Raw genomic sequence first — 113,518 nt, forward strand, 5'->3', positions numbered from 1 at the left:
CGGTGCTGTCCGAAAGCGCCGATTGTCTTCCGACCTGATCCTGGACCGCCCACAAATTCCAGACGGCGACCACCGCCATCACGAGACCAACCGCCACCAAGGCCATGAAACCCGCGTACAGGCGTCCCCTGATCCGCAAACGAAAACTCGGCATTCCCACTGTCCACCCAGATGCATGTCAATTCGAGCGGCCGGCCTAATCCGGCGATCGTCACCGGCCACCCTAGCAGCCGCGCGTCGCGTCTTTCGCGACCCACGCTGCACCGCGGCACAATGGCGGACACTCGTTAATTGAACCTTCAAATTTTTCGCGCGCGCATGCGTCGGATGACACAACATCTGCTGATTTTATCGGCAGGTCGGCAAGGTTTTGGCGCAAAGGCTGCAGCGGCGTGCATGCCGCTGCAGCCGATCCGGCCTGCGCCACCGAGACGACCATTGCCGAGTGCGGCCGACCACACCGGCCGGACGCGACCCGCTCCATCCGCTCAGCTCGCGGCCCTCACGGCTGTTTGCGGAAACGGGCCGAGTGCCTTCTCGGTCAGCACCGAGTCGCAATATTCCCGGATCTCCTTGATCTTGCCCTCCTCGATACGAAACACGAGACAGTAATCGTTGTCGTAGCGCACCCCCTCGGGCGTGACGTTGTCGCCTTTCGCTTCGACGACGACGATATCGCCATCGGCGATGAAGCGGTGGGCGACCGTCCGCGTCCGGTTAACAAGGCGGGTCCGCACATAGGCATGCAGATCGTTGAGGATCGCCTGCTTGCCCGAAAAGGTGCGCGACCAGGAGTACTGGCCGGTCACGACCCATTTGGCGTCGTCGGCAAGACTTTCGGTGAACAAGGCGCGGTCACGCGCGGCCGGATCGGGACTGGCGGCGGCGGCAAAGATATCCTGCATCAGTTTCTTGTTGGCGCTCGCGTTCATGGCGGCATCTCCTTTGGTGAGAACAATGAGATCATCACCGCCGGCTCGTAATTCTTCAAATCGATAGCGGATATGATATCTATTCGCCTCATGAATTTGAATTCGCTTGACCTCAATCTCCTGACCGCGCTCGACGCGCTGCTGCGCGAGGCCAGCGTCAGCCGCGCCGCCTTGCGGATCGGGCTGTCGCAGCCGGCGGCGAGCCATGCGCTCCAGCGCCTGCGCGACATCTTTGGCGATCCGCTCCTGGTGCGCACAGGCGCGCGGATGGAGCTGACGCCGCGGGCACAAGCCTTGCGGGGGCCGCTGGCGCAGGCGCTCGACCAGGTGCGCGGGCTGTTCGCGCCCGACGATTTCGACGCCGCCCGCAGCGAACGGCAATTCCGCCTGATGATGCCGGATCTCGCGGTCGAGCTCCTGATGCCGCCCTTGATGGAGAAGGTGACGCGCCTTGCGCCCAATGTCCGCATTGAAATCGTGCCGTGGCGGGGACCTGCGATCTTCAACACCGAGTTCGCCCGCACCATCGATCTCGTGATCTCGATCGGCAACGTGTTCAAGGGTTTTCATCGGCAGTTGCTCTACACCGACAGCGACGCGCTGGCGGTGCGGCGCGGCCATCCGATGGCCGCGAAGCTGAAACGGCGCGAAACGTTCCTGGCCGCACGCCATGTCGGCGTCATCATCCGCGGTAGCGCGGAGGACCTGATCGACACCTGGCTGCGCGCCAAGGGCATCGACCGGCACATTTCACTGGTTGTCCCCGGTTACCTCGAAGCGCTGCACGTCGCCGCCCGCACCGACCTTGTCGCCTTCGTGCCGCGCCGGCTGATCGCGGCGCTGTCGAAGCAACTCGGCCTCGTCACGATGACGCCGCCGCTCGACCCCGGCATCGACGAGCAGTTCATGTTCTACCCGACCCGCGCACAGATGGATCCCGGCTCGATCTGGTTGCGGCGGCTGATGCTGGAGACGGGGCGGGAATTGGAGAAGAAATCTTCCTAGGGGGATTAGCCGAAGGCGTAATCCACCCTACAAGACCTCTCACGCCTTCTGCGCGTCCATTACCTTGCGCACGGCGGGGCGGTCGGACATGCGCTTGAAATGATCGGCGATCTTCGGCGTCGCGTTGATGTCGACGCTGTCGCCTTCGAGCCAGGTCGACAGGGTGTAAAGATAGGGATCGCAGATCGTGAACTGCTCGCCCATCACCCAGGGTCCCCTAAACATCTTCTGCTCGATGAGGGAGAAGCAGGCGCCCATGGTCTTCGGGACCATCTGCTTCATGTCGGCGAACGAGCTCTCCTCGCTCGCCCAGCGCGCGCCGCGCATCTTGTGGGCATGATTGATGTGCACGGTCGAGCAGAGATAGGAGTTGAACGACTGCACCTGGGCGAAGTCAAAGGGATCGTCGAGCGGCGCGAGCTTCGCCTTGGGAAAGGTCTGCGCGAGATAGGCCAGCATCGCCGGGGTCTCGGTCAGGACGCCGCGATCGGTCACCAGCGCCGGCACGCGGCCCTTCGGGTTGATTGCAAGGTACTCCGCGCTGTTCTGCTGGTTGGTCTTGAAGCTCAGCCGCTCGGCCGTGTAGTCGGCGCCGGCTTCTTCCAGCGTGATGTAGGTGGCGAGCGCGCAGGTACCGGTGGCGTAGTAGAGCTTGAGCATGTCGGACCTCATGGGAAAGACGGAAGTTAGCGGCTGCGGGCCCCGAGGTCCAGCATGACCTTCTCAGTGCTCTCGCTCTTCGCAGTTGCCCACCCGCGCCCGCCTGTGCCAAGACGCCAATTGGAGGGGCTTTCTCATGACCGTACTCATCGCCGGTGGCGGCATCGGCGGGCTGACGCTTGCGCTAAGCCTGCACGAAATCGGCATTCCCGCGAAAGTGTTCGAGAGCGTCGCCGAACTGCGGCCGCTCGGTGTCGGCATCAACGTGCTGCCGCATGCGGTGCGCGAGCTGATCGAGCTCGGCCTGATGGACAAGCTCGATGCCAGCGGCGTGCGCACCCGCGAGCTCGCCTATTTCTCCAAGCACGGCAAGCCGATCTGGAGCGAGCCGCGCGGGCTGGAGGCCGGCTATAAATGGCCGCAATTTTCGATCCATCGCGGCACGCTCCAGCAGCTGCTGCTCGACACTGCGATCGAGCGCCTCGGCCGCGACAACATCCTGACCAGCCATCACCTCACCGGCTGGAGCGAAACCACTGACGGCGTGCGCGCCGATTTCATCGACAAGGCGACAGGCAAGGCCGCGGGGACTTACGACGGCACGATCCTGATCGCCGCCGACGGCATCCATTCGGCCGCGCGAGAAAAACTTTATCCCGACGAAGGCCCGCCGATCTGGAACGGCCGCATCCTCTGGCGCGGCGTCACGCCCGCAAAAGCCTTCCTCAGTGGCCGCACCATGATCATGGCGGGGCACGAGATCCTGAAATTCGTCTGCTATCCGATCTCGAAGGCGCCGGACGCCGCAGGCAACCATCTGATCAACTGGGTCGCCGAGCGCCACATGCCGCCGACCTATCAATGGCGGCGCGAGGACTATAACCGCACCGCGCGGCTGGAGGAGTTTTTGCCCTGGTTCGAGAGCTGGCGGTTCGACTGGCTCGACGTGCCCGGCCTGATCAAGAACTGCCCGCACGCCTACGAATATCCGCTGGTCGACCGCGATCCGGTGTCGCAATGGACCTTTGGCCGCGTCACGCTGATGGGCGATGCCGCGCATCCGATGTACCCGATCGGCTCCAATGGCGCCTCGCAGGCGATCCTCGATGCCCGCACCATCACCCGCGAGATCCTGGCGCACGGCCCGACGCAAGCGGCCCTGCTGGCCTATGAGGCCGAGCGGCGGCCTGCAACCACGAGTCTCGTCCTGCTCAACCGCAAGAACGGCCCGGAGCAGGTGATGCAGCTCGTCGAGGAGCGCGCGCCCGACGGCTACGACGTCGTCACCGACGTACTGTCGCAGCAGGAGCTGGAGGATGTTGCCGCCAACTACAAGCGCGTCGCCGGCTTCCAGGTGGAAGCGCTGAATGCGAAACCGCCGATCGTGAGCGCAGGTGCGACGCGCGTGGGTGGTTAAGCCCTCACAAGGGCGAGATGCGCCTTGATGTGCCCTCGCCCCTTGTGGGAGAGGGCAGCGAGGCTGGTAGACGCAGACTCACTTGGGTGAGGGGTCTGCTTCCGCGGGCGCATCTCTGACAGTTTGAACTCGCCGAAAGATACCCCTCATCCGGCGCTTCGCGCCACCTTCTCCCGCAAGGGGAGAAGGTGCACCGCACGCGCGGCTGGATTGTTTACCGCACCACCCTCGCCGCCTCCAGCAGCCGCTCGCTCGCGGTCGCCGTCGCCAGCAGCGTGCCGTCTTCCGCCGTTAACCTGGCCTCGACGAATGCAATCGTTTTGCCGAGCTGAGTCACCTTGGCCTCGCCGATGATCGGTCCCGGCTTTGCGGGGGCCAGAAAGTTCACGGTCATGCTGATCGTGGTGGTATAGAGCCGGCCCTCGCTCATCACCAGCACGGCGGGACCCATCGTGTCGTCGAGCATGGCCGAGAGCATGCCGCCCTGGATGAAACCGGCGGGATTGCAGAACTCCGGCTTGCCGTCGAAGGCGAGCTTGATCCAGCCTTCCCCGGGACGGGCATCGAGCAGGCGCCATCCGAGCAGCTCGGCGCATGGGGGCTTTTTGAAATTGTCGAGCGCGGTCTTGACCATGCGAACCTCCGTTGCCAGCCACAGCTAACGCAGGCCTGCTGCCAGCATGTTGTCAGCAGGATGGGCTGCTAGAGGCCCAATCCATGCGCAATCACCTTGCGCATGACGTTGGGCAAGGCTTCGTCGGCGAGAGTGGCGATCGGCACCCAGCGCATGCCCGCGGGTGCGCGGGTGCGCGCTTCCACCCTCGCCGTGTAGACCACGAGCTCCAGCGGAAAATGGGTGAAGACGTGGGTGACCACGCCCACCTTGCGTTGCCAGCGAGACGCCCCGTTCAGCTCCGGCGCCTGCTGCTTTGCCTTGGCATCGTCCTGCCCGGCCAGCCAGTCTGAGCCCGGCACCTCCGTCATGCCGCCGAGCAGGCCTTTTTCGGGCCTTGAGCGGACGAGCAGCTCGTCGCCGCGCGTCACGACGAAGGCAGCACCGCGCCGCAATATTCCGCTCTTCTTCGGTGCCTTGCGCGGAAAGGTTTCCTGCGTTCCCAGCGCGCGCGCCGTGCAATCATCGTTCAGCGGGCATAGCGAGCAGGCCGGCTTCTTCGGCGTGCAGATCGAAGAGCCGAGGTCCATCAGCGCCTGTGCACTGTCGCCCGCGCGAGAGTCGGCAAGCAGCGTCGCCGCCAGCTGCTGGATCAGCGGTTTTGCCTTTGGGAGCTCTTCTACAACTGCAAAGAGCCGCGACACAACGCGCTCGATATTGCCGTCGACCGGCATGGTGTGGCGGTCGAACGCGATCGCAGCGATCGCAGCCGCGGTGTAAGGCCCGATCCCCGGCAGCGCGCGCAGGCCCTCTTCGGTGTCGGGAAAGGTGCCGCCGTGCTCGCGCGTCACTGCGACCGCGCAGGCATGGAGATTGCGCGCGCGTGAGTAATAGCCGAGCCCGGCCCACATCCGCAGCACGTCGTCTTGCGAGGCCCGCCCCAACGCCGTGACATCAGGCCAGCGCGCGACGAATTTTTCGAAATAGGGCCCGACCGCCTTCACCGTGGTCTGCTGGAGCATGATCTCGGACAGCCAGACGCAGTAAGGGTCGGATGCCTCGCCGGCAGCGGCGCGCCAGGGCAATCGGCGGCGGTGGCGGTCGTACCAATCGAGCAGCGCGAGTGGGCGTGACGAGGTCTCCGGCTGAACTGGTTCCGATTTCGGCTTGAGGGCGGATTTGGGGCTCATGTTCTCACTGTAGCGGCAATGTATCGCCCCCTCCACGTCATGCCCGCGCTTGTCGCGGGCATCCACGTCTTTCTTCGCGGCCAAGAGCCTGTGGCCGACGCCTCGGAGTGCTATAAGGACCCATGTCCAAGCTTCGCCCCATCAAACCCGGTCCCATCAGCGCCAAGCCGCTGTCGGTTCTGCTCAACGACGTCTTTGCCGAGGCCTATGCCAGGCAGGGATTTGCCGCGCGCGAGCTGGTGACGCGGTGGGCGCAGATTGCCGGGCCGGAGATCGCGGCCCATGCCGAGCCGCTGAAGATGCAGTGGCCGCGGCCGGTCGAGGGCCAGCCGCAGGAGCCAGCGACGCTGGTGCTGCGGGTCGAGGGGCCGAGGGCACTGGAGATCCAGCACTCCGCCGATGTGATCCTGCAGCGGGTCAACCGCTTCTTCGGCTGGAGCGCGGTCGGCAAGCTCGCCTTCCGCCAGGCGCCACTGTCGCGCGCCCGGCGGCCGGTCCGGCCCGGCCCGCCGGATGCCAAATCGGTGGCCGAGGTGGCTGAGAGCCTGGGCGACATCGAAGATGAACAATTGAAGACGGCACTGGCGCGCCTCGGGGCCGCCATCAAGCGAAATTGAGCCTTATTCTGCGGCCAAACTGGACCTGTCCCTGCCGCCCGCCATTGCCTCAAACAAGGTTTCAAGCTAGCGACAGGGCCGCCCGAACGGGAATTTCGGGCGAGACCACGCCAATCCGGGAGCCGACCTTGATCATCACCCGCCGCGCCTTCACCACGATGCTGTCGCTGACCGGGCTTGGCGCGGTCGCCGGGCTCTCGCCGCTGCGGTTCATCAGCGATGCCATGTTCCCTGAAGCCATGGCGCAGGCCGCGGCTGGCGACGTGGCCAAGCCGGTGTCGCTGCCCGACATGGCGCTGGGCCCGAAGGACGCCGCCGTCACCATCACCGAATACGCCTCGATGACCTGCCCGCATTGCGCGGCCTTCAACGAGCAGGTGTTCCCCAAGATCAAGTCGGAATATATCGACACCGGCAAGGTGCGTTACATCTTCCGCGAGTTCCCGCTCGACATCAAAGCCGCTGCCGGCTCGATGCTGTCGCGCTGCATCGCCAATGGCGACGCGCCGAAATACTTTGCCGTCACCGACATGCTGTTCCGCCAGCAGAACGACTGGGTGACGAAGAACACCACGGAGACCCTGACGCGGATCGGCAAGCAGGCTGGCCTCACCCAGCAGCAGGTCGAGGCCTGCCTGAAGGACCAGGCGCTGCTCGACAAGATCGCCGCCGACCAGAAATATGCCAGCGACGTTCTGAAGGTCGATTCGACGCCGACGTTCTTCGTCAACGGCGAGAAGATCAAGGGCGAGACCTCGTTCGAGGAATTCGCCAAGAAGATCAATCCGCTGCTGAAGAGCTGATTCGCACGCCACATTCCTGATTCGCGCATCTAAAGCCGTATCTTTCCCGGCATAAATCCCTTGGGAAAAGCGGCTTTCGCCGGTTGCCCTCGCGGCGCACCGCGGCCATTGTCCGACCGCATGAGGCGCTTCGCGCGACTCGCCCGGATAGCGACATTGCCTTCCATGGTATTGTCCCGGCAGGGGGATTCGCGCCTGCCAACAGAGATGCGTGCTTATGAAAATCACCCGCCTGCGCCTTCACGGCTTCAAGTCCTTCGTTGAGGCCACGGACTTCGTCATCGAGCCCGGCCTGACCGGCGTGGTCGGCCCCAACGGCTGCGGCAAGTCGAATCTGGTCGAGGCGCTGCGCTGGGCGATGGGTGAGACCTCCTACAAGTCCCTGCGCGCTGCCGACATGGACGCGGTGATCTTCGCCGGCTCCGGCAATCGCCCCGCGCGCAACCACGCCGAAGTGACGATGACGATCGACAATTCCGATCGCACCGCGCCGGCGGCGATGAACGACAGCCAGCTTCTGGAAATTTCCCGCCGCATCGAGCGCGAGGCCGGTTCGGTCTACCGCATCAACGGCCGCGACGTGCGCGCCCGCGACGTGCAGATTCTGTTCGCCGACGCCGCCACCGGCGCGCGCTCGCCGGCCCTCGTCCACCAGGGCAAGATCGGCGAGATCATTCAGGCCAAGCCCGAGCAGCGCCGCCGCGTGCTGGAAGACGCCGCCGGCGTCGCCGGCTTGCATGCCCGCCGCCACGAAGCCGAGCTGCGGCTGAAGGCGGCCGAAACCAACCTCACCCGTGTCGAGGATGTGATCGGCCAGCTCGCGGGGCAAATGGAAGGCCTGAAGAAGCAGGCCCGCCAGGCCGTACGTTACCGCGAAGTTGCGGCCAAGGTCCGCAAGGCCGAAGCAACCCTGTTCCATCTGCGCTGGATCGGCGCCCACGCGGATGTCAACGAATCCGGCCACACCCACGATCTCGCGGTCCGCGAGATGGCCGAGCGTACCCAGCACCAGGCCGAGGCCGCCCGCATCCAGGCGATCCGCGCCGCCGAAATGCCGGCCCTGCGCGATGCCGAAGCGCGCGCGGCAGCCGGGCTGCAGCGCCTGACCAACGCCCGCGAGCTGCTCGACCGCGAGGAAGAGCGCGCCAAGGAGCGCGTCGCCGAGCTCGAGCGGCGCCTCGCGCAGTTCGAAGGCGACATCTCGCGTGCCCAGCAGCAGACCATGGACGCCGATGTCGCGCTGCAGCGCCTCGACGCCGAAGATGCCGAGCTGAAGGAAGAGATCAAGTCGCGCGTCGAGAAGCGCTCCGGCGTCGATGAGCGTGTCGCCGAAGCCGAGGCGGTGCTGACCGAAACCGAGCAGCAGTTCGCCGAGCTCACCACCGCGCTCGCCGACCTCACCGCCAAGCGCAATCAACTCGAAGCCAACGTTCGAACCCACCGCGACAAGCTCGCCCGGCTCGACCAGGAGATTTCGAACGTCGCGGCGGAAGAGCAGAAGCTCACCGAGGCGACCGGCGGATTCGGCGATCTCGACGAGCTGACCGCGACGGTCGAGAATGCCGAGCAGACGCTGGCGGCCTCGGAAGCCGCCGCTCAAGCCAGCGAAGCCGCGCACGTCGCCGCGCGGCAAACGCTGGAATCCTCGCGCTCGCCGCTGGTCGAAGCCGACAAGCGCGTGCAGCGGCTCGAAACCGAGGCGCGCACGATCTCCAAGATCGTCAACGGCGAGACCAAGAATCTGTGGCCGCCGATCATCGACGGCATCACCGTCGACAAGGGGTTCGAAAAGGCGATCGGCGCAGCCCTCGGCGACGATCTCGACGCTCCGGTCGATCCGTCCGCGCCGATGCGCTGGACCAATGCGGGCGTCACCGACGGTGATCCGGAACTGCCCGAAGGCGCCGTGTCGCTCGCGAGCCATGTTCAGGCGCCGGCCGAGCTGGCCCGCCGCCTGGCGCAGATCGGCGTCGTCCCGCGCGAGCGTGGCGCCGAGTTGGTCTCGCAGCTCAAGACCGGCCAGCGGCTGGTCTCGCCCGAAGGCGACGTCTGGCGCTGGGACGGTTTTGTCGCAGCCGCCCACGCGCCGACCGGCGCCGCGCGGCGGCTTGCCGAGCGCGCCCGCCTCGTCGACATCGAGAACGAGCTGGAGCAGGCCCGCATCGACGCGCAGATCAAGCGTCAGGCGCTGGAAGATGCCGAGGCCGAGCTGCAGATGGCGGCCAGCACCGAAGGCGCAAGCCGCGAAGCCTGGCGTGCCGCGCAGCGCGAGCTCAACGTCGCGCGCGAGCGCCATGCCAGTGCCGAGCGCGAGATCAGCCGCCATGCCGCGCGCAAGGCGACGCTGTCGGAAGCGCACAGCCGTCTCGCCGCCGACCGTGCCGAGGCCGAAGCCGCCTACGAATACGCCGAAGCCGGCATCTCCGAGCTGCCGTCGAGCGAGGACACCGAAACCCGTCTGGCCGCCGTCCGCAGCGACATCGAAGGCCATCGCCGCATGGCGGCCCAGGTCCGCGCCGAGGCACAGGCGCTGGCGCGCGAAGCCGAGCTTGCCGACCGCCGCGTGCAGGCGATCCTCGCCGAGCGGACCGAGTGGCAAAACCGCAAGGAGAGCGCTGCCTCCCACATCGACACCATCCAGGCCCGCATCGCCGAGGTCTCGATCGAGCGCAGCGATCTCGAGAACGCACCGGCCGTGTTCGCGGAGAAGCGCAGCGCGCTGATCACCGAGATCGAATACGCCGAAAACGACCGCCGCATGGCCGCCGACGCGCTCGCCAGCGCGGAAAGCGCGATGGCCGAAACCGATCGCGTCGCGAAGCTGACCCTCGAGGCGCTGTCCAGCTCCCGCGAGGCCACCGCCCGCGCCGAGGAGCGCATGGAAGGCGCGCGGCGCCGGCTCGAGGACATCGAGCGCGAGATCCGCGACATGCTGGAAGTCGAACCGCAGGCCGTTGCCGGCCTTGCTGAGATCGAGCCCGGTGCTGAGCTGCCGCCGCTGCACGACATCGAGGAAGACCTCGAAAAAATGCGCCGCGATCGCGAGCGCCTGGGCGCGGTCAACCTGCGCGCCGAGGAAGAGCTGCGCGAGGTCGAGACCCAGCACAACGGTCTGGTCACCGAGCGCGACGACCTCGTCGAGGCCATCAAGCGGCTGCGCCAGGGCATCCAGAGCCTCAACAAGGAAGCGCGCGAGCGGCTCCTGACCTCGTTCGAGGTCGTCAACAACCACTTCAAGCGCCTGTTCGTCGAGCTGTTCGGTGGCGGCGAAGCCGCACTGCATCTGATCGAGAGCGACGACCCGCTGGAAGCCGGCCTCGAAATCATCGCCAAGCCGCCGGGCAAGAAGCCGCAGACGCTGTCGCTGCTCTCCGGCGGTGAGCAGGCTCTGACCGCGATGGCACTGATCTTCGCGGTGTTCCTCACCAACCCCTCGCCCATCTGCGTGCTGGACGAAGTCGACGCGCCGCTCGACGACCACAACGTCGAGCGCTATTGCAACCTGCTGCACGAGATGACCGCCTCGACCGACACGCGCTTCATCATCATCACCCACAACCCGATCACGATGGCGCGGATGAACCGCCTGTTCGGTGTCACCATGGCTGAACGCGGCGTCTCGCAGCTGGTGTCGGTGAACCTGCAAGAGGCGGTGGACATTCTCGACCAGAACGTGGCGTGAGGTTACGGACGAGCCGCAACCATTGACGTCATCATCCGCCTTGTGCGCAATTGCGCACTCGGGCAGATGATGACCACGAATGATGATCTCACCCACTCTCCCCGCCGAACTGAAAGCGGCCCTTGACGGCAAGCTCCAGGGCTTCTCCCGCACCGATGCGGCACGGCGATCGTCGCAGATCTCGACCACTTATCGCGCAGGCGGCGGCTCCGGCACGATCAAGTCGGAGGCCGATGCGCTCGCCTATGCGCTCGCGCGCATGCCGGCGACCTACGCGGCGGTCGCGGCAAGTCTGAATGCACTGACCGAAATCGTGCCGGAATTTGTTCCCGAAACATTGCTCGACGTCGGCGCAGGTCCGGGCACCGCGAGCTGGGCCGCGGCGGAGGCGTTCTCCTCGCTGCAAGATTTCACCCTGCTCGACGCCAACGCCACGCTCAGCCGCCTCGCGCTCGAACTGGCGCGCGACAGCACGCGTCTGGCAGATTGCCGTTATCTGCCGGGCGATGCCGGTGCAAACCTCGCCGAGGTCTCGCAAGCCGATCTCGTCGTCGCGAGCTATGTCATCGGCGAACTCAGTGAGGGCGATCAACGCAAGCTCGCGGAAACGATGTGGGCAAAAGCGCGCCACGCACTGGTCGTGATCGAGCCCGGCACGCCCGCCGGCTACGCGCGGATCCTCGCTTTGCGCCAGCAGCTGATCGCGGCGGGCGCCTATGTCGCCGCGCCCTGCCCGCACGAAAAGCCGTGTCCGCTCACGGCGCCGGACTGGTGCCATTTCTCACAGCGCCTGCCGCGCTCGCAGGCGCACCGCCAGATCAAGGGCGCCGAGGTGCCGTTCGAGGACGAGCGATTCATCTACGTGGCGCTGACCCGTACGCCGCCTGCAACGCGCGCCGGGCGCGTGCTGGCGCCGCCGGATGTCGGCAAGGCCGAGATCACGGCCAAGCTCTGCACCGAGCAGAGTGTTGAACTTGCCAAGATCCCCCGCCGCGACAAGGCCGCCTATGCAAGCGCCCGTCGCTGGCGCTGGGGTGACGCCGTTATGTCCGAAAGTTAACCTCCTTCGGCGCTTTTGCCTTGAACTCGGATGGCTCCCGATCCGACCAAGTCTTACCTTCTCTCCGCGCCGGGCTCTCGCCGGGCGCCAATTTGGGCTAGGCTGCGCCCGCCTTCTTCTCCCATCAGGAGTTCTCCATGTCGACCGGCTGGATCGTTCTCGGCGTCATCGTCGTCCTCGTGTTCTTTGCGTTCGCCGCCTACAACCGGCTGGTGGCGCTGAGCCAGCGCGTCGGCCAGGCCTTTGCCGACATCGACGTGCAGCTCAAGCAGCGCCACGACCTGATCCCGAACCTGGTCGAGACGGTGAAGGGCTATGCCTCGCATGAGCGCGGCACGCTCGACGACGTCATCAAGGCGCGCAATTCGGCGATGTCGGCGCAGGGTCCGGCGCAGGTGTCCGCCGCCGAGAACCAGCTCTCCGGCGCGCTCGGCCGGCTGATCGCGCTGTCGGAAGCCTATCCCGACCTCAAGGCCAACGCCAATTTCCAGCAGCTCGCCAGCGAGCTGTCCGACCTCGAGAACAAGATCGCGGCCAGCCGCCGCTTCTTCAACAGCGCGGTCCAGGAGTACAACACCGGCATCCAGCAGATGCCCGCCGCACTGTTCGCCGGCATGTTCGGCTTCACCAAAAAGGATTTCTTCGATCTGGGCGCCAGCCGCACCGAGGTCGAGGCCACGCCACAGGTGAAGTTCTGATTGAGCCGATAGTCCGGCAGGGCAGCGCGTCATGGCCGCGTATGGTCTCTACACGCACATCGCCTCGAACAAGTTCCGTTCGATGCTGCTGCTCGCCGGCCTGTTCCTGCTGATCTATGTGCTGGTCTATGCCGGCGCGCTGATCGCCGAAGTCGTCATCAACGGCGATGAGACCGTCGTCTATTATCTGAGCCGCGCCTTCTATGATCTGAAAGTCGCCGCACCGGTTGCGACCGTCGTGGCAGCGGCCTGGATCGTGATCGCCTATTTCTTCCACCAGTCGATGATCGATGCCGTGACCGGCGGCCACGACGTCACCCGGCAGGAACAGCCGCGGCTCTACAATCTGCTCGAAAACCTCTGCATCTCGCGCGGCATCACGATGCCGAAGCTGAAGATCATGGAGAGCCCGGCGCTGAACGCGTTCGCGACCGGCCTCAACCCGCGGCAATATTCGATCACCGTCACCACCGGTCTCCTCAATGCGCTTGATGACAAGGAGATCGAGGCGGTGCTGGGGCACGAGCTGACCCACATCAAGAACGGCGACGTGCAGCTCATGGTGGTCGCCGTCATCATCGCCGGTGTGGTGGGATTCTTCGGCGAACTGTTCTTCCGCCTGTTCACGAATTTCAGCTGGAGCTCCGGGTCCGGCTCCTCATCATCGTCGCGATCGTCCTCGTCATCGAGCGACAGCAAGAGCTCGGGCGGCGGCGCGGTGATCGTCATCATCATCGCGGTCGTGCTGATCGTGGTGGCCTGGCTGTTGTCGCAGGTGGTGAAGCTCGCGCTGTCGCGCTCGCGCGAATATCTCGCCGACGCGGGCTCGGTCGAGCTGACGAAAGATCCGGACGCCATGATCTCGGCACTGCGCAAGATCGAGAACCGCGGCGAGCTGCCGGGCGCAACCTCGGCGGTGATGGAGCTCTGCGTCGACAATCCGCGCGAGGGCTTCGCTGATTTGTTCGCGACCCACCCCTCGGTGCAGTCCCGGGTCGACGCGCTGGTCAAGTTCGCCGGCGGCCATGATCCTGGCCCATTGCCGCCTCCCGGCTACGAGATCGAGGAGCCGGACACGCAATCCGACCGGCGGCACACTCAACCGCCGCTGCACCAAGGTCCTTGGAACGATGCAGCCGGCTCGGCCAGTCCACCGCCGGTGCCCGCACCCAGCCCCGCCGGAACCGCAGGTAGCAATCCCAAGAGCGATCCTATGGGCGATCCCATGGGTCCTTGGGGCCGCCATTGAAACGCGTGATTTGAGCCCGCACGCGGCAGGTTTCGTCGCGATTGGGAAAAACCTCGGGAATTGCCGTAACTGCACGCGAGGAATTGAATTCTCCCTTGTTTCTGCCATGTTCGCGCCCAACAGCAGACTTGGGACATTCTCGGGACATCCTTGGGACATCGATTTGGGGCCCGGCCGATTGCGACCTCGCGATCGGGGGCGCGTTAGGGGACAGCAATGGCAAAGCCGGCAGTGGTTGTGGTGGGCGCGGACAAGGGCGGGGTCGGCAAGACCACCGTGTCGCGCACCCTGCTCGATTATTTTTCCGCCAACAACGTGCCGACGCGCGCCTTCGATACCGAATCGCCGCGCGGAACCCTGAAGCGCTTCCATCCTGACATCACCGAGATCGTCGACATGACGACGACGTCGGATCAGATGAAGATCTTCGATACGCTCAACGCGTCGAGCCCGTCGGTCACCGTGATCGACGTTCGCGCCGGCCTGCTCTCGCCGGCCCTCGCCTCCTTGCGCGACATCGGCTTCCTCGACGCCGCCAAGGCCGGCCAGATCACTTTTGCCGTGTTCCACATCCTCGGACCCTCGATCGCCTCGTTGGATGAAATCGCCGAGACCGCCGGCTTCATGACCGGCGCAAAGTACTTCCTGGTGAAGAACTTCATCAATGACACCCAGTTCTTTCAGTGGGATCAGGCCACCTATAATTCCTACTTCCACCGCATCAAGGATGCGACCGAGCTGACCATCCCCAAGCTCAACGAAATGGCCTATGAGCAGGTCGAGGTGTCCTCCGTCCCGTTCCTGAAATTCGTCGCCAACAAGGGCATCAACGACGAGGCCGCGAACTATTCGTTCGTGCTGCGCGGCTATGTCCGGCACTGGCTGGCGAACGTCTGGAGCGAATTCGACCGGATCCGCCTGACCGACATCGTCGGCTCCAAGCCCGCCACCCGCAACAGCGAAAAATAGTTGCGCAAGCCGGGCGGATACGGCTGGATTGGTCGCCGACTTCGACTGATATAGCTAGCGATGCCCGCGACGCCCCTCTACATCATCTGCTCGCCCCGCCCGCAGGTCGGCAAGACGCTGCTGGCGCGGCTTTTGAGCGAATTTTTGCTGCTCAAGAACGGCAACGTCGCGGCCTTCGACGTCAACCTGAAGGAGCCGTCGCTGCTCGACTATTTGCCAAAGATCACCGAGACGGCCGACGTGATCGACACCTATGGCAAGATGCAGCTGATGGATCGCGTCATCGTCGATGACGGGCTTGCCAAGGTGATCGACCTCGGCTTCCACGCCTTCGACGAGTTCTTCAAGATGGCCGACGAGATCGGGCTGTTGAAAGAGGCTGCGCGCCGCCACGTCGCGCCAATGATCCTGTTCGTCGCGGACACCGACCGCGCCTCGGCCCGCGCCCACGAAATGCTGCGCGAACAGATCCCGCGGATCAACCTGATCACGGTGGACAACGAGCACATCGTGCGCGGCGAGCTGCCGGCCGCGATGGCGGCCGGGCGGGTGTTCCGCCTGCCGGCGCTGCCGGGCTTCCTCAAGACCTATATCGGCCGGCTGAACTTCTCCTTCACCGGCTATCTGCGCCAGGAGAAGGATGCCTCGACCGAGCTGCACCAGTGGACCCGGCGCAATTACCTCGCCTTCCGCGAGCTCGAGCTCAGCCTGATCCTGCAACGGTCTTAGGCGGGAATTTACCCGGGCGATATTTCGCCGCCCTGGCTCAGTGCCCCTCGAACGTCATCAGCGTGCGCACGGGCACATCCATCGCGCGCAGCTTGGCGGCGCCGCCGAGCTCGGGCAGGTCGATAATGAAGCAGGCGGCGACCACGTTGGCACCGATCTGCCGCAGCAGCTTCACCGCGCCCTCGGCGGTGCCGCCGGTGGCGATGAGGTCGTCGACCAGGATCACGCGCTCGCCGGGCTGGATGGCGTCGACATGCATCTCCATCTCGTCGATGCCGTATTCAAGGGAGTAAGCGATGCGTACCGTGGTGTGCGGCAGCTTGCCTTTCTTGCGGATCGGCACGAAGCCGGCGGAGACCTGATGCGCCACCGCGCCGCCGATGATGAAGCCACGCGCTTCCATGCCGGCGACCTTGTCAATCTTGTTGCCGGCCCAGGGATTGACGAGCTCGTCGACCGCGCGGCGGAACGCGCGCGCATCCGCAAGCAGCGTGGTGATGTCGCGGAACAGGATCCCGGGTTTCGGGTAGTCCGGGATGGTGCGGACGCTCGCCTTCAGATCGTGGTCGAAAATCATCGGTGCCTCTCAATCAACGCGCGCTTCCAGCCGGAACGCATTCTCGACAATTCGTAAGCCTACCTCGCCGCTGAGCGACATCAGCGATTCCGGATGGAATTGCACGCCGGCGACCGGCAGGGTCTTGTGCTCCAGCGCCATGGCCACACCGTCCTCGGTGCTGGCGGTGACATCCAGAACTTCGGGCATGCTGTCGCGCTCGACATAGAGCGAGTGATAGCGGCCGATCACGATCTCGTTCGGCAGATTGCGCATCAGGCGCCCGCCGCGGACCTGCACCCGCGAGGGCCGTCCGTGGGCGGGATGCGTGAGCTGCCCGAGTTCGCCGCCAAAATATTCGCCGATCGCCTGGACGCCGAGGCAGACGCCGAACACCGGCAGCTTGTTCTCCAACGCCGCGTCGATGGTCTTCTTGATTCCGAAATCCTCGGGCCTGCCCGGCCCGGGCGACAGCACGAGCAAATCCCACCGCTTCTGCTTGAGCATGCCGAGCGCATGCACATGGCGAACCACGGTGACGTCGGCGCCGACCTGGCGAAAATAGTCGGCCAGCATATGCACGAAGCTGTCGTCATGGTCGATCAGCAGCACCCGCTTGCCGCTTCCGGTCGCATCGGGCGCAAAGGCCGACAGCGGCTTCGGCGGATCGCCGCGCAACGCCTGGAACAGGGCGGCAGCCTTGACCTGGCATTCGCGGTCCTCGGCGGCGGGATCGGAGTCGAACAAACAGGTGGCGCCGACACGCACCTCCGCGAGGCCTTCCTTCATCCGGATGGTGCGGATGGTGAGGCCGGTATTGATGCTGCCGTCGAAATTCACCGCCCCGATCGCGCCGGCATACCAGCGCCGCGGCGAGCGCTCGTGATCCTCGACAAACTGCATCGCCCAGAGCTTTGGCGCGCCGGTGACGGTGACGGCCCAGGCATGGGTGAGGAACGCATCGAGCGCGTCGAAGCCCGGACGCAGCATGCCCTCGACATGGTCAACGGTGTGGAAGAGTTTTGAATAGGTCTCGATCTGCCGGCGCGCCAGCACCTTGATCGTGCCGGGGACGCAGACGCGCGCCTTGTCGTTGCGGTCGACGTCGGTGCACATGTTGAGCTCGAACTCGTCCTTCTCGGAGTTCAGGAGCTGGCGGATCTGCTCGGCATCGCCGATCGCATCGGTACCGCGCGCGATCGTACCGGAGATCGGGCAGGTTTCGACGCGGCGTCCGTCCGAGCGCACGAACATTTCCGGAGAGGCCGAGACGAGAAACTCGCCCTCGCCAAGATTCATCAGCGCGCCGTAGGGCGAGGGATTGATGACGCAGAGCCGCTGGAACACTTCCGCCGGCGAGCGGTCGCAGGGCTCGGCGAAGAGCTGCCCCGGCACCGCCTCGAACAGATCGCCGCGCGCAAAGGCCGCGCGCGCGGTCTCGACCGTAGCCTGATATTCGCCGGGCGCGTGATCCGCAAAACCCTGGCGCGGTGTCTTGAGGTAAGGGCTCTCGGCGGTCTCGTACGGCAGGCCCGCGGTGGACTTGCCCTTCCACGCGAAATCGTAAGTGAGCACGACGCCGCGACCGGTGGCGCGGTCATAGGCCAGCAGGCGGTCGGGGACGTAGAGCACGATGTCGCGCTGGTCGCTCTCTCGCGCGCGCTTCTGCACGAGATCCTCGATCTGGAAGACGAGATCATAGGCGAAGGCGCCGAACAGGCCGAGCAGCCCGTCGTCATTGGCGGAGAAGGCGGCGACGAGATCGCGGACCAGCGACATCACGCTGGCACGCCGCGTGCGCTGGTCTTCGTCGATCGGGGCATCGCCGCGAATGATATGGCCGGCAAGGTGCGTGGGCGTCTTCTCGGACATCACGACGCAGGGCTCGTGCAAGACGTCGGCCAGGAAGGCGATCAGCACTTGGCCGCGCGCGTTCAGCGCTTCCAGATTGAAATTGAAACCGATTGTCTCGAGCTTGAGCGGCGGATCGGAGAAGCCGAGGTCAAAACTCTCGTAGCGGCCGGGCACGGTCGTCCCCGAGGACAACACCACGCCGCGGCGACGGTCGAGCAGGTTGACGAGATCGTCGAGCCTATTGGCGCCGCCGGAAAACTGCTCCGCCACGCGCGTGATCGCAAGCCCCGCGCGGGTCACATAGTCGCTTCGAGCCGGGAGGGCAAAGACGGTCCTGTTCATGTGGTCCTCTTACGAAACTTGCCGAGGGAACGCCACACAGGACAAACGATCAGGCCGCCGCACTGGGTGGGCGACCTCAGACGATTTGGGAGAATAAATCGCACCGGCCACCTCTTAGGAGGTGCGCCACCAAAGACGGGCTGGGCGGACGGCGGTGCTCATGGGCGGATACTCATCATGGCGCGGGGACGGCGTCAAGGGTGGCCCGCCGCGCCATGGAGGTGGCCTACCCCAGATGCTTCCTGAAAAACTCCGTCGCCCTGCGCCAGGCGAGCTCGGCGGCTTCGCGGTCGTGGACGGCCTGGCGCTGCTCGTTGACGAAGGCGTGCTCGGCGTCATAGCGGAACAGCTCCAGCGACTTGCCGGCGGCCTTCATGCCGTTTTCGAAGGCATCGACGAGTTGCGGCGTGCACCAATCGTCCTTGTTGGCGAAATGGGCCTGGAGCGGGATCTTGACGTCGGCGGGCTTGGCGGCCTGCTCCGGCGGAATGCCGTAGAACACAACGCCGGCCGCGAGCTCCGGGATCTTGGTCGCACCGATGATGGTGACGGCGCCGCCGAGGCAGAAGCCTGTTAGCCCGACCTTGGCGCCGTTGCGGGACAGATATTGCGTGGCGCCGCGCACGGTCTGCGTGGTGGCGTCCATGAAATCGAGCGAGTTCATCTCTTTGCCGGCGGCGTCGGTGTCGTGATATGGCACCACCTTGCCTTTGTAGAGATCGGGCGCCAGCGCATCGAAGCCGGCCAGCGCGAAGCGGTCGCATAATCCCTTGATCTGGTCCGACAGGCCCCACCATTCCTGGATGACGACCACGCCCGGCGCGTTGCCGCGCGCGGCATTGGCGAGATAGCCCGATGCGTCCTTGCCGTCCGGGCGCTTGAAGGTGATGGCGGTTCCCATGGTGTCCTCCGACGAGTTTCTGGGGGAGCGGTTGGCGGCATTTTGGCGTTTGAGCGCGCGATAGGCAATCACGCCTGACAACACACTCTCGTGCCCAACAAAAAAGCCCCCTTGCGGGGGCCTCTTCATTCTCGCTTCAGGCCGCTCAGTGCGAGGCGGCCCAGACCTTCTTCTTGGTGAAGTACATCAGGCCGGCGAAGATGATCAGGAAGATGAACACCTGGAAACCGAGGCGCTTGCGCGCTTCCATATGCGGCTCAGCGGTCCACATCAGGAACGTGGTGACGTCCTTGGAATATTGCGCGACCGTGGTCGGCGAGCCGTCGTCATAGGTGACCTGGCCGTCGCTGAGCGGCTTCGGCATCTTGATGGCGTGGCCCGGGAAATACTTGTTGTAGTAGGAGCCCTCCGGGATCGTCACACCCTCCGGCGCCTTGTCCTCAAAGCCCTGCAGCAACGCCGAGACGTAGTCCGGGCCCTGCTCCTGATACTGGGTGAAGAAGTCGACGATGAACATCGGGAAGCCGCGCCCGTAGGAGCGCGCCTTGGTGATAAGCGACAGATCCGGCGGCGCCGCGCCACCGTTCGCCGCACGCGCCGCCTGCTCATTCGGGAATGGCGACGGGAAATAGTCCGCCGGCCGGCCAGCGCGCTCAAACATGTCGCCCGCATCGTTCGGGCCATCCTTGACCTTGTAGTCGGAGGCGAAGGCTGCAGCCTGTGCGACCGAATAGCCGGGGCCGCCGGCTTCCGCGAGGTTGCGGAAGGCGATGTAGGACAGGCCGTGACAGTTGGCGCAGACTTCCTTGTAGACCTTCAGGCCGCGCTGCAATGCGCCGCGGTCGTACTTGCCGAACGGGCCGGCGAACGACCATTTGTTGCCCGGCGGCTTGTCGCTGCCTTCGGAGGCGCGCGCGCTATCGGCTGAGCCCGCAAACAACGCGCCCGCCAGCGCAAGCACGATCGCGCTCGACACCATCGGCGTCGACCTGCTCCCGGTTTTGGCCAGGACGGCATCCGAGATCGAGTTCGGCACCGGCCGCGGCTTCTCGATGCGCGAGAGCAGCGGCAGCACAATCAGGAAGTAGGCGAAGTAGCAGAACGTCAGGACCCGGCCGGCGATCACATAGATGCCTTCCGGCGGCTGCGCGCCGAGATAGCCGAGCAGGATGCACACCGCGACGAAGATCCAGAAGAACTGCTTGGCGAGCGGACGGTACTTCGACGACTTCGTCTTGGCGGCATCGAGCCAGGGCAGGAAGCACAGGATGATGATGGCCGAGAACATCCCGATCACGCCCGCGAGCTTGTTCGGGATCGAGCGCAGGATCGCGTAGAACGGCAGGTAATACCATTCCGGCACAATGTGTGGCGGCGTCACGCCCGGGTTCGCCGGAATGTAATTGTCGGCATCGCCGAGATAGTTCGGCATGTAGAAGATGAACCAAGCGTAGAGCAGCATGAAGCAGGCGACGCCGAACATGTCCTTGATGGTCGCATGCGGCGTGAACGGAACCGTGTCCTTTTCCGTCTTGGGCTCGACGCCATCAGGATTGTTCTGGCCGGAGACGTGCAGCGCCCAGACATGGAGCACGACGACGCCCGCGATCAGGAACGGCAGCAGATAATGCAGCGAGAAGAAGCGATTCAGAGTCGGATTGCCGACCGAATAGCCGCCCCACAACAGCGTCACGATGCTCTCGCCGACATAGGGAATGGCGGAGAACAGATTGGTGATGACGGTGGCGCCCCAGAAGCTCATCTGGCCCCACGGCAGCACGTAGCCCATGAAGCCCGTCGCCATCATCAGGAGGTAGATGATGACGCCGAGGATCCAGAGCACCTCGCGCGGCTCCTTGTAGGAGCCGTAATAGAGGCCGCGCAGCATGTGGACGTAAACAGCGACGAAGAACATCGAGGCGCCGACGGCATGCATGTTGCGGAGCAACCAGCCATAGTTGACGTCGCGCACGATCAGTTCGACCGACTTGAAGGCGAGATCGGCATGCGGCGTGTAGTGCATCGCCAGGATCACGCCAGTCAGGATCTGGATTCCCAGCATGAAGGAGAGGATGGCGCCGAAGGTCCACCAGTAGTTCAGGTTACGCGGGGTCGGATAAACGACGAAGGAGGAGTGCATGAGGCCGAGGATCGGCAGACGCCGCTCGATCCATTGCAGGGCCGGATTGCTCGGCTGGTAGTCGGATGGTCCGCTCATGATGCGATCCTGAGGAAATATAACGACGAGACGGCGTGAAGCTTCGGACGAGGGCCCGAAGCTCAGCCGATCTGGATTTTGGTGTCGGAAACGAACTGGTACGGCGGCACCGGCAGGTTCGCGGGCGCGGGCCCCTGGCGGATGCGGCCGGACGAATCGTACTGCGAACCATGGCAGGGGCAGAAGAACCCGTCGTAATTGCCTTCATGGGCGATCGGGATGCAGCCGAGATGGGTGCAGATGCCGATCACGACCAGCCACTGGTCATGGCCGGACTTGACCCGGGCTTCGTCGGACTGCGGATCGGGCAGGCTCGCCACGTTGACGGCGCGCGCCTCGTCGATCTGCTTCTTGGTGCGGTGGCTGATGTAGATCGGCTTGCCGCGCCAGAACACCTTGATGTCCTGCCCCTCGGCGACCGGGCTGAGATCGACCTCGATCGGCGCACCGGCGGCGATGGTCGACGCATCAGGATTCATTTGGGAGATAAAGGGCCAGAGCGCGGCTGCGCCCCCTACTGCTGCAGCTGCCCCCGTTGCAACGAATAAGAAATCACGGCGTGTCGGATGGTCCGCCGAAGACGCTGTCGTCACGATTCCAACCCTTTCTTCTTATGCAGCCGGCGGAACCGCTCCAGAGGCCCCCAAGGTCCCCGGAACAGCCTGCCGGCGCCCGCGGCCCCCCGCGGCGGCAGAACTTCACGTGCCCCCACCAAAACAAGGCGAAAACAGCAGTCCAGAATCGTTCTATTGGCACCCTTGCCGGGCGAGCGCAAGCCCGCTATCGGCGCGGGAGCGTGCAATGCACGAATTCCGCGGCCAGCGATGTTTTATTGAGACATTTCCGGCTCGCACCGAACCCAATACAGGTCTTGCACAGCCCATGCAGATAGCACTTTTCCAACCCGACATCCCCCAGAACACCGGCACGATTCTCAGGCTCTGCGCCTGTCTGGGCGTGGCCGCCCATATCATCGAACCGGCGGGCTTCCCCGTCTCCGACCGGCATTTCCGCCGGGCGGGAATGGACTACCTTGATCAGGTCAGCATCGTCAGGCACGACTCCTGGTCGAAATTCGAGCAATGGCGCGCGGCGCAGGGCGCTCGCCTGCTGCTGTTCACCACCAAAGGGGCGACCGACTACCGCGATTTCCGTTACCAGACGGCGGACATCCTGCTATTCGGGCGCGAGAGCGCCGGCGTCACCGAGGCGGTGGTCGAGGCGGCGGACGCGCGGCTGGTGATCCCGATCACCCCGGGGCTGCGGTCGCTCAATGTCGCCATGACCGCGGCGATGGCCGCAGGCGAAGCACTGCGGCAGATCCGGAACCCGCAAGTTTGACATGTTGAGGAGAGACGGTTGAGTTACGCGGTCAAGGAAATCTTCCTGACCCTGCAAGGGGAAGGCGCCCATGCCGGGCGCGCGTCCGTATTTTGCCGTTTTGCCGGCTGCAACCTCTGGAGCGGACGCGAGGCGGACCGCAGCGAGGCCACCTGCAAATTCTGCGACACCGATTTCGTCGGCACCGACGGCACGCTCGGCGGGCGTTATGCCTCGGCAACGGAACTCGCCGGCACCATTGCCGCGCAATGGACAGCCTCCACCGGCAACCGTTACGTGGTGCTCACCGGCGGCGAGCCGCTACTCCAGGTCGATGCGGCGCTGATCGAGGCGCTCCACGCGCGCGGCTTCGAGATCGCAGTCGAGACCAACGGCACCATCGCCCCGCCCGAGGGGCTGGACTGGATCTGCGTCAGCCCGAAGGGTGGCAGCATCCTGGTGATCCGGCGCGGCCACGAGCTGAAGCTGGTCTATCCGCAGCCGCTCGCCTTGCCGGAGGCCTTCGCGGGCCTCGCCTTCCAGCGCTTCTCGCTGCAGCCGATGGACGGGCCCGAGGTCGCGGAAAACACCGCGCGCGCAATCGACTATTGCCTCAATCATCCGCAATGGCGGCTCAGCGTGCAAACGCATAAGTCGCTCGGCATCAGGTAGGATTGGTTTTCGAACAGATGTGGGAATTGACGAAATCGTTTCGCTTCGAGGCCGCGCACTCATTGTCGGGAACGACGTTCGGCGCGGCCAGCGAAGAGATCCACGGCCACTCCTTCCGCGCCGAGGTGACGGTGTGCGGCACGCCGGACCCTGCGACAGGCATGGTGGTCGATCTCGGCCTGGTCCAGCGCGCCATCGAGGACGTGCGCGTGACGCTGGACCACAAGTACCTCAACAAGATCGAGGCGCTGGGCACCCCGACGCTGGAAAACCTCTCGCGCTTCGTCTGGGAGCGGCTGGCCCATATCGGCAAGCTCACCCGCGTCAGCATTCACCGCGACAGTTGCAACGAGAGTTGCACCTATTACGGCCCGCAGGGCTGACGACAGGCTGAGAGAATGACATCCACATTGGACCCGAGCTTGATCGAAGACCGCAAGACCCGCGCTCGCGCCTGGTTCGAAGCCCTGCGTGACGACATCTGCGCGAGCTTCGAGCGGCTGGAGGATGACGCGTCGCAGAGCCTCTATCCCGGCGAGCCCGGCCGCTTCAAGCGCACGCCCTGGCAGCGCACCGATCATACCGGCGCGGCCGGCGGCGGCGGCGTGATGTCGATGATGTCAGGCCGGCTGTTCGAGAAGGTCGGCGTGCACTGCTCCACCGTGCATGGCGAATTCGCGCCCGAGTTTCGCGCGCAGATTCCGGGTGCGGCGGACGACCCGAAATTCTGGGCCTCCGGCATCTCGCTGATCGCGCATTTGCGCAATCCGCACGTGCCCGCGGTGCACATGAACACGCGCTTCGTCGTCACCACCAAAGCCTGGTTCGGCGGCGGCGCCGATCTGACGCCGGTGCTCGACCGCCGGCGCACGCAGGACGATGCCGACAGCATCGCCTTCCACGCCGCGATGAAGCAGGCCTGCACGCAGCCGAACGGCATTGCCGATTACGACAAGTACAAGACATGGTGCGACGAGTATTTCTACCTGCCGCACCGCAAGGAGGCGCGCGGCATCGGCGGCATCTTCTACGATTGGCACGACAGCGGCGACTGGGATGCCGACCTCGCCTTCACCCGGGATGTCGGCCGCGCCTTCCTGAAGATCTATCCCGAGATCGTGCGCCGCAATTTCGCGACCAAATGGACCGCAGAAGACCGCGAGGAACAACTGATCCGGCGCGGCCGCTATGTCGAATTCAACCTGCTCTACGACCGCGGCACCATCTTCGGTCTCAAGACCGGCGGCAATGTGGATTCGATCCTGTCGTCGCTGCCGCCGGAGGTGAAATGGCCATGACGATGATAAAGCCCGCTATGAGGCCGCTTCCGCGCGCCATGCTGATCGACATGGACGACACCATCCTGTCGGCCTATGCGCGGCCCGAGATCGCCTGGAGCACGATTACAGCTGAGTTCGCCGAGGAGCTTGCGCCGCTGCCGCCGCAACTGGTCGCAACGACGGTGCTCGCTTTCGCGAAAAACTTCTGGGCCAATGCGGACGCCGCGTGGCGGATGAAGCTCGCCGAGGCCCGTCACCTCACCGTCAAGCGCGGTTTTGCCGCGCTCGCGGCCGCAGGTCACCGCGCACTATCAGACGATCTCGCCATTCGCCTCGCCGATCGCTTCACCAGTTATCGCGAGGAGGAGATGTTCGTGTTCCCCGGCGCGCATGACGCCATCGACCAATTGAAGGCGCTCGGCATCAAGCTCGCGCTGGTGACCAACGGCGCCGCCGACACCCAGCGCGCCAAGGTCGAGCGCTTCGAGCTGGCGCACCGCTTCCACCACATCCAGATCGAAGGCGAGCACGGCTTCGGCAAGCCCGAGGAGCGCGCTTATCTGCACGCGATGGACGCGCTCGGCGTCACCGCTAAGGACACCTGGATGATCGGCGACAATCTGGAATGGGAAGTCGTGACGCCGCAGCGCCTCGGCATCTATGCGATCTGGATCGACGTGCATGGCGAAGGTCTGCCCGAAGGCTCGATCGTCAAGCCCGACCGCATCATCCGCTCGCTCCGTGAGCTGGTGCCGGAGCAGGTCTGACCAGGGCACGAACAAACAAACGTCGAAAACGACCCCATGCACAGTAGCCGGCGGCTGCAAAATCAACGGCTTGTAGATGAGCGAAATCGTTTGCTCCGTCGGGCAAAACAGGCGCATGGTGGTATGGTCGCGGCGCACGGACGGAAGAGCCCTTGCGCCATCCATCGAACAGGCTATTGCCTCTCGTCATGGGACCCGCCCCGGCTTGAAGCTCACTGATTGGCGTTTCAGCAGTCCGGCCGGCGGATGCGCGCTACCGCAACACATCCACTGACAGAGTAGCTCGTGATCGGCGTGTCATGCCGGTTTGCTAGCTTCTCCCGTCAATCAACCCGAAAGGACCATCCATGGAACTAAAAGCCGGCGATATCGTCATGCTGAAATCCGGCGGGCAGCCGCTCACCGTCGCGGACGTCAAGGGCGACGACGTGCTCTGTCTCTGGATGGGCGCTGAAGGCGATCTGTTTCGCGAAACGCTGCCGCGCGCCGTGCTCGAGCAGCTTGAAGAGCTCGACGACGAAGACGAGGATGAAGACGACGAAGACGAGGAGTAGGCGCGCCCAAGGCCGCGTCTCATGAGGAGCACTCGGCTCCGGCACGCGATGTCCGCTTCTCCGCCCATAACGGCGCGGTAGCGGACATCGCTGGAGGGCGCAGAAGGGACGGATCCCGAAGCGTCAACGAGCCGAACCGCCTCGTATGACCTGAGCGCTAGTGGTCTGGCTTTTCGCGCTCGATGACTCCGGTCTTGGGGTTGGCATGGAATTCCATCTTCTGCCCATTCTTGATGCCTTCGCCCTCCCACCGGCCGTCGTCGGCTTCAAGCTTGGTGACCTGCGAATAACCCGACTCCATGACCTTAGCCTTCACTTGCTCCATCGGCATCCAATCAGGTCCGGGTTGATCCGCTCTCGCAGTTGAGCCCATCGCGAGGGAACCGAGAACGAGAATGGTGACAAGCTTCATCATGAGCTCCTTTTCGATGAGAGGCTTCAACGTGCGGGCGGAATTGATGTTCCTCTCCCACGCCTGCGGAGCATGACTGTTGCGTCAGCGCGAGTGATTGAACGCCTGTTTTGGGTTGAGCCAAACGCAGATCGGCGTTTTAGGGCGGCCACTGACATCACGAGCTTGGGCGCTTCGGCTCGATTTCGGAACTCGGCGCTTTAGTTCCGTCAGGGTTAGCTTTACCCGCGCGAACGGGCATCCCGCAGGCCAAGGCCATTTCTGAAAAGTGATCGACGGACGTTGCCGCCAAATGAAAAAACCGCCCGAGAGCGGCTAGTCTCGCTCTGGTGACCAGGTGAACGTCGTCACGCGACGCGCCAATGTCCCTTGTGAATATCGAACTTCACGGCGCCGTCGTCACGCATCTTCAACAGGAGCGATTGGCAGTCGTCCTGATTCTTGATGTTCACGCGCTTCATGATGTCGAATGTCTTCAGAGGCTTTTCGCGAAGGGCAATTAGAATCTTTTCTCGATCAGTCATTGGGGTTCCTTGCATCGGCAGCGGCGACGGTACGCGCTGCACAGGTCATCTGCAACGGGTCCGTTCGCTTGACGAGGTCGGTTCCGGTTCAAACCTCAGAACTCAGCTTGCGCAGATCTAGTCCGCTCCGTCCCGTCAAGCGGACCTCAACGGAGGTGTCGCCACTTCGCGGATGGGCCAAAGGCGGACGTCGTCACTCTACCAGCTGTATCGCGCCACGCCCTTGCCGGCGTAGCTGCGCGTGACGTTGGAGAACTCGCCCTCGAAGGTCGCAGCAAGCGAAACGCCGTTGATGAACTTCATCTCCGCCGAGGCCGTCGTCAGGGCCGCGTCACGCGCCTGGGCGGCACCGTTGACGACAAAGGACACGCCCGGCAGAGTTTGGAAGCCGGCGGCGATGTTGCGATCCGGATTGAAATCGTGCGCCCAGGCGAGGCGGCTGCGCAGGACGAGGGTCGCATCGCCAACGGCGTATGATTTGTCGGTGCGCCATCCCAATTCGCTGCGCGTCGCAGTGACCGCCTTCGGGGTGTAGTCGAGCGCAAACATGCTGCTGCCCGAGAGAACGCCTTCCGCATAGGCCGGCAGATCGAAAGCTGTGACCTGTGCGGCCGCATAAGGCGTGACACCGATCCATGAAGTCACAAACCGATAGCCGCCTTCGATGCGCGCCGAGAATGCGTTGGCATTGAAGCGTGCGCGCAGTTGATCCACGCCTGTGACGGTCACGGTGCGATCCGTGGTGACATCCTGCCAGCCATAGGCGAGCGCAGCCGAAAGATACGCAGCACCGGCCGTGTGTCGAATGAAGGCCCCGGCCTGGAAGAGGTCCGACGAGCCGTGTCCGAGACCGTTGGCGATACTGAAATTTGTGCCGCCGCCGGCCAGCGCAAAGCCAGCCGAAGTCTCCGGCGAGAACCGATAGTCCGCACCGATAGCCGTGCCATAGACCCGGCCCGTCGCGGTGCTGGACCCCAAAGCCGCATTGCCGCTGGTAGTCTGGGATCCACCGAAGGCAGCGGCCCACGTGTTCCAGCGGCTTGCGAACGGATCGGCGATGCGGGGCGGAGTTTTGGTGTAGACCGCAGCATAGGCGTCGCGTTCGGCGCGGGAACGCAACTTGCCGCCGGAGGCGTACGCGGCCGCTGCATCCGTGTCGCTGGCATCGGCAAACTGCGACGCGGTGCCCCGCGCACCATTGCCGTCGCGACCGTCGAGCCACGGGTCCAGCAGTACGCCCATGAACAGATTCATCGCCTGAAACGTCGTCTGCTGCGTACCGGTCGCCGCTTCGCCGGTGACTTGCGTCAGTCCCGCCGATGTCAGCGCGCCAAACGCCATCGGAATTCCGCCGTTGGTGTTGAAGTAACCGGTCAGTACGTTGGCGATGGTCTGTTGGTTGCCGGTCAGTCCCGTGTTGGATCCGGGACCGGACGGCGTGAAAGCCAATGTTAAATCCACATAGGCGTGCGTAGGGTCGTAACTCAATGACGTCGTAAAGTTGGATGGCAGGTTGGAACTGGCAAGCGCGCCGAATGTGCCGCTGATGCCGCCCGCTGCGCTCAAAATGGTATAGCGCTTGGCGAAATTGCCAGTGTTCGCGTAGATCGCGGATACCGTGCCGTTGAGGGTCGCGCTGCCCGAGACGTTGGCGAAGGAGGCGGCGGTCGGACTGATCTGCACCAGATAGGCTGCGCCGGACTGGAAGGCGAGATTGCCGTTTACCGTCATCGACGAGCCCGATGTGCCGCTGCCCGGCAGGAATGTGGCGCCGTTTGCGATCGTTGTATTGCCGATAACGCCGGTGCCCATCAGCGCGGCGCCAGCGTTCACCATGGTCAGACTGGACGCCGCGATGGACCCAGCTACATCAAGCGTGCCGCCGGACACCATGGTCGGGCCGGTGTAGGTATTTACCGACGTGAGCACCAGGCGGCCGGCGCCAATCTTCTCCAGCGGCCGCGGCCCATTCAACTCGGAAATAATGCCGGCCTGCGTTGCGGTGGCGGCGAGCACCTGCAGCTGCGTGTGGTTGGAATTCACCTGGATCGGATTCGCCAGCGTGATGCCCTCGGCATAATCCAGCACCGAGCCGGTGGTCATGACAGCACCGGTGCCGAGGGCCGCGTTGTTCTCCACCCGCAGCGTTCCACCCGCAATCGTCGTGCCGCCCGAAAAGGTATTGGCGTTGGTGAGAACAGTGGTGCCGGTGCCGATCTGTTCGAATGTGCCGGAGCCGGAAATGGTGCCCGCGAAAGTGAAAATATCCGATCGGTTGATCACGAACCTGGCGTTATCGAGCACGTTGCCGACGATCGAGCCAGTGGTCCCGCCATTGCCGAGCTGAAGCGTACCCGCCGCGATCGTTGTGCCGCCGGTATAGACGTTGGCCGCCGTGAGCGTCGTGGTGCCCATACCGCTCTGCTGCAATGCGCCGCTGCCTGCGACAACGCCGTCGAACTGGTAGGCGTTGAAACGATCGAATGCCAAGGTGCCGTGGTTCGTGACGCCGCCGATGATCGAGCCCGTCGTGCCGCCGTTGCCGAGCCACAACGTTCCAGCAACGATCGTGGTACCGCCGACATAGGTGTTGGCGGCGGTCAGGACCAAATCTCCGGCACCTGACTTGGTCAGCGCACCTCCTGATCCGATCGGCTGGCTCGCGGTAAATGCGTTGCCGGCATGGGCAATATCGAAGCCGCCGCCATTGATGCCCCAATTGATAGTGCGCGCCGTCGCAGTGAATGACGTGCCGGTGACCTGCAGAGTGCCGCCGTCGAAGCTCAGCCCGCCTGCGGCGTTGCCGAGGTTAGTATCAGCCCCGACCGACAGAGTGCCGGCAGTTAAGACGGTTCCGCCGCTATAGGTGTTCGTTGCCGTCAGCGTCGTGGTGCCGGGGCCATTCTGCTGCACCACGCCGCTTCCGGAAATCACCCCGCCGAAGCCATAACTGTCGGAGCGGTTGAAGGCCAGCGTGGCGTTGTTCGTGACATTGCCGGTGATCGATCCGGTCGTCCCGCCATTCCCGAGTTGCAGCTTGCCGCCTGTGATGGTCGTGCCGCCGCTATAGGTGTTGGTGCCAGTGAAGATGGTCGTGCCGGCCTCGGTGCGGGTTGCGCCGGCACCCGACACGTTCGACGCGAAAACATAGCCGGTGTCCGTATGATTGAAGACGATCCGGCCGGTGCCGGCCCCGAACACAACAGACGGGGTGACGAGGGCGCCGGCGGCGGCCGCTGCCTGACCGGATGCGGCACCGATATTCAGCGTTCCGCTCGAGCCGCCATTCACCGCGATCGTCAGGGTGTTGCCGATCGAAACCGAACCGCCATCAGCGATCGTCAGCGCTCCCTGGCCGTTGCCGCCAAGGCTGAGATTCGTGTCGGTATTCCAGGCCGAACCGGCCCCGGTCACGGTCGCCGCGCCGGTACCAAAAACGCCGACAAAACTATTTAGCGCCCTGGCTACGCCGCCGGCCTCGACCAGCAGCAATCCATTTCCCTGGACGCCGACTGCGATGCTGGAATTCCCGTAAAACCGCGAGTTCGCACCGGTGATGGTGACGCTGCCGGTCGTGCCGGCGCCTGAGCCGATTGAGGCCGACGTATTGCCGATAACTGTGCCGCCATTCGCGACAGTCAGCGAACCGTTGCCGCTATTGCCCACCGCCAGGAACGCGGTGCTGGTCCAGATCGATCCTGCGCCGGAAACAGTGGCGGCGCCGGTGGCACCGGCGGCGCTCCCGATCAGGCCGTTGCTCCCCGTGACCGTACCGCCACCGCTGACCCTGAAGGTGCCGGTGGTGCCGGCGAGCGTGCCGACCGCCACAGCGGCGCCCGAGTCGATGGCTCCACTGGGACCCGAGACCTCAAGCGTGCCGCCCTTGATGAACGTGCCGTTCGAATAGGTGTTCTGGCCAGTGAAAATGGTGGTACCGGATTCGACCTGCACCGAGCCTGCGCCCGAGATCACCGGCGCGAAGGTGTAATTGTTCGACGTGTGATTGAATACGATTGTGCCGGTACCACTCCCGAACTGCACCTGGGGTACACTCACAACTCCAGGCGCCGTCGCAGCTTGACCCGACGCCGCACCAACATTGAGTGTGCCGGTGCCGGTGAAGCCGGAGTACCCCCCAATATACAGGCTCACGCTCGCAACTGTGCCGCTATTTGAAACGGTGAGCGTGCCGGTTCCGAGTTGTCCGAGGATAAGCGAGGATTCCAGGCGCGAGTTCGCGCCATCCACGACGACATTACCGACGGAGCCAGATAGCTGGCCCAGAGTGGTGCCGGCGGCACTGACGACCGTACCGCCTGCGGCAATGACGAGTGTGCCAATGCTGCCAGCATGAACTCCTATTTTGAAGGGGCCACTTCCGCCACTCCAGATCGAGCCTGCGCCGGTCACTGTTACCGTGCCGCTCCCACCCAGGTACCCGATCCCGCTATTGTTTTGGACGCTGAGACTGCCCCCGTTTTGGATGATCAGCGAACCGTTCGCGTTCTGTCCGACCACCAGGTTAAACGCAGCGGCTCCGGAAGTTCCAATGACCGCCGGGCTGGGGACGCTGTTGTTTGAGATCCCTACACTGTCATTTGTTGTTGGGACGCCGTTCGACCAGTTACCGGCCATAAACCAATTTGACGAGACCGCGCCGGTCCACTCACTGTCCGCGCGAACGGGAGCGGCCAGAACCGCGGTCATCAATCCGGCAAGCGCGGTGGTGCCGAGAAGGCGCGCGCGCCAGCCTAATCCCAAACGCCGCCCGTAGGATGATCGCTCCGGCTTCGACAACCTCGTCATCTCAAAAAGCCGCACTCTCGATCATAGAAGCCGATGGATGCGCATTTCTGCGGGCAAAGCGCCGAGCGATTCCAATGCGGCTTGAGTTCTCGTACTGGATAATTGACGGCCACTGACAACGCAACGAATTTAACGGCCAATTCCACCCCCACGATATTTTTGACTTCAGTGGTCAAATCATCTGAACTGCGCAGGCAAGTTGGTGGCAACGAGCCGTGGTCGCCGCTGCACCGGATTTGGTTTACCCGGTCGGAGCCAAATGAAGGAGGTCGATTCCAATGGCGGCGGCGATACCCGTTCTGCACTTCGACACCTCTGATTTTCCGGAAAGCCAGCGTTTTGAAGTTTGGCGTGCCGGAATCACCACCCATCAGGTCACGCGCAGCGACCCTCCCGGCGCACCATTCGACGCGGTGGTGGACGCCTGGACGCTCGGCGAGATGGTGATGTCCCATTCCCGCATCGGCGCCGCCAGGATGGTGCGAACGGCGGAGATGGCGCGGCAGGACGGCCGCGACTGGATCATCGTCCTGCTCCTGAAATCCGGAACGCTCGACTTCGCAGTCGATGCCGGGGCAAGGCAGCAGACCCTCCGACAAGGCGAAGTGGCGATTTTTGATACGCTCTGCGACTTTGCTTCCGACGGCTCTGAGATGGACAGCATCACATGCGCCATTTCGCGACGCGCTTTCGCGCAGATCGCGTCCGAACCGCCGTTTCATCACGGTGTTATTGTTGACGGGCCCTGGGGGCGTCTTTTGGCCGACTACTTGCTGTCGCTTGTGCAACAGCTACCCCAGATGGAAGCCACTGACGCGTCCAGTCTCACCGAGACATTCGTCGCCATGCTGAAGGCCGCCCTCCAGACCGCGCAACCCGGCCGTAATGCAGCAGTGAGCAAATCGGTCTCTACGATCCGCCTGCGGGCGGAATCCTACATCGACCAGAATCTGACCTCGGACCAGCTTACGTCGAAACTTGTTTGCAGAACGCTCGCCATTTCCGACTCGAGCCTGTACCGCGCGTTCGCGAGCAGCGGAGGGGTCACAGCTTATATTCGCCGGCGGCGGCTCGAAGCCATTCATGCGTTATTGAACGCCCGCAGCGACCAGCAGTCGATCGGCGAGATTTCGCGCCAATATGGTTTTGTCAGCGGCGCGCACTTCAGCCGGGCGTTTAGCAAGCAATTTGGCTTCAGCCCACGCGCCGCGCGCCTGGGAACAATCCTCATCCGACCAGCCGCCGAGGATGCCGACGAGGTTGCGACCTTCCGTCATTGGGAAGAACAGCTGCGGTGAAGCCTGCAATTCGGGGCTCAAATCCGCCTCGAATTGCGACACCCGCTTGGTCTCACCACTCGCCCAATATCCCACTGTCGGGAGGCCCCACAGTCGGCTTCGGGTCAAATGCGAAGAACTCAACCTGAACAAATCTAGTCCGCCGGGCCTCACTGAGCGGACCTCAAAAAAATGCGCCGCCACTGCGCTGATGGGCACAATGCGACCACCAACTATCCCTTCATCGAGAAGACGCCGCCCATTCACCGTGGCAGAAGCGCTGCAGTGGCATCATCGACGCGTACGGCCTTAGGCTCCAACTTATGGGATCGCGCGAGAACGAAACGAGATGTCATGGGTATTTCCGCCTCGGCTCGGCCGTTCTGGCCGATCAGGATCAATCCGGCCCCGCCATTTGCCACATTGAGAACAATCGGCTCGCCACTCCAGGTGTTGATGGGCTCCATTCCGATAATGAGAAATTCCCCCATGGGCTGGTCAAGATATTGGATGCGCAATTGCGGGCCGATTTCGGCCGCAGCAAGTTCAAAGCCGAACTGTCGAGCGCGCGCGTAAACGTCAGCCAAGGCTACGGCATCAAACGTGAACCCAAGCTGGGCCGGTGACACGACCACAAGCTCCACATCTGTTTCTTGGGAGCTAACGGTGAATGCCGGTCGCGCCAGGATTTCGGCGGCCTGCCCGCCGACATTGCAGCCCATATCGGCGAGCACATTGCGCAGCCTGATCGGGCCAGCAAAGGTGCCGATTTTGATCGTCTTCCATGTCGCGATATCGTCGGCGGACCTGATGGGCCGTTGGGGTGCCGGGACGGAGCGTGTCTTGAGCTTCAGCTGGTTCTCTGGGACATCGCGGGCTGCGCATTGAGCCGATGCGGTGGTGGCGAACAGGAAAACGCAACCTGCACAGACCATAGAAGCCATAAAGTAACGGCTTGCTCCCAGCCCTGCACTCGGTCGCCTTGCACTCGAATGATGGCTACATGCCGTGCAATCGGCTCTGCTTGTCAAAATTGACATGGCAAATCGCTTTTTCGATTACGCCTGACAGAAAAAAGCCCGCCTCCGAGTCAGGGGAAGAACGGTAGGAAATGACTTCGATGAACATTCCCCGGCCGACTTTGAAATGCGTCCGGAGGAGGGGCGATGGCTTAAGTATTTCAATTTCCAAATGACGGGTGGCAGTCCGTAAGCCTGGTCACCCGCCCAATCTCATCAGACCTAACAGGAATGATGCAGCCGAAGACTAGCACCAAAGTTCCGTCGGCAACACCGAAAGTTCAGCTGCGGGTCGTAATGCGCCGATGAGGCGCGAATGCCAATTGGGTCAGGGAATCCACCCGATGAGCTGCTTCGCCGCGGCCGAGATCATCACCAGCCCGCCGGTGATCACGGCGACGTCGAGGATCACGGTGTGGATGTGCACCGGCATCCGCTCGACGAATGCTTTCGCGAGGAACGCTCCGGGAATGGCGATCGCGCCGATCAGCAGCGCGAAGGCGAGCACCTGCGCATTCACTGCGCCGGCGAGGCCGAACACGGAGATCTTGATGAGACCGGTGCCGAGCGAGATCATCGCATCGGTCGCGATCACGGCGGCGCCTTCGAGGCCTGCTGCCATCAGCAGCGAGAGCAGGATCACGCCGGAGCCGGAGGTGCCGCCGACCAGCACGCCGTAACCGACGGAGCCGGCTGCAAGGCCGGTGTCGCCGATCCTGACCTCGCGGCGGCGGAGCACGCGGCGCAGCGGCACGCTCATGATCAGCATGGTGCCGATCACCAGCGCCGCCCCGGCGTTGGTGAGACGGGTATAGCCGTAGGCGCCCAGCGCCGTCGTCAGCGCGGCGCAGGCGAGCACGATCAGCGCGCGACGGCGATCAGCGTAACGGAGATAGGCGATCGCGCGGCTCGAATTGGTGAAGATCGCGGAGATCGCGATGATGGGCACCACAGGCTCGGCGCCGACCAGCGGCACCAGCACCAGCGGCATCAATGCGCCGGTGCCGTAGCCGGCCAGACCACCGATGATCGAAGCAAACAACGCCATCAACGCGACCAGCAGCAGCTGAAAAATCGAGATGTCGGCGAAGCCCGAGACGATGGTCACGTTCTCTCATCGCGGCTGATTCGTGCCGCAGCTTGATCGGCGATGGAAGCGAGTGCAGCTTGCTCTAGGGGAAAATCAGCCGCAAGCCAAGCGTCCTCGGCGAGCGTCAACACATGTCCGAGCGCGGGTCCTTCCGCCATGCCGCGCGCGATGAAGTCGGCGGCGCGAAGCGGAAATTTCGGCGCAGTCCAGCGCTGCGGCAGCTCGGCCAGCGCACGCCACCGCGACGAGCCGACGTCACCGCCGGCTCTCGCCCAGCCCAACAACACGCGATCGTGATAGCGCTCCGCACCGAGCCGGTAGAGCAGCCGCCGCGCATCGGCTTCGTTCTTGGTGGCCAGACGCCACCATCGGTGCCCCATCGAATCCAGCGCCTTGGTTTCCGCATTGGAGAGCCTCAGGCGCGTGGCGACACGCTTGGCGTCTTCGGTCACGGCGACTGTCAGCGCGGCGAGCCGCCGCGTGCTGCTCGCGGCGAGGCCAAGCTCGCGCTCGATCGCGATCATCGCCGAGAGCGGCCCGGTATAGCCGACGCCGCCAGTCAGCGCCTGCAGCAATCCGGCTTCCGCCATGGCGAGCGCGGCGGCAGAGGCACCGCGAGCGACCAGCAGCTTCAGCATCTCCATGCGCAGCCGCTCGGCCGACAGGCTCGCAAGGCCGGCGCGGCCGCGGATGCAGGCGAGATAGCCGTCGCAGTCGGGGTCGCCGGCGCCAAAGGCGGCGTGGATGCGGAAGAAGCGCAGGATGCGCAGGAAATCCTCGGCGATGCGCCGGTCGGGATCGCCGATGAAGCGCACGCGCCGCGCGACCGCATCCGCGATGCCTCCGACGTAGTCGTGGACGACGCCGTCAGCGTCGACCGAGAGCCCGTTCATCGTGAAGTCGCGGCGCTCGGCATCCTTCACCCAGTCGCGGCCGAACGCGACCTTGGCCTTGCGGCCAAAGGTTTCGGTATCCTCGCGCAGCGTCGTGACTTCGTAAGGCTGCCCGTCGATGACGAGCGTGACGGTACCGTGGTCGATGCCAGTCGGCACGCCCTTGATGCCGGCACTTTTGGCGCGCCGCATCACCTCGTGCGGGAGCGCCGTGGTCGCGATGTCGATGTCACCGGGCACGAGGCCGAGCAGCGCGTTGCGCACGGCGCCGCCGACAACCCGCGCCTCCTCGCCATCCGCGTTGAGCAATTGCAGGACGCGTGCGGTCCCGCCCGAGGTCAGCCAGGGCGCATCGGCGAGTAACGGCTCTGCGCTCATCGTGCGGCCCTTATTTTTCCACGCCCGGCACGAGCCTGCCGTTCTCGATATGGGCGGGAACGTAGGTCGAATCCGGCGCCGCGCCGGAGAAATGCGCAAACCCGATCAGCCCCGCGATCACCAGCACGAGCGCAGCCAGCATGAGACGCGCGACGATGGTGATCGGCCACGACGATTGCACGAAGAGGCCGGAACGCGTGGCGGCCAGGAACAGCGCATAGACGGCAAAAGGAACGAGGAAGATTCCGATCTCGGTCAGGATCGGCCGAATCATGATGAATAGATCCGCTCATAGAGCACACGCAGCATGCCGGCCGTCGCGCCCCAGATGTAGCGTTCCGCAAACGGCATCGCGTAATAGGACCGCTCCATGCCGCGGAATTCCTTGCTGTGCACCTGGTGGTTGGCCGGGTTCATCAGGAACGATAGCGGCACTTCGAACGCATCATCAACCTCGGAATGGTTGATCGTCAGCTCGAAACCCGGTCGCACCCTGGCGACCGTCGGCAGGATGCGGAAGCCGAAGCCGGTGCCGTAGAGATCGAGATAGCCGATCGGCTCGACGAAGTCGCGCGACAGCCCGACCTCCTCCTCGGCCTCGCGCAACGCCGCATCGAGCGGCGAGGCGTCGGTCGCGTCGATCTTGCCGCCGGGAAAGGCGATCTGGCCGGCATGGTCGTTCAGATGCGCCGAGCGCTGCGTCAGCAGGATGGTCGGCTCGGGATGATCGACCACCGCGATCAGAACCGCCGCCGGTCGCACGGGCTGCTCGCGTGCGATGATCTCGAGCATCTTGTCGGTGCCGGGATCGCCCGAGGCCGGAATGATGTTGGGATCGTACAGGCCGGGCGGAACGTCGAAGCCGAGCCGCGCCGCGGAGCGGGCGAAAAAATCGGCCGCACCGATCACGGCGGGATCGTTCCTCGGGATAGGCTTGTTCAAAGCGCGGCCCTCACCTGCTCCGCATCGGCCATGGCGAAGAATTCGCCGGCCGATTCGACACCGAACATCGGCTGGCCATCGACCATCCGCTCCTCACCCATGTCAACCAGATCGTAATAGAGCGCGCGGGTGACCTTGGCCCAGAGCTCGGCGCGGACATGCAGATAGGGCGTCAGCCCGCCGTCCCTGGCCTGCTCGAAGCGGAGCCGGTGCGCCGCATCGCAGGTGACCCAATCTTCGACATTGGTGCGGAAGCGGAGCACGCGATGGTCGTCCTCGCCGTCCTTCTGCATTTCGACCGCCATGAACGGCGCGTCGTCGACGCGAATGCCGACCTTCTCAACGGGTGTGACGAGGAAATGCTTGTCGCCTTCGCGCTTGAGGATGGTCGAGAACAGGCGAACCAAGGCAGGACGGCCGATTGGCGTCCCCAAATAGAACCAAGTACCATCGGACGCGATTCGAATGTCGAGATCGCCGCAAAACGGCGGATTCCACAAATGCACCGGAGGCAGGCCCTTTTTGGCGCCTTCGGTATCGGCGGCACTTTTGGCGGCGGCAGTCAGCCCTTCAAGTCCGCGATCGGCGCTCTGCCCTTGGTTCGCCATGGTTTGCCCTTGACTCTGTCATTTGGCACGTTTGGTGCAAGTCTGAATTGTAAGTCTACGTCGTGTGTCGGTGCACGGTTCCACCCCGGATTAGTCCGGTGTGGAGGTCGCCACTTCGTGATGCCCTACATATCCCTAAGCCGATAAGGTGGGGATAGGTTAATTCAACGAATACATGGCCTTCCTGCAAGTCTAGCATAGGGCCCGCGTCCTGAGTTGAGGACGTGATGACATGACGACGCAAGCGAGCCGCATGGCAGGCTGAAGGAGCTAACGGATGGCGGAGAGTGTCGAGAAGCTCGAAGACGGAATCGTCCGCTCGGCCGAGCAGGTGTCGAGCCAGATTCGCGCGGCAAAGGATGCGATCGCGTCCGTCATCTTCGGCCAGGACCGCGTCATCGAGAACACGCTGGTCACCATCCTCTCCGGCGGCCATGCGCTCTTGATCGGCGTCCCCGGTCTCGCCAAGACCAAGCTGGTCGAGACGCTCGGCATCACGCTCGGCCTCGATGCCAAGCGCATCCAGTTCACGCCCGATTTGATGCCGTCGGACATTCTTGGCGCCGAAGTGCTCGACGAGAGCACCTCCGGCAAGCGCGCCTTCCGCTTCATCTCGGGCCCGGTGTTCGCGCAACTGCTGATGGCCGACGAGATCAACCGCGCCAGCCCGCGCACGCAGTCGGCGCTGCTCCAGGCGATGCAGGAGCAGCACATCACGGTTGCCGGCGCGCGCCACGACCTGCCGAAGCCGTTCCACGTGCTCGCCACGCAAAACCCGCTGGAGCAGGAAGGCACCTATCCGCTGCCCGAAGCGCAGCTCGACCGTTTCCTGATGGAGATCGACGTCGACTATCCCGATCGCGACGCCGAGCGCCGCATCCTGTTCGAGACCACCGGCGCCGAGGAGACGCTGGCGAAGGGCTCCATGAGCCCTGAGGCCCTCATCACCGCGCAGCGGCTGATCCGGCGGCTGCCGGTCGGCGATTCCGTCGTCGAGGCGATCCTGTCGCTGGTGCGCGCGGCCCGTCCGGGTCCGGACGGCGGCGACACCAGCAAGTTCATCGCCTGGGGTCCTGGCCCGCGCGCCAGCCAATCGCTGATGCTCGCGGTGCGCGCACGCGCGCTGATCGACGGACGCCTCGCGCCCTCGATCGACGATGTGCTCGACCTCGCCGAGCCCGTGCTGAAGCACCGCATGGCGCTGACATTCCAGGCGCGCGCCGAAGGCCGCACGATTCCGGACGTGATCCGGCAATTGAAAACACGGATCGGTTGATGGCCGCGGAGAACGGGCACGCAGGCAAGGAGATCATCGCGATCCGACGTGCCGATGGCGAAAGCCGCACGCTCGCCGCTTCGCTGCCGCGCCTGGTGCTCGAAGCCCGCCGTATCGCCGCCAACGTCATCCATGGTCTGCACGGCCGGCGCCGCGCCGGCTCCGGCGAAAATTTTTGGCAGTACCGCCGCTTCGTCTCCGGCGAGCCGTCGCAGAACGTCGACTGGCGGCGCTCGGCGCGCGACGATCATCTCTATGTCCGCGAACTCGAATGGGAAGCCTCGCACACGGTCTGGATCTGGCCCGACCGCTCGCCCTCGATGGCGTTCGCTTCAAAGCAGGCGCGCGACTCCAAACTGGAGCGGACGCTGATCGTCGCCTTCGCGCTGGCCGAGCTGCTGGTCTCCGGCGGCGAACGCGTCGGCATTCCCGGGCTGATGGCACCGACCGCGAGCCGCAGCGTCATCGACAAGATGGCGCAGGCGATGCTGCATGACGATGCCGACCGCTTGAGCCTGCCGCCGTCCTTCGTGCCTGCGGCGTTGGCCGAGACGATCGTGCTGTCGGACTTCTGGTCGCCGATCTCCGAGATCAGCACCACGCTCGCCGGGCTCTCCGGCTCCGGTGCGCACGGCACGCTGGTGCAGGTGGTCGATCCCGCCGAGGAATCATTCCCGTATTCCGGCCGCATCGAGTTCGTCGAGCCCGAAGGGTTCGGCGTGATCACCGCCGGCCGCGCCGAGAGCTGGGCGCAGGATTACACCACGCGGCTCGCGCTGCACCGCGACCAGATCCGCGCCGAGACCAACAAGCTCGACTGGCTGTTCACGACGCACGCCACCGACCGCTCGGCGGCCGAGCTGCTGCTGTTCCTGCACGCCGGCATGCAGGTGAGCAAGTCGGGCGCCCGCACCACCACGATCAAGGCGGGGCCGGCAGCATGATGGGACTGCCGCTCGCCTTCACCGAACCGCTGCTCCTGATCGGCCTCGTCAGCCTGCCGGTGCTGTGGTGGCTGCTGCGCGTGATGCCGCCGCGGCCGCGCCGCATCGAGTTTCCACCGACGCGCCTGTTGTTCGACATCGCACCGCGCGAAGAGACGCCGTCGCGGACGCCGTGGTGGCTGACAGCATTGCGGCTGCTCGCTGCTGCGCTGGTCATTTTCGCCGCCGCCGGCCCGATCTGGAATCCGCAAACAGGCGCGGCCGCCAGCAAGGCGCCGCTGATGATCATGTTCGACGACGGCTGGAGCGCGGCATCAAACTGGGACATCCGGATCAGGGCCGCCGACGAGTTGATCGCCAATGCCGAGAACGACCGCCGTGCGATTGCGCTGGTGCCGCTGTCCGAGCCGAACCGCGACATCACCCTGATGCCGGCGGGCGCCGCGCGCGTCGCGCTGCGGCAGCTCACGCCAAAGCCCTATTCGATCGACCGCGTCGAGACCCTGACCGCGATCGATCGCTTCCTGAAAGCGACCGGCGACTGCGAGATCGCTTGGCTCTCTGACAGCGTCGACACCGGTCGGGGCGAGGAATTCGTGGCTGGCCTCGGCAAGACCATCGGCGATCGCAGCCTCACCGTGTTCGAAGGCGGCACCGCATCGCCGCTGGCCCTGGTCGCGGCCGAGAACGCCGCCGCCAGGATGACGGTGAAGGTGCTGCGCACCGACAGCGGTATCGCCATCGGCACTGTGCGCGCGCTGGACCAAAAGGCCTCGCCGATCGGCGAAGCGCGTTATTCGTTCGGCCCGCAGGACAAGGAAACCGAAGCGTCGTTCGATCTGCCGGTCGAGCTGCGCAACGACATCACGCGGCTTGAAATTGCCGGTGAGCGCTCCGCGGGCGCGGTGCAGCTGCTCGACAAGCGCTGGCGCCGCCGCGCCATCGGCATCGTCTCGGGCGCGACCAGCGAGACCGCGCAGCCGCTGCTGGCGCCGACCTTCTATCTCACCCGCGCGCTGGCGCCGTTCGCCGACGTGCGGCTCGCAGACAAGGGCTCGCCGCAGCAAGGCATCACGCAGTTCCTCGACCAGAAGCTGCCGATGATCATCCTTGCCGATGTCGGCACCATCGCCCCTGAAATTCGCGAGCGTCTCAACGCCTGGATCGACCAGGGCGGCGTGCTGGTGCGGTTCGCAGGTCCCCGGCTGGCGCAGGCCGAGGACGATCTCGTCCCGGTCAAGCTGCGCAAGGGCGGCCGCACGCTCGGCGGCAGCCTGACTTGGGAAAAGCCGCAACATCTGGCTTCGTTCGCGGCCGACGGTCCGTTTGCCGGTGTCGCGGTCCCCAAGGACGTCACCATAAGCCGCCAGGTGCTGGCCGAGCCCGACGCCGTGCTCGCCACCAAGAGCTGGGCGTCGCTGGAAGACGGCACGCCGCTGGTGACCGGCGAGCACCGCGGCAAGGGCGTGGTCAGCCTGTTCCACGTCAGCGCCGACATGCGCTGGTCGGATCTGCCCATGTCGGGCACCTTCGTCGAGATGCTGCGGCGTGTCGTCGACATGTCCGGCTATACCGCCAAGCCGGGCCCGGGCGTTGCCGGCGAGGCGAGCGCCGAGACGGTGGCGCCGCTGCATATCCTCGACGGCTTCGGCGCCTTCGGCCCGCCGCCGGCCGCCGCAAAGCCGCTGGCGGCCGATTATCGCGACCGCGCCACACCCGATCATCCGCCGGGCTTTTATGGTCCGGCAGAAGGACCGCTCGCCGTGAACACGCTTGCTAGCGCCGACCGCATCGCAGCCCTCAACACCGCGAGCCTGCGCGCCCGGCGCGCCACCTACACCAACGCCGAGCCGCAGGACTTGCGCGGCTGGCTGCTGTCGACGGCGCTGGCGCTGTTCCTGATCGACGCCATCATCGTCGCGGTGCTCGGCGGTGGCCTCGCCGCGCTGCTGCGCCGCCGCGCCGCGCCCGCAATGATCGTCTTCGGACTGGCGCTCGCGGGCTTCGCCTCGCTCGTGCCGACGCCGTCGCACGCGGACAGCGCGTCCGACGAGTTCGCGATGAAGGCGGTGTCACAGACCCGCCTCGCCTATGTCGTGACCGGAAACGCCGACGTGGATTCCATCGTCAAGGCCGGGCTGTCAGGACTGACACTGTTCCTGGCGCAGCGCACCGCGCTCGAGGCCGGCGATCCCGTCGGCATTGATCCGGCGCGCGACGAGCTCGCCTTCTTCCCGCTGATCTACTGGCCGATCGTGCCCGGCGCGCCGAAGCCGCCGCGGGACGCCATCAACAAGATCGACGCCTACATGAAGCAGGGCGGCACCGTGCTGTTCGACACCCGCGACGCGGTCGAAGCACCGCCCGGCGCGAATGGCGCCGCGCAGACGCCCGCCATGCAGACGCTCCGTGAGATCCTGTCGTCGCTCGACGTGCCCGAGCTGGAGCCGGTGCCGCGCGAGCACGTGCTGACCAAGACCTTCTATCTCCTGCGCGACTTCCCCGGCCGCTTCAACACCGGCCAGACCTGGGTCGAGACCTTGCCGCGCGAAGACGATGACGACAGCGCACAGCGGCCGGCACGCGGCGGCGACGGCGTCTCGCCGATCATCATCACTTCGAACGATCTTGCCGGCGCCTGGGCCGTGCGGCCCGATGGCCAGGCCATGCTGCCGGTGACCGGCGGCGACCCCCGCCAGCGTGAATTCGCCTACCGCGCCGGCGCCAACATCGTGATGTACACGCTGACCGGCAACTACAAGGCCGACCAGGTGCACGCACCGGCCCTGATCGAACGGCTGGGGCAATGATGCGGGTTTTGAAGTTCAATGCAGTTGAATCCGTCATGGCCGGGCTTGTCCCGGCCATCCACGCCTTGCCGCACGGCATGAAGAACGTGGATGCCCGGGACAAGCCCGTGCATGACGACGCCGAGAGAGTGACGCCATGAATTACGGCATCGCGTTCACGCCGCTTGTTCCCGCGATCGTCCTGTGGCTCGCGCTCGGCGCGATCGTCGTCATCGCGCTGGTGCTGCTGCTTGCGCGGGCGCGCGGCGCTGCCGTGCGCGTGACCGCGCTGGCGCTGTTCCTGCTGGCGCTCGCCAATCCCTCCTTCACCCGCGAAGACCGTGAGCCCCTCACTTCGGTCGCCGCAATCGTCGTCGACAAGAGCCCGAGCCAGAACTTCGGCAACCGGAATCGCGAGGCCGCAACGGCGCAGGAAGCGCTGGTCGACAGCCTGAAGAAGATCAAGGGGCTCGAGGTCCGCGTCGTCGATGCCGGACAGGCCGACGGCGAGACCGACGGCACCAGGCTGTTCGGGGCGCTGGCCTCGGCATTGTCCGACGTGCCGGTCGACCGCGTCGCCGGTGCGTTCCTGATCACCGACGGCCGCGTCCACGACATTCCGGCCAACGCCGCCGGGCTCGGCTTCCAGGCGCCGGTGCACGCGTTGATCACCGGGCAGAAGGACGAGCGCGATCGCCGCATCGCGATCATGGCGGCGCCGCGCTTCGGCATCGTCGGGCAGCCCCAGACCATCACCTACCGGCTCGACGACCAGGGCGTCAGCGGCGAGCGCGCCAAGGTCACGGTCCGCAGGGACGGCGAGGTCATCAACGAGCGCACGCTCTCGAGCGGCCAGTCCGCCAGTGTCGACGTCGACATCAAGCATTCCGGCCCGAACATCGTCGAGATCGAGGCCTCGCCGCTCGAGCGCGAACTGACGCCGGTGAACAACCGCGCCGTCGTCGCCATCGACGGCGTGCGCGACAAGCTGCGCGTGCTGCTGGTCTCGGGCGAGCCGCATTCCGGCGAGCGCACCTGGCGTAATCTGCTCAAATCCGATGCCAGCGTCGACCTCGTCCACTTCACCATTCTGCGGCCGCCGGAGAAGCAGGACGGCACGCCGATCAACGAATTGTCGCTGATCGCGTTTCCGACCCGCGAGCTGTTCCAGCAGAAGATCAACGAATTCCAGCTGATCATCTTCGACCGCTATGCCCGCCAGGGCGTGCTGCCGATCGCCTATTTCGACAACATCGCACGCTACGTGCGTTCCGGCGGCGCGGTGCTGGTCTCGGCCGGCCCCGACTACGCTTCCAACACCAGCATCTGGCGCACGCCGCTGGATTCGGTGCTGCCGGCCGAACCGGTCGGCGTAACGGAGAAGCCGTTCTACGCGCATCTGTCCGACGTCGGCAAACGCCACCCGGTGACGCGCGGCCTCGAGGGCTCCGCGAGCGAGCCACCGCGCTGGAGCCGGTTCTTCCGCACCGTCGACACCCGCAATGCTGTCAACCCGCCGGTCATGACGGGCGTCGACGGCAAGCCGCTGCTGTTCCTGTCACGCTTCGGTGAGGGCCGCGTCGCGCTGCTGCTGTCCGACCACATCTGGCTGTGGGCGCGCGGCTATGAAGGCGGCGGCCCGCATCTCGATCTCTTGCGGCGGATGTCGCACTGGCTGATGAAACAGCCTGATCTGGACGAGGAAGCATTGCGCCTGCAGGTGCAGGGCAAGAATCTCGTGGTGGTGCGCCAGACTATGGCGGACAGCGTTCAGCCGGTGAGCGTGACCTCGCCCTCGGGCGTGTCGCGCGACCTGACGCTTGCGGCCGGCGATCCCGGCGAATGGCGCGCCAGCCTGCCAGCGAGCGAGCTCGGCCTGTGGCAGGCGACCGACGGCACGCTGAAGGCGCTGATCAATGTCGGCCCGACCAATCCAAGGGAGTTTTCGGAAGTCACCTCCACCGTCGACACCCTGAAGCCGCTGACGCAGGCGACCGGCGGCAACGCCGTGCGCGTGGTCGACGGCGCCAGTGTCGAGCTGCCGCGCATCCTGCCGATCCGCTCGGCGAGCGTCTTCCATGGTGACGGCTGGATGGGTGTACGGATGCGCGACGCCAGCGTCGTGAAGGGCGTCGGCGTGCTGCCGATCTTCGCCGGCCTGATCGGCCTCCTGCTGCTGCTCGGCGCGTTTGCCGCGACCTGGGTCCGCGAAGGGCGCTGAACGCTCCGTTGCGCGAACGACACATCCTGCAATCGCCCGCGCGGATCGGTTCGGCTGCGGTTGACATCCGCTGACCGATCGGGCGATGTTACATTATAACGTCGCAGGATCAGGGGATGATGCCTGGCGATGTGGGGTGGCGTTTTCAGATGAAGTGGTTCCGGTCGAATATCAGGCACGGCGCCCGGCTCGCGATGTTCGCGATGCTGGTGCAGTTCGCGCTGACATTCGGCCACAGCCATTGGTTCGCCCAGGCCGCTCCGCTCGCCCAGGCGTCGCTCCAGCAGACCGGCAGTACCAGCGGCCTTGTGTCGATCGACCGCGCCGCGGTCCAGAAGCAATCGCCGTCGGCTCCCGACCGGGAGCAGCCGGGCGAGGATAATTGCGCAATCTGCGCATTGGTCGCGATGGCGGGCACCGTCATGTTCGCGGCACCGCCTGTGCTGCTGCTGCCCCAGGCGATCGACCTGCTCCACCGCACCACCGATGCCGAATTCAGCCATCTGAAATCGGCCGGCACGGCGTTCCAGCCCCGCGCCCCTCCCGCGTCCTGACTTCCAACCACGATTGATCACGCCTGGGCCCGCCGCACGTCGGCGTACGTCTGGGAGACGTTGAAGTCGAATTCCGTCGCGCAGCGACGGCAGGCCGCCTCCGATCAGCACACATCATGCGGACGGCGCCTGACTGGAATCAGGACCATGTCATTCAAATTGCGACGCGCGCAGCGTCTTGGTGGAGCAAGCCTGCTCCTGCTCGGCGCCGCCACCTCGGCACTGGCCGAGGATAAGTCATCGACCGAGATCCCCGCCGTCACCGTCACGGCTCCGAGCCCCATCGTGCGCAGGGCGGTGGTGCCGACCCGCAACCCCGGCCGACCCACGCGAACCGCGCGGGCACGCAGCCACGAACGCACGGCGGACGCCACGCCGGCAGCCTCCACGCCGGCCGCACCTCAACAGGGCCTGCTGCCTGTTGTGACCAACCAGTTCGCGACGGTTACGGTGGTGACCAACGACGAGATCCGCCGTGAGGGCGGCGGTCAGCTCGGCGATCTCCTGTTCTCGAAGCCGGGCATCACCGGCTCGAGCTTCGCGCCGGGCGCCTCTAGCCGGCCGATTATCAGGGGACTCGACGTCAACCGCGTCGGCATTGTCGAGAACGGCACCAATTCCGGCGGCGCCTCCGACCTCGGCGAGGATCACTTCGTCCCGATCGACCCGCTGGCGACCAGCCAGGTCGAGGTGGTGCGCGGGCCGGCTGCGCTGCGTTACGGCTCGACCTCGATCGGCGGCGTCGTCAGCGCCACCAACAACCGGATTCCGGACGCGCTGCCGAACTGCGCTCCGTCGTTCTTGACCTACGGGATGCCGACCAAAGCGCCGCTCGCGAGCGCCGCGACGTCGCCTTGCGTCACGGCCGAAACGCGCAGCGCGTTCAGCTCGGTCGATCGCAGCGTCGAGAGCGGCGTGCTGCTCGACACCGGCGGCGGCAATTTTGCCTTCCATGCCGACGTCTACGGGCGCAACACCACGGACTACAGTATCCCTAGCTACCCGTATCTCGCCGACCAGACGCGGCTCGTCGCCAACGGGCGCCAGCCCAACTCGGCGACGCGTTCGGACGGCGCCTCGATCGGCGGCTCCTACTTTTTCCAGGGCGGCTATATCGGTGCGGCGATCACGCAGAACGACGCGCTCTACCATATCCCCGGCATCGACGGCGCCGACCACAACACGCGGATCGACGGTCACCAGACCAAGATCAACGTCAAGGGCGAGTACCACCCCGACGCTGCGGCGATCGACGTCGTTCGCTTCTGGGCCGGTGCGACCGACTACCGCCACAACGAGATCGGGCTTGCCGATCCCGCCGACCCCAACACCGACGGCGTGCGGCAGACTTTCACCAACAAGGAGCAGGAGATCCGCACCGAGGTGCAGCTGATGCCGTTCAACGCGCGCTTCGCCGAGGTGACGACGGCGCTGGGCTTCCAGGTCGGCCATCAGGAATTGAGCGCGCCGAGCCCGGACAATCCGGGCACGCTGTTCAACGGCCTGTGGGACCCGAACAACAGCACGCGCGTTGCTGCTTACGCCTTCAACGAGTTCAAGTTCACGGACGCGACGCGGGCGCAGATCGCCGGCCGCATCGAGCATGTCGAGCTGCACGGCACGACGCCGGATTTTCCCGCGGACTTCCTGCCCGACGGCACGCCGCAGGCGGCGATCTCGCGCAATCCGTCCTTCACGCCGAAGAGCGGCAGCATCGGCCTGTTGCAGGACCTGCCGGGCGGCATGGTTGGCAGCATCACCGCGCAATATGTCGAGCGCGCGCCCAAGGCGGCGGAGCTGTTCTCGCGCGGCGCGCACGATGCGACCGCGACCTTCGACATCGGCAACCCCAACCTCACTATCGAGACCGCAAAATCCGTCGAGGTCGGCCTGCGCAAGGCGACGGGGCCGTTCCGGTTCGAGGCGACCATCTACTACACGCACTTCAACAACTTCATCTATCGCCGTCTCACCGGCGTGATGTGCGACGACGATTTTGCCTCGTGCGGTGCACTAGGCGCGGAAGTGAACCAGGCGGTCTATTCGCAGCGGGATGCGAATTTCCGCGGCGGCGAATTCCAGTCGCAGCTCGAAATCGGCGCGCTCCAGGGCGGCATCTGGGGCATCGAGAACCAATTCGACGTGGTCCGCGCCACCTTCACCGACGGCACCAACGTGCCGCGCATTCCGCCGCTAAGACTGGGCGGCGGCGTGTTCTGGCGCGACGACAATTGGCTGATGCGAGTCAATTTGTTGCACGCCTTCGCGCAGAACAACATCGCCGTGATCGCGGAGACGCCGACGGCCGGTTACAACCTCTTGAAGGCCGAGGTCAGCTACAAGACCAGGCTCGACCGCAACTGGTTCGGTGCGCGCGAGATGATCGCCGGCCTCGTCGGCAACAATCTCCTCAACGAAAACATCCGCAACTCGGTCTCCTACACCAAGGACGAGGTGTTGATGCCCGGCATCGGCGTGCGGGCGTTTGCGAACTTCAAGTTCTAAACGGCTGCCTCCGCACCGTCGCCTCCGCACCGTCATTGCGAGGAGCGCTTGCGACGAAGCAATCCAGACTGCCTGTGCGGCAAGATTCTGGATTGCTTCGCTTCGCTCGCAATGACGGAGTATGAGGCGCGGTCACAGCTCTTTAACAGCGCCCTAGCCGACGGAGCGGAAGCGATGTCCGGAACACTGCATCCGCGACGTCGAAGCGCGGGACTGGCCTGAATTCATCGCGCTTTCGCTAGAGCGGCTGCTTCCGGGGCATGCTCTGCCGCCTCCCGAAACAGCACGGCAAACAACAGGGTCCACAATGTCAGGAGAGAAATGGGGATCGTGTAATATGGCGTCGCGATCGGATAGGTGAAGAAGAAGGCGAGGTTGAGCACCAGATTGCCCATCGTGAGCTGCGCGACGCGGCGAGTGCCATTCGCCTGCCGCAACAGCCAGATCGAGCCTGCAATTCCGATGACGATCAGCAAGGTCTGGAGCGGGTCGGCGAGATAGTCGCGGACCACTGCGAACGAAAAATCCAGCGGCCTGACATCGGGGTTGTTGCCGTAGGTCGACGCGAACGGACTGCCGGCGTTGACAACGGAAAAGACGATGGTCGGACTCACGCCGGCCAGCAAGGCGACGCCGAACAAGGCCCCCTGCAAGAACCGGGACATCGTCCGTTCCGCAAGGAACGCGACGAGGAGAAACATGCCATAGCCGGACGCCAGGAAGAGGTTGGCCAACCGGAAATCGACCGTCAATCCGAGCAGGAAGCCGATTGGCGCCAGTAGCCAGATCCCCTGTTGAGATTGCGGGCTCGCTAGCCATCGTGCCGTCAGACATCCTGCGAGCGCGCACACGACGACGGTCGGAGCCATCGAATAGCTCGCCTTGACCGGATTGACCATCAGGTAGATCGCAAGACAGCCGAACGTCCCGGCCATCAGCACCGACCTCATGCTGCGCGCGAGAGAAAGGGCAAATAGCGCAAAGCCGAGGACAACAATGGTCGCCAGCATGTACATGGGCACGACCTGGTGACCTGGCGGAAACAACGCCAACACGAGGCCGACACCTGGCGGGTATTGAATGACGACCTTGCCTGTGGCCGGCATCAGATTGTGACAGGGCGCGGCGGTCGTATCGGCCCAGTCCGGATAGCCGATCGCCTTCAGCTTTGCTTTTTGATAGCCATCGTCGTCGCGGGTGAGGTTGGTGTCGAAGCCCTCCACCAGCCCGAACCTCTGGAACAGATGCGCCTGTCGCAGGTAGCAGATGTCGTCATAAACGCCGCGATCCTCATTCCATCGCAGCATCGTCCAGAAATGGCCGACCAGCACCGCGAAAAACAGGACGGCGAAGACGGCTTTGCTGGTGTGGATCTTCTTCATGGGGATCATGATGCGGCAGGAGACGCCGGCGCTGCTTTAGCGGAATGCGAGATAGAGATTGGACGATAGCGGGCCGAGCGACAACCCGGTGTAGCCCACGGCCGCGGACTTGGGGTTGGAGGATTTGGCAACCAGCGCGGCGAGCCCCAGCAGCCGTTTTCGCGTCATCAGGATCAGGTTCTGCTCATCGGTCCATTCCGACTTGCCGGCGATCCTGCAGGCGATCCTGAAGGTGCCGTCCAGATAGTGCGCCAGCGGGATGGCGGTGTGGTGCTCGACCGGAAAGAACCTGTTGGGGACGGTGATGAACACCCGCCTCGCAACGCGGCAAAGCTCCTTGACCAGGAGCACCTGTTTTCCGTGGCTTCCGGCATGTTCAAGGACGGCATTGGAGGTCGCGACATCGAACGCATGGTCGTCGAACGGCAGCCGTGTATTCGGCTCGATCTGCACGTAGCGGCAAAGCGGAAATGCCGCCTTGAACCCTATTCCTTCGCCGAGCCCACAAGCCGTGATCTTGTGCTGATGTGGGTAGCTTCTTTCCAGCACGTTGGCGCCGTCGTTGATCACGTCGGACACGCCGACGTCCAGAATCTCGTCCGACGCAGACGGCTGCATCTGGGCGATGAAATCCCGGAATATGCGGTCGCGCGCCGCGATCAGCAGCTTTTCCGCCGTGCTCCCGGACGCCACTTCCCGGTAATATTGCTGATCGACCGGCACTGCCCTACCTTCATGTGAGCTTCGAAGCGATGGCGCGTCAGGTTCGCGTCTTGCTCCAGTCGGGACCGACCGGCCCGGATACGCCTTCGAACGCGCCCTCGACCAACTCGATGACGAGGAGCCGGCTGTAATCGACCGGGCCCGGCATCGTGACGCGTCCCTTCGGCACCGGCTTGAAGCCGACGCGGCCGTAATAGGGCTCGTCACCGACCAGCAGCACCAGGCGATGGCCCTGCGCCTTCGCGTCCTTCAGCGCGCGCTCGAGCAACAGCCGGCCGACACCGCGGCCGCGGAACGGAGGCTCGACCGTCAGAGGCCCAAGCAGCAGTGCCGGCGTGTCGCCCACGCAAACCGGCAATTGCCGCACGGATCCGACCAGCAACGTACCGACGCGGGCGGTGAAGGATAGATCGAGCAAATGATCCACATGCTCGCGGATGCGGTAGGCGCTGAGCACAAAGCGGCCGGGCCCGAAGGTACGCTCGTGCAGCCGCTCGATCGCCTGGGCATCGCCGGCGGCTTCCGACCGGATGGTGAGTGAGATATCGTTCATCGCGTCACAGCATCTTCAGGCGGGAGTCATCTTCAGGCGGGAGTCATCGGTTTGCGTCGAGAAAACGCGTCAGGCGGCGTCGGCGGGATATCATTTCGGAAGGCAACGGTCCATGGGATTGCGCCCGGTCCCAGAGGCAATTTCAGGTCCCGAGCGGTGGTTGGGACAGGTAGGCGAGCATCTTCATTTCCCGGCGGCCGCGCGTGACGGTGTCGAGCACGAGCCCCGACGAAGCCGAAAGCAGCGCCATGATCATCAGGCCCATGGAGAGCACGGCCGTCGGCAGCCGCGGTACGAGGCCGGTCTCGAGGAAGGTGATCACGACGGGCAGCCCGAAAGCGATCGACAGCAGCGCGAGGACGATGCCGATCGCCGAAAAGAAGCGCAGCGGCCGCTCCGACCGGTTGAGCTTCAGCATCGTGTTGAAGATGCGCAACCCATCCTGCCAGGTGTTGAGCTTGGAGAAGGAGCCTTCCGGGCGCGCGTAATAGGGCGTTTCGACCTCCGCGACCGGCAGCGACAATTCCAGCGCATAGACCGCAAACTCGGTCTCGATCTCGAAACCGCCGGACAGGACGGGGAAGGATTTGACGAAGCGGCGCGAGAACACGCGGTAACCGGACAGGATGTCCCTGAACGCATGGCCGAAGGTCGATGCCAGGAAACCGGTGAACAGCCGGTTGCCGAAGCGATGACCGCGCCGGTAGGCCTCTTGCGATTGATCGACACGCAGAGCCACAACCATATCCAGATGCTCATCGAGGAGTTGGTCGATCATGCGCGACGCGCTCGGCGCGTCGTAGGTCGCATCGCCATCGACGAGCACGTAGATGTCGGCCTCGATGTCCGCGAACATGCGGCGCACGACATGGCCTTTGCCCTGGCGACGTTCGCTGCGCACGATCGCTCCGGCCTCGCGCGCGATCGCCGCGGTACGGTCGGTCGAGTTGTTGTCGTACACGTAGATCTCGGCCGCGGGCAGTGCCTTGCGGAAATCGGCGACGACCGTCGCGACGGCGGCTTCCTCATTGTAGCAGGGAACCAGCACGGCGACCCGGAATGGCCATGACCTCGTCGATTCAGACAATCTTCAGCCCTCGTCCATGCGCCGCCTGCGGACGCGGCGATTTACTAGCACGAGCAGCCATTATCGCCACGTCGCAATCTGCGGCTTGCCGTCCAGCACTTCCGCGATCCGCAGCCGCGTGCCGGGCGTGGTCCCCTCGGGCAGCGCGGTGACCGCGAAGAATCCGCATTCGGCGATCTCGTGGTTGGGCGCGGGCAGGCGATCCTGCCTGAACTGCCTGACGACGTAGATCGCAACATGGTCGCGGCGGGAGACGTGGCTGTTGAGGAAGATGCCGTGCAGCACGGCCTCGCCGGAGAGATCGATATCACCCTCCTCCTTGAGCTCGCGCCGCATCGCCTGCTCCATGGTCTCGCCGAGATCGACGCCGCCGCCGGGTAGATACCAGCCGGCGACGTAGCTGTGCCGGACCAGGAACACCCTGTCCTCGGCATCCAGCACCACGGCGCGGACGCCGAGCGTCATGCCACGGACGAGCAGGAAATAAGCGTGGAAGATTCGCCGCAGCAGCGGCTCGAATGTCCGTCGGACGCTATTCAGACGATCCCCCATCAGGCTCCCTTGACGCTTTGCCTGAGGCTTGGCTTGCGCGTTGCCCGCGACCTTGCCATTACAGCGGACGAATAGCGAGGCAATCGCGCCCCATGGCTCCCTTCACGCTCGCCCATCTGTCCGACCCGCATCTGCCGCCGCTGCCGAAGCCGCGGCTGATCGAGCTCGCCGGCAAGCGCGCGTTCGGCTATGTCAACTGGACGCGCAACCGTCATAAGTACCAGCGCCGCGAGGTGCTCGACGCACTCGTCGCGGACGTGAAGGCGCAAGGTCCCGACCACATCGCGGTCACAGGCGATCTCGTCAACCTCGCTCTGGAAGCAGAGTTCGCGCCGGCGCGCGCCTGGCTCGACGGCGTCGGTCCACCCGACCGCGTCACCACGATTCCCGGCAATCACGACGCCTATGTCCGCGCCACCTTTCATCGCTTCGGCGAAACCTTCGCGCCCTATCTTGCGGGCGACGACGGCCGCATCGGCTTCCCGAGCGTGCGCCGGCGCGGGCCACTCGCGCTGATCAGCCTGTCCACGGCCGTGCCGACCGTGCCGTTGATGGCGACAGGCACCCTCGGACCCGATCAGCTGGCGTCCCTCGAAGAGGTGCTCGAACGGCTCGCGGCCGAGAACGTCTTCCGCGTGCTGCTGGTGCATCATCCGCTGAAGTCCGGCGCGCGCCACAAGCGGATGACCGACTCCGCCGCGCTGCTGGTGCTTCTGCAACGCCACGGCGTCGAGCTGATCCTGCACGGGCACGACCACATTCATTCGACGATGTGGTTCGAAGGCTCCAACGGCAACATTCCCGCGATCGGCGTGCCGTCGGCCTCCGCGCTCGCGCACGGGCACACTCCGGCCGCGGCCTACAATCTGCTCACCATCGAGAAGGACAATGCCGGCTGGCGTTGCGAGCAGACGGTGCGAAGCGTTAATCCCGGCTTGCAGGTTCGCCAGATCAAGCACGTGCGACTGATTTGAGCCCGCGCCGTCATTGCGAGCGAAGCGAAGCAATCCAGAGTCTCTCTGCGGGAAGATTCCTGGATTGCTTCGCTTCGCTCGCAAGGACGAGATAGTCTTCACCAGCTCCGCAGGGCGGCGAGCACGGCGACCCCGAACAGCGCCGCGGCGCCGAGCACAAATCCGAACACGAATGGCAAGACGCGCGAGCGGCGCGGCGGCGGCGCGACCTCGGGCTTCGGCTCGGGCGGGACCACCATCGCATGCTCGCGCTCGATCATGCGGCGGGCGACGTAATCAGTCACGGCCTCGACGATGACAGCGGTGTCGTGGGATTCGGCGAGCACGATGCGGCCGAAGCGGGTGTCCTGCACGAAGCGGTACATCCGCTTGTCGCGGCCCATCACGATGTGCGCGACGACGTCGATCCAGAGTCTCGGCGTATCGCCCTGGCTAATGCCGCGATCGAACAGGTCGATCTGATCGGGCACCTGCGCGAACAGGGGATCGAGCGAATCGTTGAGTATCTCCAGCCGCGCCACCTCGGCATCGCGCAAATCGACGACGACGCCGGTCCGGTCGGCGGCCTCGATCCGCGCCCGCAACAGTGCATCGCGCAACCGCACCGGGCGCGGCTGGCCGGGATGGATCCCGCTGCTTTCGGGCTCTGACATTGTCGGCCTCGTCCTCACTTGGCCGGATTAACCTATCAGCAACCAAAGTGTCCGCAAAGGCCCTACAATTCCAGTTACTTACGGTGCCCACAACTCCTTCACCTGTGCCAAAAACAGACGGTCCCACCCGGCTTGCGCCGGATGGGACCATCCGTCCTTGGACGTCTTCTTAGTTCAGATTGTCAGGCCGAGACCCGCGACGGCTCTTCCACGATCGAGAAGCGGACGCCGGCCTTGTGGCGGTTCTCTTCCGAGACCGAGCGCCAGGCGTCCTCGGCCTCCTTGCGGGTCTTGAACGGACCCTGCACCTGGGCCGAACCTTCCACGAGCTTGTGGAAGTTCATCGAACCGAACTCGCCGCCGATCACCCAGAAATTGCTGTTGGTCATTGTCAGTCTCCTGTCGATTAGCGTGATGCGTTAGCCGAACTGGTTCATCGTGTTGTGGGCGCCGCCCGCCTTCAGGGCAGCCTCGCCGGCGAAGTATTCCTTGTGGTCGTCGCCGATGTCGGAGCCGGCCATGTTCTGATGCTTGGCGCAGGCGATACCCTGACGGATCTCGGCGCGCTGGACGTTCTTGACATAGCCGAGCATGCCCTGGTCGCCGAAATACTCCTTCGCCAGATTGTCGGTCGAGAGCGCCGCCGTGTGGTAGGTCGGCAACGTGATCAGGTGGTGGAAGATGCCGGCACGCTTGGCTGAATCCGCCTGGAAGGTGCGGATGCGCTCGTCGGCTTCCTTCGCCAGCGGCGTATCGTCGTATTCCGGCTTCATCAGCTCGGCACGATTGTACTTGCTGACGTCCTTGCCGGCTTCCTTCATCGCGTCGTAGACCTGCCAACGGAAGTTGAGCGTCCAGTTGAACGAGGGCGAGTTGTTGTAGGCCAGCTTGGCGTTCGGAACCACCTTGCGGATCCGATCGACCATCTTGGCGATCTGCTCGATATGCGGCTTCTCGGTTTCGATCCAGAGCAGGTCGGCGCCGTTCTGCAGGGAGGTAATGCAGTCCAGCACGCAGCGGTCTTCGCCGGTGCCCGGGCGGAACTGATAGAGATTGGAGGGCAGCCGCTTCGGACGCAGCATCTTGCCGTTGCGGTTGATGATCACGTCGCCGTTGCGAGCGTTCTCCGCCGTCACTTCCTCGCAATCCAGGAAGCTGTTGTACTGATCACCGAGGTCGCCCGGCTTGTGGCTGACCGCGATCTGCTGCGTCAGGCCGGCGCCGAGAGAGTCGGTGCGGGTCACGACGATGCCGTCTTCGACGCCGAGCTCGAGGAAGGCGTGGCGGCAGGCCCGGATCTTGGCCAGGAACACCTCGTGCGGCACGGTGACCTTGCCGTCCTGATGACCGCACTGCTTCTCGTCCGAAACCTGGTTCTCGATCTGGAGCGCGCAGGCACCCGCCTCGATCATCTTCTTGGCGAGCAGATAGGTCGCCTCCGCATTGCCGAAGCCCGCGTCGATATCGGCGATGACGGGCACGACATGGGTCTGGAAGTTGTCGATCTTCTCGATCAACTCCTTCTCCCTGACCTTGTCGCCCTCCTTGCGTGCCTTATCGAGGCTGCGGAAGATATCGTTCAGCTCGCGCGAGTCGGCCTGACGCAGGAAGGTGTAGAGCTCTTCGATCAGTGCCGGCACCGAGGTCTTCTCGTGCATCGACTGGTCGGGCAGCGGGCCGAACTCGGAGCGCAGCGCCGCGATCATCCAGCCGGACAGGTACAGATAGGTGCGATCGGTCTTGCCGAAGTGCTTCTTGACCGAGATCAGCTTCTGCTGGGCGATGAAGCCGTGCCAGCAGCCCAGCGACTGGGTGTACTTGGTGGGGTCGCCCTCATAAGCGGCCATGTCGGCCCGCATCAGCGCCGCAGTGTAGCGGGCGACGTCGAGGCCGGTCTTGAAGCGGTTCTGCAGGCGCATGCGTGCGACGGCCTCGGCCGACACCCCGTTCCAGGTCGGCTGGGTCTTGAGGAGCGACTGGGCCGCCTCGAGCTCGCTCTGATACGAGGCCGGGCCCTGGAGGGTGCTGATGCCGCGGGGCTGGTAGTTCATGTGCCTATCCTTTCGCTGACGATGACAACCGGCCATCGACATTCTTGACAATGCATTGCGAGATGCGTGTCAGAAGCTAAACGCGAGAAAGCAAAGCTCGTACAGAGGGCTTGTACTTGAATGGTGATGTCATGTAACATAGGTACATGTAATCGATGTAACTTTGTAAATATTGTAAATAACACGTCAGCGAACCTGCCGTTGATCCTCTGGAGACCTGAGAATGCCCGCCGGTTCCAGCAAAAAGCTCTTCGTCGGTCCGCGCTTCCGGCGGATCCGGCAGCAGTTGGGGCTGTCGCAAACCCAGATCGCCGAGGGGCTCGGGATCTCGCCGAGCTATGTCAACCTGATCGAGCGCAACCAGCGCCCGGTGACCGCGCAGATCCTGCTGCGGCTGGCCGAGACCTACGATCTCGACCTGCGCGACCTCGCGACTGCCGACGAGGACCGCTTCTTCGCCGAGCTCAACGAGATTTTCTCCGACCCGCTGTTCCGCCAGATCGACGTTCCCAAGCAGGAGCTGCGCGATCTCGCCGAGCTTTGCCCCGGCGTCACCCATGCGCTGCAACGGCTCTATGCCGCCTATACCGAGGCCCGCGAGGGCGAGACGCTGGCCGCGGCACAAATGGCCGACCGCGACGTCGGCACCCGCTATGAGGCCAATCCGGTCGAGCGCGTCCGCGAGCTGATCGAGGCCAACCGCAACTATTTTCCGGAACTCGAGCAGGCCGCGGAGACTCTGCGCGACGAACTGAACGTGCCGGCCGAAGAGCTTTATGCGGCGCTCGCGGCACGACTGCGCGAAAAGCATTCGATCCAGACCCGCATCATGCCGGTGGACGTGATGCGCGAGACGCTGCGGCGCTTCGACCGCCACCGCCGCCAGCTCCTGATCTCCGAGCTGGTCGACCCGCCCGGCCGCGCGTTCCAGCTTGCCTTCCAGCTCGGCCTGGTTGAAGGCGCACAGCATCTGGAGACCATCATCGGTCGCGCCGGCCCGCTCGACGACACACCGCGCCGCCTGTTCCGTATCACGCTCGGCAACTACTTTGCGGCGGCCGTGATGATGCCTTACCCGGCTTTCCTGGCCGCGGCGGAAGCGCTGAATTACGACATCCATCTGCTGGCGCAGCGATTCAATTCCGGCTTCGAGCAGGTCTGCCATCGGCTCACCACCTTGCAGCGGCCGAACGCGCGCGGCATCCCGTTCTTCCTGCTTCGCGTCGACAACGCCGGCAACGTGTCCAAGCGGTTTTCATCGGGCACGTTCCCGTTCTCGAAATTCGGCGGCACCTGTCCCTTGTGGAACGTGCACTCCACCTTCGACACGCCGGATCGCCTGCTGAAGCAGGTGATCGAGCTGCCCGACGGCACGCGCTATTTCTCGATCGCGCAGATGGTGCGCCGCCCCGTTGCGCCGCACCCGCTGCCGCAGCCGCGCTTCGCCATCGGCCTCGGCTGCGAGATCCGTCACGCCGCGCGCCTCGTCTACGCGGCCGGCATGGATCTGGAGAAGGCGGAGGGCACGCCGATCGGCGTCAACTGCCGCCTCTGCGAGCGCGAAAACTGCGCCCAGCGTGCCGAGCCGCCAATCACGCGCACGCTGATCCTGGACGAGACGACGCGGCGCGTGAGCTCATTTGCTTTTTCGAATGCGCGGGAGCTGTGAGGCGACACATCTACCTCCTCGTCATTGCGAGCGAAGCGAAGCAATCCAGACTGTCTCCGCAGTGACAGCCTGGATTGCTTCGTCGCTCCGCTCCTCGCAATGACGAAGGCTTCACGCCAGCGTATGCACGATCACCGGCCCTGCGGCGGCGCGGGCGTCGCCTGCAAGCAGCGAGCCGAGATCCTTCTCGATCCAGGCGATCGCACGCCGGTTCGCCTCCTCCGCCTGCTCAAACTTGTCAAAGATCGAAATCGCCGTGACCGTGTCGTCGCCGGCATAGACGACGTAATAGGCGCGGAAGCCGTCGACGTCGCTGATGATCGGAACGGCGCCGTCCTTGATGCGGCGCGCCAGCTCTTCGGCGCTCCCGCTTTTCGCTTTGGCCTGACGGATGGCGGCATACATGGCTTCCTCCTACCGGCTGTCTTGATCTACGGGCCTGGTGCCCGCACCGCATGCTACGCCGAACCGTGCGGGCGATCCACGCTTGGTTAACCCGGCACTAATCCACCTCCGCGATCTGCAACCAACGGTTAAGCACGCCTCAACATCGGTGCCTTAGTCTCGCCCCACTCACTTTTCGCAAACAACGATGGCCTAGTCTGCCGCGTCAAGTGACATCAGGGGGTTCATCATGCGCATTGCGCTGCTGCTGACCGCGACCATTGTCGGCGCGTTCATGGCCAATCCATCCAATGCCGGACCGCTCGATGCCGCCACCGGGGCAGCACAGGCGTTGCCGCCGGGCTTCCAGAGCTACCGCGGCTACATGTTCGACATCTCGGAGAATTCCGACCGCAAGGATGTCGACAAGCTTACCGAGAATCTGAAGAGCCAGATCGACGTGGTCGAGGCTGCCGGCCTCTCGCCGCGCGTCCTGCGCTTCTTCCGCACCGTCCCGATCATCGCCAGCGAACTCGCCTGCCTCGACGAAGGCGCCGCGACTGCCTGCTACGGGCGGGTCACCCCGAACGTCGAGCGCCCCGTGCCGCGGACCCTCACCGTCTGGGACCACGCCACGCAGCGCTGGACCAATCCCAATGCCGTCGACCTCGCAGTCGATTCGGGCCTCGGCGTGATCATGCTGCGGCCGGACATGATGCGTTACGAAAAGGAAGCCGTGCTGCTGCACGAACTCCTGCACGCCTATCACGCGCGGCTGCTGCCGGACGGCTACGCCAACAAGGGCGTGATCGGCTATTACGCCTATGCCAAATCCAAGGACCTCCTGCCCAAGGAGGCCTATGCGATGAAGAATCACATGGAGTTCTTTGCGGTGACCGCCAGCATCTTCCTGGCCGGGAAGAGCGAATTCCACGACCCGAAGTCGCGCGAGACGCTCAAGGAGAAATTGCCGGATTATTACAAATATCTGGTCGGCGTGTTCGGCTTCGACCCCGATCCGGCAGCGTCGAGCGGCCCGGTCGCCTCGCTGAAGTAAGGCAGACATGGCGCGCGTGCGCTGAACACAATAACGGCCGCGTCAACAACGCGGCCCTGTTTTTTCGAGCTGGAGAATGGGCGATCGCAGTGTCCGCAATCCTTGCTCAGGCCGCGTGACAGACAGCACAGTCGTGCGAGGACGTATCGGGCATCGTCGGGGTCATGAGCTGCATCGGGCAGCCTCAAGTGGAAAAATGCCATCATGACAAAGCTCACCTTCTCCGCCATCGCCGCCCTCATCGCCGTCACGACGCTCGTCGGCTCCGCCCAGATCTCCCCCGCTGCTGCCGGTAGCCTGGACTGGCTCGGTAACGACAATTACGTGCGCTGCCTGAAATATGTCAGCTCGCTCGCCCATGGCGATGCCGCTGCCTACGACCGCGGCCGCAGGACCTGCAATCGGCAATACTACCCCGGCCATCCCGGCTACGATTACTGAACGGCCGGGACGGACTGGGCAAAGAGCCGCGCGAGCAGCGCGGCTTTTTTGTTTTGGCAGCCGGAAGCTGCGGATGACGCGCGGCCGGGAATTGCCAAGGCGGGGCCCGATCTGCATAGTCCCGCCGCATCGATACTGTTTTCGAAGAGGATAGAACAACATGGCGGACGCCGACCTGGATGTCGTGATCCGGCAACTGGCCAGACAGCTGCATACGGGCCTGATAACCCGCGCCAAGGAGCGGCGGGATCGCTTCAACGGCCTCGCGGCCAAGGCCAAGGGCAAGGAGACCGGCGACCGCTTCAAGATGATGGCCAAGGCCACCATGGAGCAGGCCATTGCCGCCGCCAAGCGCCTGCAGATGTCCGCCGACAACGTCGCCGACAGCTACGCCCGGTCGATGCGGATCGCCGCCAGCACGCCTGTCGCGGACAAGGTGGAGAAGAAGGCCGCGAAGGAAAAGCCGGTGAAGAAGGCGAAGAAGGCCAAAGCCAAGAAGTAGGCGCGCACTTTCTTCCTTCTCCCCTTGTGGGAGAAGGTGGCGCGAAGCGCCGGATGAGGGGTTGTTTCCGCGAATTCAACTGCAGCAGGCTCACGCGCGGAGAGATACCCCTCACCCGTCTCGCCGCTTCGCGGCGAGCCACCCTCTCCCACAAGGGGAGAGGGTTGCAGCGGCGCACGCAGCTCTAGATATCTCTACCGCCCTGGCGCGGCGAGCCGGGTCGGCTCGGCCCTTGCCAGTTCGGCGAGTTTTGCGCGCGCCGCATCGCGGGTGCGGGCATCCTTGCCGGCGGGCAGCGCCAACGCGGCCTCGAAATCGGCGCGCGCCTCATTCGCCTGGCCGCGGGCGAGGAATGCGAGGCCACGGTCGAGCCGAGCCTGCGCATCCGAGGGGGCGAGGCGGATTGCGGTGTTGTAGCTCAGGATGGCGCGATCGAGATCGCTGGTGGCGGCGAGCGCGAGACCGCGCTGGTGATAGGGCGCGGCCTGTTTGGGATCATGCGCGATCGCCTCGTCGTAATCCTCGATGGCGAGTTCGAGGTCGCCATTCTGCCGGCGCGCCAGCGCCCGATCGCGATAGAGCGAGGCGCGGTTGGGATTGAGGTGGATGGCCTCGTCGAAATCGGCGATGGCCCGCCGCCAGTCGCCATGGCGCAGCGCGATCCGCCCGCGTCCCTCATAGGCAAACGCGATCAGCGAGCCGCGCAGCGGGGAGAAGCCGATCACCGCCGAGCAGATGTCGGGATCGTCCTCGTCCCCGCAATTCACGACCATGTGCGTGGACAGGCCAATCAGCACGCCCAGGACGATCAGCAATGGTACCGCAGCTCTGGTCATCTTCCGCCGTGGCAGGCGGAGGGCCGGCCACGCATCCCCTTTCGAAGGAACAGTCTCGCCCGGGTGTTACCAGCAGACGCGAGAGCCCTGTGTGCGCCAGATCACAAAGCCTGGCGCAATTTCAAGCCAGTCCCATCAGCCCCAAGGGCCGCGCGAGGACGAGCGGCCCCACGGGCTCCGCGGCGGATAGTTCTCGTTGGCGCCGACCGACGGCGACGCATGCGCGCCGAGCTCGGCTGCGAGCTGCTGAAGCGCCGCGATGCGATTCTGCGTCGAGGGATGGGTGGCGAACAGATTGTCCACGCCGTGGCCCGACAGCGGATTGATGATGAACATGTGCGCGGTGGCGGGATTTCGTTCCGCCCCATAATTGGGGACCTGATGCGCGGCGCCCTCGATCTTGACCAGCGCCGATGCCAGCCACATCGGCTGACCGGCGATGCGTGCGCCGAGATTGTCAGCGGCGTATTCGCGCGTACGACTGATCGCCATCTGCACCAGCATGGCCCCGATCGGGGCAAGGATCATCATCAGGATCGAGCTGACGATGCCCGGGCCGTTGTTGTCGCGATTGCCGCCGAAGAACATGCCGAACTGCGCCAGCATCGAGATCGCACCGGCGATCGTCGCGGTAACAGTCATCAGCAGCGTGTCGTGGTGCTTGATATGGGCGAGCTCGTGCGCGATCACGCCGGCGAGCTCCTCCCGGCTGAGCTGGCGCATCAACCCGGTGGTGACCGCAACCGCGGCATTCTCGGGATTGCGCCCGGTCGCAAACGCGTTGGGCTGCGGCTCGTCCATCAGGAACACGCGCGGCATCGGCAAGCCGGCGCGGCCCGCAAGCTCGGCGACGAGCCCGACCAGCTCCGGTGCGCTGCTGCGGTCGACCTCATGGGCGCCGTACATGCTGAGCACCATGCGGTCGGAGTTCCAGTAGGTGAAGAGATTGGTCGCGGCGGCAATGACGAGCGCGATCATGGCGCCGCCAGCACCGCCGATCAGATAGCCGACACCCATGAACAGGGCGGTCAGGCCTGCAAGCAGCATTGCGGTACGAAGATAGTTCATGGTCCTCTCCCGAGGCCGGCCGTTGCCGCTGGGGGCGTTGCAGGCCGGCGAGCATGAGGTAGGGATGACCCCGGTCCCGGCGCAAGGTTTCCAGGTGCGTCGCGGGGCCGCGCCTATTGACCGAGCCAGGGCCCCGAGGGCACGATCGAAACCATGCACTTCGAGATTCTCGGCGAGATTACCGAGATCGAAACCTTCGCCAGCGGCTCCGGCATCCGCGAGGTCGCCCGGCTGCGGCGAATCTATGGGCGAGGACGTTGGCGAAAGCGCAAGGGCATTGCCCGAGTGCGATTATCCGATGGCTCTACCCAGCTCGCTGAGATACATTGGTACGAGGCTGCCGGCATCGGCCGCAAGGAATTCAAGCTCAAGAGCCTGCTCTGAAAATCATGACGAAGTCGCGAAGCAAGCAACTGGTGATCTGTGTGGACAACGAGGGCTACGCGGCCTCTCTCGAGAAGCGCAAGATCTACGAGTCGCTGCGCGACCCCGCGGCCGACAAGCATGGCATGCTGCGCATCATCGACGAGTCAGGCGAAGATTATTTGTATCCGAAGACATTGTTCCGCTCCATCGCGTTGCCACTCGCCGTCAAGCGTGCCGTATTAGCGGCCTAGCGCTTATCCGCCCAGTACCAGAGATATCGATGCCGATGAACTGCCTTGGTTCTCGCCTTGCGGTCGCAACGATCGCGGCCGCCGCTCTGCTCACGCTCGCCCTTCCCGCCTCCGCCCAGTTCGCGCCGCCGTCCGCAAAACCCGCGGCCCCCAAGGCCACTGCGCCCTCGCCGCGCGCGGCGTCGTGCCACAATGGCGCGAACTTCGATCGATTTCTGGCCGACGTGAAGCAACAGGCGGTTGCCGCCGGCGTGTCGCAGCGGACCATCGCGGAGGCTTCACCCTACCTCGTGTACGACCAGGGTATCGTCAACCGCGACCGCGGCCAGCGCGTGTTCGGCCAGCTCTTCACCGAATTTGCTGGCCGCATGGCCGCGCCCTATCGCATGCAGAACGGCCAGCAGCACATCAAGCAACATGCGGCCGCGTTTGCGCGTGCGGAAAAGGAATACGGCGTGCCGCCGGCGGTGATCGCCGCGTTCTGGGGACTGGAGAGCGATTTCGGCGTCAACATGGGCAATCTGCCGACACTGAAATCGCTGGTGTCGCTGGCCTATGATTGCCGCCGCTCGGAGATGTTCGTGAACGAGACCATCGCGGCGCTGAAGATCATCGACCGCGGTGACTTGCATCCCGACGAAATGGTCGGCTCCTGGGCCGGAGAGCTCGGCCAGACCCAGTTCCTGCCCGTGCATTACGTCAACTACGCGGTCGACTATGACGGCGACGGGCGACGCGATCTCCTCCGCAGCGAGGACGACGTGATCGGCTCGACCGCGAACTACATCGCCAACGGATTGAAGTGGCGGCGCGGTGAGCCGTGGCTGGAAGAAATCAAGGTGCCGCAAAACCTGCCGTGGGATCAGACCGATCTCACGGTGCAGCAGCCACGCTCGAAATGGGCACAGCTCGGCGTGACCTATCCCGACGGCAGGCCGCTGCCGAACGACAATCTCGCGGCCTCCGTGCTGCTGCCGATGGGACGCTTTGGTCCGGCCTTCATGGCGTACCCGAATTTCGCGGCCTACACCGAGTGGAATAACTCGCTGATCTATTCGACCACCGCGGGCTATCTCGCCACCCGCATCGCAGGCGCGGCTCCGATGCGAAAGCCGTCCACACCCGTCGCGCAACTGCCGTTCAACGAACTCAAGCAATTGCAGCAGCTTCTGGTCCAGGCGGGCTTCAATGTCGGCAAGGTCGACGGTGTGCTGGGCCAGCAGAGCCGCGCCGCGGTGAAGGCGATGCAGATCAAATACGGTCTGCCGGCCGATTCCTGGCCGACCGCCGAGCTGCTCGCCCGGATGCGCGGCGGCACGGCGCAGGCCCAGCCGGCGGGGACGATCCGGTAGAATTTTTGCACTGCACAAGCCGCTTCCGCGATTGTATTTTTCCATGACGTTCCCATGTGAGTGGCTCAGGCTTCTCCTGAGATTCCCCACCACAGAGCGAGCATCACATGTCCTTCCACGACGCCGTCGTCCCCGCCTATTTGCAAATACTGAACAGCCTGACCGGCCTGCTCACGAAAGCCGAGGCGCATTGTGCGGCCAAGAAGGTCGATCCCGCCGTCCTGCTGGGCTCGCGCCTGTTTCCGGACATGCTGCCGCTCTCGAAGCAGATCCAGCTCGTCAGCGACTTCGCAGCCAAGGGCTGCGCCCGGCTGACCCATAGCGAAGTGCCCTCCACATCAGACACCGAAACCAGCTTTGCCGAATTGAAGCAGCGGCTCGCCAAGACCATCGACTATGTGAAATCCTTCAAGCCCGAGCAGTTCGAGGGCGCCGACACCAGGGACGTCACCTTCCCGGCCGGCCCCGACAAGTCCATCACCATGAAGGGCCAGCAATTCCTGAGCGCGTTCTCGCTGCCGAACTTCTATTTCCACGCCGCGACCGCCCATGGTCTTCTGCGCCACGCCGGCGTCGAGATCGGCAAGCGCGATTTCCTCGGCGCGAACTAAAGTCCGATCATTCCAGCGGCCGCGGCAGGAGATTGAATCTGCTGCCGTGGCTGAAATTGCGCACGCTTTATGCTGCGCGGCTTCGCTGCGCATCTCGCCTGCAGTTTCCGTATGGCTCCTCCCTTGCGCTGATTGCCCCGATGCACAAGTGTTCCGGACCTCTCATTGTCTGGAAGCATTCCCATGAGCCGTTCGACCAAATTGTTTGAGACCTACAAGCTCGGCCCGATCACGCTGGCGAACCGTTTCGTGATGGCGCCACTGACGCGTAACCGCGCCGTTCCCGGCACGTTCGTACCGGGTTCGCTTGCGGCAGACTATTATGGCCAGCGTGCTTCCGCAGGCCTCCTGATCACCGAAGCAAGCCAGGTCTCGCAGCAGGGTCAAGGCTATCAGGACACCCCCGGCATCTACTCCAAGGACCAGGTCGCCGGGTGGCGCAAGGTCACCGATCAAGTGCACCAGCGCGGCGGCAAGGTCTTCATCCAGCTCTGGCATGTCGGCCGCATCTCGCACGTCGACCTTCAGGCCAATGGCGCGGCCCCGGTGGCGCCGAGCGCGATCCGCGCCAAGGGCAAGACCTTCGTCAACGGCACTTTCGCCGACGTCTCCGAGCCCCGCGCGCTCGAGCTCTCCGAAATCCCAGGGATTATCGACGACTTCAAGCGCGCCACGAAGAACGCACTCGAGGCCGGCTTCGACGGCGTCGAGATCCACGGCGCCAACGGCTATCTGCTCGAGCAGTTCGCCAAGGACGGCACCAACAAGCGCACCGATGCCTATGGCGGCTCGATCGAGAACCGCGCGCGGCTGATGCTGGAAGTCTCCAAGGCCGTCGTCGCCGAAGCGGGCGCCGACCGCACGGGCATCCGCATCTCGCCGGTGACGCCGGCCAACGACATCTCGGATTCGAACCCGCAGGCCTTGTACGACCATATCGTCGACGGTCTCGGCGCGCTGAAGCTCGTCTATCTCCATGTGGTCGAAGGCGCCACCGGCGGTCCGCGCGACATCGCGCCATTCGACTATGCGGGTCTGCGCAAGCGCTTCCCCGGCGCCTACATCGCCAACAACGGCTATGATTTCGATCTCGCCGCCAAGGTGCTGGACGCGAACGCGGCCGATCTCATCGCCTTCGGCAAGCCGTTCATCTCCAACCCTGATCTGGTCGAGCGGCTGAAGCAGGGCGCGGCGCTGAACGATTGGGACAAGACCACGTTCTACGGCGGTGGCGCGAAGGGATACACCGACTACCCGACGCTGGAGACGGCCGAGGCGGCGGAGTAGGTCTTCTCCCTCGCCCCGTTCTTACGGGGAGAGGGTTGGGGTGAGGGGCCGCCTCCGCGAAAGTAGTGACAATGGAATTCGCGGAGAGCTCCCCTCACCCGATCGCTTCGCGATCGACCTCTCCCCAAGCGGGCGAGGTAAGAAAGAAAAAGGCCGGGATTGCTCCCGGCCTTTCGTCGTTATGTTGATGTGCCTTACTGCAGCGAAGCCCGCTTCGGGGGCTGTGCCGGCCACGACTTGATCAGGGTGTCGTAGTCGACCGTCTCGCCCTTCGGCTTCTCGTTGGCGAGCTTGCGCTGGGGAGCAATCGTGCCGTCCTTCTGGGCCTTGGCGAACCAGTACTCGGCCGTCTCCTTCTTGTGCAGCTTCGGACCGCAGGCGCCCTGCACGCCCGACTTCTCCAGACGCTCCATCACGGAGTCCTGGGCGGCGGCAAGCGAGTCCATCGCGGCTTGCGGCGTTTTCGCACCGGACGACGCATCGCCGATGTTCTGCCACCACAGCTGCGCCAGCTTCGGATAGTCGGGCACGTTGTTGCCGGTCGGGGTCCACTGCACGCGCGCGGGCGAACGGTAGAACTCGACAAGGCCGCCGAGCTTCGGCGCACGCTCGGTGAACGACTTGTCCCAGATGTCGGACTCACGGATGAATGTGAGACCGACATGGCTCTTCTTCAGCGACACCGTCTTGGAGACGATGAACTGGAGATAGAGCCAGGCTGCCTTGCGGCGATCGGCCGGGGTCGACTTCAGAAGCGTCGCGGAGCCGGCGTCCTGGTAGCCGAGCTTCATGCCTTCCTTCCAGTACGAACCGTGCGGCGACGGAGCCATACGCCATTTCGGCGTACCGTCCGCGTTCATCACGGCGATGCCCGGCTTCACCATGTCGGCGGTGAAGGCGGTGTACCAGAACATCTGCTGGGCGATGTTGCCCTGCGCCGGCACCGGACCCGACTCGGAGAAGGTCATGCCCTGCGCCTGCGGCGGAGCATACTTCTTCATCCACTCGAGGTACTTCGTGATCGAGTAGACCGCGGCCGGACCGTTGGTGTCGCCACCACGCTCGACCGAGGAGCCCACCGGACGGCAGCCTTCCATGCGGATGCCCCATTCGTCGACCGGCAGACCGTTCGGGATGCCCTTGTCGCCGTTACCGGCCATCGACAGCCAGGCGTCGGTGAAACGCCAGCCGAGCGACGGGTCCTTCTTGCCATAGTCCATATGGCCATAGACCTTGACGCCGTTGATCTCCTTGATGTCGTTGGTGAAGAACTCGGCGATGTCTTCATAGGCCGACCAGTTCACGGGAACGCCGAGCTCGTAGCCATACTTGGCCTTGAACTTGGCCTTGTAGTCGGCGTTGGTGAACCAGTCATAGCGGAACCAGTAGAGGTTCGCGAACTGCTGGTCGGGCAGCTGATAGAGCTTGCCGTCCGGCGCGGTGCCAAACGACTTGCCGATGAAGTCGTTGACGTCGAGCATGGGGTCGGTGACGTCCTTGCCCTCGCCGGTCATGTAGTCCGACAGCGCGATGGTCTGGCCGTAGCGGAAGTGGGTGCCGATCAGGTCGGAATCGTTGATCCAGCCGTCGTACACGTTCTTGCCGGACTGCATCTGGGTCTGCAGCTTCTCGACGACGTCACCTTCCTGGATGATGTCGTGCTTGAGCTTGATGCCGGTGAGTTCGGAGAACGCCTTCGCCAGCGTCTGCGATTCGTATTCGTGGGTCGTGATGGTCTCGGAGACGACGTTGATCTCCATGCCCTTGAAGGGCTCGGCGGCCTTGGCGAACCACTCCAGCTCCTTCTTCTGGTCTTCCTTCGACAGCGTCGAGGGCTGGAATTCCGCGATCCACTTCTGGATCGCGGCGTCGTCGGCGGCGCGAACCGGCGCCGAGACGGCCAACGACACCGCGATGATGGCGGCGACGCTGGACATCGTCAGAAAACTATTCTTGGTCAATGGACGTTCCCTTCTCCTAAACTGCCGCATGTTGTTCCTCCGTTGCAGCGACAAACTTCTACAGGCCCGGGTTGGTCCCGGATCTGGCCGTTCCTTCGCGGGCTAGACCGTGCGGAAAATGAGTACGGCCGTGGCCAGCGAAATTCCTGATGCGATCCAAAGGCGCGAAATTTCAAGTCCGTCCTCGCCGATCGGCAGCGTGGCGAGGGCATCGGTGCCGGCGAAGGCGATCCAGAGCAAGTGGATGACCGCCGCCGTGATCAGGGAGATGAACAGACGGTCGCCGCGCGTCGTCGGGATGCGCAGCACGCCGACGCGCTCGGCTTCGGGATAGGCCACCCCGAGCCAGGTCATTACGGCAAGCGTGCAGGCGAGCGCGACAAAGAAGATCGCCGTCGGCGGCGTCCAGGCCATCCATGCAATAGCTTCCATTGATGCCCCCTACACCCGACCGAGCGCAAAGCCGCTCGCGATATAATTGCGGACGAACCAGATCACGAGCGCGCCCGGGATGATCGTAAGCACGCCGGCCGCAGCTAGCAGGCCCCAGTCCATGCCCGCCGCCGACACCGTGCGCGTCATGATCGCGGCGATCGGCTTGGCCTGCACCGACGTCAGCGTGCGCGCGAGCAGCAGTTCGACCCAGGAGAACATGAAGCAGAAGAAGGCGGCGACGCCGATGCCGCTCGCGATCAGCGGCACCAGGATTTTGATGAAGAAGCGCGGGAAGGAGTAGCCGTCGAGGAAGGCGGTCTCGTCGATCTCGCGCGGCACGCCGGAAACGAAGCCTTCCAGGATCCACACCGCCAGCGGGACGTTGAAGATGCAGTGCGCGAGCGCGACCGCCCAGGGCGTATCGAACAGCCCGATCGCCGAATAGAGGTTAAAGAACGGAAGTGCATAGACCGCGGCCGGCGCCATGCGGTTCGACAGCAGCCAGAAGAACAGATGCTTGTCGCCGAGGAAGCGGTAGCGCGAGAACGCATAAGCCGCCGGCAGCGCCACCGAGATCGAGATGATGGTGTTGAGGACGACGTATTCCAGCGAGTTGATATAGCCGGAATACCAGCTCTCGTCGGTGAAGATGCGCTTGTAGTGCTGCAGTGTCGGCGCGTGCGGCCACAGCGTCATCGTCGAGACGATCTCGGCGTTGGTCTTGAAGCTCATGTTGACGAGCCAGTAGATCGGCAACAGCAGGAAGATCAAGAACAGCGCCATGATGAGACGGCGGCCGGGAATCGAATGCATCACGCGGCTCCTTCCTGCGGCTTCCGCTCGGCGCCGGCATTGGTCATGACGGTGTAGAAGATCCAGCAGACGATCAGGATGATAAGATTGTAGACCAGCGACAGTGCGGCGGCCTTGCCGAGGTCGAACTGGCCAAGCGCGATCTTGACCAGCTCGATCGACACGAAGGTCGTCGAGTTGCCGGGGCCGCCACCTGTCACCACGAACGGTTCGGTGTAGATCATGAACGAGTCCATGAAGCGCAGCAGCACCGCGATCAGCAGCACCCGGTTCATCTTCGGCAACTGGATCGCCTTGAACACCGCCCAGCGCGAGGCGCCGTCGATCTGGGCGGCCTGGTAATAGGCCTCCGGGATCGACTTCAGGCCGGCATAGCACAACAGCGCGACCAGGCTGGTCCAGTGCCAGACGTCCATCACGATGACGGTGACCCAGGCGTCGATGTCGTTGGAGACGTAATTGTAGTCGAGGCCGATATGATTGAGGACATAGCCGAGCAGGCCAATGTCCGGCCGGCCAAAGATCTGCCAGATCGTGCCGACCACGTTCCACGGGATCAGCAGCGGCAGCGCGAGGATGACAAGACTGGCCGCAACCGTCCAGCCCTGGCGCGGCATCGATAGCGCGACCAGGATGCCGAGCGGCACCTCGATCGCGAGGATGACAAGCGAGAAGAACAGATTGCGGCCGAGCGAGGCCAGGAAGCGGCCGCCGAGGTCGGTCGAGGGATCGAGCAGCTCCTTGAACCAGCCGACGCCGTTCCAGAAGAACTGGTTGTTGCCGAAGGTGTCCTGCATCGAGTAGTTCACCACCGTCATCAGCGGCAGCACTGCCGAGAAGGCGACGACCAGGAACACCGGCAGCACCAGGAACCAGGCTTTTTGGTTGATGGTCTTGTCCATCAGGCAGCTCCCTCCACCAGAAGGCTGTCGGCATAGACGTGGACGTGCGACGGATCGAATTTCAAGCCGGCCGTGCCGTCCGGGCTGGTGAAACCGGCCGGCGCGCGCGCCGCGAGTTTTGCGTCCCCGAGCCGCGCACGCGCGAAGCGGATGCGGCCGAGATCGTCGATCCGTTCGATCTTGGCGCTGAGCAGGCCGGGCGCAGGCGCAACGGCGTCGACGAATTCGGGGCGCACCCCGATTTCAATCTTGGCGCCGATTGGCAGCTTGTCGTAGCTCCGGTTGAGGGCAATGACGTAGCCACCGATGCGCGCCTCGCGGCCCCTCACCTCGGCCGGAATGATGTTCATGCCGGGCGAGCCGATGAAATAGCCCACAAAAGTGTGCGCCGGCTTGTCGAACAGCTCGGCCGGCGTGCCGCTCTGCACCACGCGGCCGTCATGCATGACCACGACGGTATCCGCAAAGGTCAGCGCCTCGGTCTGGTCGTGGGTGACGTAGATCATCGTGAGGTCGAGCTCGCGATGCAGCGCCTTCAGCTTGGAGCGGAGCTGCCATTTCAGCTCGGGGTCGATCACGGTCAGGGGTTCGTCGAACAGCACGGCGGCAACGTCCGAGCGCACCAGGCCGCGGCCGAGCGAGATCTTCTGCTTGGCATCGGCCGTGAGCCGCGTCGCCTTGCGGTTCAGATAGGGCTCGAGGTCGAGCAGGCGGCCGATCTCGGCGACGCGCTTGTCGATCTCGGCTTTCGGGACGCCGCGGTTCTTCAGAGGAAACGCCAGATTCTGCCCCACCGTCATGGTGTCGTAGATCACCGGAAATTGGAACACCTGGGCGATGTTGCGCTTCTGGGTTGACAGCGGTGTGATGTCCTCGCCGTCGAACAGGATTTTCCCCCGCGACGGCGTGATGATGCCGGAGATGACATTAAGCAGCGTGGTCTTGCCGCAGCCGGACGGCCCGAGCAGCGCGTAAGCGCCGCCCTGCCGCCAAGTCATGGTGACCGGCTTCAGTGCAAAGCTGTCCTGCGGCGCATCATTGCCGCCGTAGGAGTGCGCGAGATCGACGAGGTCAATGCGGGCCATGTCGCATCTCCTCAGGTGTTGCCGGGAGCGGCGACCAGACGGTCTGCCGCATCGAAGACGAAGACATCATTGGGATCGAGCACGGCATCGAGCGTCTGGCCGGGCTCGAACTCATGCACGCCGTGCAGCACCGCCACCCAGTTCGATCCGTCGCGGGTCAGATGCACAAAGCTCTCCGAACCGGTGATCTCGGTCACCGTCACCGTGGCATTGAAGGCATGGCGGTCAGTCTCGCCATTGGCAAGCGCGAGCTGATGGGCACGAAATCCGACGCGATAAGCGCCGTCCGAGAGAGAGGAATAGAGACCGGACGCCGGCGCGGCGATGCCGCCCGCATATTGCACGGAGCCGTTCTTCTTCTCGATGCCGACAAGATTCAGCGGCGGATCGGAGAACACCTGCGCGACCCGCAAGCTCTGCGGATGACGGTAAACGTTCGGCGTCTCGCCGATCTGGAGCGCCTTCCCCTCCCACATGCACACCGTGTTGCCGCCGAGCAGCAGCGCCTCGGTCGGCTCGGTGGTGGCATAGACAAAGATCGCGCCGGACGCCTCGAAGATGCGCGGCAGCTCGGTGCGCAGCTCCTCGCGGAGCTTGTAGTCGAGATTGGCGAGCGGCTCGTCGAGCAGCACGAGATCGGCGCCCTTCACCAGCGCGCGCGCCATCGCTGTTCGCTGCTGCTGGCCACCGGAAAGCTGCAGCGGTGTGCGCTTCAGGAACGGCTCGAGCCTGAGCAGCCGGGCGGCTTCCGCGACGCGCGCCTCGATCTCGGCCCGCGGCTTGCCCTGCACCCGCAGGGGCGAGGCGATGTTCTCGTAGACCGACAGCGAAGGGTAATTGATGAACTGCTGATAGACCATCGCGACCGAGCGCTGGCGCACGTCGACACCGGTGACGTCCTTGCCGTTGACCAGCAGCTTGCCCGATGTCGGCTTGTCCAATCCGGCGAGCAGCCGCATGATCGAGGTCTTGCCCGACAGTGTCGGCCCGAGCAGCACGTTGAGCGTGCCGCTCTCGAGCGTCAGCGAGACGTCGCGAATGTGCGGGATCCCGTCGACAGTCCGGGTCACGTGATCGAGTGTCACCGTCATGAGCGTCCTCCGGCTTCCAGCAGGGGACTTTGCTGCACAGCGTGGGTCCTGATCCAGTCGTCAAGCGCCGCGATCTCGTCGGCACTTAGTCGCAGGCCGAGCTTGGAACGGCGCCAGACGATGTCCTCGGCGGTAACGGCCCATTCGTTGGCCATGAGGTAGCGGACCTCGCGTTCGGTCAGAGTCGCGCCAAACACCAGGCCGAGATCGGCCGCCGATTTCGCATCCCCAAGCAACTTGATCGCCCTCGTGCCGTAGGCGCGTGCGAGGCGCCGCGCATGCTCGTGGCTGAGGAAGGGATAGCCCCGCTGGAGCTCGGCGATCAGCCCGTCGACATCGGACACGCCCATGTCGCCGCCGGGCAGCGGCCACTTGCCGGTCCAGCCCTCGCGCGCTTTCGCACTGCGAAGATAGGGCGCGAGCCGCTCCAGCGCCTCCTCGGCGAGACGGCGGTAAGTCGTGATCTTGCCGCCATAGATCGACAGCAGCGGCACGCCGCCGGGCGTGTCGAGCTCGAACACATAGTCGCGCGTGGCGGCCTTGGCTTCGCTGGCGCCGTCATCATAAAGCGGACGCACGCCGGAATAGGTCCAGACCACGTCATCAGGCGTGACCGGCTTGGCCAAATATTCGCTTGCCGCCGTGCAGAGATACTGGATCTCCTCAGCCGTCGCCTTCACCTTGGCGGGATCGCCGTCATAGTCGCGGTCGGTGGTGCCGATCAAGGTGAAATCGTCCTGGTAGGGAATGACGAAGATGATGCGGCCGTCGGCGTTCTGGAACATGTAGGCGCGGTCGTGGTCATAGAGTTTTTTGACGACGATGTGCGAGCCCTGCACTAAGCGCACCTTGGCTTTGGCGTTGACGCCGGCACCGCGGCCGAGCACGTCCTCGACCCACGGGCCGCCGGCATTGATGAGCGCGCGAGCCTGGACCGACGAGCGCGCGCCGGTCAGCGTGTCGATCATGCTGACGGTCCAGATGCCGTCGGACTGACGGATCTCGGTGGCGCGGGTGCGGGTCCGGATCTCGGCGCCCTTGTCGGCGGCATCGCGCGCGTTGAGCACGACGAGACGGGCGTCGTCGACGAAGCAGTCGGAATATTCGAACGCGCGGCTGTAGCGGTTCGGGATCAGCGGCCGGCCGACCTCGTCACGCCCAAGATCGACCGAGCGCGTCGCCGGCAGCAAATGGCGGCCGCCGATGTGGTCATAAAGGAAGAGTCCGAGGCGCAGCAGCCATGCCGGCCGCAGGCCGGCATGATGCGGCAAAACGAAACGCAAGGGCCGGATGATGTGGGGCGCGATGCCCCAGAGGATCTCGCGCTCGATCAGCGCCTCGCGGACCAGCCGAAACTCGTAATATTCGAGATAACGCAGGCCGCCATGCACCAACTTGGTCGACCAGGACGACGTCCCGCTCGCCAGATCGTTCATTTCGCACAGGAAAACCGTGTTGCCGCGGCCCACCGCGTCGCGCGCGATGCCGCAGCCGTTAACACCGCCTCCGATAATGGCGAGGTCGAAAATACGCTCCAACAGACGCATCCCCCGGCGACCGCCCGTTCAATCGAGCGGTTACTTTCGTTTTTGATTAGATCACACCGAAAAGCGAAAGCAAGATGAAAGAGAGGGGAAAGGAAGTGAAAGCGGAACTGTTTTTGTGGACGACACGACCGAAACAGCACCGCGGCAGGCAGCCGGGCGAGGCACGGACGGATCAATGCTGTAAAGTGCTTGAATGTAGCTACGTGCCTACATATGGTTATGTCGTTGAGGGAAATGCGGTCCGACTAGGAAGGCGCTTACAATGGTGACCACTCTCACCAGCCGAGAGTTCAATCACGATACCAGCGGCGCTAAAAAAGCAGCTTCGCGGGGGCCGGTCTTTATTACTGACCGCGGTCGGCCGGCCCATGTCCTGCTGACGATCGAAGACTATTTGCGTCTGACTGGCGGGCACATGAGCCTTGCTGAAGCATTGGGGCAGGCAGAAGCGGATTTCGATTTCGATCCGCCCCGCGTTGCCGGCCCGATTTTCAAGCCCGCTGATCTCGACTGATGTTTCTGCTGGACACCAATGTTATTTCCGAACTGAGGCGGCCAGATAAAGCTCATCGCAACGTGGCAGCCTGGGCCAATGCAATTCCGGCGGCGAGCTTCTTCATATCCGCCATCTCGATACTCGAAATCGAGCTTGGCGCTCGCCTGATCGAGCGCAAGGACACCGCGCAAGGTGCAGTCCTGCGAGCTTGGATCGACAACCACATTCTGACTCGCTTTGAAGATCGAATCCTGGCCATTGATACGGCCGTGGCGCTGCGCTGCGCGCAACTTCACGTTCCCAACCCGCGGGCCGAACGCGACGCCCTCATTGCAGCAACCGCGCTTGTTCACGGCTTGACGATCGTCACGCGCAACGTGGGGGATTTCGAACCTACCGACGTGCCGCTGATAAACCCGTGGGAACAGCCAGCTGGCTGAGACCTCCCGGCTCACGACGCCTACGGATGAGCGAGCCGGCGCCGGCTGCTATCGAAGGCGCACGACAGGTGCCGTTTCCTGCGGCGGCTCCGCTGCTGCATCATCAACGTCCGCCCCCTTCGGCATCGCCGCCACCACCTCGATGCCCTTGCCGTGACAGATGGTGGCAAGGCGCTCGGGCAGCTCCTGGTCGGTGACGAAGGTCTGGATTTGGCTGATATGGGCGATGCGGACCGGTGCGCTGCGGCGGAGCTTGGTCGAGTCCGCGACCAGCATGACGCTGCGGGCGTTGGCGATGATGGCCTGCGCCACCTGCACCTCGCGATAGTCGAAATCGAGCAGCGCGCCCTCCTCGTCGATCGCGGACGCCCCGATGATGGCGTAGTCGACCTTGAACTGGCCGATCAGCTGCGTCGCGGTCGAGCCGACCACGGCGCCGTCGGCGCGCCGCACCGTGCCGCCGGCCACCACCACCTCGATGCGAGGATGACGATAGAGCAGCATGGCGACGTTGAGATTGTTGGTGATGACGAGCAGGTCCTCGTGCGAGGTCAGCGCGCTTGCGACCTCCTCGGTCGTGGTGCCGATGTTGATGAAGAGCGAGCAGCCGTTCGGGATCAGCGATGCGGCCGCAGCTCCAATCGCCTTCTTCTCGTCGGCAGCAACGAAGCGCCGTGCCTCATAGGCGAGGTTTTCCACGCCGGAAGCGATGATGGCGCCGCCATGGATGCGGGTCAGCGAGCGCCGTTCGCAGAGATCGTTGAGATCCTTGCGGATGGTCTGCGCAGAGACATCGAACCGGCGCGCCAGCTCCTCGACCATGACGCGGCCCGAGGCCCGCGCGATGTTGAGGATTTCGGCTTGGCGATGGGTCAGTCCGGTCACGGCGATGGCCTCAAGTCCAGGAAGCTGCATGGTGCGGCGGTTCGCGCGTCCGGTCAATGCGCGCGCCGATCACGGTTAACGGACGAAGGTCCTCACCACGCCATCGCGGCGGCCAGGCGCGCCAGCAGGGTCGGATCGTCGTAAGCACTGGCGGAAGCGATCGCGCCGGCGGCAACAAGGTCGGCGTGGCCGAGGGTCGTGCGCATCCCGATGGTCGGAATGCCGGCGGCCGCGGCCGATTGCACGCCGGAGCGGGAGTCCTCGAACGCGATCGAGGCGGCCGCGCTGGCGCCGGCAAAACGCAGCCCTTCCTGATAAGGCAGCGGATGCGGCTTGCCGTGCGGCAGCTCGTCGCCGATCACGATCGCCTTGAACCGCTCGGTGATGCCGAGGCCGGACAGCAGCAGCTCGGCATTGAGGCGGGGCGCGTTGGTCACGGCGACCATGGGAATGCCGGCGCCATCTGCACGGTCGAGCAGCGCCATCAGGCCGGGCAGCGGCACGATCTGTCCGGCCACCAGGTCACGAAAAATCGCCTCCTTTTCGCTGAGGATCGCGACGCGCCGTTCCGGCGATTCGTCCGGCAGAAATCGCTCCCCGATCGAGACATTTGAGAAGCCCTGGAGCTCGCGCTTGAAGCGCTCCTCGTCCACGACATGGCCGCGCGGGCCGAACACGCGATGGAACGCCTCGCGATGAAGAGAATCCGTGTCGGCGAGCGTGCCGTCGATATCGAACAGCAACGCCCGGCCCATCGCTCCTCCATTGGCGTCGATCATGTCCGTACTTCCCCAAATGCGCAGCGCATTGATGCGAAAGACGTATCAATACAACGTCAAACACGCAATGCGCATGCACATGACGGCAACGCGGCACTCGACAAAGTCGAGCGCGGCTGCAACACTCCATGCAAGATCAAAAAGGAGGAAACGATGACGATCAACCGACGCGATCTGGCTCTCTCGACTCTTGCCGCCTCGGCGCTTGCTGTCTCAGCTCTCACGACACCGGCGCTGGCGGCCTCGGCGGACGAGGAAGCCGTGGCGAAGAAGGTCGAGGCGTTCCGCCTGGCCCAGATTGCGGCCGATCCCAAAGCGCTTGGCGCGCTCTGCGCCGACGAGGTGAGCTACAGCCATTCCAGCGGCAAGGTCGAGGACAAGGCGACCTTCATCACCAATGCCACCGACGGCAAGTCCAAATTCCTGTCGATCGAGTACAAGGACCCGACCATCAAGGTCGTCGGCCCCGCCGCGATCGTGCGTTTCCACTGGGTGGCGGAACAGGAGATGGCGGCCGATGGGAAAAAAGTGCCGACCAACCTTCACATCCTGATGAACTGGCAGAAGCAGGGCGACGACTGGAAGCTGCTCTCAAGGGCCGCGACGAAGTTGTGAACAACGGCTCTTCCCCTCTTCTCTTGTGGGAGAGGGTGGCTTCGCGAAGCGAAGTCGCGTGAGGGGTCTCTCTGCGAGAACGAATCTCTCGCTTCTGAATCTGCTGAAACGACCCCTCATCCGGCGCTTCGCGCCACCTTCTCCCACATGGGGAGAAGGGAAGGCAGAGTTCGCGGCAAAAAATTCCTACCTCTCGCGCTAGGCGCGGCCTGGAATGACCAGCGGGACGACTACGCCGCTTCCTTCACATCACCATTAACCAGCTTGCGCGCAGCGCGCTCGGCTTCGCGGGCGTTGCGGAAGAGCTGGCCTTCGAGACGGTTGAATCGGTGGGATGAGGCGAAGAAGCAGTAGCCTCCTTCAGAACGAACGACGATACCTGCGGTCTGCGAATTGACTTCGATGATGTAGCTGTCCGGCATAGCCCGTGAATTCCTCAGTGCGGGCAAATAACGGCACCCCTGCCCAAAGGTTCCTGGACATTTGAGGCCGTTTCCACCCCGAATCGACAAGCATTGAGTACGCCGGGACCTCATCCGTTTTATGACTGGTTATTGGCGAAGCCGAGACGCGGTGTCTCAGTCGCGCCGCGTTTTGCGGTGCCGCACATCAAATGAGGCGCAACGCCGCGCGCGATTACGTCGCGATCGCTGCGTCGGTCGGGCGAACCGGCTGCGGGCGGCCGTGCTCATCGATCGAGACGTAGGTGAAGTTGCCGTCGGTGACGAGAAACGGATGCTGCTCCCCGCGGCGCAGCGCCCATGCCTCCAGATGCACGGTGATGGACGTGCGCCCGACGCGGACGAGATGGGCGTGAACCGAAACGAGATCGCCGACATAGACGGCTTTGCGAAAATTCATCGCTTCGATCGCGACGGTCACGGTGCGCGACTTCGCGACCTTTGACGCAAACACGCCGCCGCCGACATCCATCTGACTGAGCAGCCAGCCGCCAAAGATGTCGCCGTTCGCATTGGTGTCGGCGGGCATCGCCAGTGTGCGGATGCAGAGATCGCCGCCCGGCCCGGCATTGGCTTGTTCGTTCATGCCGCTCTCACTTGAAAATTGCTCACGTGAAACTGCTCACCTGAAATTATCCCAGCCCGGATCCGGCGCAAAGCGTTCGCCGAATCTCACGGCCAGCGCCCGCAAGGTAGATACGACATTATCCACGCCACGCGTCCGCGCATAGTTCAACGGACCGCCACGGAACGGTGCATAACCGGTGCCGAAGATCATGGCGCCGTCGACCATGTCGGCATCATCGACGATACCCTCACGCAGAGCGGCGACGCAGACGTTGGACATCGGCAGCACCAGGCGGTCGATCATCTGGTCGGTGACGCGCGGACCGGTCTCGGGCAATGGCGCCTTCTCGGCCTTGCCGTCGCGCCAGACGTAAAAGCCCTTGCCGCTCTTGCGGCCGAGTTCGCCCTTGGCGACCTTCTCGCGCAGCCACGCCGGCGTCGGCGGCAACAGATCGCCGAACTTGGTGCGAAGCATGTCGCCGACATCAAGACATATGTCGAGCCCGACCTGATCGGCCAGCTCGATCGGCCCCATCGGCATGCCGAACTGCTCCGCGGCCGCGTCGATCAGGCGCTGGTCGATCTTCTCGTCCAGCATCACCATCGCTTCCAGCATGTAGGGCGTCAGCGCGCGGTTGACGAGGAAGCCCGGCGAGCTCTTCACCGACAATGGCAGCCGATCGATCGCGCCGACGAAGGCGCGTGCCTCCTTCAGCACCTGCGTGTCGTTACCGTCATGGCTGACGACTTCGACCAGCTGCAACCGCGACACCGGGTTGAAGAAGTGGAGGCCGACCAGCCGCTCCGGACGCGCCAGCGTCGTGCGCAAATCCTGGAGCGGAATGCTCGACGTGTTGGTCGCGAGAATCGCGCCCGGCTTCATCCGCGGCTCGAGGCCGGCATAGACCTTCTGCTTCAGCTCGAGCTTCTCCGGGACCGCCTCGATGACGAGATCGGCGTTGCGGACGCCCTCCCCGTCCATGTCGGGGATCAGGCGATCGAGCGCGTCGCGGACATCGGTGGGTTTCCGGATGATCTTGCCATAGAGCTCGGCGGCGCGCTTGACCGCGCCCGCGATCGGCTCCGCCTTCATGTCGGCGAGCGAAACGCGCAGCCCCTGCCCCGCGCACCAGGCCGCAATGTCGCCACCCATGGCGCCGGCGCCGATGACGTGAACATGCTTGATCGTGTTGCCGCTGCCTGCGGCCTTCTTCATCTGCTCGCGCAGAAAGAACGCACGGATCAAATTCTGCGCGGTCGGCGTCACCATCAACTTGGCGAACGAGGCCTGCTCTGCCCTGAGCATCGCGGCCTTGCTGCCGCCATGGGTCTCCCAGAGATCGATCAATGCATAGGGCGCCGGATAGTGCTCGCGGGACGCAGCCTTCGCCGCCTCCGAGCGCATCCGCCTCGCCAGCAGCCCGCGCACCGGACCGAAGTTCGCCGCACGCGTCAGAAAGCCGGGCCGCGCCCGCTTGAGGCGGCCGAACAGCGCATCCTTGACGGCATTGCGAACGTGGCGCTCCTGCGTCACGGTGTCGACGAGGCCGAGCGATCTGGCGCGGCGGGCATCGATGGTGCGGCCGGTCAGCATCAAGGCCATCGACTGGGTCGGATTGACCAGCGCGGTGAAACGCGCGGTGCCGCCGAGACCGGGATGCAGGCCCAGCATCACCTCCGGGAAGCCAAAGCGCGCGCCCTCGATGGCGATGCGCGACTGGCAGGCGAGCGCAACCTCGAGCCCGCCGCCGAGGCAGAAGCCGTGGATCACCGCGACCGTCGGCAGCTTCAGCGCCTCCAGATGGTCGACCACCGCATGCGCGGCGCGGATGCGGTTCTCCACCATCGCGGCATCACTGGCGCCGCGGAATTCGTTGACGTCGGCCCCGGCGATGAAGCCGGACGGTTTTGCGGAGCGGATCACGAGGCCGGCAGGATGCTCGGTTTCGATCGCCGCGAGCACGGCGTCGAACTCCTCCATCACGTCCGAGGACAGGGTGTTGGCACTGGCATCAGCGCGGTCGAACAGCAGCCAGGCAACGCCGTCGGCGTCGCGCGTCAGCTTGAAATGCTTGTAGGGACTGTCCGACGTCGGCTGCGGCCCGAGCGTGAGGACGCGATCGCCGAGCGCGGTCATGATCTTCGATTGCATGGTCACACCGCCTCGATCAGCATGGCGCCGCCGAGCCCGCCGCCGATGCATTCGGTAGCAACGCCGCGCCGCGTGCCGAGCCGCTTCATCGTGTTGACGAGATGCAGTACGATGCGGTTGCCGGAGGTGCCGACGGGATGCCCGAGCGAGATAGCGCCGCCATCGACATTGAGTTTTTCGCGGTCGATCTCGCCGGCCGCGCCCTCGAGCCCCAAAATCTCGCGGCAGAACTTGTCGTCGTTCCAGGCCGCGAGGCAGCCGAGCACTTGGGTGGCGAACGCTTCGTTGAGCTCCCAGGTCTGGACGTCCTGGATCGTGAGATCGTTGCGCTTCAGTAGCGGCGTCGCCGACATCACCGGACCGAGACCCATGATAGCAGGATCAAGTGCGGCCCAGTTGCTGTCGACGATGACAGCTTTCGGCGTCAGCTTGTGCTTGGCGACCGCTTCGTCGGAAGCCAGGATCACCCAGGAGGCGCCGTCGGTGATCTGCGAGGAATTGCCGGCAGTGACCTGGCCCCAGGGACGCTCGAACACCGGCCTCAGTTTTGCAAGCGCCTCGGCCGTCGAGTCCGGACGCACGCCGTCATCATGCTCGAAGAATTTTCCGTCACGGGAGAATGCGGTCTCGACTTCACCCTTCAGATAGCCTTCTGCCTGCGCATGGGCGAGCCGGCGATGGCTCTCGGCGGCATAGGCATCGGACTGCGCGCGGGTGATGCCGAAGAGATGGCCGACGACTTCGGCAGTCTGGCCCATGTTCAAATCGGTGATGGGATCGGTCAGCCCGCGCTCGAGGCCGATGATCGGCTTGAGATAGCGCGGCCGCAGCTTGAAGGCTGCGGCAAGCCTCGCGGCGGCGCTCTTGGCAGTGGCAAGGCCTGCGAACCAGCGCACGCCGGAATTGGGCCAGACCAGCGGCGCGTGGCTGAGCGCCTCGGTGCCGCCGGCGAGGATCATATTGGCATGACCTTCGCGGATATAGCGGTAGGCGGAGTCAATCGACTGCATGCCGGAGCCGCAATTGATCTGCACGGTGAAGGCGACCATGTCCTCGCCCATGCCGAGCCGGAGCGCGGCGACGCGGGCCGGGTTCATCTCGTCCGCGATCACGTTGACGCAGCCGAGGATGACCTGGTCGAAGGTATCAGGCGAAAACGGCTGGCGCGCCAGCAGCGGTCGGCCACATTGCACGGCGAGATCGACCGGCGTGAACGGCCCGGGCCCAGAGCGTGCTTTGAGAAACGGCGTCCGGCTGCCGTCGACGATGAAAACCGGTCGTGCCATCAGCTCGCCGCCCTCTGTTCACCGAGTTCCTGGAAGAATTGATGGACGTCGCCGGTTTTCTTGTAAATCGGCGACAGCGCCTCCGGCGCAAAATCATCGACCTCGATCACTTCGGTGACGGCTTCGCGGGCTGCAGCCAGCTGCTCGCCCTCGGCCTGCGTGATCACGCCCTTGGTCACCGCATCCTTCCAGTCGCTGATATGCGCCGCGCGCATGCGCTTGGCGATGGCGTCCGTGCCTGCGACCAGATTGAACGCACGCTCCAGCCGGGCAAAGCCGCCGTCGTCGTCGACATAAGCCAGATCGGGCGTGAGGCGGTCGCGCGCGGCCGAGGGCTCCAGCACGAGGCTTGCGCATTGGTGCACGACGCGGTCGCTTGGGCCGAGCACACGGGCGCCGAACGGCTGGACCACGAACTTAAGGAAACCCGCGACGAAACGGTTGGGCAGGTTGGCGAGGATCTCCGCAAGCCGGCTCTCGATGGTCCGAAAGCCGGTCGCCATGCACCATTCGAGCGCGGCAAAATCCTCCTTTTGCCGACCCTCGTCCTGCCAACGTTTGAGCGCGGCCGAGAGCAGATACAGCTCGGAGAGAATGTCGCCGAAGCGCGCCGACAGCATCTCCTTGCGCTTGAACGCGCCGCCGAGCGTCAGCAGCGCCATATCGGCGCAGAGGGCAAACGCCGCAGAGTAGCGCGAGAGCTGGCGATAGAACGGCGTGGCGTCGCCTGCATCGGGGGCAAGCGCGAAGACACCAAAGCTCCAGCTCCGGCCGAACGCGCGCAATAGTGTCTCGAAGCTGTGGCTGACATGCTTCCAGAACGCTTTGTCGAAGGCGGTGAGCCCACGTTCACGGTCGGTGTCGGCCAGCGCATTCATCTCGTCGAGCAGATAGGGATGCGCGCGGATCGCGCCCTGCCCGAACACGATGAGATTGCGCGTGAGGATATTGGCGCCCTCGACGGTGATGCCGACCGGGACGGCGCGGTGGAGATTGCCGAGATAGTTTTGCGGACCGTCGATCACGGCCTTGCCGCCATGGATGTCCATGGCGTCGTCGACCGCGGTGCGCATCCGCTCGGTCGCGTGCAGCTTCATGATGCCCGAGATGACGGCCGGATGGATGCCGGCATTCAGCGCCGCGCAGGTCAGCCGCCGCGCCGCGTCGAGCTGGTAGGCGGTGGCGACGATGCGCGCGAGCGGCTCCTCGACGCCCTCGAATTTGGAGATGGAGATGCCGAATTGCTCGCGGATGCGGGCATAGGCCCCGGTGGTGCGCGCGGCATAGGCGGCACCTGCCGCGGACAGCGACGGCAGCGAAATGCCGCGGCCGGCCGCGAGCGCCGTCATCAGCATCTTCCAGCCCTGACCCAGCCGCTCTTGGCCGCCGATGACATAGTCGAGCGGAATGAAGACGTCGCGCCCCCGATTCGGGCCGTTCTGGAACACCTGCATCGACGGCAGATGGCGCTGGCCGATCTCGACGCCGGGCAGATTGGTCGGGATCAAGGCCACGCTGATGCCGAGCTCTTCCTGGCTGCCCACGAGATGATCGGGGTCATAGGCCTTGAAGGCGAGGCCCAGCAGCGTTGCGACGGGACCGAGCGTGATGTAGCGCTTGTGCCAGTTGAGCTTGAGGCCCAGCACCTCCTGGCCCTCGAAGGTGCCCTTGCAGATGATGCCGGTGTCGACCATCGAGGCGGCATCGGAGCCGGCCTCGGGACTGGTGAGACCGAAGCAGGGAATGTCGCGGCCGCCGGCAAGACGCGGCAGCCAGCGCTGCTGCTGCTCCTGCGTGCCGAAGTGCATCAGGAGCTCACCGGGCCCCAGCGAGTTCGGCACCATCACCGTCACCGCGGCGGCGATCGAGCGGGTCGAGATCTTGCGCACCACCTCCGAATGCGCATAGGGCGAGAAGCCGAGGCCGCCGAACTCCTTCGGAATGATCATGCCGAAGAATTTTTCGCGCTTGATGAAGTGCCAGACGTCGGGTGGCAGGTCGCGCCATTCCCAAAAGATCTTCCACTCGTCCAGCATGGCGCAGAGCTCGTCGACGGGGCCGTTGAGGAAGGCATGCTCCTCTTCGGTCAGCTTTGCCTGCGGGACCTTCAGCAGCTTCGACCAATCGGGGTTGCCGGTGAAGAGATCGGCGTCCCACCAGACGTCGCCGGCCTCCAGCGCCTCGCGCTCGGTGTCCGACATCGCGGGCAGCACGCCGCGCGCCCAGGAAAAGATCGGTTTGGTCAGGGTATCGCGGCGGAAGCTCATGGCGGACCTCATGCATCGGCGCGGTTGTCGGGCATTTTAGCGGAAAGCGGCCAGCGCAGGTGAACACTTCGCCGACGAAAAGACGCGAATTGACGCGGCCGGGCGACCGCCCAGGGGCCATAACGGCCGGGGCGCGGTGGCAGTTCCGGGAGGGGGATGGCTTCGAGGCCGGCAGGTCTAATCCGGCCGCACCATCTCGAACATGTTTTCCGGCTTGATCTCGAAATAATCACCGCTGCGGCCGGCCCGGACGATCGGGCGGGCGGCGGCGGTCTGATAGACGCCGTCCTTGATCATGGCCTTGTCGATGTGGACGGCAACGACCTCGCCGAGCGTCAGCCAGGCATTGGCTTCCTTGCCGTCGGCGCCCTTGAGGCGGACGATGTCGGACACCTTGCATTCGAAGGCGACGGGACTCTCGCCGACACGCGGCACGTTGACGAGCCTGCCGGGCACGGCGGTGAGGCCGGCGACCTTGAACTCGTCAACCTCGGGGCCAACGTGCGCCGCAGTCGCGTTCATGTGCCTGGCCAGGTCCATGGTGGCGAGATTCCAGACGAACTCGCCGGTCTGCTGGATGTTCTCGACCGTGTCCTTCCAGTTGGTGGAGGAGAAGCCGATGATCGGCGGCACGTAAGCGAAGGCGTTGAAGAAACTGTAGGGCGCGAGATTGACGTGGCCCTTGGTGTCGCGCGACGAAATCCAGCCGATCGGCCGCGGCGCGACAATGGCGTTGAAGGGATCGTGCTTGAGGCCGTGGCCCTTGGCGGGCTCGTAGAAGTGCAGGTCTTTGTCAGTCACGCGCTGTTCCTTCTCGTCATTGCGAAGCGGCCCGCAGGGCGGCCCGGAACGACAGCAGATCGGCTTTATAGGAGGAAATACGCCGCCGCGTCAGTGCCGCGGGGACAATCCCGCGATGACGAAATCGATCATCTGGTCGATGGTCGGGCCCGGCTTGCTAGCGCACTGGGCGATCATCTGGGGGTGGAAAAAGCGCATCATCGCGGTGCAGGCGCAGAGCGAGGCCAGTTGCAGGTCCGGCGCCTCGAACTCGCCGGAGGCCACGCCTTGCGCGATCATCTGGCCGATGACCCCGGCAATGCACTCCATGTGGTTGACGCAGACGTCCCAGTCCTCCTGCATCGCGATCTCGACCATCTCGTGCAACTTGGAATCGCCGACATAGCGCTCGGTGTTCATGCGATGGATGGTGGTGAGCAGTTCGCGGAAGCGCGGGAGTACCGGACCGGGCCTCGCCACGATCCGCTGCGCTTCCAGTTCGACCTCGCCCATCAGCGAGCGGGCCACCGCCTGATGAATCGCCTTCTTCGATTCGAAGAAGCGATAGACGTTGGCGGGGCTCATCTTGAGCTCCTTGGCGATGTCCCCGACCGTGGTCTTGAGATAGCCGATCTGGCGGAACAGCCGCTCGGCCACCTCGAGAATACGATCCCGGGTGTCGCCTTCGATATGTTCCGAAACCAGTGTCATCTGTCAGGACTCGTGAGTCAGCACTTCATCTTCACTTATTCAGCCGCCTCAGCAAGCTGAATAGCATGCTGGTCATCGCTGCCATGCTGCGGTGCGGCAGGCTGCTCGGGGGTGCCCGCCTCATCCAGACTCTTGCGGAACCAGAGAGCGTAGAGGCCCGGCAGGTACAGCAGCGTGAGGAAGGTCGCGACGAACAATCCGCCCATGATGGTGATCGCCATCGGGCCCCAGAACGCCGAGCGCGACAGCGGGATCATGGCAAGGATGGCGGCGAGCGCCGTCAGTACCACCGGCCGGGCGCGGCGGACGGTCGCCTCCACGATCGCCTCTCGGCGAGTCAAGCCATGAGAAACGTCGGTCTCGATCTGATCCACCAGGATGACCGCGTTGCGCATGATCATGCCCGCGAGCGCGATCAGGCCGAGCAGCGCCACGAAGCCGAACGGGGCGTTGGCGATGTTGAGCCCGAACGAGGCGCCGACGATGCCGAGCGGCGCGGTCAGGAACACCAGGATCAGGCGCGAGAAGCTCTGCAGCTGGAACATCAGCAGCGTCAGCATCACCATGACCATCAGCGGGAAGAGGATGAAGATCGAGGCGTTGCCCTTCGCGGATTCCTCGAACGCGCCGCCCGGCTCGATGCGGTAGGCCGGCTCGAGATTGTCCTTGATCGCCTTCAGCTTCGGCGTGATCTGGCCGGTGACGTCGGGCGCCTGCACGCCATCGACGACGTCGGAGCGCACGGTGATCGCCATGTCACGGTTACGCCGCCACATGATTGGCTCCTCGTGGGCATATTCGATCTTGGCGATCTGCTGCAGCGGCACGGCCACGCCGTTGCGCGAGGTGATGGTGAGATCGCCGACTGCACCGAGGTCGAGCCGTTCGGACGGGACGGCGCGCGCGACCACGCCGACCTTCTCGATGCCGTCGCGCACGGTCGTCACCTGTGAGCCCGAGATCAGCATCGACAGCGCCTGCGACACGTCCTGCGGGGTCAGGCCCATGGCGCGGGCGCGATCCTGGTCGACGACGAGCTTGAGGTAAGGCGACTGCTCGTTCCAGTCGAGCTGGACGTCCTTGACGCTCTTGTTCTGCCGCATGACGTCGCGGACCTGGTAGGCGATCTCGCGCACCTTGTTGGCGTCGGGGCCGATCACGCGAAACTGCACGGGAAAACCAACGGGAGGACCGAAATTGAAGCGGTCGACGCGCACGCGGGCCTCGTTGAGCGCGCCGTCGGCAACGGCGTTTTCGAGCCTGGCCTTGATGCGCTCGCGCGCCTCGACGCCCTTTGCGACGATGACGACCTCCGCAAAAGCCTCGTTCGGAAGCTGCGGATTGAGGCCGAGCCAGAAGCGCGGCGAACCCTGCCCGACATAAGCCGTATAGGTCTCGATGTCCTTGTCGTCCTTGAGCATAGCCTCGGCCTTCTTCACCGCCTTTTCCGTGACGTTGAAGGCGGTGCCCTCGGGCAGGCGCAGCTGGAGGAACAGCTCCGGCCGCTCAGACAGCGGAAAGAACTGTTGCTGGACGTGGCCGAAGCCGACAATCGAGGCGATGAAGACGCCGACGGTCGCGACCACGACGGTGATGCGGTGGTTGACGCACCATTGCACGACGGCGCGCAGGCCGCGGTACATGCGGGTCTCGTAGACCGCGTGCGGATCGTGATTGTGGTGCACCTTGATGTTGGGCAGCAGCATGACGCCGATATAGGGCGTGAAGATCACCGCCACGAACCAGGACGCAACCAGCGCGATCGCCACGATCCAGAAAATGCTGCCGGCATATTCGCCGACCGCCGAATTGGCAAAGCCGATGGGGAGGAAGCCAGCGGCCGTGACCAGCGTTCCCGTGAGCATCGGAAACGCAGTTGATTCCCAGGCAAAGGACGCCGCGCGCATGCGGTCCCAGCCCTGCTCCATCTTCACCACCATCATCTCGACCGCGATGATGGCATCATCCACCAGCAGGCCGAGCGCGATGATCAGCGCACCGAGCGTGATGCGGTGCAGGTCGAGCGACATGGTGTTCATGACGACGAAGACGATGCCGAGCACCAGGGGCACCGACAGCGCGACCACGATGCCGGTGCGCCAACCGAGCGCCAGGAACGACACGAACAGCACGATGACGAGGGCTTCCATGAAGGAGTGCACGAACTCGCCGACGGCGTGCTCGACCACCTTGGGCTGGTCGGCGATCAGCTTGACGTCGACGCCCTGCGGCACCGCCTTCATGAATTCAGACGTCGCCTTCTCGACCTCCTTGCCGAGATCGAGGATGTTGGCGCCCTTGGCGGTGACGACGCCGATACCGATCGCGGCCTTGCCTTCCTGCCGCACGATAAAGCTCGGTGGGTCGACATAGCCGTGGGTGACGGTGGCGATGTCGCCGAGGCGGAACACGCGGCCATTGCTCTCGACCGGGGTTTCGGCGACGGCCTTGGCGCCGTCGAGCGCACCGGTGACGCGCAGCGGCACGCGCTGCGACGAGGTCTCGACGGTGCCGGCCGGCGTCACGTTGTTTTGCTTGGCCAGGGAATCGAACAGCGCCTGCGGCGTGATGCCGAGGGTGGCGAGCTTGGCATGGGAGAATTCGACGAAGATGCGCTCATCCTGGTTGCCATAGACGTCGACCTTGGTCACGCCCGGCACCTTCAGAAGGCGCTGACGGAAACCCTCCGAGACCTTCTTGAGCTGGGCGTAGTCGGCGCCGTCGCCGGTCATCATGTAGAGGATGGAATCGACGTCGGAGAACTCGTCGTTGACGACGGGCCCGAGAATGCCTGCGGGCAACTGGCCCTGCACATCAGCCAGCTTCTTGCGCAGCAGATAAAAGAGATACGGCACATCCTTCGGCGGCGTGGAATCGCGGAAGGTCACCTGGAGCGCGGTGAAACCGGGCTTTGAGTAGGTTTGAACCTTCTCGAAGTAAGGCAGCTCCTGGATCTTCTTCTCGATGGGATCGGCGACCTGCGCCTGCATCTCCTGCGCGGTCGCGCCCGGCCAGAGCACGGAGACGTTGACCACCTTCACCGTGAAGAACGGATCCTCGGCGCGGCCGAGCTTCTGATAGGAGAAGAACCCGGCGACGCCGAGCACAAGCATGAGGAACAGGATCAGCGTCGGATGGCTGACGGCCCAGGCCGAAAGGTTGAAGCGCTTCATCGCACTCTCCAAAGATGATCCAGTTGCAAAAAACACTCTGTTCAAACCGTCGTCGCGAGGCAGCGAAGCAATCCAGGGGGCTGGGCAGGTTCTGGATCGCTTCGCCGCTTCAGCCCCAGCATTTGCGCTTGGGCCGAAACTCTCCTCGCGACGACGAACTCGTAAACTCTAGAAAGACAGTGACGAGACAATCCGCACTCTCTGGCTTGGATCGAGCTTCTGCACGCCGAGGGCGACGATCTTGGCGCCCTCGTCCACACCGCTGGTGATGACGACGTCGCTGCTCTCGTAGGACTTCACCACGACCGGCTTCAGCGTGACCGCGCCGTTGTCGTCGACTACGTAGAAAGACGGCTTGCCGCCTTCGTTGAACAGCGCCGACAGCGGCAGCCGCGCGACGCGCTCGGTTGCCGCATCCGACAGCGTCAGCGTCGCCGTCATGCCGAGCGAGACCTTGTCGTCGGCCTCGGGCAGCGAGAATTTCGCGAGATAGGTCCGCGTGGCGGGATCCGCGGTGGGCGCAATCTCGCGCAGCTTGGCTGTATATTTCTTGCCCGGCTCCGACCAAAGAGTGACGCTGGCGGCGCCCGATTTGGCACGTCCGACCAGCGTCTCAGGGATCGCGACGACCGCTTCCTTTTCGGCAAAGCGGGCGACACGGATCGAGGTCTGGCCTGCGGCAACCACCTGGCCGGGCTCGATCAGCGTTGCGGTGACGACGCCACGGGCGTCGGCGTTGAGCGTCGCGTAGGAAAGGGAATTCTTGGTCAATTCGACGGAGCGCTCGGCCCGGTTCAGCCGCGCACGTGCCTCGTCGGCCGAAGCGCGGCTCTGGTCGAGCTGGGCGTCAGTGGTCCAGCCCTTGGCCTTCAGATCCTTGGCGCGCTGCTCGGCGGCGGCGGCCTGGGCCAGCACGCCCGTCGCAGCCGTCAGCTCGGCGACGGATTGCTCGGCCTGGAGCTTCAGATCGACCTCATCAAGCGTCGCGAGCGGCTGGCCGATTTCGACAGTCTGGCCGACCTCGACCAGACGCTTGGCGACCTTGCCTGCGACGCGGAAACCCAGATCGCTTTCGATCCGCGGCCTGATGGTGCCGACGAAGCTGCGCTCGGGCTTTTCGGCCTCATAATGGGCGGTTGCGACCAGAACCGGCCGGGGCGGCTCGGCCTTTTCAGCAACGGTGTCATTGCACCCAGCCAGGGCGGCAGCCATCAGGGCCAGCGACACGCCTGCCAAGAGCTTGGAATAGCTGGATAAAACTGACCGGACGAACATCGGAGGACACTCCCGCATCTCAATGGGACGAATGTCGACTAATCACTGATAAAAGTCAATAATCGTCATTCATCAGGAATCCGTGATCGTTAAGGGGTGGTAACCCCTCGTCGCCCTGGCGAAGGCCAGGGCCCATTACCCCTGAAGTCGGTTGCTAAAGAGAACGTCTTCCGGGTGCCCGAAGAGAAGCCGCGGGGTATGGGCCCTGGCCTTCGCCAGGGCGACGTAGGTTCACCGCCCCTGTTCGGCGAACTCGTGCTTGCTGTCGTGGCCGCCGACGAACACCAGGATGCCGGCGATCAGCGGCAGCAGCGCGAGCACGAGCAGGCCGGTCGAGGTCTGGCCGGTGGCTTCCTTGACCCAGCCGATCAGGTAAGGACCGCCGAATCCGGCGAGGTTGCCGATCGAGTTGATCAGGGCGATGCCGCCGGCCGCCGCCGTGCCGGACAGCCAGGCGGTCGGCAGGGTCCAGAACACGCCAAAGCAGCAGAACACGCCGATCGCCGCGACAGTGAGCACCACCATCGTCATGGCGGGATCGGTGAGATAGGAAGAGACGCCAAGCGCAATTGCAGTGAGCAACAGCGGCGCGCCGACATGCATCACGCGCTCGCGCGTCGAATCGGAATGCCGCGCCCACAGGAGCATCGCGATGGTACCGAACAGATACGGGATCGCGGTGACGAAGCCGGTCTGCGCGTTGGTGAGGCCGAATGCCTTGACGATCTGCGGCAGCCAGAACTGCATGCCGTAGAGCGCGCCGACGAAGCCGAAATAGACCAGGCTCAGCATGATCACCTTCGGCGAGGAAAGCGCCTCGCCGAGCGACAAATGCTTCACCGCCTGCTTGGCCGCGATCTCGGCATCAAGCTTGGTCTTGAGCCACGCCTTCTGCTCGGCCGAGAGCCAGTCTGCCTTCTCCGGCCTGTCGGTGAGGTAAAACCAGGTGACGATGCCGAGCAGCACCGAGGGAATGCCCTCGATGATGAACAGCCACTGCCAGCCCTTCAGGCCCATCGCGCCGTCGAGCCCGAGCAGCAGGCCCGAGACCGGCGCGCCGATCACGGTCGAGACCGGGACTGCGATGGCGAAGGCCGCGAGGAAGCGGGCGCGGTATTCGGCCGGATACCAATAGGTGAGATAGAGGATGATGCCGGGGAAGAAGCCGGCTTCGGCGACGCCGAGCAGGAAGCGCAGCACGTAGAAGCTCGTGACACCACTCGTGAGCGCCATCAGCGCCGAGATGATGCCCCAGGTCACCATGATGCGGGCGATCCAGCGGCTGGCGCCGAACTTTTCCAGCGCCAGATTGCTCGGCACCTCGAAGATGAAATAGCCGATGAAGAAGATGCCGGCGCCCCAGGAGAAGATCAGCGGCGTGAATTTCAGCTCTGCGTTCATGGTCAGCGCGGCGAAGCCGAGATTGACACGATCGAGATAGGAGAAGAAGTAGGCCAGCATCAGGAACGGGATCAGGCGCCAGGAGATGGCGCGGATCGTCGAGGTCTCGACTTCCGACTTGGCGGCGCCGGTCGAACCGGCATAGGTCGTGGTCTGGCTCATGGCTTCCCCCCAGGGTTGTTGCTTTTGTGGGCTGAGAGCCGGTTTTGAGTATCGCGGGCGAAGAGTCAATGGAGCAAGCAATGCATGGGGCGCAGCCGCATCAACCCGTTGCGCCGTTACGGACATCGCTGATCCGCGCCGGGCTGGCGCTGGCGGTGATCGTCTGTGGGCTGTCGCTGCGCTGGTACGGCTTTCCGCTCGGCCCGCCTTCATCGTGAAGTACGGCGGCTCCCTGCTGTGGGCCACGATGGTGTTTCTGCTGGTCGGCATTTTGCTGCCGCGGCTGCCACGGGCGCAGGTCGCGGCCGTCGCCGCAGCCATTGCGATCGCTGTGGAGTTTTCCCGGCTGGTGCATACGCCATGGCTCGACGCATTTCGACTCTCCACCGCGGGCGCGCTGCTGTTGGGGCGCATTTTTTCGCTGTGGAATTTGGTCGCTTATGCGATCGGAATTGTGTTTGGCGTCTGGATCGACCGTCTCGCCACCCTGCGAGACTGGCGTCGAACATCTCACTCCGCCAACTGAAACCGCTCGAACCGATCAAGCTCCTCCTCGATCTTCTGCTTGAGCTCCTTGCGCGCCGCGGTCTTCTTCCCCTCTCCGACCCAGGTCCATTTCTGCATCAAGAGCTTCTTCGCCTGCCGGTCTGTCTTCAGATCGAGCGCGGCGACGATCTCGTCGCCGACCAGCACGGGGAGCGCGAAATAGCCGAGCTTGCGTTTGGCCTTCGGCACATAGGCCTCGAACAAATGGTTGTAGCCGAAAATCAAATTTGTGCGCTTGCGCTGGATGATCAGCGGATCGAACGGCGAGAGGATGCGAACGAGATCAGACGGCGCGCGCTCGCCCGGCTCGAGCGCGGCCGGTAGTGCCCAATGCTCCTGCTTGCCGGCACCGTCGATGACGACAGGCACGAGCTCGCCGCGACGGACGCGCGAGGCGATCAGGCCAGCCACGGCCTTCTTGCGCGGCGCGTCGAGATGGCAGACCGAATCGAGGCTCACGACACCTTGCGATCGTAGCGCGCGGTCGAGCAGATAGGCCGTAATGTCCCTGGTCGACGCCGGCTTCGGCAGCTTTTCCCAGCCGAAATGGCGCGTCATCAGCTCATAGGTCTTGAGCATGCCCTGGCGCTCGCTGACGGTCACGGCACCGGTATAGAAGGCGAGCTGCAACGCCCGCTTCGAGGGTTTTCGGCTTTGCCAGAGATGCTCCTTCTCGGTGAGCACGTCGTCCTCGATATCGCGGATCGTCAGCGGGCCGGCGCGCACCAGCCGCATCACCTTGCGCATGTCGGCAGGCTTCACCGAGGCGAACCATTTGTGCCCCTCGCGGCGGTGTTCGCGCATCGCCGGCAGGAAGAAGCGGAAGTCACCGGCCGGCACGTAAGAGAGCGCGTGCGTCCAATACTCAAAGACGCTTTTATCTACGCTCTGAGCGTGGCGCAGATCGGCGCGGCGGTAGGACGGGATGCGGCTGAACAGGATGTGGTGATGGCAGCGCTCGATCACGTTGATGGTGTCGATCTGCACATAGCCGAGATGGGCGACTGCGTCCGAGACGGCTTGCGCGCCGTCACCGAATGGCGCGCGCTCATCCAGCCGCTGGGCGTGCAGCCAGATCTGCCGGGCCTGTGTTGTGGTGATCGGAAGCGGTTTGGGCGCGCGGGACATTGCGAACAGCAATGTAGCGGGATTCGCGCCGGGAAAAAGGAGATGACAAGAAGCGGCCGAAGAAAAAGCCGCGCTGCCATCTGCTGACAGCGCGGCCGGACGACGCGAGCTCGCGTCTACTTCATCGACATGGCCTTCTGCGACTTCATGTAATGCATGCAGGCACTCTTCATCTTGCCATTGCTCATGTCGGTGTTGGCCATGGCCATTTCCTTGTTGGCCGCGACCTTGGCCGGCGTATCGGCGGCGCTCATCATCATGGCTGTCGATTTCATCATGTTATCGCCGGTGCACGCCATCATGGCGGCGGATGCCGGTGAGAGGGAAACGGTGAGCGCGACAAAGGCTACGGCTGTGAGCAAGATCTTCATCGAAAAGTCTCCTCCGTAAAGCGAAACCCGGCGTCATGCCGGCCTTCGCATTACGTATTCTCTGGCGAAGACGTTTCGGGGAGAAGGGAATTTTCTTGCTGCAGCGCGAAGGCAGAGAGCTCAGCGGCCCCCCTTGGGCACCTTGGACTGATCACCGAGGCTACCCGTGGCGACGTCCGGCTCGCAGGAGGCCCTGCCGCGCTCCTCTGCCCGGCAGCGATAGACGCTGCCGGTGAGCCGATCCACCAGCCACATGTTCTCGTCGGTCGGCCCTTCGAGCCCGACATAGCGGGAGGTCAGCCCCGTGATCAGCGTCGACAGCAGGATCGCCACCGCGATCATGGCTGCACCGATATAGATCGGCATTGAATTCAGGGACACTGTCCGATCCGGCGGGCCACTGCGATAGGATTGGTAATCACTCGGCCTCGGCACTGGATGGAACTCGGCTCCCCTGATTTGCAGATACAGCGCCCTGCTAGGCGTCCATCTGGCCAAAAAATTGTTCGCAGACAGGCCATCGCGCGACGGCTTTGCGACAATCGGTGAGCACGGGTTTCCATAAGTGAACCGGGCCTCGTACCCCGAGCGCACGGGCACACAACCGGTCTGTGATGCGGATCACCCCAGGACAGCAACGGACCCGAACCCCGCGCCTGGGCGCGTGCGACCTCTTCTTCACCCGTTAGCGTCCGTCCTTGGGACGCACGGTGGGTCGGCCCTCAATGAGCCCGGAACCCCAGGAAATGCGCTGCTGTGGTCCCGAACGACCCCGTTTCCACCGTGACCAAGATCACACCAGGGCTTTTGAACCTGCCCTATGCTTGCAGCATCAAATAGCCATCAGGCGTCACAGCGAGGATACGACAATGACCCGTTTCAATAAGTCTTTTGCACTGAAGGCGATCACCCTCTCGGCAGTTCTGTCGATGACGGCCGGCCTGGCTATGGCCGGCGATACTAATGTCTCTACCAGCCAGATCCTGGATGCACTAAAGCCGAAGCTGGCGACGCGCGGCCTCACCGCCGGTCCGCAGGCCGATCCGGCGGTGCAGGCCAAGGAATCGACATTCCTGAACACCGTGCGCAACCGATCCACCCGTTCGCTCTCGACGGGCGAACGCGAGCAGATCGCCGAGCTCGCGGCGACCAAGCCGAAGATCGATCTGGAAATCCAGTTCGACTACAACTCGGCTGACATCGCCAAGACGTCGGTGCCCTCGGTGCAGGCGCTCGGAAAGGCGCTGTCCGATCCCTCGCTGAAGGGCTCGACCTTCGTGGTCGCCGGCCACACCGATGCGGTCGGCACCGAGCAATACAATCAGGGGCTCTCCGAGCGGCGGGCCGACACAATCAAGAAATACCTGGTGCAGAACTACGGCCTCACCGGCACCGATCTCGTCACCGTCGGCTATGGCAAGACCAAGCTGAAGGACACCGCCAACGGCGCCGACCCGATCAACCGCCGCGTCCAGGTCGTCAACATGGACACCAAGACCGCGTCGAAGTGATTCCCAGGCCATCACCAATCAAGACGCCGCCTGCCGTTCCCCCGGCAGGCGGCGATGTCATATCCAGCTCTGGAAGAGCATCAGCCGGTTGAAGGTCTGCATCGACGTGCCGACGAAGGCCGCCGAGATCGGCAGCATGGCGGCAAAGCCTGCTGCCGCGACCGCGACATAGGCCCACAGCAGCCAGCGTGGGAGACCGTCCCGGCGCAGCACGTAGACCAGCGCGAGCGACGCCACGGTCGCGGCCGGCAGATAGTAATAGATGAAACCGAGGGTGCGCGGCAGCAGCGCCCAGGCGAGCCATGACCCGAAATAGAACCCGGCGATCAGGAACGCATCCCAGCGGCGCGCCACGATGAAGTCGCGCAGCACGACGGCGAGCGCGAGCAGCGCCGGCCACAGCACCAGGGGATTACCGAGGAAGACGATCGCGGAGACGTTGTCCTCCGCGCCCTTGTCGAACAGGAACCATACCGGACGCGCGAGCAGCGGCCATGACGGCCACGCGCTCATATAGGTGTGGCCGGCGATCGCGGTCGTGGTGTTGTCGGCGAAGATCCGGCGCTGCGCCTCGATCAAATCCGGCAGCGACGCTCCGTACAGGGGGACGAAGGCTGCAAGATATGTCATCGCGGGCAGGAGAGTGAAGCAGAGCACGACGTGATGTAATCTGAAGTCGGGCCAGAGATCGGGCCGGTACCAATCCCCCGGCTTCGCGTCGGCAAACAGCGTGTGCCAGCCCTGCATCAGGCGGATCATCGCGACGATGACGATGCAGATTCCGAGCGGAAACAGGCCACTCCACTTGCAGGCCGCAGCACAGCCGAACAAGGTGCCGGCAAGCGCGAACAACGCATGGGGAGGATTCTTTCGAAAACCGTGCATGAAAGCGGCAATCGCCAGCAGGCCGAAGCCAAGCGCAAAAATGTCGAGCATTGCGATGCGCGCCTGCACGTAGAGCATCTGGTTGCAGCCGGCGATCAGCGCGGCGGCGATCGCAGGCCCCTGCGCGGCGAACAGCGCGAGGCCGCACAGGTAGACCGCGACGATCGCGAGCGCGCCGAACAATGTCGCGGGATAGCGCCAGCCCAGCGCATTGTCGCCGAAGGCCGCGATCGAGACCGCGATCAGCTCTTTCCCCAATGGCGGATGCATTGGATTGAGCATCGGTTGCGACATCGCTGGCGCCAGCATCTGCCGCGTCGCCGGCACGTAATGCACCTCATCGAAGACGAACTTCTCCGGCGTCGTCAGTCCGATCAGCAGCACGAGATGGGTGACCAGGAAAATCGCGACAGCGATTACTGCGCTCCGCGACACCTTCGGAACCGCGGGCAAGTCGAGCGGCATTTGTGGGGAAGTTTTGCGTGGCAAATTTGCGTCACCGCGGACAATAATAGAGATCGCGGTTTTCATTGAACGCATTCTGCCGCAACTGTCACTAAGCATAACGCAGGTCCCGCCCCGCTTGTGATAATTCCGCCACATCGCAAGCGTGCGCGATCCGGTACGATCAGGGACACATCGATCGGTTGCGAAATGAATTTGCGTTTCTGGCTTTTCTCTACTCTCTTGTCGGCCGCCTTGTGCGCGGCGCCTTGCGCCCAGGCGCAGACGCGCGTCGGCGAAGCTGTCGTAATCCAGAACGAAGTGGTGCGCGTGGCTGCGAGCACGACGCCGATCAGCGTCGGCGACAGCATGCTGCGCGACGAGACCGTGCGCACCGGCGCCGACAGCGCGGCGCGCTTCGTGATGGCCGACAGCACCAATTTGTCGCTCGGCCCGAGCGCCACGCTCAAGCTCGACCGCACCGTCTTCAACGACGAGCACAGCTATCGCGACGTCGCGATCCGCATGACGACCGGCGCATTCCGTTTCGTCACGGGGCACTCCGAGAAGACCGCCTACAAGATCACGACGCCGCTCGCAACCATCGGCGTGCGCGGCACCACGCTCGATATCCTGTCCCAGCGTGGCCGCTCGGTCGTCGTGCTGCAGGACGGCGCCGCCAGCGTCTGCACGGCGAGCTCGCAGTGCGTGCAGCTCACCCAGCCCGGCGACACCGCAATCATCACCTCGACCGGCGGCAAGGTCTCTATCGGCAAGACCAATACGCCGCCCTGGACGTTTGCCGCCAACTGCGCCGCCAGTGCGGGACTTTGCGCGGTCAACCAATATGCGGACGCCTCGCCGACCATCACGCCCGCCGTCCAGGACGACGGCATGCTGTGCGGACGCTGACGATGACGATATCCACCAACGTCAGGCGCCTCATCCTCGCGAGCGTGCTGACCGCCGTGGCCGCATTTGCGCTTGTCGCATTCGATGCCCGTCAGGCGACAGCCCAAGGGGTGACGTGCGGGTCCGAGTGCGGAGAGCCGACGCCCACCCCTTCGCCGACATATTCGCCGACGCCAACCTACAGCCCCTCGCCCTCGCCCAGCCCCTACCCGTCATCGTCGCCGAGCCCTTATCCGTCCTCCTCGCCGAGCCCGACACCGACACCGACCGGCGCGGATTCCAGCGGCAACTCGATCGGCGGCCTCGCCAACCAGCGCTTCAACCAGATGATCACCAACCGGGTGCTCGGCACGGTGCTGCTCGGCGTCAACGAGCAGGTCAATTGCAGCGACTGCATCAGCGCGTTCGGGTCCGCCGGCTCGTTCTCGGCCGGCATCCACGGCCGCAAGCAGCTGACCAGCAATCTGTCGCTGCTCGCCGGCATCGCCTACACGCAGTACAGCGAGGGCGGCTATAACATCACCAGCGCGCCGATCGGCGCGTTCGCGCTGCGCTATGACTTCACCGACTGGGGCTCGTCGCGCCCGTTCTTCGACATCGGCACGATCCTGACGCCCTGGGAGAAGGCGCGCTACACCCGCAGCTACAACACCAGCCTCGGCCCGGTGAGCGTCACCAGTTCGACCAACGCCTCGAACTACGCCGTCTACGGCCGCGCCGGCTGGATGAGCCGTGTGTCGCCCCGCGACGAGGTCGCCGCCTCGATCGAGGTCTGGCAACTCTGGCAGCGGGTCTCGGGCTATACCGACAGCGCGGTGGCGTTCAATCCGTTCGATGCCAGCATCGCGACCGGCACCGACCGCACCAACCTGGTCAAGATCGGCGGCCAGTGGACGCGTCTCTACGGCAGCAACATCGAGGCCAACATCAACGGCGGCTGGGTGCAGTCATTCGCCAGCCACAGCGGCATCGTCGCCACCGTGACCGGCGACGGCATGGTGGTGCCGACCATGGGCAACCAGGGCTGGTTCGAATATGGCGGCCGGCTTGGCTTCCGCGTGCAGAAGGGCTGGATCGTGGACCTGTTCGCCAACGGCACACTGGGTCCGCAGCCGGTGGGTAACACCATCCATGGCGGCGTGGGACTGCGGATCAATTACTAGAGGAAGGAGGAGCCACCAACTCCGCTGTATGCCCGCGCAGGCGGGCATCCAGTACGCCGCAGCTTCTCCGTATCACGGAGCTGTCTCTGGGAAACTGGATCGCCCGGACGAAGCCGGGCGATGACAGCGAGTGTGTGGTGCGAGCTCACCGCCTCACGCCGCCGACTTGCCCTCGAACGCCCGGCGCAAGGTTTCCACGTCCAGCTTGACCATCTTCATCATGGCCTGCATCGCGCGTGCGGCAGCCGCCTTGTCGGAGCTCGAGAGGAATTCGAACATCACCTTCGGCACGACCTGCCATGACACGCCGTAACGGTCGTGCAGCCAGCCGCATTGCTCTTCCTTGCCGCCATGGGCCAGGAAGGCATTCCAGACGCTGTCGACCTGGGCCTGATCATCGCAATGGATCATCAGCGAGAGCGCATGGGTGTATTCCATCTTCATGCCGCCGTTGAGCGCGACCAGGGGCTGTCCCGCCACCGTGAACTCGACGACGAGCACGGAGCCTTCCTTGCCGGACGGGTTGTCCGAAACGTTGCGCTGAACGTGCGTGATCTCCGAATTCGGAACGAGCGATACGTAGAATTTCGCGGCTTCCTCGGCATCGCCGTTGAACCACATGCAGGGAACGACCTTTGACATCTTGAATGCTCCTCGTCAGATTTCTGCTGTTGTCGGCTTAGATCAGGCGTTCGCCATCTCGGACTGCGCGGCAAAGGCTGCCATGTCCATCCAGTTCACACCCCACATATGGCCGTCCGGATCCTCGAAGCTGCGGCCATACATAAAACTGTATTCGTCCTTCGGGCTGGGATCGGCCACCCCGCCCGCTGCCGCGGCCCTGCCGACGATATCGTCGACTTCGGTCCGGCTGTCCGCGGACAGGCAGAACAGCGCCTGGTTTGAGTTCTTTGCATCCGAGATCGGTTTCGGCGTGAACTGCCGGAATTTGTCGTGGGTCAGGAGCATGGCGAAAATGGTCTCGGAGAAAACCATGCAGCTCGCCGTTTCGTCGCAGAATTGCGGATTCCTGACCGCGCCAACCGCCTCGTAAAAGGCGGTGGCGCGCTTGAGGTCGGTCACCGGCAGATTGACGAAGATCATCTTGGGCATCGAAAGCTCCTTGGGCGGGGTTCTGCCCAAGGACGGATGGCCCGGCGGCCACCCGACATCGCTTCCGGATATTTTTCGCTCCCTAACCTGCGGGGTTCTATCGCATCGCTCCCCGCCCGGTCTTGGGCAGCCTCACGTCTTCTCGTTCGGATCGCGGTGAATGGGATCGACCCACAGCACGGTCTCGGGCTTCTCGACCGGCTCGATGTCGAGGTTGATCGCGACTGCCTCACCGTCGCTGCGCACCAGCACGCATTCCAGCACCTCGTCCGGGCTGGCATTGATCTCCTGATGCGGCACGTAGGGCGGGACGAAAATGAAGTCGCCGGGGCCGGCCTCCGCGGTGAATTGCAGGCTCTCGCCCCAGCGCATCCGCGCCTTGCCCTTCACCACGTAGATGACACTTTCGAGGTGGCCGTGGTGATGCGCCCCGGTCTTGGCGTCGGGCTTGATGCTGACCGTACCCGCCCACAATTTCTGCGCCCCGACGCGCGCGAAATTGATCGCAGCCGCGCGGTCCATGCCCGCCGTCGACGGAACGTTGGTATCGAGCTGGTTGCCGGGAATGACGCGCACGCCGTCATGTTTCCAGCGATCATCGTGATCGTGGTCATGATGGAAATGCGAATGGTCATGGCCGGTCATGGGACTTGCTTTCTGTTGGTTCCATGCGCGGCAAACTAACCCAAAGCCGCGTCTGCAAGCCATACCAAAATCGGAACCCTCATAGCCGTCGAACGTTGTCTCAGTGAGCAAACCTCAAGGAGAGTTCGATGGGTAGCACGACCGACAAAATCAAGGGCGCCGCCAACGAGGGAATGGGCAAGGCCAAGCAGGGCATCGGCGAAGCCACCGGGTCCGACCGCATGAAAGGCGAAGGCGCAGTCCAGGAAGTGAAGGGCAAGGGCCAGCAGGCCATGGGCGATGCCAAGGAGGCCGCAAAGGACGCGGTCGATCGCGCCGCGGCTGCGGCGAAGCGGGGGACGGAGTAGCACGTCCAGCATCGAGACAAACAAGACTGAAAGCGAAAAGACCGGCCGAAAGGCCGGTCTTTTTGTTTGCGGGCTTACTTCACCCCGAGCAATTCCACGTCGAACATCAGCGTCGCGTTCGGCGGGATCACGCCGCCTGCCCCTCTGGCGCCATAGCCGAGCTGCGGTGGAATGATCAGTGTACGCTTGCCGCCGACCTTCATGGAGGCAACACCCTCGTCCCAGCCGGCGATGACGCGGCCCTTGCCGATCGGGAATTCGAACGGCTCGTTGCGGTCGACCGACGAGTCGAATTTCTTGCCCTTCTGGCCGTTCTCGTAGAGCCAGCCGGTGTAGTGCATCACGCAGATCTGGCCGGGTTTTGGCGAAGCGCCGGTGCCGGCGACGCTATCCGTGATCTGCAAACCTGAAGCTGTGGTCATGGTCTTTCCTGCGGTCTGGGCCGAGGCCGTGGTGGAAACGAAATCGGACACGCCGGCGATCACGGTGATCGCGAGTGCCGACATGATGGCGAGGAGCACGCGCTGAAAACGCTGCATAAGACACCTTACGTTCGAGGCGGAAGGGGTCTAGCGCAACGGCGACGCCGTTTCCACCCCTCAGGCCTCGATATTTTCCAGCCGCACCGGCAGCTTGCGGATGCGCTGGCCCGTAGCGTGATAGATCGCATTGCAGATCGCCGCATTGGTGCCGACATTGGCGAGTTCGCCGAGGCCCTTCACGCCTGCCGGGTTGATGTGATCGTCCTGCTCGGAAAGCAGGATTACCTCGACACCGGGCACGTCGGCATTCACGGGCACGAGATAGTCGGCAAGATTGTCGTTGACGTAACGCGCATTGCGCTGGTCGATCTCGGTGGCCTCCAGCAGCGCCGAGGACATGCCCCAGATCAGGCCGCCCATGAGCTGGCTGCGCGCCGTGCGTGGATTCATGATGCGGCCCGCCGCGAACGCTCCCACCAGCCGCGGCGCACGGATTTCATGGGTAAAGCGGTTGACGCGGACCTCGACGAACTCGGCACCGAAGGCGTAGGCGATCTTGTCCTTCATCTGATGGCCGCCGACGAGCCGCGCGTGCCCGCTGTGCATGGCCATGAAGGAATCCAGCGGCGCGCCTTCGGGCTTCCACTCGCCATATTCCTCGACGATGCCGACACCGAGCGCGTCGAAGGCCTTCTCGATATCGAGCGGACGATCGCTCTTCGCCGCCTGTGTGCTCGGCGCCTGACTGATGCCGACAGTCTCCTTGGCCTTATCGGCGAGGCTGTCGCTCGGCATCACGGCCTTGAACAGCCTTTGTCGAATCTGATCGCACACCATCATCACCGCCGAGCAGGTGCTTGCGGTCGAGTTCGAGCCGCCGGCAACCGGCGCCGGCGGCAGGTCGCTGTCGCCCACGAAGACCGCGACTTTTTCCAAGGGCACGCCGAGCCGCTCAGCCGCGGTCTGGGCGATGACGGTATACGCACCGGTGCCGATCTCGTGACCGGCGATCTCGACCCGGGTACGACCGTCGCGCTGGAGGCGGACCCGCGCGGCAGACGGCGCCATCTGCGTCGGATAGCAGGTGGCGGCACAGCCATAGCCGATCAGCCAGTCGCCGTCCGACACCGATTTCGGCTGTGGCGAACGCTGCGACCAGCCGAACGCCTTGGCGGCCTCATCAAAGCACGCCATCAATGACCGCGACGTATAGGGCTTGCCGCCGATCGGCTCGACATTGGTGTCGTTGATGCGGCGGAGCTCGACCGGGTCCATGTTCAGCTTCACCGCGAGCTCGTCCATCGCGCTCTCCAGCGCGAAGAGATACGGCACCTCCGGCGGTGAGCGCATGAAGCCCGGCGTGTTGCGGTCGGCGCGCACGATCGACACCAGACTGGCGACGTTCGGGCAGGCGTAGAGCCGCGTCGTCGTCTTGGTGCCGCCGACGCAATAGGCATCCGGACGCGACGAAACCTCCGCGCCGTCGTGCCTCAAAGCCACCAGTCTGCCGTCCCGACCAGCGCCAAGCCTGATCTCATGGCGCGTCTCGGCGCGGTAAGTCGCGATGGTGAAACCCTGATCGCGGGTCGGTACCAGTTTGATCGGCCGGTTCAGGCGCTTGGCAATGCCGGCGATGATGGCGGTCCGCGGGGTCATCGAACCGCGCGAGCCAAAGCCACCGCCGACATAGGGATTGACGACACGGACCTTGTCGGCGTCGATGCCGAGCTGCTCGGCGACGCCGTTCTTTAAGCCATAGACATACTGGCTGCCCTCATAGATGACGAGGTTGTCGCCCATCCAGGCGCAGCTCGTCGTAAACAGCTCCATCGGGTTGTGGTGCTGGGCCGGCGTGTCATAGGAGGCGGTGAGCTTGACCTCCGCGGCGTCGAACGCCCTGGCGAAATCGCCGACCTCCGCGTCTTCCTTGAACTGCGCGTTCTGTCCCTTTGCCGCTGCCGCGGTGGTCCCCGGCGAATCGAAGCTCGCACTCGGCGCCACGGCCGTGTAGCTGACCTTGACGCGATTGGCGGCCTCGCGCGCCGCCTCGTAGCTCTCGGCGATGACGACGGCGATGATCTGGCCGTCGTGGGCGATGTCGACCGATTTCAGCGGCTGGATCGTGGTGCCGGCATAACCGCCATTGCTGAACAGTTTCGACTCCTTCAGCTTCGGAGCGTTCTCGTGCGTGACGATGTCGATCACGCCGCGGACACTCCTGGCATCGTCCAGATCGAAACTGTCGATGCGGCCCTTGGCGATGGCGCTGGTGACCAGGAATGCGTAGGCCGGATTGTCGAGCGGCATGTCGGACGCATATGTCGCCCGGCCCGTGACCTTTGCGGCGGCGTCATAGCGCGGCACGGGCTGGCCCATGTTTGCTTTCGGCTCGGGAGCTGCAGCAGTCATGATCATATCTCCATCGTTACGGCCTGCTGGAGCGCGTGCGCCACCACGCGCTTGCCGAGCGCGATCTTGAAGCTGTTGTGCTGGCGGCCTTTGGCGTCCGCGAAGGCGGCGTCGGCCACACGCTGCGCCAGACCGTCGTCGAATTTCTGTCCCTTCAGCAACGCCTCCGCCTCGCGCGCCCGCCATGGCACGGTGGCGACGCCACCGAGCGCGACGCGTGCGTCCCTGATCGTGCCATCCTGCACGTCGAGCGCGACCGCAGCCGACGACAGTGCGAACTCGTAGGACTGACGGTCGCGCGCTTTGAGATACACCGAGCGCGGCCAGCGGCCGGGAACGGAGAACGCGGAAATCAATTCACCGGGCTGAAGCGCGGTCTCGATATCCGGCGTGCTGCCGGGCGCCTTATGGAGCTGCGCAAACGGCATGCTGCGCGTACCGGCCTTACCGGTGATCTCGACCGCCGCATCCAGCGCGATCAGCGCCTGGGCAAAATCGCCCGGATAGGTCGCGATGCACTGATCGGACGTGCCGAGCACCGCGTGCATGCGATTGACGCCATCCATGGCGGCACAGCCGGAGCCAGGATTGCGCTTGTTGCAATTCTCATAGGAGATGTCGCGGAAATAGCTGCAACGGGTTCGCTGCATCACATTGCCGCCGAGCGTCGCCATGTTGCGCAGCTGGGCGCTGGCGGCGAGCCTCAGGGAGTCCGCAATCACCGGATAGTTGCGCTGGATGTCGGCATGCGCGGCCACGTTTGACATCTTCGCGAGCGCCCCGAGCCGCAAGCCGTCGCTGGCAGGCTCGATCGCTGACCAGCCGCGCGCAAGCGAATTGATATCGACGATTGCGGCGGGCCGCATCACGTCCAGCTTCATCAGATCGATCAGCGTGGTGCCACCCGCAAGCGGCTGCGCTGTAGCCTTCGTCAGCGGATTGTTCGCAGCCGCGGCCGTGCTGAGCGCCTGCACGGCCATGTCAGGATCTGTTGCCCTTTGATACGAAAACGATCGCATGCGCCTAGCCTTTCATGATCTCGGGCGCCGCCTGCTTCACGGCCGCGACGATGTTCGGATAGGCGGCACAGCGGCAGATGTTGCCGCTCATGTATTCGCGGATGTCGGCCTCGCTGCCCGCATGCCCCTCCTTGACGCAGGCCACGGCGGACATGATCTGGCCCGGTGTGCAATAGCCGCATTGAAACGCATCGTTGTCGACAAAGGCCTGCTGCATGGGATGCAGGTGATCATCGGTGGCAAGACCCTCGATCGTCGTGATCTCCTGCCCTTCGGCCGCGAGCGCGAGCGTCAGGCACGACACCACGCGCCGATCGTCGATCAGCACCGTGCAGGCACCGCACTGGCCGTGGTCGCAGCCTTTTTTGCTGCCGGTGAGCTTGAGATGTTCACGCAGCGCGTCGAGCACCGTCGTGCGAGCGTCGATATGCAGGCGCTTGTCCTTGCCGTTGACGCGCAGCGTGACATCGACGGGAAGCGCCGGATCCGACGCGGCTGATACGTTCGCATCCTGCGCAGCCGCGCGCGCCGCCATAGGGACCAGCGCACTGCCGGCAGCGCCGGCCATGAAAGCGCGCCGATCGAATCCAGATGGTCCGGAACCTGATTTTTCGGACATGGAGGGCCTCCGCCGCTCTTTGAGCCAAAGCAGCGCACGCCTGCACTGCTCATCGGCCCTTAACCTGAAGCAGTGAGTTCCGTTCCGAACGAGAAAGGGCGACGCAGCAAATGCCGCGTCGCCCTTCGTCAACTTTTCCTGATCTTGCGCGGGGAACCTGGTCCCGCGGCGCTCAATATCCCAGCGCGCAGCCGTCCTTGCGCGGGTCGGAACCACCGGTGAGCGTGCCTTTGTCCCAATCGATCCAGATCGCCTGAGCACCGCCGAGCGGACCGACGACGCTGGTGGTCTTGTGGCCGAGCTTCTTCAGGCCTTCGACGATATCGGACGGCACGCTGTCCTCGAGCTGGTACTGGCCCTCATAGTGCAGGCCGCGCGGCATATCGATCGCCTCCTGCACGTCGCAGCCATAGTCGAGAATGTTGGTCACCACATGGGTCTGGCCAACCGGCTGATATTGTCCGCCCATCACCGCGAACGGCATCACCGACCGGCCGCCCTTGGTGAGAAGGCTCGGCATGATCGTGTGCAGCGGGCGCTTGCCGCCGGCGATGCAATTCGGGTGGCCGGGCTGGATGCGGAAGCCGCCGGCGCGGTTCTGGAGCAGGACGCCGGTCTTGTTGGAAACGATGGCCGAGCCGAAGGAATGCGCGATCGAGTTGATGAACGAGCAGACGTTGCGGTCCTTGTCCACGACCGTGATGTAGATGGTCGAGGGATTCATCGGCGGTGCGACGTTCGGCAGGTCGAGCATGCCGTCCATGCGGATCTTGTCGATGTGCTCGTTGCAAAATTCCCTGGCGAGGATCTTGGCGACCTCGATCTGCATATGATCGGGATCGGCGACATGCAGCTCGCGATGCATGTAGGCGATGCGCGCGGCCTCGGCTTCGAGATGGAAACGCTCGACGCTGAGCGGCGCGTATTTGGTCAGGTCGAACCGCGACAGGATGTTCAACATCAGGAGCATGGTGAGGCCCGGTCCGTTCGGCGGGCACTGCCAGACGTCGTAGCCCTTGTACATGGTGCCGATCGGCGTCGTCGTTTCGGTGGTGTGCGCGGCGAAATCGTCGAGCGTGTGCAGGCCGCCGATTCCGCGCAGGGTCTCCACCATGTCTTCCGCGATCGGGCCCTTGTAGAAGGCGTCGCGGCCATCCTTGGCGATCGCCCGCAGCGTCTTGCCGAGCTCCGCCTGGCGGATGACGTCGCCGGCTACCGGCGGCCTGCCGTGCGGCAGCAAATAGCGCTCTGTGTTGGTGCCGCCCTTCAGCTTCTCGAACTGGTTCTTCCAGTCGAAGGCAATGCGAGGGGCGACGACGTAGCCTTCTTCGGCCGCCTTGATCGCGGGCTGGAGCAGCCGGTCGAAACCGAACTTGCCGTGATCGCGCAAGACGGTCGCAAAGGCGTCGATCACACCGGGGATCGAGACCGCATGCGCCGAAGTCAGCGGCACGGAGTTGATCTTGCGTTCGAGATACCAGTCGGCATTCGCCGCCTTCGGGGCGCGGCCGGAGCCGTTATAGGCGATGATCTTGCCCTCGCCGCGCGGCTGGATCAGCGCAAAGCAGTCGCCGCCGATGCCGGTTGATTGCGGCTCGATCACGCCGAGAATGGCCGAGCCCGCGACGGCCGCGTCCACCGCCGTGCCGCCCTCGCGCAGCACCTCGATCGCGGCGAGCGACGCCTGCGGATGCGAGGTCGCCACCATCGCGTTGGTGGCGTGGACCGTGGACCTGCCGGGGAAATGGAAGTTTCTCATCGAATTCTTGCTCTCATTGGGCGTCTGGCGCGGATGGCGCGCCATCTCGGAAAAGCCGCGCCTACATGACACATTCCGGCCCGCCGGGGCAATGCTGGCATACCAGGGAAATGGCTGCCATCCGCTGGGAATAGAGCTGCTCGTTCCGGGTTTTCCGGGCGCGATCGGCCTGCTAAACGAGCGCCATGATTTACAAGGTCGCCGCCTTCTACCAATTCGCCGCCCTGCCCGATTACCGCGAGCTGCGCGAGCCGGTGCGCGCGTTCTGCGCCGGCCTGGCGTTGAAGGGCAGCGTGCTGCTCGCGCAGGAGGGCATCAACGGCACGGTCGCGGGCGGGGGCGCGGCGATCGACGCTCTCGCCCGCGAGCTGGCGCACGGCGCCATGTTCGGCGGCAGGTTGAACAATCTCGAATTGAAGTTCTCGACCGCCGAGGCGATGCCATTTAACCGGCTCAAGGTGCGGCTGAAGAAGGAGATCGTCACGCTCGGCGACGAAGCCGCCGATCCGACGCGGCAGGTCGGCACCTATGTCGATGCGGCCGAATGGAACGCGCTGATCGCGGCGCCCGACACGCTGGTGCTCGACACCAGGAACGCCTTCGAGGTGGCGATGGGGACGTTCGACGGCGCGCGCGACCCCGGCATCAAGAGCTTTGGCCAGTTCAAGGAATTCGCGGCCGAGCAGCTCGATCCCGCCAAACACCGCAGGATCGCGATGTTCTGCACCGGCGGCATCCGCTGCGAGAAGGCGAGCGCGCATCTGCTCGCGCGCGGCTTTGCCGAGGTCTACCACCTCAAGGGCGGCATTCTCAAATATCTGGAAGAGGTGCCGGAGGCGCAGAGCCGCTGGCGGGGCCAGTGCTTCGTGTTCGACGAGCGCGTCGCGCTCGGCCATGGTTTACAAGAATCTGGCTTGCAAGAGCTTGGATTGCGCGAACGGGACAAGGACACGGCACGTGACGAATGAGATGAAGACGCTCGGCGAGCGCATCGACACGATTGAGACGCGCCTCGCCTATCAGGACGACACAATCGAAACGCTGAACCAGACCATCACCGCGCAGTGGAAGCAGATCGACGCGCTGACGCGGAGGATCGCAGAGCTCGGCGAGCGGCTGCAGGAAGCCGAGGCGAATGCGCCGGGAGCGGCCAATGAGCCCCCGCCGCATTATTGAGCGGTGTTACTGACCGGACGCCTTGAGCAGGAGGTTGGTCACCTCGCCCGACATCATCAGCCGGTCGCGCCCGGCATTCTTTGCGGCATAGAGGGCCTGGTCGGCGGCCTCGACGAGCGAGGTAACGCCGGCCGTGCGCTCCAGCGCCGGCCGGCAGGATGCGCCGCCGAGCGAAGCGGTGACGGAGCCGGCCGCATGGTTGCTGGTGTGGACGAGGCCCGCATCGTGGATCGCCCGTCGAATCCGGTCGCCGATCCGAGCGCAGCCCGCGGCGTCGGTATTCGGCAGCAGCATGGCGAACTCCTCGCCGCCGTAACGCGCCGCCAGATCGCCGGAACGCTGCATCTCGGCGGCGATAATCTGCGCCACCTGTCGGAGACAGGCATCGCCCGCCGGATGGCCGTATTCGTCGTTGTAGGACTTGAAGTGATCGACGTCGATCATCAGCAAGGAAAGGCTGGAGCGGTCGCGATAGGCGCGCGCCCACTCCTCCTTCAGCCGTTCGTCGAAGCGGCGGCGATTGGCAAGCCCGGTGAGGCTGTCCTCGATCGCGAGCGTTTCGAGCCGGGTCTCCAGCTTCTTCTGCTCGGTGATGTCGCGCGAGATCGCGACCACACCGTCGACACGGCCATTCTCCTTGCGGGTCACCCGCATGGTCGATTCGAGCCAGACTTCGGCATTCTGCCGGTGCGCGTTGCGGTAGGTGACGCGCACCTCCTCCTTCTCGCCGCGTTTCATGGCATCTACCAGAGCCTGGACCTGTGGCCGGTCGTCCGCGTGAATGCCGGCCAGTGCGGGTGTACCGATCAGTTGATTGGCGCGCCAGCCGACGACGCCAATCGACGACGGCGAGACATAGCGCAGCCGCTCGTCGAGCCCGATGCGCGTCACCATGTCGCTGGAGCCTTCGGCAAGCAGCCGGAAATGCGCTTCCTTCTCTACCAGCGCGGCTGCCATGCTCTGGCCCCGTTGCAACTGCCGCACCAGCACCGCACCGATGATTGCGATCAGCATGACCAGTGCAAGCACGTAGAGCATGCGGGAGATCGCCGCAGCGCGCCAGGGCGCCAGCAGCTCGGCTTTGTCGACGGTGGCGAGCAGGACGAGCGGATAACGGCTGCTACGCTTGAAGAAGCTGACGCGTTCGGCACCGTCCAACGGCGACTTGAAATGATAGGCGCCGCTCGGCCGTTGCAGGCTCGGATCGCGAAGCAGCGGCGTGTCGGCGACGCTACGCCCGACGAACTTGTCGTTCCTCGGGTTGCGCGCGATGATCAAGCCGTCGCCGTGCGTCAGCGCCACCGAACTGTTGCGGCCGATCTCGAACTGTTCGTAGAAGTGCGAGAGATAGTTGGAGCTGATGGTCGCGAGCACCACGCCGCCGAAGCTGCCGTCGAGCTTGTTGAAGCGCCGCGACAGGGTGACGACCCATTCGCCATCCAGCAGGCTCTTCGCCGGACGGCCGACATGGGGCTCACGTTTCGAGGAGAGCTGGTGATAACGGAAAAACGCGTCGTCGTTGAGCGTAGAGCCGATCGTGCCGGGCGAGGTCAACCAGTTGCCGCGGTCGTCGATGACGGCGAGGCTGTGAACGCGCTCCATCGCCTTCTTGCGCGCCTCCAGCAGGGTTCTGAGCTTGGCGATCGTGGCCGGCTCGGCGCCGTCCATCTCCAGCCGGCTGACGACGCCGACGACGCCTGAATCGAGGAGGTCGAGGCTGTCCTCGGCATGCTGCGTCAACGAGCGCGCAACGTTCGCCATTTCTGTCTCGGCGCCCCTGAGCACCGCGTCGCGCGCCGCCCATTCCCGCCAACCGCTGACGCCGAGGATGGTCACGCAGGTCAGCGCGACAAACGCGGCCGCCCGCAGTGGCAGGCGGCTCCATCCGGCTCTTTGGGTCACAGCGTTCATGCGGCAGAATTCTCCGATGATCGGAAACTCTGCTGCTTCTGTTATTGAACTCTGAACCGCCCGCGGGAATATGCTGCGATGTCCCGGGTTTTCCGTAGTCGTACGGACGTCGGGCTCAGCGCATCGCTAACAAGCCATTAGCAAACCTATCGGAATCTGGCGCACTCCGCCGCTAGCTGAAGATGGCCTTAACCTTCTCCCAGAGCGAGGGATTGTCGGCATCCGCATCGGCCTTCGAGGGCGTCGGCTGGGCGGCGCTCACGGGATCCGAAGCCGGGAAGGTATCTTTCAGCCCCGCGTCGAGCTTGGCGTGGCGGTCGGCGGCGAGCGCTTCGTTCAGATCCTCGGCATGCTTGTCATGCGGCGCGGGGTTGAATTTCTCAGCCATGATCTCGTCCTCCGTTGGCTGGTCAACGCGGCCCAATTGCGCTTGGTTCCCCTGTTCCGCTTCTGGCCGCGGCGGTGTATCAGGAGCCCTAACCATCTTCAGGACCGTTCGTGCCCCAGTCTGCGACCAAACCGTTCATCGACGTCCTTACCGGCCAGCGGCAGATCATTCCGCCGGTCTGGATGATGCGGCAGGCCGGCCGCTATTTGCCGGAATATCGCGAGGTGCGCGCCAAGGCCGGCGGCTTCCTCGATCTCTGTTTCAATCCGGAACTTGCCGCCGAGGTGACGCTGCAACCGATCCGGAGGTTCGGCTTCGATGCAGCGATCATTTTCTCCGACATCCTGGTGATCCCCTATGCGCTCGGACGTTCCGTGCGCTTCGAAGTCGGCGAGGGTCCGCGACTCGAACCGCTGGATGATCCCGCCAAGGTCGCGACACTGGCGAAGCACGCCGATTTCGGCAAGCTCGCGCCGGTGTTCGAGGCCCTCAAGGTCGTGCGCGGTGCGCTCGATCCCAAGATCGCGCTGATCGGCTTCTGCGGCGCGCCGTGGACGGTGGCGACCTACATGGTCGCCGGCCAGGGTACGCCCGACCAGGCGCCGGCGCGGATGATGGCCTACCGGCATCCGGAGGCGTTCGCAGCGATCATCGACGTGCTGGTCGAGAACTCGATCGCATATCTGCTGGCGCAGCTTGCGGCCGGCGCCAACGCCTTGCAGATCTTCGACACCTGGGCCGGCGTGCTGCCGCCCGCCGAGTTCGCGCGCTGGTCGGTCGAGCCGACGTGGCGCATCGTCGAGGGCGTGCGCGCCAAGGTGCCGGGCGCGAAGATCATCGGCTTTCCGCGCGGTGCCGGTGCGCAATTGCCCTGTTACGTCGAGGCAACCGGTGTCGACGCGGTCAGCATCGACTGGACCGCGGAGCCGGCCTTCATCCGCGAGCGCGTGCAAAACAAAGTCGCCGTGCAGGGCAATCTCGATCCGCTGGCGCTGATCTCAGGCGGCGCCGCGCTCGACCGCGCGGTCGACAACGTGCTGGCGAATTTCGCGCAAGGGCGGCTGATCTTCAACCTCGGCCACGGCATCCAGCCGGAGACGCCGATCGCCCATGTCGAGCAGATGCTCAAGCGCGTGCGGGGGTGATTTATTTTGCGCTTGGGAAGCGGAAAAACAAAAAACGCAAAAACAACCCCATGCACAGTAGACAAATCATTGAAAAAGCTGGGCCGGCGTGACACGAGCGCCCGCCACGAGGGCGGCTTGCCCCGTCGGGCAAAACAGGCGCATGATGCCATCATCGCCCCATGAGCATTTCGGCAAGAGCTTAGCGCGGCCGGCTGCGCTCGATAATTTCGGCGGCGCCCTTGGCCAGCAGATCCAGTCCTACCGCACGGCCGAGTTCGCGTGGGCGATTGGCGGGGCCCGAACGCAAAGCCTCGATGATGGTGTTGCCGGAGAGATCGAGCACGGACGCGGTGAGCGACATCTGATCGCCGGCAATCGTCGAAAAGCCCGCGATCGGCGAGTTGCAGTGGCCGTTGAGCACCCACAGCACCTCGCGCTCAGCATCGGCCGCGGCGTGTGCGGAGGGATCGTCGATCGATGCGAGAATCTGCCTTGTCTGCCAGTCGTGCGCGGAACATTCGACAGCGACGATGCCCTGGCCCGCCGCGGGCAGCATCTCCGCTGCGGTAAACTCGTAGCCGATGCGGTGCGAAAGGCCGACCCGGTCGAGGCCGGACCGCGCCATGATGAGCGCATCCGCAGGCCCGACGGCGCCGCCATCCGGCAGGCGCTGCTTCTCGCCATCGTCGAGCTTTCGCACGCGCGTGTCCGCGGCGCCGCGGAAGTGGATGATCTCGACGTCGGGAAATAATCGCCGCGCATAGGCGGCGCGGCGGACGGCGTTGGTGCCGATCTTGAAATCCTTGCCGCGGGATCGGCGCAACGCCTCCAGCGTCACGCCGTCACGCAGCACCAGCGCGTCATTGGGAGGATCGCGCGAGAGCGTGGCGCCGATTACGAGGCCCGGCGTGTCTTCGTTGCCGGGCATGTCCTTCAGCGAATGCATCGCCGCCTGGAGTTCGCCCGACAGCACGGCGGCGCGGATCTGCGCCACGAAGGCACCGCCCTTGCCGCCATGGGGCAACAGCTTGCTGGTCTGGTCGAGATCGCCCGTGGTGTCGAACTTGACGATCTCGACGTCGAGATCGGGCATGGCAGCGGTCAGGCGGCGCGCGATCTCTTCCGTCTGTGCCAGCGCCATCGCGCTCTTGCGTGTGCCGATCTTGAATCGCGTAGCCAAGCCGTGTGCTCCTTCTCGATGCGCGGATTACCGCGCATCCTCCAATATCATGTCGGAGGCCTTTTCGGCGATCATGATGATCGGGGCGTTGGTGTTCCCCGAGACGAGATCCGGCATGATCGAGCCGTCGACGATGCGGAGGCCTTCGAGGCCCCTCACCTTCAGCCGCTGATCGACCACCGCGAGCGCATCATTGCCCATACGACAGGTCGAGGTCGGATGGTAGATGGTGCTGCCCCGCTCGCGGCAATAATCCAACAGCTCGGCATCCGTGGATACCTTCGCCCCGGGATCGTATTCGCTGACCACAAACGGCTTCAGCGCCGGCGCGTTCAATATGTTGCGCAGTATCTTCAGAGCCTCGACGTTGGTGGTGCGATCGGTCTCGGTCGACATGTAATTGATGCGGATCTCCGGCGGCACCGTCGGGTCGGCGCTTTTGATGCGCAAGGTTCCGCGGCTTTCCGGACGGAGCTGGCACACCGATGCCGTGAAGCCGGAGAAATCATGCAGCTTCTCGCCCATCTTGTCGGTCGAGAACGGCAGGAAGTGGACCTGGATGTCGGGCGAGGCCAGCCGCGGACTGGTCTTGAAGAACGCGCCCGCCGTACCGGCCGCGATCGTCAGCCAGCCCTTCCGGAACAGCGCATAGCGCGCGCCGGCCATCGTGCGGCGGAGCGGGTGATTGACGGTGTCGTTGAGCGTGATCTTCTGCGAGCATCGCATCACGATGCGGACCTGCATGTGGTCCTGGAGATCGTTGCCGACGCCCGGCGCGTCCAGCACGATATCGATGCCGTGCTTGCGCAGCAGCTCGGCGGGACCGACGCCGGAGAGCTGAAGCAGCTGCGGCGAGTTGTAGGCGCCGCTCGACAGCACGATCTCCTTGCGCGCGCGGGCGCGGCGCACCGTCGCGCCCTGACGGTATTCAACGCCAACTGCGCGGCGGCCCTCGAACAGCACGCGCTGGCCGA

Annotated in this window: 109 protein-coding genes and 1 pseudogene (2 of these 110 running past the window's edge); 45 read left to right on the plus strand and 65 right to left on the minus strand. The window is 64.4% G+C overall.

The genetic code is table 11. The features are described 5' to 3' along the window. Window positions 1–154, minus strand: the beginning of a protein-coding gene (locus IVA88_RS09555) for a HAMP domain-containing methyl-accepting chemotaxis protein (protein ID WP_247497039.1). Its footprint begins 1,856 nt before the window's first position; only the first 154 of its 2,010 coding nucleotides appear in the window; the start codon lies at window positions 152–154; its stop codon lies beyond the left edge, outside the window. Window positions 155–488: 334 nt separating this feature from the next. Continuing rightward, window positions 489–932, minus strand: coding sequence for a nuclear transport factor 2 family protein (locus IVA88_RS09560; RefSeq protein WP_247497040.1), 444 nt, complete (start codon window positions 930–932; stop codon window positions 489–491). A gap of 90 nt (window positions 933–1,022) precedes the next feature. Between IVA88_RS09560 and IVA88_RS09565 the strand changes: the two genes are divergently transcribed. Beyond that, entirely contained in the window at window positions 1,023–1,937 is a 915-nt protein-coding gene (locus IVA88_RS09565; protein ID WP_247497041.1) for a LysR family transcriptional regulator, read from the plus strand. A gap of 39 nt (window positions 1,938–1,976) precedes the next feature. Here IVA88_RS09565 and IVA88_RS09570 read toward each other — a convergent pair whose 3' ends face one another. Beyond that, window positions 1,977–2,597 carry a glutathione S-transferase family protein gene (locus tag IVA88_RS09570; RefSeq protein WP_247497042.1) on the minus strand — a complete coding sequence of 207 codons (621 nt, stop codon included), beginning with the start codon at window positions 2,595–2,597 and terminating at the stop codon, window positions 1,977–1,979. 136 nt (window positions 2,598–2,733) lie between these two features. Between IVA88_RS09570 and IVA88_RS09575 the strand changes: the two genes are divergently transcribed. Beyond that, complete coding sequence (locus tag IVA88_RS09575) at window positions 2,734–4,014, plus strand: flavin-dependent oxidoreductase (protein WP_247497043.1); 1,281 nt, start codon at window positions 2,734–2,736, stop codon at window positions 4,012–4,014. Between the two features lie 214 nt (window positions 4,015–4,228). Here the strand turns inward: IVA88_RS09575 and IVA88_RS09580 are convergent, their stop codons facing one another. Further along, window positions 4,229–4,648, minus strand: coding sequence for a PaaI family thioesterase (locus IVA88_RS09580; RefSeq protein ID WP_247497044.1), 420 nt, complete (start codon window positions 4,646–4,648; stop codon window positions 4,229–4,231). 68 nt (window positions 4,649–4,716) lie between these two features. Further along, window positions 4,717–5,817 carry an A/G-specific adenine glycosylase gene (mutY, locus tag IVA88_RS09585; protein ID WP_247497045.1) on the minus strand — a complete coding sequence of 367 codons (1,101 nt, stop codon included), beginning with the start codon at window positions 5,815–5,817 and terminating at the stop codon, window positions 4,717–4,719. A 122-nt stretch (window positions 5,818–5,939) separates the two neighbouring features. On the opposite strand from mutY, the gene IVA88_RS09590 reads away from it, so the two are divergent. From IVA88_RS09590 to IVA88_RS09625, 8 genes are all read left to right on the plus strand, one after another. Then, complete coding sequence (locus IVA88_RS09590) at window positions 5,940–6,434, plus strand: DciA family protein (RefSeq protein WP_247497046.1); 495 nt, start codon at window positions 5,940–5,942, stop codon at window positions 6,432–6,434. 128 nt (window positions 6,435–6,562) lie between these two features. Then, the gene (locus IVA88_RS09595; RefSeq protein ID WP_247497047.1) at window positions 6,563–7,237 is read left to right on the plus strand and encodes a DsbA family protein; all 675 of its coding nucleotides are present in this window, start codon (window positions 6,563–6,565) and stop codon (window positions 7,235–7,237) included. A gap of 217 nt (window positions 7,238–7,454) precedes the next feature. Next, entirely contained in the window at window positions 7,455–10,919 is a 3,465-nt protein-coding gene (smc, locus tag IVA88_RS09600) for a chromosome segregation protein SMC (protein WP_247497048.1), read from the plus strand. Between the two features lie 79 nt (window positions 10,920–10,998). After that, the gene (locus IVA88_RS09605; RefSeq protein ID WP_247497049.1) at window positions 10,999–11,979 is read left to right on the plus strand and encodes a small ribosomal subunit Rsm22 family protein; all 981 of its coding nucleotides are present in this window, start codon (window positions 10,999–11,001) and stop codon (window positions 11,977–11,979) included. A 137-nt stretch (window positions 11,980–12,116) separates the two neighbouring features. Next, window positions 12,117–12,677, plus strand: a complete 561-nt coding sequence (locus IVA88_RS09610; RefSeq protein ID WP_247497050.1) for a LemA family protein — start codon at window positions 12,117–12,119, stop codon at window positions 12,675–12,677. A 31-nt stretch (window positions 12,678–12,708) separates the two neighbouring features. Then, window positions 12,709–13,926 carry a M48 family metallopeptidase gene (locus tag IVA88_RS09615; protein WP_247497051.1) on the plus strand — a complete coding sequence of 406 codons (1,218 nt, stop codon included), beginning with the start codon at window positions 12,709–12,711 and terminating at the stop codon, window positions 13,924–13,926. A gap of 216 nt (window positions 13,927–14,142) precedes the next feature. Next, window positions 14,143–14,895, plus strand: coding sequence for a hypothetical protein (locus IVA88_RS09620; protein WP_247497052.1), 753 nt, complete (start codon window positions 14,143–14,145; stop codon window positions 14,893–14,895). A gap of 60 nt (window positions 14,896–14,955) precedes the next feature. Next, entirely contained in the window at window positions 14,956–15,624 is a 669-nt protein-coding gene (locus tag IVA88_RS09625; protein ID WP_247497053.1) for a hypothetical protein, read from the plus strand. Between the two features lie 37 nt (window positions 15,625–15,661). On the opposite strand, the gene IVA88_RS09630 is transcribed toward IVA88_RS09625, so the two are convergent. From IVA88_RS09630 to petA, 5 genes are all read right to left on the minus strand, one after another. After that, window positions 15,662–16,201 (minus strand): adenine phosphoribosyltransferase, encoded by a 540-nt coding sequence (locus IVA88_RS09630; RefSeq protein WP_247497054.1) that lies wholly within the window; start codon window positions 16,199–16,201, stop codon window positions 15,662–15,664. Between the two features lie 9 nt (window positions 16,202–16,210). Continuing rightward, a complete protein-coding gene (locus IVA88_RS09635) occupies window positions 16,211–18,376 on the minus strand; it encodes an anthranilate synthase component I (RefSeq protein WP_247497055.1) in 2,166 nt (721 codons plus the stop codon). 226 nt (window positions 18,377–18,602) lie between these two features. Then, window positions 18,603–19,277, minus strand: coding sequence for a dienelactone hydrolase family protein (locus IVA88_RS09640; protein ID WP_247497056.1), 675 nt, complete (start codon window positions 19,275–19,277; stop codon window positions 18,603–18,605). Between the two features lie 145 nt (window positions 19,278–19,422). After that, window positions 19,423–21,495, minus strand: a complete 2,073-nt coding sequence (gene fbcH, locus IVA88_RS09645) for a cytochrome b/c1 (protein ID WP_247497057.1) — start codon at window positions 21,493–21,495, stop codon at window positions 19,423–19,425. A gap of 62 nt (window positions 21,496–21,557) precedes the next feature. Next, window positions 21,558–22,088 (minus strand): ubiquinol-cytochrome c reductase iron-sulfur subunit, encoded by a 531-nt coding sequence (gene petA, locus IVA88_RS09650; RefSeq protein WP_007595042.1) that lies wholly within the window; start codon window positions 22,086–22,088, stop codon window positions 21,558–21,560. A gap of 289 nt (window positions 22,089–22,377) precedes the next feature. Between petA and IVA88_RS09655 the strand changes: the two genes are divergently transcribed. From IVA88_RS09655 to IVA88_RS09680, 6 genes are all read left to right on the plus strand, one after another. Beyond that, the gene (locus tag IVA88_RS09655; RefSeq protein WP_247497154.1) at window positions 22,378–22,836 is read left to right on the plus strand and encodes a tRNA (cytidine(34)-2'-O)-methyltransferase; all 459 of its coding nucleotides are present in this window, start codon (window positions 22,378–22,380) and stop codon (window positions 22,834–22,836) included. 18 nt (window positions 22,837–22,854) lie between these two features. Then, window positions 22,855–23,487, plus strand: coding sequence for a 7-carboxy-7-deazaguanine synthase (gene queE / locus IVA88_RS09660; protein WP_247497058.1), 633 nt, complete (start codon window positions 22,855–22,857; stop codon window positions 23,485–23,487). 17 nt (window positions 23,488–23,504) lie between these two features. Continuing rightward, entirely contained in the window at window positions 23,505–23,870 is a 366-nt protein-coding gene (locus IVA88_RS09665) for a 6-carboxytetrahydropterin synthase (RefSeq protein ID WP_247497155.1), read from the plus strand. 15 nt (window positions 23,871–23,885) lie between these two features. Further along, window positions 23,886–24,785 carry an oxygen-dependent coproporphyrinogen oxidase gene (gene hemF / locus IVA88_RS09670; protein ID WP_247497059.1) on the plus strand — a complete coding sequence of 300 codons (900 nt, stop codon included), beginning with the start codon at window positions 23,886–23,888 and terminating at the stop codon, window positions 24,783–24,785. Further along, the gene (locus IVA88_RS09675; RefSeq protein WP_247497060.1) at window positions 24,776–25,534 is read left to right on the plus strand and encodes an HAD family hydrolase; all 759 of its coding nucleotides are present in this window, start codon (window positions 24,776–24,778) and stop codon (window positions 25,532–25,534) included. Before hemF ends, IVA88_RS09675 begins: the two co-directional genes overlap by 10 nt. Window positions 25,535–25,881: 347 nt before the next feature. Continuing rightward, window positions 25,882–26,088: a DUF2158 domain-containing protein gene (locus IVA88_RS09680; RefSeq protein ID WP_247497061.1), complete on the plus strand. Its 207-nt coding sequence runs from the start codon at window positions 25,882–25,884 to the stop codon at window positions 26,086–26,088. A gap of 157 nt (window positions 26,089–26,245) precedes the next feature. Here the strand turns inward: IVA88_RS09680 and IVA88_RS09685 are convergent, their stop codons facing one another. From IVA88_RS09685 to IVA88_RS09695, 3 genes are all read right to left on the minus strand, one after another. After that, window positions 26,246–26,503: a PepSY domain-containing protein gene (locus IVA88_RS09685; protein ID WP_247497062.1), complete on the minus strand. Its 258-nt coding sequence runs from the start codon at window positions 26,501–26,503 to the stop codon at window positions 26,246–26,248. 344 nt (window positions 26,504–26,847) lie between these two features. Next, the gene (locus IVA88_RS09690) at window positions 26,848–27,024 is read right to left on the minus strand and encodes a hypothetical protein (RefSeq protein ID WP_247497063.1); all 177 of its coding nucleotides are present in this window, start codon (window positions 27,022–27,024) and stop codon (window positions 26,848–26,850) included. A gap of 198 nt (window positions 27,025–27,222) precedes the next feature. Further along, window positions 27,223–31,845: an autotransporter domain-containing protein gene (locus IVA88_RS09695; protein WP_247497064.1), complete on the minus strand. Its 4,623-nt coding sequence runs from the start codon at window positions 31,843–31,845 to the stop codon at window positions 27,223–27,225. 263 nt (window positions 31,846–32,108) lie between these two features. Here IVA88_RS09695 and IVA88_RS09700 point away from each other — a divergent pair, with 263 nt between their 5' ends. After that, complete coding sequence (locus tag IVA88_RS09700) at window positions 32,109–33,128, plus strand: helix-turn-helix domain-containing protein (RefSeq protein WP_247497065.1); 1,020 nt, start codon at window positions 32,109–32,111, stop codon at window positions 33,126–33,128. A gap of 242 nt (window positions 33,129–33,370) precedes the next feature. On the opposite strand, the gene IVA88_RS09705 is transcribed toward IVA88_RS09700, so the two are convergent. From IVA88_RS09705 to IVA88_RS09730, 6 genes are all read right to left on the minus strand, one after another. Continuing rightward, window positions 33,371–34,051, minus strand: coding sequence for a hypothetical protein (locus IVA88_RS09705; RefSeq protein ID WP_247497066.1), 681 nt, complete (start codon window positions 34,049–34,051; stop codon window positions 33,371–33,373). A gap of 403 nt (window positions 34,052–34,454) precedes the next feature. Beyond that, on the minus strand, window positions 34,455–35,234 hold the full coding sequence (locus IVA88_RS09710) for a sulfite exporter TauE/SafE family protein (RefSeq protein ID WP_247497067.1): 780 nt from the start codon (window positions 35,232–35,234) through the stop codon (window positions 34,455–34,457). Next, on the minus strand, window positions 35,231–36,487 hold the full coding sequence (locus tag IVA88_RS09715; protein WP_247497068.1) for a CCA tRNA nucleotidyltransferase: 1,257 nt from the start codon (window positions 36,485–36,487) through the stop codon (window positions 35,231–35,233). Before IVA88_RS09715 ends, IVA88_RS09710 begins: the two co-directional genes overlap by 4 nt. Window positions 36,488–36,497: 10 nt before the next feature. Continuing rightward, window positions 36,498–36,761 (minus strand): DUF6111 family protein, encoded by a 264-nt coding sequence (locus IVA88_RS09720; RefSeq protein ID WP_247497069.1) that lies wholly within the window; start codon window positions 36,759–36,761, stop codon window positions 36,498–36,500. Then, window positions 36,758–37,429, minus strand: a complete 672-nt coding sequence (locus tag IVA88_RS09725; RefSeq protein WP_247497070.1) for a CoA pyrophosphatase — start codon at window positions 37,427–37,429, stop codon at window positions 36,758–36,760. The genes IVA88_RS09720 and IVA88_RS09725 overlap by 4 nt, the downstream gene beginning before the upstream one ends. Beyond that, on the minus strand, window positions 37,426–38,037 hold the full coding sequence (locus IVA88_RS09730; protein ID WP_247497071.1) for a DUF1285 domain-containing protein: 612 nt from the start codon (window positions 38,035–38,037) through the stop codon (window positions 37,426–37,428). The genes IVA88_RS09725 and IVA88_RS09730 overlap by 4 nt, the downstream gene beginning before the upstream one ends. A gap of 277 nt (window positions 38,038–38,314) precedes the next feature. Between IVA88_RS09730 and IVA88_RS09735 the strand changes: the two genes are divergently transcribed. From IVA88_RS09735 to IVA88_RS09765, 7 genes are all read left to right on the plus strand, one after another. Next, on the plus strand, window positions 38,315–39,313 hold the full coding sequence (locus IVA88_RS09735) for a MoxR family ATPase (RefSeq protein ID WP_247497072.1): 999 nt from the start codon (window positions 38,315–38,317) through the stop codon (window positions 39,311–39,313). Then, window positions 39,313–40,257, plus strand: a complete 945-nt coding sequence (locus IVA88_RS09740) for a DUF58 domain-containing protein (protein ID WP_247497073.1) — start codon at window positions 39,313–39,315, stop codon at window positions 40,255–40,257. The genes IVA88_RS09735 and IVA88_RS09740 overlap by 1 nt, the downstream gene beginning before the upstream one ends. Next, entirely contained in the window at window positions 40,254–43,067 is a 2,814-nt protein-coding gene (locus tag IVA88_RS09745; RefSeq protein WP_247497074.1) for a DUF4159 domain-containing protein, read from the plus strand. Before IVA88_RS09740 ends, IVA88_RS09745 begins: the two co-directional genes overlap by 4 nt. Then, the gene (locus IVA88_RS09750) at window positions 43,064–43,207 is read left to right on the plus strand and encodes a hypothetical protein (protein WP_247497075.1); all 144 of its coding nucleotides are present in this window, start codon (window positions 43,064–43,066) and stop codon (window positions 43,205–43,207) included. Before IVA88_RS09745 ends, IVA88_RS09750 begins: the two co-directional genes overlap by 4 nt. Next, window positions 43,204–45,267 carry a hypothetical protein gene (locus tag IVA88_RS09755; protein ID WP_247497076.1) on the plus strand — a complete coding sequence of 688 codons (2,064 nt, stop codon included), beginning with the start codon at window positions 43,204–43,206 and terminating at the stop codon, window positions 45,265–45,267. Before IVA88_RS09750 ends, IVA88_RS09755 begins: the two co-directional genes overlap by 4 nt. Window positions 45,268–45,416: 149 nt before the next feature. Beyond that, a complete protein-coding gene (locus tag IVA88_RS09760; protein WP_247497077.1) occupies window positions 45,417–45,821 on the plus strand; it encodes a DUF2946 family protein in 405 nt (134 codons plus the stop codon). Window positions 45,822–45,968: 147 nt separating this feature from the next. Further along, window positions 45,969–48,326 carry a TonB-dependent receptor gene (locus tag IVA88_RS09765; protein ID WP_247497078.1) on the plus strand — a complete coding sequence of 786 codons (2,358 nt, stop codon included), beginning with the start codon at window positions 45,969–45,971 and terminating at the stop codon, window positions 48,324–48,326. 224 nt (window positions 48,327–48,550) lie between these two features. Here the strand turns inward: IVA88_RS09765 and IVA88_RS09770 are convergent, their stop codons facing one another. From IVA88_RS09770 to IVA88_RS09790, 5 genes are all read right to left on the minus strand, one after another. Continuing rightward, window positions 48,551–49,708, minus strand: a complete 1,158-nt coding sequence (locus tag IVA88_RS09770; protein ID WP_247497079.1) for a hypothetical protein — start codon at window positions 49,706–49,708, stop codon at window positions 48,551–48,553. 36 nt (window positions 49,709–49,744) lie between these two features. After that, a complete protein-coding gene (locus tag IVA88_RS09775) occupies window positions 49,745–50,431 on the minus strand; it encodes a class I SAM-dependent methyltransferase (RefSeq protein WP_247497080.1) in 687 nt (228 codons plus the stop codon). A 37-nt stretch (window positions 50,432–50,468) separates the two neighbouring features. Next, a complete protein-coding gene (locus IVA88_RS09780; protein ID WP_247497081.1) occupies window positions 50,469–50,984 on the minus strand; it encodes an N-acetyltransferase in 516 nt (171 codons plus the stop codon). A 142-nt stretch (window positions 50,985–51,126) separates the two neighbouring features. Next, window positions 51,127–52,071 carry a glycosyltransferase family 2 protein gene (locus IVA88_RS09785; protein WP_247497082.1) on the minus strand — a complete coding sequence of 315 codons (945 nt, stop codon included), beginning with the start codon at window positions 52,069–52,071 and terminating at the stop codon, window positions 51,127–51,129. 60 nt (window positions 52,072–52,131) lie between these two features. After that, a complete protein-coding gene (locus IVA88_RS09790; protein ID WP_247497083.1) occupies window positions 52,132–52,623 on the minus strand; it encodes an NUDIX domain-containing protein in 492 nt (163 codons plus the stop codon). A 92-nt stretch (window positions 52,624–52,715) separates the two neighbouring features. Here IVA88_RS09790 and IVA88_RS09795 point away from each other — a divergent pair, with 92 nt between their 5' ends. Continuing rightward, on the plus strand, window positions 52,716–53,597 hold the full coding sequence (locus tag IVA88_RS09795; protein ID WP_247497084.1) for a metallophosphoesterase: 882 nt from the start codon (window positions 52,716–52,718) through the stop codon (window positions 53,595–53,597). 98 nt (window positions 53,598–53,695) lie between these two features. Here the strand turns inward: IVA88_RS09795 and IVA88_RS09800 are convergent, their stop codons facing one another. The 3 genes from IVA88_RS09800 to IVA88_RS09810 form a co-directional block, all read right to left on the minus strand. Continuing rightward, on the minus strand, window positions 53,696–54,250 hold the full coding sequence (locus tag IVA88_RS09800) for a hypothetical protein (protein ID WP_247497085.1): 555 nt from the start codon (window positions 54,248–54,250) through the stop codon (window positions 53,696–53,698). Between the two features lie 182 nt (window positions 54,251–54,432). Next, window positions 54,433–54,639: a hypothetical protein gene (locus IVA88_RS09805; protein ID WP_007595122.1), complete on the minus strand. Its 207-nt coding sequence runs from the start codon at window positions 54,637–54,639 to the stop codon at window positions 54,433–54,435. 30 nt (window positions 54,640–54,669) lie between these two features. Continuing rightward, on the minus strand, window positions 54,670–56,301 hold the full coding sequence (locus tag IVA88_RS09810; RefSeq protein WP_247497086.1) for an isocitrate lyase: 1,632 nt from the start codon (window positions 56,299–56,301) through the stop codon (window positions 54,670–54,672). A 223-nt stretch (window positions 56,302–56,524) separates the two neighbouring features. On the opposite strand from IVA88_RS09810, the gene IVA88_RS09815 reads away from it, so the two are divergent. Then, the gene (locus IVA88_RS09815) at window positions 56,525–57,970 is read left to right on the plus strand and encodes an XRE family transcriptional regulator (protein WP_247497087.1); all 1,446 of its coding nucleotides are present in this window, start codon (window positions 56,525–56,527) and stop codon (window positions 57,968–57,970) included. Between the two features lie 111 nt (window positions 57,971–58,081). Here IVA88_RS09815 and IVA88_RS09820 read toward each other — a convergent pair whose 3' ends face one another. After that, entirely contained in the window at window positions 58,082–58,375 is a 294-nt protein-coding gene (locus tag IVA88_RS09820; protein ID WP_211386962.1) for an antibiotic biosynthesis monooxygenase, read from the minus strand. Window positions 58,376–58,604: 229 nt separating this feature from the next. On the opposite strand from IVA88_RS09820, the gene IVA88_RS09825 reads away from it, so the two are divergent. From IVA88_RS09825 to IVA88_RS09835, 3 genes are all read left to right on the plus strand, one after another. Beyond that, window positions 58,605–59,411: a hypothetical protein gene (locus IVA88_RS09825; protein WP_247497088.1), complete on the plus strand. Its 807-nt coding sequence runs from the start codon at window positions 58,605–58,607 to the stop codon at window positions 59,409–59,411. A 204-nt stretch (window positions 59,412–59,615) separates the two neighbouring features. After that, entirely contained in the window at window positions 59,616–59,852 is a 237-nt protein-coding gene (locus IVA88_RS09830; RefSeq protein ID WP_247497089.1) for a hypothetical protein, read from the plus strand. Window positions 59,853–60,012: 160 nt separating this feature from the next. Continuing rightward, window positions 60,013–60,354, plus strand: a complete 342-nt coding sequence (locus IVA88_RS09835; RefSeq protein WP_247497090.1) for a hypothetical protein — start codon at window positions 60,013–60,015, stop codon at window positions 60,352–60,354. A gap of 194 nt (window positions 60,355–60,548) precedes the next feature. Here the strand turns inward: IVA88_RS09835 and IVA88_RS09840 are convergent, their stop codons facing one another. Then, window positions 60,549–61,190 carry a tetratricopeptide repeat protein gene (locus IVA88_RS09840; RefSeq protein ID WP_247497091.1) on the minus strand — a complete coding sequence of 214 codons (642 nt, stop codon included), beginning with the start codon at window positions 61,188–61,190 and terminating at the stop codon, window positions 60,549–60,551. Between the two features lie 135 nt (window positions 61,191–61,325). After that, window positions 61,326–62,258, minus strand: coding sequence for a zinc metalloprotease HtpX (gene htpX / locus IVA88_RS09845; protein ID WP_247497092.1), 933 nt, complete (start codon window positions 62,256–62,258; stop codon window positions 61,326–61,328). A gap of 153 nt (window positions 62,259–62,411) precedes the next feature. On the opposite strand from htpX, the gene IVA88_RS09850 reads away from it, so the two are divergent. The 5 genes from IVA88_RS09850 to IVA88_RS09870 all read left to right on the plus strand — a co-directional run bounded on the left by IVA88_RS09850 (window position 62,412) and on the right by IVA88_RS09870 (window position 66,125). Next, window positions 62,412–62,642 (plus strand): hypothetical protein, encoded by a 231-nt coding sequence (locus tag IVA88_RS09850; protein WP_247497093.1) that lies wholly within the window; start codon window positions 62,412–62,414, stop codon window positions 62,640–62,642. 5 nt (window positions 62,643–62,647) lie between these two features. After that, on the plus strand, window positions 62,648–62,875 hold the full coding sequence (locus IVA88_RS09855; RefSeq protein WP_247497094.1) for a hypothetical protein: 228 nt from the start codon (window positions 62,648–62,650) through the stop codon (window positions 62,873–62,875). 29 nt (window positions 62,876–62,904) lie between these two features. After that, window positions 62,905–64,227: a lytic murein transglycosylase gene (locus tag IVA88_RS09860; RefSeq protein ID WP_247497095.1), complete on the plus strand. Its 1,323-nt coding sequence runs from the start codon at window positions 62,905–62,907 to the stop codon at window positions 64,225–64,227. Window positions 64,228–64,334: 107 nt separating this feature from the next. Next, entirely contained in the window at window positions 64,335–64,838 is a 504-nt protein-coding gene (locus tag IVA88_RS09865; RefSeq protein ID WP_247497096.1) for a DUF1993 domain-containing protein, read from the plus strand. 183 nt (window positions 64,839–65,021) lie between these two features. After that, window positions 65,022–66,125 (plus strand): alkene reductase, encoded by a 1,104-nt coding sequence (locus tag IVA88_RS09870; protein WP_247497097.1) that lies wholly within the window; start codon window positions 65,022–65,024, stop codon window positions 66,123–66,125. Window positions 66,126–66,319: 194 nt separating this feature from the next. On the opposite strand, the gene IVA88_RS09875 is transcribed toward IVA88_RS09870, so the two are convergent. The 7 genes from IVA88_RS09875 to glpD form a co-directional block, all read right to left on the minus strand. Then, complete coding sequence (locus tag IVA88_RS09875; RefSeq protein WP_247497156.1) at window positions 66,320–68,062, minus strand: ABC transporter substrate-binding protein; 1,743 nt, start codon at window positions 68,060–68,062, stop codon at window positions 66,320–66,322. A gap of 126 nt (window positions 68,063–68,188) precedes the next feature. Beyond that, the gene (locus tag IVA88_RS09880; protein WP_027568539.1) at window positions 68,189–68,518 is read right to left on the minus strand and encodes a DUF2160 domain-containing protein; all 330 of its coding nucleotides are present in this window, start codon (window positions 68,516–68,518) and stop codon (window positions 68,189–68,191) included. 9 nt (window positions 68,519–68,527) lie between these two features. After that, on the minus strand, window positions 68,528–69,334 hold the full coding sequence (locus tag IVA88_RS09885) for a carbohydrate ABC transporter permease (RefSeq protein ID WP_007606994.1): 807 nt from the start codon (window positions 69,332–69,334) through the stop codon (window positions 68,528–68,530). Further along, the gene (locus IVA88_RS09890; RefSeq protein WP_247497098.1) at window positions 69,334–70,236 is read right to left on the minus strand and encodes a sugar ABC transporter permease; all 903 of its coding nucleotides are present in this window, start codon (window positions 70,234–70,236) and stop codon (window positions 69,334–69,336) included. The genes IVA88_RS09885 and IVA88_RS09890 overlap by 1 nt, the downstream gene beginning before the upstream one ends. Then, window positions 70,236–71,321: an ABC transporter ATP-binding protein gene (locus IVA88_RS09895; protein WP_247497099.1), complete on the minus strand. Its 1,086-nt coding sequence runs from the start codon at window positions 71,319–71,321 to the stop codon at window positions 70,236–70,238. The genes IVA88_RS09890 and IVA88_RS09895 overlap by 1 nt, the downstream gene beginning before the upstream one ends. An 11-nt stretch (window positions 71,322–71,332) precedes the next feature. Next, window positions 71,333–72,412, minus strand: a complete 1,080-nt coding sequence (locus tag IVA88_RS09900; RefSeq protein WP_247497100.1) for an ABC transporter ATP-binding protein — start codon at window positions 72,410–72,412, stop codon at window positions 71,333–71,335. Then, complete coding sequence (glpD, locus tag IVA88_RS09905) at window positions 72,409–73,959, minus strand: glycerol-3-phosphate dehydrogenase (RefSeq protein ID WP_247497101.1); 1,551 nt, start codon at window positions 73,957–73,959, stop codon at window positions 72,409–72,411. Before glpD ends, IVA88_RS09900 begins: the two co-directional genes overlap by 4 nt. Before the next feature lie 262 nt (window positions 73,960–74,221). Between glpD and IVA88_RS09910 the strand changes: the two genes are divergently transcribed. Further along, window positions 74,222–74,473, plus strand: a complete 252-nt coding sequence (locus IVA88_RS09910) for a type II toxin-antitoxin system prevent-host-death family antitoxin (protein WP_247497102.1) — start codon at window positions 74,222–74,224, stop codon at window positions 74,471–74,473. Continuing rightward, window positions 74,473–74,895: a type II toxin-antitoxin system VapC family toxin gene (locus tag IVA88_RS09915; protein WP_247497103.1), complete on the plus strand. Its 423-nt coding sequence runs from the start codon at window positions 74,473–74,475 to the stop codon at window positions 74,893–74,895. The genes IVA88_RS09910 and IVA88_RS09915 overlap by 1 nt, the downstream gene beginning before the upstream one ends. 48 nt (window positions 74,896–74,943) lie before the next feature. On the opposite strand, the gene IVA88_RS09920 is transcribed toward IVA88_RS09915, so the two are convergent. Together IVA88_RS09920 and IVA88_RS09925 are read right to left on the minus strand one after the other, a co-directional pair. Next, complete coding sequence (locus IVA88_RS09920) at window positions 74,944–75,780, minus strand: DeoR/GlpR family DNA-binding transcription regulator (RefSeq protein ID WP_247497157.1); 837 nt, start codon at window positions 75,778–75,780, stop codon at window positions 74,944–74,946. Window positions 75,781–75,872: 92 nt separating this feature from the next. Then, a complete protein-coding gene (locus IVA88_RS09925) occupies window positions 75,873–76,559 on the minus strand; it encodes an HAD-IA family hydrolase (RefSeq protein ID WP_247497104.1) in 687 nt (228 codons plus the stop codon). A gap of 153 nt (window positions 76,560–76,712) precedes the next feature. Here IVA88_RS09925 and IVA88_RS09930 point away from each other — a divergent pair, with 153 nt between their 5' ends. Then, window positions 76,713–77,174 (plus strand): nuclear transport factor 2 family protein, encoded by a 462-nt coding sequence (locus IVA88_RS09930; protein WP_247497105.1) that lies wholly within the window; start codon window positions 76,713–76,715, stop codon window positions 77,172–77,174. A 230-nt stretch (window positions 77,175–77,404) separates the two neighbouring features. Here the strand turns inward: IVA88_RS09930 and IVA88_RS09935 are convergent, their stop codons facing one another. From IVA88_RS09935 to IVA88_RS09980, 10 genes are all read right to left on the minus strand, one after another. After that, complete coding sequence (locus IVA88_RS09935; protein WP_247497106.1) at window positions 77,405–77,596, minus strand: hypothetical protein; 192 nt, start codon at window positions 77,594–77,596, stop codon at window positions 77,405–77,407. A gap of 214 nt (window positions 77,597–77,810) precedes the next feature. After that, window positions 77,811–78,221: an acyl-CoA thioesterase gene (locus tag IVA88_RS09940; protein ID WP_247497107.1), complete on the minus strand. Its 411-nt coding sequence runs from the start codon at window positions 78,219–78,221 to the stop codon at window positions 77,811–77,813. Between the two features lie 36 nt (window positions 78,222–78,257). Continuing rightward, entirely contained in the window at window positions 78,258–80,354 is a 2,097-nt protein-coding gene (locus IVA88_RS09945) for a 3-hydroxyacyl-CoA dehydrogenase NAD-binding domain-containing protein (RefSeq protein WP_247497108.1), read from the minus strand. Between the two features lie 2 nt (window positions 80,355–80,356). Continuing rightward, complete coding sequence (locus IVA88_RS09950; RefSeq protein WP_247497109.1) at window positions 80,357–81,640, minus strand: acetyl-CoA C-acetyltransferase; 1,284 nt, start codon at window positions 81,638–81,640, stop codon at window positions 80,357–80,359. Then, a complete protein-coding gene (locus IVA88_RS09955; protein ID WP_247497110.1) occupies window positions 81,640–83,907 on the minus strand; it encodes an acyl-CoA dehydrogenase in 2,268 nt (755 codons plus the stop codon). Before IVA88_RS09955 ends, IVA88_RS09950 begins: the two co-directional genes overlap by 1 nt. Before the next feature lie 177 nt (window positions 83,908–84,084). After that, window positions 84,085–84,708 (minus strand): flavin reductase family protein, encoded by a 624-nt coding sequence (locus IVA88_RS09960; RefSeq protein ID WP_247497111.1) that lies wholly within the window; start codon window positions 84,706–84,708, stop codon window positions 84,085–84,087. A 90-nt stretch (window positions 84,709–84,798) separates the two neighbouring features. Then, window positions 84,799–85,398 (minus strand): TetR family transcriptional regulator, encoded by a 600-nt coding sequence (locus IVA88_RS09965; protein WP_247497112.1) that lies wholly within the window; start codon window positions 85,396–85,398, stop codon window positions 84,799–84,801. Between the two features lie 35 nt (window positions 85,399–85,433). After that, window positions 85,434–88,571, minus strand: coding sequence for an efflux RND transporter permease subunit (locus IVA88_RS09970; RefSeq protein WP_247497113.1), 3,138 nt, complete (start codon window positions 88,569–88,571; stop codon window positions 85,434–85,436). Between the two features lie 168 nt (window positions 88,572–88,739). Beyond that, entirely contained in the window at window positions 88,740–89,846 is a 1,107-nt protein-coding gene (locus tag IVA88_RS09975) for an efflux RND transporter periplasmic adaptor subunit (RefSeq protein WP_247497114.1), read from the minus strand. Window positions 89,847–90,077: 231 nt separating this feature from the next. Beyond that, entirely contained in the window at window positions 90,078–91,409 is a 1,332-nt protein-coding gene (locus tag IVA88_RS09980) for an MFS transporter (RefSeq protein ID WP_247497115.1), read from the minus strand. A gap of 80 nt (window positions 91,410–91,489) precedes the next feature. Here IVA88_RS09980 and IVA88_RS09985 point away from each other — a divergent pair. Next, a pseudogene (locus tag IVA88_RS09985) lies at window positions 91,490–91,935 on the plus strand (DUF2809 domain-containing protein). On the opposite strand, the gene IVA88_RS09990 reads toward IVA88_RS09985, so the two are convergent. The 3 genes from IVA88_RS09990 to IVA88_RS10000 all read right to left on the minus strand — a co-directional run bounded on the left by IVA88_RS09990 (window position 91,920) and on the right by IVA88_RS10000 (window position 93,820). Then, a complete protein-coding gene (locus tag IVA88_RS09990; protein WP_247497116.1) occupies window positions 91,920–93,083 on the minus strand; it encodes a crosslink repair DNA glycosylase YcaQ family protein in 1,164 nt (387 codons plus the stop codon). The pseudogene IVA88_RS09985 and the gene IVA88_RS09990 sit on opposite strands and share 16 nt — an antisense overlap. A 116-nt stretch (window positions 93,084–93,199) precedes the next feature. Beyond that, window positions 93,200–93,454, minus strand: a complete 255-nt coding sequence (locus tag IVA88_RS09995) for a hypothetical protein (protein ID WP_247497117.1) — start codon at window positions 93,452–93,454, stop codon at window positions 93,200–93,202. 120 nt (window positions 93,455–93,574) lie between these two features. Next, window positions 93,575–93,820 (minus strand): hypothetical protein, encoded by a 246-nt coding sequence (locus IVA88_RS10000; protein WP_247497158.1) that lies wholly within the window; start codon window positions 93,818–93,820, stop codon window positions 93,575–93,577. Between the two features lie 503 nt (window positions 93,821–94,323). On the opposite strand from IVA88_RS10000, the gene IVA88_RS10005 reads away from it, so the two are divergent. Further along, window positions 94,324–94,965 carry an OmpA family protein gene (locus tag IVA88_RS10005; protein ID WP_247497118.1) on the plus strand — a complete coding sequence of 214 codons (642 nt, stop codon included), beginning with the start codon at window positions 94,324–94,326 and terminating at the stop codon, window positions 94,963–94,965. A gap of 57 nt (window positions 94,966–95,022) precedes the next feature. Here the strand turns inward: IVA88_RS10005 and IVA88_RS10010 are convergent, their stop codons facing one another. Next, window positions 95,023–96,453: a phospholipid carrier-dependent glycosyltransferase gene (locus IVA88_RS10010; protein ID WP_247497119.1), complete on the minus strand. Its 1,431-nt coding sequence runs from the start codon at window positions 96,451–96,453 to the stop codon at window positions 95,023–95,025. A gap of 51 nt (window positions 96,454–96,504) precedes the next feature. Here IVA88_RS10010 and IVA88_RS10015 point away from each other — a divergent pair, with 51 nt between their 5' ends. Next, on the plus strand, window positions 96,505–97,206 hold the full coding sequence (locus IVA88_RS10015; RefSeq protein WP_247497120.1) for a FecR family protein: 702 nt from the start codon (window positions 96,505–96,507) through the stop codon (window positions 97,204–97,206). Between the two features lie 2 nt (window positions 97,207–97,208). Continuing rightward, window positions 97,209–98,369: a hypothetical protein gene (locus IVA88_RS10020; RefSeq protein ID WP_247497121.1), complete on the plus strand. Its 1,161-nt coding sequence runs from the start codon at window positions 97,209–97,211 to the stop codon at window positions 98,367–98,369. A gap of 153 nt (window positions 98,370–98,522) precedes the next feature. Here the strand turns inward: IVA88_RS10020 and IVA88_RS10025 are convergent, their stop codons facing one another. From IVA88_RS10025 to IVA88_RS10035, 3 genes are all read right to left on the minus strand, one after another. Beyond that, entirely contained in the window at window positions 98,523–99,011 is a 489-nt protein-coding gene (locus IVA88_RS10025) for a VOC family protein (RefSeq protein WP_247497122.1), read from the minus strand. Window positions 99,012–99,053: 42 nt separating this feature from the next. Continuing rightward, window positions 99,054–99,482: a VOC family protein gene (locus IVA88_RS10030; RefSeq protein WP_247497123.1), complete on the minus strand. Its 429-nt coding sequence runs from the start codon at window positions 99,480–99,482 to the stop codon at window positions 99,054–99,056. 132 nt (window positions 99,483–99,614) lie between these two features. Further along, window positions 99,615–100,127: a cupin domain-containing protein gene (locus IVA88_RS10035; protein WP_247497124.1), complete on the minus strand. Its 513-nt coding sequence runs from the start codon at window positions 100,125–100,127 to the stop codon at window positions 99,615–99,617. Window positions 100,128–100,255: 128 nt separating this feature from the next. On the opposite strand from IVA88_RS10035, the gene IVA88_RS10040 reads away from it, so the two are divergent. Continuing rightward, complete coding sequence (locus IVA88_RS10040; protein ID WP_247497125.1) at window positions 100,256–100,474, plus strand: CsbD family protein; 219 nt, start codon at window positions 100,256–100,258, stop codon at window positions 100,472–100,474. Window positions 100,475–100,548: 74 nt separating this feature from the next. On the opposite strand, the gene IVA88_RS10045 is transcribed toward IVA88_RS10040, so the two are convergent. From IVA88_RS10045 to ggt, 5 genes are all read right to left on the minus strand, one after another. Further along, window positions 100,549–101,013 (minus strand): FKBP-type peptidyl-prolyl cis-trans isomerase, encoded by a 465-nt coding sequence (locus IVA88_RS10045; RefSeq protein ID WP_106945215.1) that lies wholly within the window; start codon window positions 101,011–101,013, stop codon window positions 100,549–100,551. Between the two features lie 60 nt (window positions 101,014–101,073). Beyond that, window positions 101,074–103,365: a xanthine dehydrogenase family protein molybdopterin-binding subunit gene (locus tag IVA88_RS10050; RefSeq protein WP_247497126.1), complete on the minus strand. Its 2,292-nt coding sequence runs from the start codon at window positions 103,363–103,365 to the stop codon at window positions 101,074–101,076. 2 nt (window positions 103,366–103,367) lie between these two features. Beyond that, entirely contained in the window at window positions 103,368–104,384 is a 1,017-nt protein-coding gene (locus IVA88_RS10055) for a xanthine dehydrogenase family protein subunit M (protein ID WP_256466783.1), read from the minus strand. 4 nt (window positions 104,385–104,388) lie between these two features. Next, window positions 104,389–105,003, minus strand: a complete 615-nt coding sequence (locus tag IVA88_RS10060; protein WP_247497159.1) for a (2Fe-2S)-binding protein — start codon at window positions 105,001–105,003, stop codon at window positions 104,389–104,391. A 172-nt stretch (window positions 105,004–105,175) separates the two neighbouring features. Further along, on the minus strand, window positions 105,176–106,762 hold the full coding sequence (ggt, locus tag IVA88_RS10065) for a gamma-glutamyltransferase (RefSeq protein ID WP_247497128.1): 1,587 nt from the start codon (window positions 106,760–106,762) through the stop codon (window positions 105,176–105,178). A 185-nt stretch (window positions 106,763–106,947) separates the two neighbouring features. On the opposite strand from ggt, the gene IVA88_RS10070 reads away from it, so the two are divergent. Further along, entirely contained in the window at window positions 106,948–107,730 is a 783-nt protein-coding gene (locus IVA88_RS10070) for a rhodanese-related sulfurtransferase (protein ID WP_247497129.1), read from the plus strand. Next, a complete protein-coding gene (locus IVA88_RS10075; protein WP_247497130.1) occupies window positions 107,720–107,938 on the plus strand; it encodes a SlyX family protein in 219 nt (72 codons plus the stop codon). The genes IVA88_RS10070 and IVA88_RS10075 overlap by 11 nt, the downstream gene beginning before the upstream one ends. 6 nt (window positions 107,939–107,944) lie before the next feature. Here IVA88_RS10075 and IVA88_RS10080 read toward each other — a convergent pair whose 3' ends face one another. Both IVA88_RS10080 and IVA88_RS10085 read right to left on the minus strand, forming a co-directional pair. Then, complete coding sequence (locus IVA88_RS10080) at window positions 107,945–109,849, minus strand: diguanylate cyclase (protein WP_247497131.1); 1,905 nt, start codon at window positions 109,847–109,849, stop codon at window positions 107,945–107,947. A 172-nt stretch (window positions 109,850–110,021) separates the two neighbouring features. Continuing rightward, window positions 110,022–110,237 (minus strand): hypothetical protein, encoded by a 216-nt coding sequence (locus IVA88_RS10085; protein ID WP_247497132.1) that lies wholly within the window; start codon window positions 110,235–110,237, stop codon window positions 110,022–110,024. A 110-nt stretch (window positions 110,238–110,347) separates the two neighbouring features. Between IVA88_RS10085 and hemE the strand changes: the two genes are divergently transcribed. Further along, window positions 110,348–111,382, plus strand: a complete 1,035-nt coding sequence (gene hemE / locus IVA88_RS10090) for a uroporphyrinogen decarboxylase (RefSeq protein WP_247497133.1) — start codon at window positions 110,348–110,350, stop codon at window positions 111,380–111,382. A gap of 181 nt (window positions 111,383–111,563) precedes the next feature. Here hemE and hemC read toward each other — a convergent pair whose 3' ends face one another. Both hemC and IVA88_RS10100 read right to left on the minus strand, forming a co-directional pair. After that, complete coding sequence (gene hemC / locus IVA88_RS10095; protein WP_247497134.1) at window positions 111,564–112,544, minus strand: hydroxymethylbilane synthase; 981 nt, start codon at window positions 112,542–112,544, stop codon at window positions 111,564–111,566. 27 nt (window positions 112,545–112,571) lie between these two features. Continuing rightward, window positions 112,572–113,518, minus strand: the 3' portion of a protein-coding gene (locus IVA88_RS10100) for a choline dehydrogenase (RefSeq protein ID WP_247497135.1). Its footprint extends 679 nt past the window's final position; 947 of the gene's 1,626 nt are visible here — the last part of the coding sequence; its start codon lies beyond the right edge, outside the window; the stop codon is at window positions 112,572–112,574.

This window comes from Bradyrhizobium sp. 149 (genome assembly GCF_023073915.1).
Classification (GTDB): domain Bacteria; phylum Pseudomonadota; class Alphaproteobacteria; order Rhizobiales; family Xanthobacteraceae; genus Bradyrhizobium.

Coding starts and splice junctions, on each gene's coding strand:
- IVA88_RS09885 (WP_007606994.1), bottom strand. CDS start 69,334: ATGCATTCGATTCCCGGCCGCCGTCTCATCATGGCGCTGTTCTTGATC.
- IVA88_RS09805 (WP_007595122.1), bottom strand. CDS start 54,639: ATGACCAACAGCAATTTCTGGGTGATCGGCGGCGAGTTCGGTTCGATG.
- glpD (WP_247497101.1), bottom strand. CDS start 73,959: ATGCGTCTGTTGGAGCGTATTTTCGACCTCGCCATTATCGGAGGCGGT.
- IVA88_RS09765 (WP_247497078.1), top strand. CDS start 45,969: ATGTCATTCAAATTGCGACGCGCGCAGCGTCTTGGTGGAGCAAGCCTG.
- IVA88_RS09830 (WP_247497089.1), top strand. CDS start 59,616: ATGACAAAGCTCACCTTCTCCGCCATCGCCGCCCTCATCGCCGTCACG.
- IVA88_RS10015 (WP_247497120.1), top strand. CDS start 96,505: ATGAATTTGCGTTTCTGGCTTTTCTCTACTCTCTTGTCGGCCGCCTTG.
- IVA88_RS09780 (WP_247497081.1), bottom strand. CDS start 50,984: ATGAACGATATCTCACTCACCATCCGGTCGGAAGCCGCCGGCGATGCC.
- IVA88_RS09980 (WP_247497115.1), bottom strand. CDS start 91,409: ATGAGCCAGACCACGACCTATGCCGGTTCGACCGGCGCCGCCAAGTCG.
- IVA88_RS09630 (WP_247497054.1), bottom strand. CDS start 16,201: ATGATTTTCGACCACGATCTGAAGGCGAGCGTCCGCACCATCCCGGAC.
- IVA88_RS09715 (WP_247497068.1), bottom strand. CDS start 36,487: ATGAGCGCAGAGCCGTTACTCGCCGATGCGCCCTGGCTGACCTCGGGC.
- IVA88_RS09915 (WP_247497103.1), top strand. CDS start 74,473: ATGTTTCTGCTGGACACCAATGTTATTTCCGAACTGAGGCGGCCAGAT.
- IVA88_RS09910 (WP_247497102.1), top strand. CDS start 74,222: ATGGTGACCACTCTCACCAGCCGAGAGTTCAATCACGATACCAGCGGC.
- IVA88_RS09950 (WP_247497109.1), bottom strand. CDS start 81,640: ATGGCACGACCGGTTTTCATCGTCGACGGCAGCCGGACGCCGTTTCTC.
- IVA88_RS09770 (WP_247497079.1), bottom strand. CDS start 49,708: ATGAAGAAGATCCACACCAGCAAAGCCGTCTTCGCCGTCCTGTTTTTC.
- IVA88_RS10005 (WP_247497118.1), top strand. CDS start 94,324: ATGACCCGTTTCAATAAGTCTTTTGCACTGAAGGCGATCACCCTCTCG.
- IVA88_RS09875 (WP_247497156.1), bottom strand. CDS start 68,062: ATGTCCAGCGTCGCCGCCATCATCGCGGTGTCGTTGGCCGTCTCGGCG.
- mutY (WP_247497045.1), bottom strand. CDS start 5,817: ATGAGCCCCAAATCCGCCCTCAAGCCGAAATCGGAACCAGTTCAGCCG.
- IVA88_RS09930 (WP_247497105.1), top strand. CDS start 76,713: ATGACGATCAACCGACGCGATCTGGCTCTCTCGACTCTTGCCGCCTCG.
- IVA88_RS09615 (WP_247497051.1), top strand. CDS start 12,709: ATGGCCGCGTATGGTCTCTACACGCACATCGCCTCGAACAAGTTCCGT.
- IVA88_RS09570 (WP_247497042.1), bottom strand. CDS start 2,597: ATGCTCAAGCTCTACTACGCCACCGGTACCTGCGCGCTCGCCACCTAC.
- IVA88_RS09810 (WP_247497086.1), bottom strand. CDS start 56,301: ATGAACTACCAGCCCCGCGGCATCAGCACCCTCCAGGGCCCGGCCTCG.
- IVA88_RS09750 (WP_247497075.1), top strand. CDS start 43,064: ATGATGCGGGTTTTGAAGTTCAATGCAGTTGAATCCGTCATGGCCGGG.
- IVA88_RS09995 (WP_247497117.1), bottom strand. CDS start 93,454: ATGAAGATCTTGCTCACAGCCGTAGCCTTTGTCGCGCTCACCGTTTCC.
- IVA88_RS09700 (WP_247497065.1), top strand. CDS start 32,109: ATGGCGGCGGCGATACCCGTTCTGCACTTCGACACCTCTGATTTTCCG.
- IVA88_RS10025 (WP_247497122.1), bottom strand. CDS start 99,011: ATGTCAAAGGTCGTTCCCTGCATGTGGTTCAACGGCGATGCCGAGGAA.
- IVA88_RS09665 (WP_247497155.1), top strand. CDS start 23,505: ATGTGGGAATTGACGAAATCGTTTCGCTTCGAGGCCGCGCACTCATTG.
- IVA88_RS09900 (WP_247497100.1), bottom strand. CDS start 72,412: ATGACGGTGACACTCGATCACGTGACCCGGACTGTCGACGGGATCCCG.
- IVA88_RS09580 (WP_247497044.1), bottom strand. CDS start 4,648: ATGGTCAAGACCGCGCTCGACAATTTCAAAAAGCCCCCATGCGCCGAG.
- IVA88_RS10055 (WP_256466783.1), bottom strand. CDS start 104,384: ATGCGATCGTTTTCGTATCAAAGGGCAACAGATCCTGACATGGCCGTG.
- IVA88_RS09880 (WP_027568539.1), bottom strand. CDS start 68,518: ATGGAAGCTATTGCATGGATGGCCTGGACGCCGCCGACGGCGATCTTC.
- IVA88_RS09965 (WP_247497112.1), bottom strand. CDS start 85,398: ATGACACTGGTTTCGGAACATATCGAAGGCGACACCCGGGATCGTATT.
- IVA88_RS09690 (WP_247497063.1), bottom strand. CDS start 27,024: ATGACTGATCGAGAAAAGATTCTAATTGCCCTTCGCGAAAAGCCTCTG.
- IVA88_RS09935 (WP_247497106.1), bottom strand. CDS start 77,596: ATGCCGGACAGCTACATCATCGAAGTCAATTCGCAGACCGCAGGTATC.
- IVA88_RS10045 (WP_106945215.1), bottom strand. CDS start 101,013: ATGCAGCGTTTTCAGCGCGTGCTCCTCGCCATCATGTCGGCACTCGCG.
- htpX (WP_247497092.1), bottom strand. CDS start 62,258: ATGAACTATCTTCGTACCGCAATGCTGCTTGCAGGCCTGACCGCCCTG.
- IVA88_RS09760 (WP_247497077.1), top strand. CDS start 45,417: ATGAAGTGGTTCCGGTCGAATATCAGGCACGGCGCCCGGCTCGCGATG.
- IVA88_RS09870 (WP_247497097.1), top strand. CDS start 65,022: ATGAGCCGTTCGACCAAATTGTTTGAGACCTACAAGCTCGGCCCGATC.
- IVA88_RS09800 (WP_247497085.1), bottom strand. CDS start 54,250: ATGTCAGAGCCCGAAAGCAGCGGGATCCATCCCGGCCAGCCGCGCCCG.
- IVA88_RS10060 (WP_247497159.1), bottom strand. CDS start 105,003: ATGTCCGAAAAATCAGGTTCCGGACCATCTGGATTCGATCGGCGCGCT.
- IVA88_RS09970 (WP_247497113.1), bottom strand. CDS start 88,571: ATGAAGCGCTTCAACCTTTCGGCCTGGGCCGTCAGCCATCCGACGCTG.
- IVA88_RS09675 (WP_247497060.1), top strand. CDS start 24,776: ATGGCCATGACGATGATAAAGCCCGCTATGAGGCCGCTTCCGCGCGCC.
- IVA88_RS09840 (WP_247497091.1), bottom strand. CDS start 61,190: ATGACCAGAGCTGCGGTACCATTGCTGATCGTCCTGGGCGTGCTGATT.
- IVA88_RS09685 (WP_247497062.1), bottom strand. CDS start 26,503: ATGATGAAGCTTGTCACCATTCTCGTTCTCGGTTCCCTCGCGATGGGC.
- IVA88_RS10010 (WP_247497119.1), bottom strand. CDS start 96,453: ATGTGGCGGAATTATCACAAGCGGGGCGGGACCTGCGTTATGCTTAGT.
- IVA88_RS10070 (WP_247497129.1), top strand. CDS start 106,948: ATGATTTACAAGGTCGCCGCCTTCTACCAATTCGCCGCCCTGCCCGAT.
- IVA88_RS09730 (WP_247497071.1), bottom strand. CDS start 38,037: ATGGCGAACCAAGGGCAGAGCGCCGATCGCGGACTTGAAGGGCTGACT.
- IVA88_RS09575 (WP_247497043.1), top strand. CDS start 2,734: ATGACCGTACTCATCGCCGGTGGCGGCATCGGCGGGCTGACGCTTGCG.
- IVA88_RS09755 (WP_247497076.1), top strand. CDS start 43,204: ATGAATTACGGCATCGCGTTCACGCCGCTTGTTCCCGCGATCGTCCTG.
- IVA88_RS09890 (WP_247497098.1), bottom strand. CDS start 70,236: ATGGACAAGACCATCAACCAAAAAGCCTGGTTCCTGGTGCTGCCGGTG.
- IVA88_RS10020 (WP_247497121.1), top strand. CDS start 97,209: ATGACGATATCCACCAACGTCAGGCGCCTCATCCTCGCGAGCGTGCTG.
- IVA88_RS09940 (WP_247497107.1), bottom strand. CDS start 78,221: ATGAACGAACAAGCCAATGCCGGGCCGGGCGGCGATCTCTGCATCCGC.
- IVA88_RS09955 (WP_247497110.1), bottom strand. CDS start 83,907: ATGAGCTTCCGCCGCGATACCCTGACCAAACCGATCTTTTCCTGGGCG.
- IVA88_RS09825 (WP_247497088.1), top strand. CDS start 58,605: ATGCGCATTGCGCTGCTGCTGACCGCGACCATTGTCGGCGCGTTCATG.
- ggt (WP_247497128.1), bottom strand. CDS start 106,762: ATGAGAAACTTCCATTTCCCCGGCAGGTCCACGGTCCACGCCACCAAC.
- IVA88_RS09605 (WP_247497049.1), top strand. CDS start 10,999: ATGATGATCTCACCCACTCTCCCCGCCGAACTGAAAGCGGCCCTTGAC.
- IVA88_RS09680 (WP_247497061.1), top strand. CDS start 25,882: ATGGAACTAAAAGCCGGCGATATCGTCATGCTGAAATCCGGCGGGCAG.
- IVA88_RS10080 (WP_247497131.1), bottom strand. CDS start 109,849: ATGAACGCTGTGACCCAAAGAGCCGGATGGAGCCGCCTGCCACTGCGG.
- IVA88_RS09745 (WP_247497074.1), top strand. CDS start 40,254: ATGATGGGACTGCCGCTCGCCTTCACCGAACCGCTGCTCCTGATCGGC.
- IVA88_RS09820 (WP_211386962.1), bottom strand. CDS start 58,375: ATGTATGCCGCCATCCGTCAGGCCAAAGCGAAAAGCGGGAGCGCCGAA.
- IVA88_RS09790 (WP_247497083.1), bottom strand. CDS start 52,623: ATGGGGGATCGTCTGAATAGCGTCCGACGGACATTCGAGCCGCTGCTG.
- IVA88_RS09895 (WP_247497099.1), bottom strand. CDS start 71,321: ATGGCCCGCATTGACCTCGTCGATCTCGCGCACTCCTACGGCGGCAAT.
- fbcH (WP_247497057.1), bottom strand. CDS start 21,495: ATGAGCGGACCATCCGACTACCAGCCGAGCAATCCGGCCCTGCAATGG.
- IVA88_RS09735 (WP_247497072.1), top strand. CDS start 38,315: ATGGCGGAGAGTGTCGAGAAGCTCGAAGACGGAATCGTCCGCTCGGCC.
- IVA88_RS09795 (WP_247497084.1), top strand. CDS start 52,716: ATGGCTCCCTTCACGCTCGCCCATCTGTCCGACCCGCATCTGCCGCCG.
- IVA88_RS09640 (WP_247497056.1), bottom strand. CDS start 19,277: ATGGGAACCGCCATCACCTTCAAGCGCCCGGACGGCAAGGACGCATCG.
- IVA88_RS09560 (WP_247497040.1), bottom strand. CDS start 932: ATGAACGCGAGCGCCAACAAGAAACTGATGCAGGATATCTTTGCCGCC.
- IVA88_RS10035 (WP_247497124.1), bottom strand. CDS start 100,127: ATGACCGGCCATGACCATTCGCATTTCCATCATGACCACGATCACGAT.
- IVA88_RS09990 (WP_247497116.1), bottom strand. CDS start 93,083: ATGTCCCGCGCGCCCAAACCGCTTCCGATCACCACAACACAGGCCCGG.
- IVA88_RS09945 (WP_247497108.1), bottom strand. CDS start 80,354: ATGCAATCGAAGATCATGACCGCGCTCGGCGATCGCGTCCTCACGCTC.
- IVA88_RS09850 (WP_247497093.1), top strand. CDS start 62,412: ATGCACTTCGAGATTCTCGGCGAGATTACCGAGATCGAAACCTTCGCC.
- IVA88_RS09865 (WP_247497096.1), top strand. CDS start 64,335: ATGTCCTTCCACGACGCCGTCGTCCCCGCCTATTTGCAAATACTGAAC.
- IVA88_RS09655 (WP_247497154.1), top strand. CDS start 22,378: ATGCAGATAGCACTTTTCCAACCCGACATCCCCCAGAACACCGGCACG.
- IVA88_RS09835 (WP_247497090.1), top strand. CDS start 60,013: ATGGCGGACGCCGACCTGGATGTCGTGATCCGGCAACTGGCCAGACAG.
- IVA88_RS09620 (WP_247497052.1), top strand. CDS start 14,143: ATGGCAAAGCCGGCAGTGGTTGTGGTGGGCGCGGACAAGGGCGGGGTC.
- IVA88_RS09860 (WP_247497095.1), top strand. CDS start 62,905: ATGCCGATGAACTGCCTTGGTTCTCGCCTTGCGGTCGCAACGATCGCG.
- IVA88_RS09590 (WP_247497046.1), top strand. CDS start 5,940: ATGTCCAAGCTTCGCCCCATCAAACCCGGTCCCATCAGCGCCAAGCCG.
- IVA88_RS10000 (WP_247497158.1), bottom strand. CDS start 93,820: ATGCCGATCTATATCGGTGCAGCCATGATCGCGGTGGCGATCCTGCTG.
- hemF (WP_247497059.1), top strand. CDS start 23,886: ATGACATCCACATTGGACCCGAGCTTGATCGAAGACCGCAAGACCCGC.
- IVA88_RS09705 (WP_247497066.1), bottom strand. CDS start 34,051: ATGGCTTCTATGGTCTGTGCAGGTTGCGTTTTCCTGTTCGCCACCACC.
- IVA88_RS10085 (WP_247497132.1), bottom strand. CDS start 110,237: ATGGCTGAGAAATTCAACCCCGCGCCGCATGACAAGCATGCCGAGGAT.
- IVA88_RS09635 (WP_247497055.1), bottom strand. CDS start 18,376: ATGAACAGGACCGTCTTTGCCCTCCCGGCTCGAAGCGACTATGTGACC.
- IVA88_RS09625 (WP_247497053.1), top strand. CDS start 14,956: ATGCCCGCGACGCCCCTCTACATCATCTGCTCGCCCCGCCCGCAGGTC.
- smc (WP_247497048.1), top strand. CDS start 7,455: ATGAAAATCACCCGCCTGCGCCTTCACGGCTTCAAGTCCTTCGTTGAG.
- IVA88_RS10050 (WP_247497126.1), bottom strand. CDS start 103,365: ATGACTGCTGCAGCTCCCGAGCCGAAAGCAAACATGGGCCAGCCCGTG.
- IVA88_RS10040 (WP_247497125.1), top strand. CDS start 100,256: ATGGGTAGCACGACCGACAAAATCAAGGGCGCCGCCAACGAGGGAATG.
- IVA88_RS09925 (WP_247497104.1), bottom strand. CDS start 76,559: ATGATCGACGCCAATGGAGGAGCGATGGGCCGGGCGTTGCTGTTCGAT.
- IVA88_RS10030 (WP_247497123.1), bottom strand. CDS start 99,482: ATGCCCAAGATGATCTTCGTCAATCTGCCGGTGACCGACCTCAAGCGC.
- IVA88_RS09975 (WP_247497114.1), bottom strand. CDS start 89,846: ATGTTCGTCCGGTCAGTTTTATCCAGCTATTCCAAGCTCTTGGCAGGC.
- IVA88_RS09610 (WP_247497050.1), top strand. CDS start 12,117: ATGTCGACCGGCTGGATCGTTCTCGGCGTCATCGTCGTCCTCGTGTTC.
- IVA88_RS09720 (WP_247497069.1), bottom strand. CDS start 36,761: ATGATTCGGCCGATCCTGACCGAGATCGGAATCTTCCTCGTTCCTTTT.
- IVA88_RS09740 (WP_247497073.1), top strand. CDS start 39,313: ATGGCCGCGGAGAACGGGCACGCAGGCAAGGAGATCATCGCGATCCGA.
- IVA88_RS09815 (WP_247497087.1), top strand. CDS start 56,525: ATGCCCGCCGGTTCCAGCAAAAAGCTCTTCGTCGGTCCGCGCTTCCGG.
- IVA88_RS09855 (WP_247497094.1), top strand. CDS start 62,648: ATGACGAAGTCGCGAAGCAAGCAACTGGTGATCTGTGTGGACAACGAG.
- IVA88_RS09565 (WP_247497041.1), top strand. CDS start 1,023: ATGAATTTGAATTCGCTTGACCTCAATCTCCTGACCGCGCTCGACGCG.